107 protein-coding genes and 1 tRNA gene (2 of these 108 only partly in view) are annotated in these 115,343 nt (G+C 33.0%); 61 read left to right on the top strand and 47 right to left on the bottom strand.

All coding sequences use genetic code 11. The features are described 5' to 3' along the window. From L3X39_RS05590 to L3X39_RS05605, 4 genes are all read right to left on the bottom strand, one after another. Positions 1-428, bottom strand: the 5' end (the start) of a protein-coding gene (locus L3X39_RS05590; RefSeq protein ID WP_237230788.1) for a dicarboxylate/amino acid:cation symporter. 898 nt of this gene lie to the left of the window's left edge; the window shows 428 of its 1,326 coding nt (coding positions 1-428); the start codon lies at positions 426-428; its stop codon lies off the left edge, out of view. 90 nt (positions 429-518) lie between these two features. Further along, complete coding sequence (locus tag L3X39_RS05595) at positions 519-1,058, bottom strand: acyl-CoA thioesterase (protein WP_237230789.1); 540 nt, start codon at positions 1,056-1,058, stop codon at positions 519-521. 130 nt (positions 1,059-1,188) lie between these two features. After that, positions 1,189-2,250: a chorismate synthase gene (gene aroC, locus L3X39_RS05600; protein WP_237230790.1), complete on the bottom strand. Its 1,062-nt coding sequence runs from the start codon at positions 2,248-2,250 to the stop codon at positions 1,189-1,191. 83 nt (positions 2,251-2,333) lie between these two features. Next, positions 2,334-5,249 (bottom strand): FAD-binding and (Fe-S)-binding domain-containing protein, encoded by a 2,916-nt coding sequence (locus tag L3X39_RS05605; RefSeq protein ID WP_237230791.1) that lies wholly within the window; start codon positions 5,247-5,249, stop codon positions 2,334-2,336. 137 nt (positions 5,250-5,386) lie between these two features. Between L3X39_RS05605 and L3X39_RS05610 the strand changes: the two genes are divergently transcribed. Continuing rightward, entirely contained in the window at positions 5,387-5,866 is a 480-nt protein-coding gene (locus L3X39_RS05610) for a hypothetical protein (RefSeq protein ID WP_237230792.1), read from the top strand. A gap of 128 nt (positions 5,867-5,994) precedes the next feature. After that, on the top strand, positions 5,995-6,351 hold the full coding sequence (locus tag L3X39_RS05615) for a bleomycin resistance protein (RefSeq protein ID WP_237230793.1): 357 nt from the start codon (positions 5,995-5,997) through the stop codon (positions 6,349-6,351). A gap of 6 nt (positions 6,352-6,357) precedes the next feature. Here the strand turns inward: L3X39_RS05615 and bshA are convergent, their stop codons facing one another. The 9 genes from bshA to L3X39_RS05660 form a co-directional block, all read right to left on the bottom strand. After that, complete coding sequence (gene bshA / locus L3X39_RS05620; RefSeq protein ID WP_237230794.1) at positions 6,358-7,497, bottom strand: N-acetyl-alpha-D-glucosaminyl L-malate synthase BshA; 1,140 nt, start codon at positions 7,495-7,497, stop codon at positions 6,358-6,360. 21 nt (positions 7,498-7,518) lie between these two features. Next, positions 7,519-10,431: a serine hydrolase domain-containing protein gene (locus L3X39_RS05625; RefSeq protein ID WP_237230795.1), complete on the bottom strand. Its 2,913-nt coding sequence runs from the start codon at positions 10,429-10,431 to the stop codon at positions 7,519-7,521. 136 nt (positions 10,432-10,567) lie between these two features. Then, positions 10,568-11,791 carry a phosphoserine phosphatase SerB gene (gene serB, locus L3X39_RS05630; RefSeq protein WP_237230796.1) on the bottom strand — a complete coding sequence of 408 codons (1,224 nt, stop codon included), beginning with the start codon at positions 11,789-11,791 and terminating at the stop codon, positions 10,568-10,570. An 81-nt stretch (positions 11,792-11,872) separates the two neighbouring features. Further along, positions 11,873-12,358, bottom strand: coding sequence for an ABC transporter ATPase (locus L3X39_RS05635; RefSeq protein ID WP_237230797.1), 486 nt, complete (start codon positions 12,356-12,358; stop codon positions 11,873-11,875). Positions 12,359-12,364: 6 nt separating this feature from the next. Further along, a complete protein-coding gene (locus tag L3X39_RS05640; protein WP_237230798.1) occupies positions 12,365-13,156 on the bottom strand; it encodes a (Fe-S)-binding protein in 792 nt (263 codons plus the stop codon). Between the two features lie 5 nt (positions 13,157-13,161). Continuing rightward, entirely contained in the window at positions 13,162-13,815 is a 654-nt protein-coding gene (locus L3X39_RS05645) for a hypothetical protein (protein WP_237230799.1), read from the bottom strand. 7 nt (positions 13,816-13,822) lie between these two features. Then, positions 13,823-15,136 (bottom strand): 4Fe-4S dicluster domain-containing protein, encoded by a 1,314-nt coding sequence (locus tag L3X39_RS05650; RefSeq protein WP_237230800.1) that lies wholly within the window; start codon positions 15,134-15,136, stop codon positions 13,823-13,825. Between the two features lie 6 nt (positions 15,137-15,142). Beyond that, positions 15,143-16,075 carry an MlaD family protein gene (locus L3X39_RS05655; RefSeq protein WP_237230801.1) on the bottom strand — a complete coding sequence of 311 codons (933 nt, stop codon included), beginning with the start codon at positions 16,073-16,075 and terminating at the stop codon, positions 15,143-15,145. Positions 16,076-16,125: 50 nt separating this feature from the next. Next, on the bottom strand, positions 16,126-17,268 hold the full coding sequence (locus L3X39_RS05660) for an N-acetylmuramoyl-L-alanine amidase family protein (RefSeq protein ID WP_237230802.1): 1,143 nt from the start codon (positions 17,266-17,268) through the stop codon (positions 16,126-16,128). Positions 17,269-17,431: 163 nt separating this feature from the next. On the opposite strand from L3X39_RS05660, the gene L3X39_RS05665 reads away from it, so the two are divergent. Together L3X39_RS05665 and L3X39_RS05670 are read left to right on the top strand one after the other, a co-directional pair. Beyond that, positions 17,432-20,188, top strand: coding sequence for a putative LPS assembly protein LptD (locus tag L3X39_RS05665; protein ID WP_237230803.1), 2,757 nt, complete (start codon positions 17,432-17,434; stop codon positions 20,186-20,188). Between the two features lie 12 nt (positions 20,189-20,200). Next, the gene (locus L3X39_RS05670) at positions 20,201-20,581 is read left to right on the top strand and encodes a RidA family protein (RefSeq protein WP_237230804.1); all 381 of its coding nucleotides are present in this window, start codon (positions 20,201-20,203) and stop codon (positions 20,579-20,581) included. An 8-nt stretch (positions 20,582-20,589) separates the two neighbouring features. Here the strand turns inward: L3X39_RS05670 and L3X39_RS05675 are convergent, their stop codons facing one another. After that, entirely contained in the window at positions 20,590-22,008 is a 1,419-nt protein-coding gene (locus L3X39_RS05675; protein ID WP_237230805.1) for an ATP-binding protein, read from the bottom strand. Between the two features lie 143 nt (positions 22,009-22,151). Between L3X39_RS05675 and L3X39_RS05680 the strand changes: the two genes are divergently transcribed. Further along, entirely contained in the window at positions 22,152-23,192 is a 1,041-nt protein-coding gene (locus L3X39_RS05680; RefSeq protein WP_237230806.1) for a GMP reductase, read from the top strand. A 71-nt stretch (positions 23,193-23,263) separates the two neighbouring features. Here the strand turns inward: L3X39_RS05680 and L3X39_RS05685 are convergent, their stop codons facing one another. From L3X39_RS05685 to L3X39_RS05700, 4 genes are all read right to left on the bottom strand, one after another. Then, positions 23,264-24,124: a BadF/BadG/BcrA/BcrD ATPase family protein gene (locus L3X39_RS05685; RefSeq protein ID WP_237230807.1), complete on the bottom strand. Its 861-nt coding sequence runs from the start codon at positions 24,122-24,124 to the stop codon at positions 23,264-23,266. Between the two features lie 88 nt (positions 24,125-24,212). Next, positions 24,213-25,214 carry a type I glyceraldehyde-3-phosphate dehydrogenase gene (gene gap, locus L3X39_RS05690; protein WP_237230808.1) on the bottom strand — a complete coding sequence of 334 codons (1,002 nt, stop codon included), beginning with the start codon at positions 25,212-25,214 and terminating at the stop codon, positions 24,213-24,215. A gap of 17 nt (positions 25,215-25,231) precedes the next feature. Next, positions 25,232-26,218 (bottom strand): 6-phosphofructokinase, encoded by a 987-nt coding sequence (pfkA, locus tag L3X39_RS05695; protein ID WP_237230809.1) that lies wholly within the window; start codon positions 26,216-26,218, stop codon positions 25,232-25,234. A gap of 141 nt (positions 26,219-26,359) precedes the next feature. Then, positions 26,360-30,748: a translocation/assembly module TamB domain-containing protein gene (locus L3X39_RS05700; protein ID WP_237230810.1), complete on the bottom strand. Its 4,389-nt coding sequence runs from the start codon at positions 30,746-30,748 to the stop codon at positions 26,360-26,362. 165 nt (positions 30,749-30,913) lie between these two features. Here L3X39_RS05700 and tsaD point away from each other — a divergent pair, with 165 nt between their 5' ends. From tsaD to L3X39_RS05735, 7 genes are all read left to right on the top strand, one after another. Then, positions 30,914-31,936 carry a tRNA (adenosine(37)-N6)-threonylcarbamoyltransferase complex transferase subunit TsaD gene (tsaD, locus tag L3X39_RS05705; RefSeq protein WP_237230811.1) on the top strand — a complete coding sequence of 341 codons (1,023 nt, stop codon included), beginning with the start codon at positions 30,914-30,916 and terminating at the stop codon, positions 31,934-31,936. A 4-nt stretch (positions 31,937-31,940) separates the two neighbouring features. Then, positions 31,941-32,396, top strand: coding sequence for a hypothetical protein (locus tag L3X39_RS05710; RefSeq protein ID WP_237230812.1), 456 nt, complete (start codon positions 31,941-31,943; stop codon positions 32,394-32,396). A 50-nt stretch (positions 32,397-32,446) separates the two neighbouring features. Further along, positions 32,447-33,151, top strand: coding sequence for a 16S rRNA (uracil(1498)-N(3))-methyltransferase (locus L3X39_RS05715; RefSeq protein WP_237230813.1), 705 nt, complete (start codon positions 32,447-32,449; stop codon positions 33,149-33,151). 1 nt (position 33,152) lies between these two features. Then, complete coding sequence (locus L3X39_RS05720; RefSeq protein ID WP_237230814.1) at positions 33,153-33,794, top strand: DUF4159 domain-containing protein; 642 nt, start codon at positions 33,153-33,155, stop codon at positions 33,792-33,794. 74 nt (positions 33,795-33,868) lie between these two features. After that, positions 33,869-34,366: a TrmH family RNA methyltransferase gene (locus L3X39_RS05725; RefSeq protein ID WP_237230815.1), complete on the top strand. Its 498-nt coding sequence runs from the start codon at positions 33,869-33,871 to the stop codon at positions 34,364-34,366. A 21-nt stretch (positions 34,367-34,387) separates the two neighbouring features. Beyond that, the gene (locus tag L3X39_RS05730; RefSeq protein WP_237230816.1) at positions 34,388-35,476 is read left to right on the top strand and encodes an AI-2E family transporter; all 1,089 of its coding nucleotides are present in this window, start codon (positions 34,388-34,390) and stop codon (positions 35,474-35,476) included. 6 nt (positions 35,477-35,482) lie between these two features. Next, positions 35,483-36,664, top strand: coding sequence for a THUMP-like domain-containing protein (locus L3X39_RS05735; protein WP_237230817.1), 1,182 nt, complete (start codon positions 35,483-35,485; stop codon positions 36,662-36,664). Between the two features lie 37 nt (positions 36,665-36,701). Here L3X39_RS05735 and L3X39_RS05740 read toward each other — a convergent pair. Beyond that, positions 36,702-36,775 (bottom strand) — tRNA-Arg (locus L3X39_RS05740). An 85-nt stretch (positions 36,776-36,860) separates the two neighbouring features. Continuing rightward, entirely contained in the window at positions 36,861-38,510 is a 1,650-nt protein-coding gene (locus tag L3X39_RS05745) for a solute:sodium symporter family transporter (protein WP_237230818.1), read from the bottom strand. A 148-nt stretch (positions 38,511-38,658) separates the two neighbouring features. On the opposite strand from L3X39_RS05745, the gene galK reads away from it, so the two are divergent. The 11 genes from galK (at position 38,659) to L3X39_RS05800 (ending at position 48,533) form a co-directional block, all read left to right on the top strand. Beyond that, positions 38,659-39,807 (top strand): galactokinase, encoded by a 1,149-nt coding sequence (gene galK / locus L3X39_RS05750; protein ID WP_237230819.1) that lies wholly within the window; start codon positions 38,659-38,661, stop codon positions 39,805-39,807. Between the two features lie 99 nt (positions 39,808-39,906). Continuing rightward, positions 39,907-41,472, top strand: a complete 1,566-nt coding sequence (locus L3X39_RS05755; RefSeq protein WP_237230820.1) for a hypothetical protein — start codon at positions 39,907-39,909, stop codon at positions 41,470-41,472. A gap of 119 nt (positions 41,473-41,591) precedes the next feature. After that, complete coding sequence (locus L3X39_RS05760; protein ID WP_237230821.1) at positions 41,592-41,909, top strand: DUF3566 domain-containing protein; 318 nt, start codon at positions 41,592-41,594, stop codon at positions 41,907-41,909. A gap of 63 nt (positions 41,910-41,972) precedes the next feature. Continuing rightward, complete coding sequence (locus tag L3X39_RS05765; protein ID WP_237230822.1) at positions 41,973-42,416, top strand: nuclear transport factor 2 family protein; 444 nt, start codon at positions 41,973-41,975, stop codon at positions 42,414-42,416. A 190-nt stretch (positions 42,417-42,606) separates the two neighbouring features. Next, positions 42,607-44,073: a restriction endonuclease gene (locus L3X39_RS05770; protein ID WP_237230823.1), complete on the top strand. Its 1,467-nt coding sequence runs from the start codon at positions 42,607-42,609 to the stop codon at positions 44,071-44,073. 128 nt (positions 44,074-44,201) lie between these two features. Then, positions 44,202-44,561 (top strand): hypothetical protein, encoded by a 360-nt coding sequence (locus tag L3X39_RS05775; protein ID WP_237230824.1) that lies wholly within the window; start codon positions 44,202-44,204, stop codon positions 44,559-44,561. 175 nt (positions 44,562-44,736) lie between these two features. Further along, positions 44,737-45,210: a methyltransferase family protein gene (locus tag L3X39_RS05780; protein ID WP_237230825.1), complete on the top strand. Its 474-nt coding sequence runs from the start codon at positions 44,737-44,739 to the stop codon at positions 45,208-45,210. Positions 45,211-45,391: 181 nt separating this feature from the next. Continuing rightward, positions 45,392-46,114, top strand: a complete 723-nt coding sequence (locus L3X39_RS05785; protein ID WP_237230826.1) for a DUF6090 family protein — start codon at positions 45,392-45,394, stop codon at positions 46,112-46,114. Positions 46,115-46,177: 63 nt separating this feature from the next. Then, entirely contained in the window at positions 46,178-46,954 is a 777-nt protein-coding gene (locus L3X39_RS05790) for a DUF6090 family protein (protein WP_237230827.1), read from the top strand. A 195-nt stretch (positions 46,955-47,149) separates the two neighbouring features. Beyond that, positions 47,150-47,914, top strand: coding sequence for a DUF6090 family protein (locus L3X39_RS05795; RefSeq protein ID WP_237230828.1), 765 nt, complete (start codon positions 47,150-47,152; stop codon positions 47,912-47,914). 184 nt (positions 47,915-48,098) lie between these two features. Next, the gene (locus L3X39_RS05800) at positions 48,099-48,533 is read left to right on the top strand and encodes a DUF1801 domain-containing protein (protein ID WP_237230829.1); all 435 of its coding nucleotides are present in this window, start codon (positions 48,099-48,101) and stop codon (positions 48,531-48,533) included. 320 nt (positions 48,534-48,853) lie between these two features. On the opposite strand, the gene glyA is transcribed toward L3X39_RS05800, so the two are convergent. Beyond that, complete coding sequence (gene glyA / locus L3X39_RS05805) at positions 48,854-50,125, bottom strand: serine hydroxymethyltransferase (protein ID WP_237230830.1); 1,272 nt, start codon at positions 50,123-50,125, stop codon at positions 48,854-48,856. 201 nt (positions 50,126-50,326) lie between these two features. On the opposite strand from glyA, the gene fahA reads away from it, so the two are divergent. The 4 genes from fahA to L3X39_RS05825 all read left to right on the top strand — a co-directional run bounded on the left by fahA (position 50,327) and on the right by L3X39_RS05825 (position 53,950). Further along, entirely contained in the window at positions 50,327-51,610 is a 1,284-nt protein-coding gene (fahA, locus tag L3X39_RS05810) for a fumarylacetoacetase (RefSeq protein ID WP_237230831.1), read from the top strand. A 126-nt stretch (positions 51,611-51,736) separates the two neighbouring features. After that, complete coding sequence (locus L3X39_RS05815) at positions 51,737-52,915, top strand: hypothetical protein (protein ID WP_237230832.1); 1,179 nt, start codon at positions 51,737-51,739, stop codon at positions 52,913-52,915. Positions 52,916-52,995: 80 nt separating this feature from the next. Then, positions 52,996-53,136 carry a DUF5679 domain-containing protein gene (locus L3X39_RS05820; protein ID WP_237230833.1) on the top strand — a complete coding sequence of 47 codons (141 nt, stop codon included), beginning with the start codon at positions 52,996-52,998 and terminating at the stop codon, positions 53,134-53,136. Positions 53,137-53,392: 256 nt separating this feature from the next. Further along, positions 53,393-53,950, top strand: a complete 558-nt coding sequence (locus L3X39_RS05825) for a hypothetical protein (RefSeq protein ID WP_237230834.1) — start codon at positions 53,393-53,395, stop codon at positions 53,948-53,950. 147 nt (positions 53,951-54,097) lie between these two features. Here the strand turns inward: L3X39_RS05825 and L3X39_RS05830 are convergent, their stop codons facing one another. The 3 genes from L3X39_RS05830 to ytxJ form a co-directional block, all read right to left on the bottom strand. Next, the gene (locus tag L3X39_RS05830) at positions 54,098-54,493 is read right to left on the bottom strand and encodes a gamma-glutamylcyclotransferase family protein (RefSeq protein WP_237230835.1); all 396 of its coding nucleotides are present in this window, start codon (positions 54,491-54,493) and stop codon (positions 54,098-54,100) included. Positions 54,494-54,514: 21 nt separating this feature from the next. After that, complete coding sequence (locus tag L3X39_RS05835) at positions 54,515-56,290, bottom strand: DUF885 domain-containing protein (RefSeq protein ID WP_237230836.1); 1,776 nt, start codon at positions 56,288-56,290, stop codon at positions 54,515-54,517. Between the two features lie 98 nt (positions 56,291-56,388). Then, positions 56,389-56,778 (bottom strand): bacillithiol system redox-active protein YtxJ, encoded by a 390-nt coding sequence (ytxJ, locus tag L3X39_RS05840; RefSeq protein WP_237230837.1) that lies wholly within the window; start codon positions 56,776-56,778, stop codon positions 56,389-56,391. Between the two features lie 160 nt (positions 56,779-56,938). Between ytxJ and clpB the strand changes: the two genes are divergently transcribed. From clpB to L3X39_RS05880, 8 genes are all read left to right on the top strand, one after another. Next, positions 56,939-59,545 carry an ATP-dependent chaperone ClpB gene (clpB, locus tag L3X39_RS05845; RefSeq protein WP_237230838.1) on the top strand — a complete coding sequence of 869 codons (2,607 nt, stop codon included), beginning with the start codon at positions 56,939-56,941 and terminating at the stop codon, positions 59,543-59,545. A gap of 160 nt (positions 59,546-59,705) precedes the next feature. Continuing rightward, a complete protein-coding gene (locus L3X39_RS05850) occupies positions 59,706-60,302 on the top strand; it encodes a TetR/AcrR family transcriptional regulator (RefSeq protein WP_237230839.1) in 597 nt (198 codons plus the stop codon). Positions 60,303-60,353: 51 nt separating this feature from the next. Beyond that, positions 60,354-60,851, top strand: a complete 498-nt coding sequence (locus L3X39_RS05855) for an acyl-CoA thioesterase (protein ID WP_237230840.1) — start codon at positions 60,354-60,356, stop codon at positions 60,849-60,851. Positions 60,852-61,051: 200 nt separating this feature from the next. Further along, positions 61,052-61,789, top strand: coding sequence for a deoxyribose-phosphate aldolase (gene deoC / locus L3X39_RS05860; RefSeq protein WP_237230841.1), 738 nt, complete (start codon positions 61,052-61,054; stop codon positions 61,787-61,789). 159 nt (positions 61,790-61,948) lie between these two features. After that, on the top strand, positions 61,949-62,611 hold the full coding sequence (gene deoC / locus L3X39_RS05865; protein ID WP_237230842.1) for a deoxyribose-phosphate aldolase: 663 nt from the start codon (positions 61,949-61,951) through the stop codon (positions 62,609-62,611). 3 nt (positions 62,612-62,614) lie between these two features. Further along, positions 62,615-63,313: a purine-nucleoside phosphorylase gene (gene deoD / locus L3X39_RS05870; protein WP_237230843.1), complete on the top strand. Its 699-nt coding sequence runs from the start codon at positions 62,615-62,617 to the stop codon at positions 63,311-63,313. A 5-nt stretch (positions 63,314-63,318) separates the two neighbouring features. After that, positions 63,319-63,861, top strand: coding sequence for a GNAT family N-acetyltransferase (locus tag L3X39_RS05875; RefSeq protein WP_237230844.1), 543 nt, complete (start codon positions 63,319-63,321; stop codon positions 63,859-63,861). 27 nt (positions 63,862-63,888) lie between these two features. Beyond that, positions 63,889-64,413: a phosphoglycerate mutase family protein gene (locus tag L3X39_RS05880; protein ID WP_237230845.1), complete on the top strand. Its 525-nt coding sequence runs from the start codon at positions 63,889-63,891 to the stop codon at positions 64,411-64,413. On the opposite strand, the gene L3X39_RS05885 is transcribed toward L3X39_RS05880, so the two are convergent. From L3X39_RS05885 to L3X39_RS05925, 9 genes are all read right to left on the bottom strand, one after another. Continuing rightward, entirely contained in the window at positions 64,403-65,155 is a 753-nt protein-coding gene (locus L3X39_RS05885; RefSeq protein ID WP_237230846.1) for a DUF6503 family protein, read from the bottom strand. The two genes, L3X39_RS05880 and L3X39_RS05885, sit on opposite strands and share 11 nt — an antisense overlap. A gap of 64 nt (positions 65,156-65,219) precedes the next feature. Then, positions 65,220-66,074: a 5-oxoprolinase subunit C family protein gene (locus L3X39_RS05890; protein ID WP_237230847.1), complete on the bottom strand. Its 855-nt coding sequence runs from the start codon at positions 66,072-66,074 to the stop codon at positions 65,220-65,222. Further along, positions 66,067-66,798, bottom strand: coding sequence for a 5-oxoprolinase subunit PxpB (gene pxpB / locus L3X39_RS05895; RefSeq protein ID WP_237230848.1), 732 nt, complete (start codon positions 66,796-66,798; stop codon positions 66,067-66,069). The genes L3X39_RS05890 and pxpB overlap by 8 nt, the downstream gene beginning before the upstream one ends. Positions 66,799-66,804: 6 nt before the next feature. Then, positions 66,805-67,545 carry a 5-oxoprolinase subunit PxpA gene (gene pxpA, locus L3X39_RS05900; protein ID WP_237230849.1) on the bottom strand — a complete coding sequence of 247 codons (741 nt, stop codon included), beginning with the start codon at positions 67,543-67,545 and terminating at the stop codon, positions 66,805-66,807. Continuing rightward, on the bottom strand, positions 67,545-68,774 hold the full coding sequence (locus L3X39_RS05905; protein ID WP_237230850.1) for an Nramp family divalent metal transporter: 1,230 nt from the start codon (positions 68,772-68,774) through the stop codon (positions 67,545-67,547). Before L3X39_RS05905 ends, pxpA begins: the two co-directional genes overlap by 1 nt. Positions 68,775-68,789: 15 nt before the next feature. Beyond that, complete coding sequence (locus L3X39_RS05910; RefSeq protein ID WP_237230851.1) at positions 68,790-72,011, bottom strand: S41 family peptidase; 3,222 nt, start codon at positions 72,009-72,011, stop codon at positions 68,790-68,792. A 97-nt stretch (positions 72,012-72,108) separates the two neighbouring features. Continuing rightward, positions 72,109-73,242: a DUF2891 domain-containing protein gene (locus L3X39_RS05915; RefSeq protein ID WP_237230852.1), complete on the bottom strand. Its 1,134-nt coding sequence runs from the start codon at positions 73,240-73,242 to the stop codon at positions 72,109-72,111. 64 nt (positions 73,243-73,306) lie between these two features. Beyond that, the gene (locus L3X39_RS05920) at positions 73,307-74,017 is read right to left on the bottom strand and encodes a DUF4488 domain-containing protein (RefSeq protein ID WP_237230853.1); all 711 of its coding nucleotides are present in this window, start codon (positions 74,015-74,017) and stop codon (positions 73,307-73,309) included. A 30-nt stretch (positions 74,018-74,047) separates the two neighbouring features. After that, on the bottom strand, positions 74,048-75,583 hold the full coding sequence (locus L3X39_RS05925) for a YifB family Mg chelatase-like AAA ATPase (RefSeq protein WP_237230854.1): 1,536 nt from the start codon (positions 75,581-75,583) through the stop codon (positions 74,048-74,050). Positions 75,584-75,680: 97 nt separating this feature from the next. Here L3X39_RS05925 and L3X39_RS05930 point away from each other — a divergent pair, with 97 nt between their 5' ends. The 9 genes from L3X39_RS05930 (at position 75,681) to moaA (ending at position 82,271) form a co-directional block, all read left to right on the top strand. Next, a complete protein-coding gene (locus L3X39_RS05930; protein ID WP_237230855.1) occupies positions 75,681-76,859 on the top strand; it encodes a molybdopterin molybdotransferase MoeA in 1,179 nt (392 codons plus the stop codon). Positions 76,860-76,861: 2 nt separating this feature from the next. Beyond that, on the top strand, positions 76,862-77,200 hold the full coding sequence (locus tag L3X39_RS05935) for a winged helix-turn-helix domain-containing protein (RefSeq protein ID WP_237230856.1): 339 nt from the start codon (positions 76,862-76,864) through the stop codon (positions 77,198-77,200). Continuing rightward, complete coding sequence (locus tag L3X39_RS05940; RefSeq protein WP_237230857.1) at positions 77,201-77,941, top strand: sulfite exporter TauE/SafE family protein; 741 nt, start codon at positions 77,201-77,203, stop codon at positions 77,939-77,941. A gap of 1 nt (position 77,942) precedes the next feature. Continuing rightward, positions 77,943-78,527: a molybdenum cofactor guanylyltransferase gene (mobA, locus tag L3X39_RS05945; RefSeq protein WP_237230858.1), complete on the top strand. Its 585-nt coding sequence runs from the start codon at positions 77,943-77,945 to the stop codon at positions 78,525-78,527. Beyond that, complete coding sequence (locus L3X39_RS05950) at positions 78,511-78,744, top strand: MoaD/ThiS family protein (protein ID WP_237230859.1); 234 nt, start codon at positions 78,511-78,513, stop codon at positions 78,742-78,744. Before mobA ends, L3X39_RS05950 begins: the two co-directional genes overlap by 17 nt. Position 78,745: 1 nt before the next feature. Continuing rightward, complete coding sequence (moeB, locus tag L3X39_RS05955; RefSeq protein WP_237230860.1) at positions 78,746-79,825, top strand: HesA/MoeB/ThiF family protein; 1,080 nt, start codon at positions 78,746-78,748, stop codon at positions 79,823-79,825. Between the two features lie 7 nt (positions 79,826-79,832). Next, a complete protein-coding gene (locus L3X39_RS05960) occupies positions 79,833-80,279 on the top strand; it encodes a molybdenum cofactor biosynthesis protein MoaE (RefSeq protein ID WP_237230861.1) in 447 nt (148 codons plus the stop codon). 73 nt (positions 80,280-80,352) lie between these two features. Beyond that, positions 80,353-81,264, top strand: coding sequence for a bifunctional molybdenum cofactor biosynthesis protein MoaC/MoaB (gene moaCB / locus L3X39_RS05965; protein ID WP_237230862.1), 912 nt, complete (start codon positions 80,353-80,355; stop codon positions 81,262-81,264). Continuing rightward, positions 81,264-82,271 (top strand): GTP 3',8-cyclase MoaA, encoded by a 1,008-nt coding sequence (gene moaA / locus L3X39_RS05970; RefSeq protein ID WP_237230863.1) that lies wholly within the window; start codon positions 81,264-81,266, stop codon positions 82,269-82,271. The genes moaCB and moaA overlap by 1 nt, the downstream gene beginning before the upstream one ends. A gap of 9 nt (positions 82,272-82,280) precedes the next feature. Here the strand turns inward: moaA and L3X39_RS05975 are convergent, their stop codons facing one another. From L3X39_RS05975 to L3X39_RS05985, 3 genes are read right to left on the bottom strand one after another with little or no spacing between them, the layout of a single operon-like run. Next, positions 82,281-84,578 (bottom strand): FdhF/YdeP family oxidoreductase, encoded by a 2,298-nt coding sequence (locus tag L3X39_RS05975; RefSeq protein WP_237230864.1) that lies wholly within the window; start codon positions 84,576-84,578, stop codon positions 82,281-82,283. A 28-nt stretch (positions 84,579-84,606) separates the two neighbouring features. Then, positions 84,607-86,814 (bottom strand): molybdopterin cofactor-binding domain-containing protein, encoded by a 2,208-nt coding sequence (locus tag L3X39_RS05980; RefSeq protein WP_237231311.1) that lies wholly within the window; start codon positions 86,812-86,814, stop codon positions 84,607-84,609. A gap of 10 nt (positions 86,815-86,824) precedes the next feature. Continuing rightward, positions 86,825-87,280, bottom strand: coding sequence for a (2Fe-2S)-binding protein (locus L3X39_RS05985; protein WP_237230865.1), 456 nt, complete (start codon positions 87,278-87,280; stop codon positions 86,825-86,827). Positions 87,281-87,396: 116 nt separating this feature from the next. Here L3X39_RS05985 and L3X39_RS05990 point away from each other — a divergent pair, with 116 nt between their 5' ends. After that, positions 87,397-88,866: an SLC13 family permease gene (locus L3X39_RS05990; protein WP_237230866.1), complete on the top strand. Its 1,470-nt coding sequence runs from the start codon at positions 87,397-87,399 to the stop codon at positions 88,864-88,866. Here the strand turns inward: L3X39_RS05990 and L3X39_RS05995 are convergent. From L3X39_RS05995 to pabB, 5 genes are read right to left on the bottom strand one after another with little or no spacing between them, the layout of a single operon-like run. After that, positions 88,856-89,818 (bottom strand): YheT family hydrolase, encoded by a 963-nt coding sequence (locus L3X39_RS05995; RefSeq protein WP_237230867.1) that lies wholly within the window; start codon positions 89,816-89,818, stop codon positions 88,856-88,858. The genes L3X39_RS05990 and L3X39_RS05995 overlap by 11 nt on opposite strands. Positions 89,819-89,821: 3 nt before the next feature. Then, a complete protein-coding gene (gene ade, locus L3X39_RS06000; RefSeq protein WP_237230868.1) occupies positions 89,822-91,444 on the bottom strand; it encodes an adenine deaminase in 1,623 nt (540 codons plus the stop codon). Then, on the bottom strand, positions 91,445-92,758 hold the full coding sequence (tilS, locus tag L3X39_RS06005) for a tRNA lysidine(34) synthetase TilS (protein ID WP_237230869.1): 1,314 nt from the start codon (positions 92,756-92,758) through the stop codon (positions 91,445-91,447). Next, complete coding sequence (locus tag L3X39_RS06010) at positions 92,759-93,397, bottom strand: hypothetical protein (RefSeq protein ID WP_237230870.1); 639 nt, start codon at positions 93,395-93,397, stop codon at positions 92,759-92,761. A gap of 24 nt (positions 93,398-93,421) precedes the next feature. Continuing rightward, entirely contained in the window at positions 93,422-94,714 is a 1,293-nt protein-coding gene (gene pabB, locus L3X39_RS06015; protein WP_237230871.1) for an aminodeoxychorismate synthase component I, read from the bottom strand. Positions 94,715-94,796: 82 nt separating this feature from the next. Here pabB and L3X39_RS06020 point away from each other — a divergent pair, with 82 nt between their 5' ends. Genes L3X39_RS06020 through L3X39_RS06030 form a run of 3 tightly spaced genes read left to right on the top strand, consistent with a single transcriptional unit; the run spans position 94,797 to position 97,867 of the window. Beyond that, the gene (locus tag L3X39_RS06020; RefSeq protein ID WP_237230872.1) at positions 94,797-95,687 is read left to right on the top strand and encodes an aldose 1-epimerase family protein; all 891 of its coding nucleotides are present in this window, start codon (positions 94,797-94,799) and stop codon (positions 95,685-95,687) included. Positions 95,688-95,727: 40 nt separating this feature from the next. Continuing rightward, positions 95,728-97,080: a DEAD/DEAH box helicase gene (locus tag L3X39_RS06025; RefSeq protein ID WP_237230873.1), complete on the top strand. Its 1,353-nt coding sequence runs from the start codon at positions 95,728-95,730 to the stop codon at positions 97,078-97,080. A 7-nt stretch (positions 97,081-97,087) separates the two neighbouring features. Further along, positions 97,088-97,867, top strand: coding sequence for a S1/P1 nuclease (locus L3X39_RS06030; RefSeq protein WP_237230874.1), 780 nt, complete (start codon positions 97,088-97,090; stop codon positions 97,865-97,867). Positions 97,868-98,004: 137 nt separating this feature from the next. On the opposite strand, the gene L3X39_RS06035 is transcribed toward L3X39_RS06030, so the two are convergent. From L3X39_RS06035 to L3X39_RS06045, 3 genes are read right to left on the bottom strand one after another with little or no spacing between them, the layout of a single operon-like run. Then, positions 98,005-100,041 (bottom strand): AAA family ATPase, encoded by a 2,037-nt coding sequence (locus tag L3X39_RS06035; RefSeq protein WP_237230875.1) that lies wholly within the window; start codon positions 100,039-100,041, stop codon positions 98,005-98,007. Continuing rightward, positions 100,034-100,507 (bottom strand): hypothetical protein, encoded by a 474-nt coding sequence (locus L3X39_RS06040; protein ID WP_237230876.1) that lies wholly within the window; start codon positions 100,505-100,507, stop codon positions 100,034-100,036. Before L3X39_RS06040 ends, L3X39_RS06035 begins: the two co-directional genes overlap by 8 nt. Then, a complete protein-coding gene (locus L3X39_RS06045; protein ID WP_237230877.1) occupies positions 100,508-101,437 on the bottom strand; it encodes a hypothetical protein in 930 nt (309 codons plus the stop codon). Positions 101,438-101,639: 202 nt separating this feature from the next. Between L3X39_RS06045 and L3X39_RS06050 the strand changes: the two genes are divergently transcribed. Next, positions 101,640-101,840, top strand: coding sequence for a hypothetical protein (locus L3X39_RS06050; protein ID WP_237230878.1), 201 nt, complete (start codon positions 101,640-101,642; stop codon positions 101,838-101,840). A 60-nt stretch (positions 101,841-101,900) separates the two neighbouring features. On the opposite strand, the gene lpdA is transcribed toward L3X39_RS06050, so the two are convergent. Beyond that, positions 101,901-103,301: a dihydrolipoyl dehydrogenase gene (lpdA, locus tag L3X39_RS06055; protein ID WP_237230879.1), complete on the bottom strand. Its 1,401-nt coding sequence runs from the start codon at positions 103,299-103,301 to the stop codon at positions 101,901-101,903. Positions 103,302-103,418: 117 nt separating this feature from the next. On the opposite strand from lpdA, the gene L3X39_RS06060 reads away from it, so the two are divergent. Beyond that, entirely contained in the window at positions 103,419-103,628 is a 210-nt protein-coding gene (locus tag L3X39_RS06060; protein WP_237230880.1) for a dodecin, read from the top strand. Positions 103,629-103,675: 47 nt separating this feature from the next. Here L3X39_RS06060 and L3X39_RS06065 read toward each other — a convergent pair whose 3' ends face one another. After that, positions 103,676-104,533, bottom strand: coding sequence for a hypothetical protein (locus L3X39_RS06065; protein WP_237230881.1), 858 nt, complete (start codon positions 104,531-104,533; stop codon positions 103,676-103,678). 145 nt (positions 104,534-104,678) lie between these two features. Between L3X39_RS06065 and smpB the strand changes: the two genes are divergently transcribed. Genes smpB through L3X39_RS06080 form a run of 3 tightly spaced genes read left to right on the top strand, consistent with a single transcriptional unit; the run spans position 104,679 to position 106,268 of the window. Continuing rightward, complete coding sequence (gene smpB, locus L3X39_RS06070; RefSeq protein WP_237230882.1) at positions 104,679-105,137, top strand: SsrA-binding protein SmpB; 459 nt, start codon at positions 104,679-104,681, stop codon at positions 105,135-105,137. 27 nt (positions 105,138-105,164) lie between these two features. Continuing rightward, on the top strand, positions 105,165-105,713 hold the full coding sequence (locus L3X39_RS06075) for a hypothetical protein (protein WP_237230883.1): 549 nt from the start codon (positions 105,165-105,167) through the stop codon (positions 105,711-105,713). Positions 105,714-105,722: 9 nt separating this feature from the next. Further along, the gene (locus L3X39_RS06080; RefSeq protein WP_237230884.1) at positions 105,723-106,268 is read left to right on the top strand and encodes a pyridoxamine 5'-phosphate oxidase family protein; all 546 of its coding nucleotides are present in this window, start codon (positions 105,723-105,725) and stop codon (positions 106,266-106,268) included. 1 nt (position 106,269) lies between these two features. Here the strand turns inward: L3X39_RS06080 and L3X39_RS06085 are convergent, their stop codons facing one another. Further along, positions 106,270-106,911 (bottom strand): protein-L-isoaspartate(D-aspartate) O-methyltransferase, encoded by a 642-nt coding sequence (locus tag L3X39_RS06085; RefSeq protein WP_237230885.1) that lies wholly within the window; start codon positions 106,909-106,911, stop codon positions 106,270-106,272. Positions 106,912-107,070: 159 nt separating this feature from the next. Between L3X39_RS06085 and L3X39_RS06090 the strand changes: the two genes are divergently transcribed. The 8 genes in view from L3X39_RS06090 to miaA are tightly spaced (at most 25 nt apart) and all read left to right on the top strand, a layout consistent with a single transcriptional unit that may run on beyond the window. Beyond that, on the top strand, positions 107,071-108,030 hold the full coding sequence (locus tag L3X39_RS06090) for a Gfo/Idh/MocA family protein (protein WP_237230886.1): 960 nt from the start codon (positions 107,071-107,073) through the stop codon (positions 108,028-108,030). A gap of 9 nt (positions 108,031-108,039) precedes the next feature. Beyond that, positions 108,040-108,930, top strand: a complete 891-nt coding sequence (locus L3X39_RS06095) for a 3-hydroxybutyryl-CoA dehydrogenase (RefSeq protein WP_237230887.1) — start codon at positions 108,040-108,042, stop codon at positions 108,928-108,930. Between the two features lie 8 nt (positions 108,931-108,938). Then, positions 108,939-110,177 carry a DUF1015 domain-containing protein gene (locus tag L3X39_RS06100; RefSeq protein WP_237230888.1) on the top strand — a complete coding sequence of 413 codons (1,239 nt, stop codon included), beginning with the start codon at positions 108,939-108,941 and terminating at the stop codon, positions 110,175-110,177. A gap of 25 nt (positions 110,178-110,202) precedes the next feature. After that, a complete protein-coding gene (locus L3X39_RS06105) occupies positions 110,203-110,871 on the top strand; it encodes a YggS family pyridoxal phosphate-dependent enzyme (RefSeq protein WP_237230889.1) in 669 nt (222 codons plus the stop codon). 15 nt (positions 110,872-110,886) lie between these two features. Then, on the top strand, positions 110,887-112,251 hold the full coding sequence (locus L3X39_RS06110; RefSeq protein ID WP_237230890.1) for an exonuclease domain-containing protein: 1,365 nt from the start codon (positions 110,887-110,889) through the stop codon (positions 112,249-112,251). A gap of 3 nt (positions 112,252-112,254) precedes the next feature. Beyond that, positions 112,255-114,210 (top strand): DUF3857 domain-containing protein, encoded by a 1,956-nt coding sequence (locus L3X39_RS06115; RefSeq protein ID WP_237230891.1) that lies wholly within the window; start codon positions 112,255-112,257, stop codon positions 114,208-114,210. Positions 114,211-114,235: 25 nt separating this feature from the next. Beyond that, positions 114,236-115,165, top strand: coding sequence for an ion transporter (locus tag L3X39_RS06120; RefSeq protein ID WP_237230892.1), 930 nt, complete (start codon positions 114,236-114,238; stop codon positions 115,163-115,165). Then, positions 115,158-115,343, top strand: the beginning of a protein-coding gene (miaA, locus tag L3X39_RS06125) for a tRNA (adenosine(37)-N6)-dimethylallyltransferase MiaA (RefSeq protein ID WP_237230893.1). 723 nt of this gene lie beyond the right edge of the window; 186 of the gene's 909 nt are visible here — the first part of the coding sequence; the start codon lies at positions 115,158-115,160; the stop codon falls past the right edge of the window. Before L3X39_RS06120 ends, miaA begins: the two co-directional genes overlap by 8 nt.

Raw genomic sequence — 115,343 nt, forward strand, 5'->3', positions numbered from 1 at the left:
AATGGTCCTGCATCTTTTTGTGCAGAAGCTTTCATTAATTTATCGGTTACACCCGCATCGTTTTCGTATTTTAATTTAATTTTTTCAAGGGTATCTTGGGGCATCCCTTTACCTGGTTTAATTGTGTTTACGATACTTAAACCAATAATAATGGCCACCAATGTTGTACCAATATAAATACCAATGGTACGCAATCCCATCGATTTTATTTTAGAAATATCTTTTAAATCTGAAATACCTTTAATTAAAGATGCTAGAATTAAAGGGACTGCTATAAGCTTAAGAAGATTAATAAAAATGGTTCCAAAAGGCGCAACCCAATCGGTGACAAAGCCTTTGCCTCCATCTACATTATTCATTATAAAACCAAAAATGATTCCGAGAATCATTCCAATAATAATCTTCCAGTGTAGTGCTAGTTTTTTCATAAGCTAATTTCTAATTTTAGAAATACAATATAAGTATTTTTGAATGTTTGACGAATTTTGAGTTAATAGATTTTGATTAACAAGATAATGCTATAAAACTTCTGTATGCTTAATAATGTCGTAATCGTTTTTAAAAAGATCTAAAATTTCGGGTGATGCTTCCATATCTTCTTGAGTAATACCACTATTAAATATTATGTCTCTCATATTTTGAATTTTGTGTTTTTTCCAAAACCCCACTTTTGTAATTCCTATTGCATAAATTTCATCTTGACATTTAAAAACCTGACGATGATATACCCAATTATCGTCCCAACCTTCAAGAATAAGGGTGATATCAAACTTTTCCCAACGCTTTAAAGGTTTTTTATAAATGATTTTTTGTGAACCTAAAACAGGAAACATTCCTTTTTTGATGGTGTTTTTATATAAATCTGACCTAAACAGAATTTCTAATCGGATTAAGTCCATATAATAAAAATACTTAGAGTTTGCCATAAACCTAAAGGCTTCGCAATCCAATAAACTTACCCGTCTTGTTCGTGTTAAATCTGCCCATAAATCTACTTCTTTCCAAAAGAAGCGAGAACCAATAAAAATAAAAGCAATATGTAACCAATAATAAATCATAATATTAAAATTATGTTTGCAGGTAAATATCTATTTGGGTTGAGTACATTAGCCCCGATTGAAGCATTTGTTGGAGCTCTTTTTATGGATTAGACATAAAAAAGCGACTGCTGAAAGCGGGAAACAGCTACTAACTATAAATCTTATTGAGCAAATAAAAATCGGCGATAACTAAGGCTGCCATAGCCTCAACAATTGGAACTGCACGAGGAACCACACAAGGATCATGACGTCCTTTACCATGCATTTTCACAACTTTACCCTCTTTATCGATGGTTTCGTATTCCTGAATTAAGGTAGCAACCGGTTTGAAGGCCACGTTAAAGTAAATATCCATACCATTACTGATACCACCTTGAATACCTCCAGAATAGTTGGTTTTGGTTGTGCCATCAGTATTAAAAGCATCATTATGATCACTACCATACATGGTGCTTCCGTGAAAACCGCTACCATACTCAAAGCCTTTTACAGCGTTTATGGACAGCATAGCTTTACCTAATTCGGCATGTAATTTATCGAACACAGGCTCTCCTAAACCAACAGGTACGTTTTTAATAACACAACTAACAATGCCACCAACCGTATCGCCTTTACCACGTACTTCTTTAATGTAATTTTCCATTTTTGAAGCCATAGCTTCGTCTGGGCATCGTACTATATTTGTTTCGGCTTTTGCTAAATCTAGTTCTGAATAAGGTTTTTCCAATTTTAAGGTTCCTACAGCAGAAACATAGGCTGTAACCTGTACATCTTTAAGCATCTGTTTTGCAATAGCACCAGCTACTACACGACAAGCTGTTTCGCGAGCAGAACTGCGCCCACCACCACGATAGTCTCTTACTCCATACTTTTTATCGTAGGTATAGTCGGCATGACTTGGACGGTAACTATCTTTTATATGAGAATAATCGTGTGATTTTTGATTGGTATTTTCAATTACAAAACCAATAGGGGTTCCTGTAGTTACGTCCTCAAAAATGCCTGAGTGGAATTTTACAGTATCTGGTTCCTTTCGTTGGGTAACAATAACGGATTGCCCTGGTTTTCTTCGATTTAGTTCGTTTTGAATCGCTTCAATATCTAATTCAATCCCTGGAGGACAACCATCAATAACACCGCCTAAAGCGGTTCCATGAGATTCACCGTAAGTTGTTAGATTAAAAAGTTTACCGAAGGAATTACCAGCCATAATAAAAATTTGTTGCTAAAGTAAATCTATTCTTAGAAATACGGAAATGAAAATGCATTAAGGTGACTAAAATACGCAATTAACTAAACCAAAGCCTCTTTTAAAATGGTAACTGGATGTTTAGCTTCTCGTTGCGTGCCATCTTTTATTTGATGTCTGCAACTTGTACCATTAGCAGAAATAATCACATCTTGGTTGGCTTTTCTAACAGCAGGAAATAAGGTTTGTTCTCCTATTTGCATGCTCACATCATAATGCTCCTTTTCGTAGCCAAAACTGCCCGCCATACCACAACAACCGCTTGGAATGATAGTCACTTTATAATTTTTAGGTAAGTTCAATACGGCAAAACTTGATAATTGATTACTATTAGCTTTTTGGTGGCAATGTCCATGGAATTTTATGGTTTTACTCTCTAAAGTAAACTGATCTGGTTTTATATTACCTAATACTATTTCTTGTTGAATAAATTCTTCAATTAAAAACGTATGTTTTGCAATTGTTTCTGCGGAAGCCTTATCATCTGCGAGTTTTAAATATTCGTCTTTAAAAGTTAAAATGGCTGATGGTTCAATACCAACTAAGGGTATTTCTGCTGAAATTTTATCTTTAAAAATGGATACATTTTTGTTTGCTAGATGTTTAGCCTCTTCTAAAAAACCTTTTGATAAATAGCTTCTACCACTCTCTAAATCCGAAACGGGGATTACATCATACCCTAAATCTTCTAAAAGTAATTTAGTGTCTATAGCTATTGGAGATTCTAGGTAATTAATAAATTCATCAACAAAAAGATAAAGCGTTCTATTTCGCTTTTCTATTGATAGGACTCCTTTATTCCGATGGTTAACTGTACTTACTTTAGAGAATACTTTAGTAATTTTTGGCAATGTTCTTTTTGGGTGTATTCCTAAACTTTTTTTAATTAAACTTGAAGTAAGACCATTTTGAAAAAGGAAATTATAAAATTTTGGAGCTCTTGAAGCTATTTTGTTGTATCGGGTCGACTTCGCAAAAAACTCATCTTTAAACTTAAACCCATTGGCTTTTTGATATTGATACTGAAATTCTGCTTTTAAACTAGCCACATCCACACTACTTGGGCATTCACTTGCACAGGCTTTACAGCTTAAGCATAAATCGAAAACGTCCTTCAGTTCTTTATGATCAAACTTATTGGCTTTTTCAGAATTGGTTAAAAACTCACGTAAGACATTGGCTCTTGCGCGCGTTGTATCTTTTTCATTTCTAGTGGCACGATAACTTGGACACATAGTACCACCAAACTCTGGAAGTTTTCTGCAATCTCCCGACCCATTACACTTTTCAGCTTCACGTAAAATACCTTGAGATTTCGAGAAGTCTAGTAACGTTTCTATTTCTGGTTCTTTTCTATCAGAAACATAACGCAGGTTTTTATCCATTGGTAAAGAATTAATAATTTTACCTGGATTGAATATATTATCACTATCAAAAGCTTCTTTTATTCTTTTTAAAATTTGATAGTTTTCATCACCTATCATCATCGCAATAAATTCTGAGCGCACAATTCCATCCCCATGTTCTCCGCTCATGGAGCCTCTATATGTTTTAACTAATTGAGCTACATCGGTTGTTATTTTTCTAAACAACACAACATCTTCTTGCTTTTTTAAGTTTAAAATTGGGCGTAAATGCAATTCTCCTGCTCCAGCGTGTGCATAATAAATCGCCTCTTGATTATAGCGTTTCATTAATGCTGAAAATTCAGAAATATATTTTGCTAAGTCTGGTAGCGCTACCGCTGTGTCTTCAATACAAGCAGCCGATTTTTTATCTCCAATAATATTTCCTAACAATCCTAAACCCGCACTTCGCAAATTGTTAGCTTTGTCAATCTCTTCTCCCTTTAATGTTGGGTAAGCATAACTTAAATTCGATTTTTTAATATCCAACAACAGGTTTTCTGCTAAGTTTTTTACTCCATCTATAGTGTCAGCCTTAACTTCACACATTAAAATAGCTTTTGGGTCGCCTTCGATAAAAAACCTATTTTCCTGTTGTGTTTTGTTATGTTTTGTACAATCTAAAATGGTTTTATCCATCATTTCACAGGTATACAAATTATGCTTCATTACCAATTCCACAGCATTTAAGCAATTTTCAATACTACTAAAATGAGCTGCAACCATCATGCTTTCTTTTGGTGGCAGCACATCAAGCTTTAAAGTAATTTGTGTGGTAAAAGCCAAAGTACCTTCACTACCGGCAAGTAGTTTACACATGTTGAATTTTGTGGTAGATTCTGAAAAAACCTCAGATTTTATTAATTCATCAATGGCATAACCTGTATTCCTTCGATGAATTTCTGGTTTTGGAAAGTTTTCTACGATTTGATTTTGAGTACTTTCGGACTTCAATTCCGAGTATATCGTTCTATAAATATCACCTTCTAAAGTGGTTAATTTCATTTTGTTATGAAACTCATCTTTTGTTATTTCACCAAATACAACCTCACTTCCATCACTTAAAACAGCCTGTATTTCTAGAACTTTGTCACGCGTTACACCATATTGAATTGATGTGGTTCCTGATGAGTTATTACCAACCATACCACCCATCATGCATCGATTTGAGGTAGAGGTATTTGGTCCGAAAAATAAACCTAATGGTTTTAAATAGTTATTGAGTGCATCACGCACAACCCCAGGTTGTAACGTAACTGTTTGAGCATTTTTATCAACACTTAAAATTTTGGTGAAGTATTTTGAAACATCAACCACAATGCCTTCTCCTACACATTGTCCAGCCAATGAAGTACCAGCAGCTCTAGGAATAAGTGACTTTTTATGTTCTTTTGCAAATTTGATAAGTCGCTTAATATCATCATTACTTTTCGGGTATGCTACCGCTAATGGCAGTATTCTATAAACGGAGGCATCAGTGGCATAAATAGACTTTAATAAATCGTCATAAAATAATTCACCCGATAAGTCTGATTTTAAGCTTTTTAAAGACATTACGCTAAATAATCTATTGGTTGCCTAAATATAAATACATTTTTGGCGTTATTTTTGTAAAAATAACCTGAATGTTAAACAATGGTCTATTTTGACAAAATGACCGTATATATTAATGAACTAAAAATTTAAAATTTATGAAAAAATTATTTTTATTATCGTTTGCCCTATTAGGTTTTGCTTTCGCTTCAAGCGGACAAACCATTTCAGAGAATGCTTTAGGTTTACGTTTAGGTGATAGCGACGGCTTAGGAGCCGAAATATCGTATCAACGCGCATTAGGTGACAACAACCGTTTAGAGCTAGACTTTGGTTGGAGAGATGGTAACAACTATAATGCCTTTAAACTTACAGGTTTGTACCAATGGGTTTGGGTTTTAGATGGAAGTTTTAACTGGTATGCTGGTGTTGGTGGTGGAATTGCCTCTTTTGATGGTAAAAATGTGCTAGATGGTGAAAGTGAAACAGCGCTTTTTGCCGCTGGTGATATTGGAATTGAATATAATTTTGATATTCCTTTACAATTGTCATTAGACTTTAGACCAGAACTTGGTTTTGGGGATTTTAGAGACGATTTAGATTTTGATATAGCATTAGGTATTCGTTACCAGTTTTAAATAAACCCTATATAAGAATAAAAAAGCACTCGTTTGAGTGCTTTTTTTGTTGCGTATATTTTATTTAACTTTTTAATTGGTGCTAAAAAAAATGGTAACTTAGATTGTGAAACTTTAAAACACAAACTATGCTAAAAGATATAAATCCGAAATTACCCATGAGAAATAAGGAAATAACCAAAGATTATTACTTAAATAAATTGGGTTTTAAAGAAACTGGAAGTGAAGATTACGATGGTTATTTAATGATTTATAAAGATGATATTGAAATTCACTTTTTTGAATTTAAAGGATTGAAACCAAAAAAGAATTATGGACAAGTTTATATAAGAACAAATGATATTGAAAATTTGTACAGTTGGTTTTTAGAAAAGAAAATAAGTATACATCCTAATGATCCTTTGCAAGTAAAACCTTGGGGACAAAAAGAATTCTCAGTACTCGACCCAGACAATAATTTATTAACTTTTGGGCAAGGCGTTTAAAATTAATTACATCACCAAACACTTGCTTAAAGTATCTTGGTATATTGCTTCATATTGTGGAACAATTTTATGTAAATCGAATTTTAAAGCTTCTCTTCGAGCATTTTCTTTAAACGTTTTTAGTCGGTTTTCATCACCTAGAATATATAAGGCATTTTTGGTCATTTCATCAACATCACCCACGTTACTTAAAAACCCTGAAACCCCTTGAACGTTAACTTCTGGAATACCTCCAGTGTTACTAGAAATTACCGGCACGCCAGATGCCATGGCTTCTAGTGCCGCTAAACCAAAACTTTCGGTTTGTGATGGTAATAAAAACAAATCACTAAAACATAATATCTTATCTATTTCATTACTCTTCCCAAAGAATACCACTTTATCAAGAATACCGAGTTTGATACATCTATTTTCAACCTTTTCCTTTTCAGGTCCTTCACCAATAAACATTAATCTTGCTGGCATTTCTTTCTGGATATTATAAAAGATACTTATAACATCGTCTACGCGCTTTACCGGTCGCAAATTACTTATATGTGTTATTATTTTTTCGCTCTCTTTTGCCATCATTCCACGTTGGCAATCAGAAAACCCGTGAACTTTATATTTTTCTAAATCTATAAAATTAGGAACAACATGAATATCGTTTTTAATATCAAACAAACGCATGGTGTCATCCTTCAAACTTTGCGAAACCGCAGTCACAGCATCCGATTTATTAATGCTAAATGTAACCGCTGGCTTATAAAATGGATGGCTCCCAACAAGAGTAATATCGGTTCCATGTAAAGTGGTCACAATAGGTACATAGATACCTGCTTCTTGCAACATTTTTTTAGCCATATAAGCGGCATAAGCATGAGGAATGGCGTAATGAACATGAAGGATTTCTATTTTATGAAGCTTCACCATATCTACCAATTTGCTTGATAAAGCTAACTCATATGGTTGATAATGAAACAAAGGATATTCTGGTACATTTACCTCATGATAATGCACATTATTGCTTATTAACTCTAAACGCACCGGTTGGTTATAGGTAATAAAATGAATCTCATGACCTCGTTTAGAAAGCTCTAAACCTAATTCTGTAGCCACTACACCACTACCTCCAAACGTTGGATAACAAACAATTCCTATTTTCATTTTTTATTTTTAAATATAATTTTACTCTTCTATCGCTTCATAAATTAAGCGTTGTATTTCGGTTCTAATACTCTCACGCAATAATAGATTTTTACCTGCTGTTGGATAGGTTCTATTGGCTAAAAACACATATACAATTTCTTTTTCTGGGTCTGCCCAAGCGTACGTTCCTGTGAATCCCGAATGCCCAAAACTAGTCATAGATATGCATCCACATGTAGGACCTTCATCTCCCAATTGGGGTTTATCAAAACCAACACCTCGCCTATTGTTGTTTTCACAAAAATAACACGTATTAAACTTATCTATGGTTTCAGGTTTTAAATATCGTTTTCCTCCATAAAACCCTTTCTGCAAATACATCTGCATAATTTTGGCAACATCATTAGCATTGCTAAAAACTCCTGCATGACCACCTATACCATTCTGCATTGCAGCTCCCATATCATGCACATAACCATGAATTTTTTGATAGCGATAATAATCATCCTCTTCAGTAGGGACAATTTTTTTACTGCTTATTTTATGATATGGATTGTACATAGTATAATTAGCTCCTAAAGATTGATAAAAACGGTCTTGAACCAATTCTTCAAGGGTTTTGTCGTAATGCTTTTCAATAAATTTCTTTAAAATGTAATAGGGAAAATCACTGTATCGATACCTGAGCGTTTCAAGTAGCTCCGACTCTTTTATTATTTCAGGAATTGAGTCTTGATAATCTGTTCTTAAATATAAGTTTTTAGCGACTTCTATATTAAACTTTTCACTGCGTTTTGAACGATAATATTTAGGACTAGGGCGTTTTGTGACCGAATCTAAAGTTCGATAATAAAATGGCTCCCACGGTCTTAATTTAGCATAATGTGTTAACATTCTCAACAACGTTATATTCGCTTTGTTAGAACCTTTATATTCTGGAAGAATATCAGCAAGCTTATCGTTTAACGAAACGATACCTTGCTCTTCTAATTCCATCAGTAACGGCAATGTAGCTAATATTTTAGTTAATGAAGCTACATCATAAATATCATCAAATTCTACTTCTTCTTTGCCATCATACGTGTGCTTTCCAAAATTTTTGTTATAAATAACCTTTCCTTCCCTAGCTACCAATAATTGAATTCCCGGAGTCATCTTATTGTTTACGGCATATTGAGCAACCGAGTCAATTTTATTCAATTTTTCTGAACTCATACCAACCCTTTCTGGAATAGTATAGCCTAATCTTTTTATTCCAAATGAAGGAATGCCTTCTCCGACCACAAAATGATTTCCTGCAGAAACTGGTAATACCCCTTTTGAAGCAATCGCACCAAAAATAAGTTGGGCAGATTTTTCTTGAGCAATCTTACTGTTTTGGTAGCTTACTATAATACTTTCAATGTTATCAATATTTTTTAAATCCATCAGTGCATACGGTTTTACAAAAACATCTAAAATAACTGTGTGAGTACTAGCTATTTCACTTAACCAATTAAGTTCTTCTTTAGTAAATTCATATTCTTTCCATGGGTTTTGGTTCGAGCGATGAAGCCCAACAATAACAGTATTATAGGGTTGAAGTCTATCCGTTAAATCATCTAAATTTTCTGATGATATTTGATGCACTTTAGCGTATTTTTTTAGTTCGTTAAAAAATATATCTCCCGAATCATCACCTAAGTTCACATAAGCTATATTTTTCGTTTCTAATTGGCGAATTGGTAGCGTAGCTTTAATATTTTGTAGAACCGTTAAAGCATTTTCAATAAGCTCTTCATATAAAACATCGTCTTTAACTCTATTCAAATCTTTAGATAAATTATACAAACCAATAGGTTCATAATTATTTAAACCCACTTTATATTTTGCTTGTAGCACTTTCTTAACGGAATGCTCTAAACGCGCCTCAGTAACATCTCCTTTATTATAGGCTTCAATAATTTTAGAAACACCAATACTTACATCTTCCGACATCAACATCACATCATTCCCAGCCATAAAAGCAGCTAAATCAATATCTCCTGTTTCATCAAAATCAGCAGCACCTTTCATAGTTAAAGCATCAGTAAAAATCAACCCCTCAAAACCTAACCTTTCCTTTAAAATATCTGTTACAATATGCTTTGATAACGATGAAGGATAGCCTGTTGAATCTAAACTTGGTACATTTAAGTGTGCAACCATGACACTTGAAAGTCCTTTTTGTATTAATTTTTTGTAGGGGTATAACTCGATAGAATCAATACGTTTTTCACTAAAATTTATTGACGGTAATGTATGGTGAGAATCGGTTTCCGTATCACCGTGCCCTGGGAAATGTTTTGCATTAGCTAAAACGCCAGCACTTTGCATCCCTTTCATAAAAGCCAGCGCCTTTTCGGTTACGTTATCTCGGTCTTCTCCAAATGAACGATTTCCTATAATGGGATTATTAGGATTTGTATTAATATCTACAACAGGTGCAAAATTAAAATGAACCCCTAAACGTTTACAATGCTCTCCTATCTGTCTACCTGTTTGTTCAATGAGTTTATTGTCTTTTATAGCTCCAAGGGTCATATTCCATGGAAATGCATAGGTGGAATCCAGGCGCATGCTTAATCCCCATTCGGCATCCATTCCAATAAGCAATGGTATTTTTGATATCGCTTGCAATTCGTTATTTAATCGTGCTTGCCTTAATGGTCCACCATTTGAGTAGATTAATCCACCTATATGATGTTCGTTAATAAGTTTGATAATCTTATTTTTTGTAGCGACATCCTGATTAGACATGACTTGAACCATATACAACTGACCAACTTTTTCAGCTAAAGTCATGGATGTATAAACACTATCTACCCATTTTTTTTGTCCTTCTGAATCTGAAGAAACTAATGGATTATTGGATTGACTAAATATTGAAAATGAAATTAATAAAGAAAAAACTGTGAATAAGATTTGACGCATAAAACGATTAATTAGGCTTATTAATACTTTTAATTAGGTAATATTAATAATCATGCCAAAATAATACTTTTAAGAATAAGATGAAAAGACTTTAAGATAGTTTTATAAAGAAATAGTTAACTAAAATAACCTACTGTTATTCTATTAAATCTATGTGTCTGTCATGGTAGCCCAACAAATAGAGTACGCCATCTAACCCAATACTAGAGATAGAACTTTGGGCATTGTCCTTAACAGTTGGTTTTGCGTGAAAAGCGATCCCTAATCCCGCAAGATTTAGCATTTGTAAATCGTTAGCGCCATCACCAACAGCAATAGTCTGATTTATATCTATCCCTTCTTTTTGAGCTATTTCTTTAAGATATTCGGCTTTTCTATTACCATTCACAATGTCTCCTAAATAATTACCTGTTAAAAGACCATCTTTAATTTCCAACTGATTAGCATATACATAATCAATACCCAATTCTTTTTGTAAATAGTGACCAAAATAGGTGAACCCTCCTGATAATATAGCCGTTTTAAAGCCATAGCTTTTCAAAGTATCTATAAGTCTTCTAGCTCCTTTGGTTATGGGTAAATTAATAGCCACGTCATGTAGAACGTCTTCACTTAAACCTTTAAGAAGCTTCATGCGTCTTGTAAAACTCTCATTAAAATCAATCTCGCCATTCATAGCAGCTTCAGTAATAGCCTTAACTTCTTCTCCAACACCAGCTAATTCAGCCAATTCATCAATGACTTCGGTTTGAATCAGGGTTGAGTCCATATCAAAACACACTAAACGTCTGTTTCGTCTATAAATATTATCTTCTTGAAAAGCGATATCCACGTTTAAATCATGAGAAATCTGCATGAATTTTTCAGTAAGTTCTGCTTTATTATTAATTTTTCCTCTAATTGACAGCTCTATGGAAGCACGCGGATATTCTTCTTCCCTAACTAGCGACAAACGGCCTGTAAGTCTTTTTATAGCGTCTATATTCAAGTTTTTATCAGACAAAACTTTAGTAACTGCAGATATTTGATGCGCCGATAGTTTATCTCCTAAAATGGTAACGATATATCTGTCTTTTCCTTGAAGCCCTACCCAATGTTCATAGTCATCAAGACTAATAGGTGTAAATTTTGCTGTGATGCCTAATTCATAAGCTTTGAATAGTAAATCTTTTTGAACCGCAGATGATTTTTCACCAGACTGAATTTCAAAAAGCATCCCTAGTGACAAGGTATCATGAATATTTGCTTGACCAATATCAAGCACTTTTGCATCATAATCCGCCAAAACAGTTGTTAAACCTGAAGTTAAACCTGGTTTATCTGGTCCAGATATATTAAGTAAAAAGATATCGTTAGCCATAATTTCGTGCCTCAATTTTCAAAGCGGTAAAAATCAAAATTCTAATTGAATTATGAAAGTTTTTTAGGAATAATGTCATTTTTAGTTTAAAAACCTACTATGCCAACTTTCACTTACTGGGACTTCCCAGTTCTCTTTAAATTCGGCAATATTATTAACTAAATTATTGAATACAATAGTGTTTTTTGAAACGGCTTTTTGTTTTGCCATTTTTTTAAAATCAGTAAGTGTTTTATATGCAACAAATTCACCTTGCTTGTAAGACACATTCATTTTATCCATTAAATCAACATTATAATCTTTTTCTAATTGCTGTATAAAATGGACTGATGCATCAATGGAACAACCTGTAGCGGCATTCAGCTTTTGGTTTAAAGCAATTATTATAAATCGTTTATATTTTATGATATAACCTGATTGTAAATCACTGCCATGAGCCGTCCAATTTTCTATAAAAGTGTCAAGTTTTGATTGAATTTCCTCAAGTTCTTGTTCAGTAAATGAACGATTTGCTTGGTAAATCCAAACACGAGATTCTTCAGGTAAAGTATTAAAATCTACTAGCATTATTTTTTATAAATCTTCAGCATTTGCGATTAATTCTGCAACATCCATAACCGCAACGTCACTTTCTTTTTCTTTTGCTTTAACACCATCGGTCATCATGGTATTACAAAACGGACAACCCGCTGCAATAATTTCAGGTTTTACATCTAGGGCTTGCTCTGTACGCTCTACGTTTACGTCTTTATCCCCTTTTTCTGGTTCTTTAAACATTTGCGCACCTCCTGCTCCACAGCATAATCCGTTACGTCTGCAGTTTTTCATCTCGACTAACTCTGCTTCTAATTTTTGAATTAACTCTCGAGGTGCTTCATAAACATTATTTGCTCTTCCTAAATAACATGGGTCGTGAAAGGTTATACGTTTGCCTTTAAATTTCCCGCCTTCAATAGTTAAGCGTCCTTCATCCAGCAATGTTTTTAGGAATTGTGTATGATGCATCACCTGATAATTACCTCCTAATTCTGGGTATTCATTTTTTATAGTATTGAAGCAATGCGGACAAGCCGTAACTATCTTTTTTACTTCATACGCATTTAATACCTCAATATTGGTAACCGCTTGCATTTGAAACAAAAATTCATTTCCAGCACGTTTTGCTGGGTCTCCTGTACAACTTTCCTCAGTACCTAGAACAGCAAACTCAACGTTTGCCTTGTTTAATAACTTAACAAAAGCCTTCGTTATTTTTTTTGCTCTATCATCAAAACTTCCAGCACAACCTACCCAAAATAACACTTCTGGTTGTTTGCCTTGAGCCATATATTCCGCCATAGTTGGCACTTTTATTGTTTCGCTCATCGTTTTTATTCTCTTTTCTTTTTACTTTCCAGCATTAAATTTTGCTTATACTCTTTTGCAGTTTCTATTAAACTAGAAGGCACTATTTGATAAAATAATGGTGAGTCGGGATCATAATTTATCATAACCCAAGTATTATCTGTAGAATCGTCCTTCATAATAACCGTCATTCTATCTTTCATTGAAACACTCATCGTGTTATTAGAAATAAACTCTACATCCATTCCTTGAGCCTTCATCATTGGAATCATCATTTCCTTAGCTTCTTCATCAAACTCTTCATTATTGAATGTCATTTTCATGTCCATTTCATAAGAAACAAAGGAGTATTCTAAATTTTCTTCTTCACTTTTAAAAATTTTTGAGACTTTGTATTCTGGTATACTAGTTGGTAACTCAATTGAATACGCTTCATTTCCTTCTAGAGCACTTTTAAAAAGTGTTTTTAACGTTTCTTTAGGAACCATCTCAAAAACATTAGGATGCATCATGTCGATAATGGCATCATAATCTCTATTGTTCATGTCAACAAACATCTTTTTAGCAATACTCTCAACTTCTTTAAAATCATCGTTATTATCAGTCTGTGAATACCCTTTAAAAAGACAAACAAATAATATAATAGCTATTACTCTAATTTTAAACACTTTCTTTATCATATAAATATTATTCGTTTTTCCAGTTTAATCGGTCCATTTGATTATAAGGCCAAGGTGCTCCGTTATTTTCAATATTCGTCATCATATTGTTTAATTCCATTGGTGCTGCTGATTGCTCCATTACTAAATAACGACGCATGTCTAGTATGATTGACAAAGGGTCTATACTTACGGGACAAGCTTCAACACAAGCACTACAACTGGTGCAAGCCCATAATTCTTCGCGAGTTATATAGTCATCCAATAATTGCTTACCATCTGGTTTAAATTCACCCTTATTAGCATCGATGTTTTTGCCAACTTCTTCTAATCTATCACGAGTATCCATCATGATTTTTCGAGGCGACAGTTTTTTTCCTGTTTGATTTGCAGGACATTCGCTCGTACAACGTCCGCACTCAGTACAAGTGTAAGCATTTAGGAGGTTTACCCAACTTAAATCTTGTACATCACTCGCGCCAAATTTTGCAGGCACAGTATTTTCCACTCCTTCTGGTGGTGCAGCAAATGGATCAACATTTGGATCCATCATCATTTTAACCTCTTTAGTAACGGCCTCAACATTATTGAACTGCCCTTTTGGTGTTAATTTTCCATAATAGGTATTTGGAAACGCTAAAAGAATATGTAAATGCTTTGAAAAATATAAGTAGTTTAGGAACACTAAAATACCAAGTATGTGTAGCCACCAAGCAGCTCTTTCAATGAAATGAAGCGTGTTTTCTGATAATCCTGAAAACCACGTGGCAATATGTTGACTTATGATGTTTCCTGAATTCATTTCTTGAAAATGAACATCTGTTGCGTTCATTACTAAAAATAAGGTCATTAAAACCATTTCAAAATACAGAATAAGATTACCATCATTTTTTGGCCAACTTGTCATTTCTGCTTTCCAGAATCGTTGGAGTTTTATGATATTACGACGAGCCCAGAATATGATTACTGAAATAAAAACTAATGCTGCTAAAATTTCAAAACTACCTATTAGGAAACCATATACAGATTCGGGTAAGAAAGTTGAAAAAATACGATGTGTTCCAAAAAGCCCATCGATAATTATTTCTAATACCTCAATATTAATAATGATAAATCCAACATAAACGATAACATGTAGGATACCAGCTATAGGGCGTCTCACCATTTTGCTTTGCCCTAAAGCAATCATTACCATATTTTTCCAACGCTGCAATTTATTATCACTAACGTCTACATCATGTCCTAACTTTATATTTCGGATTAGCTTTTTTACATTTTTCGTAAAAAAACCAATGCCTAGAACTAGTATAATTCCAAAAAGTATATTGGGTAAATATTCCATTAATGTTTAGTTGGTTTTATCCCCTTCGTAAGGAATTTCTTTTTTAGATAAAATTCGTCTATATCGAGCTGGGTGTAATTTAATATCTCTTAACAACTCTTCCATTTCTTTTGTAGCTGCTTCAATATTATTGTATACACCTTCATCTTTAAGTAGTTTTCCTAATGTTCCTTCTCCTTTATCAATAGTGGCTAGCAAGTTGTTTAAGTTGGCTAATGTTTTATTTAAAGATTCTACAGTTGATCCAATGTTAGCATCTTTCAATTCAGTTGTTAATGATGCTAAATTTTCACTTGATACTTTAAACTTTTCGAGAATTTCGGCAATCTTATCATCATTCTCATTAATTAAACCATTAACGGAATTTGAAGTATTTTTAAACGATTTCAGAGTTGCATTTAACTCAGCAATGGTACTCTTTAAACCATCAGCAGATTCATCAGAAACTAATTTATTTAAACTCGACATTAAAGTGTCTGTTGATTTTAATGTAGCATTTAAATCGGTACTTAATCCAGAGAAATTTTTTGAAAGACTTGTTACCAGACCAACTTCAACCTCCGATTTTAATACGTCTCCAGGTTTTGCTTGTTCTCCTTCTTTACTAATGATTATGGCAAGACCATTACCACCCATTAGACCCGTTTCGTACATTCTTACAATACTATTTTTAGAAAACTTCAATTGCTCGTTTACAAAAAAAGCGACTCTCGTTTTCCCTGTTTTATAGTCGTAACTAATGTCTGTAATTTTACCTACGGGATTACCTTTAACGGTAACCAAAGAGGATTTACTTAGCGCATTATAATTAAATTCTGTGTAATAAACATTGGTAGATTCTAAAAGGTTTTTTCCCTTTAAATAATTAAAACCAAAAATAAAAAGGATAATTCCTAATATTACAAGTGTACCTGTTTTAACTTCTTTTGATATCTTCAAAATAAATATGTTTGGAAAACAAATTTAATATAAATTTAAAAAGAATTAGGTTAATTAGCGGTTGATTTTATTGCATCAACCAAGTCAATTTTTTTATCTGCTTTAAACGCTACAACAAAACAAGAGGTATAACCTTTTCTTTTTGCTTCTTCCTCTAGCATTTTTGTATCTTGGTAATTAGCAGTTTTGCCATAAAAATATTTATAGAGATTGCCTTCTTTTAATCGTGAAATACTATCTAATCCCTTAAAGTTATAGGGTTTGGTATCAATGGCTTTTGAACTAGCTGCTATTTGAATTTTAAAAACAATATCGTTTGGGGTTTCATTTATGTGCTCCTCAACTTCTTCAACAATATCGGCGTAATCTTCGCCCGTATTTCTAACAAGGCTATTTTTATATTCTAAAATGGCATTTACAATGGATGTAGAAATTTCTTGTTGCCCTTTACTAGAATTTAAATATGCCCCTTCACTTTTATTGGTGACAAATCCTGTTTCAATTAAAACACTAGGCATTGCTGTTTGATGAATTACCCATAAACTCGCCTGCTTTACACCTCTACTTTTTCTTTTAATTTTATTTGCAAAATTCTTTTCAATTAAGCTCGCCAATAAAATACTTTGGTCCGTATACTCCTCTTGTGCTAAGGATACGGCTAAAAATGATTCTGGTGAATTAGGATTAAATCCACCATATTTTTCATGGTAGTCATCCTCTAAAAATATTACCTCATTCTCCGCTTTTGCTACTTCGAAGTTACGATTTGTATTTCCAACATCAAGTACATAAGTTTCTGTACCATACGCTTGTGTATGATGTGCATTGCAATGAATAGATACAAACAAATCGGCATTGGCTTTATTTGCAATTTTTGGGCGGTCAGCTAATTCAATAAACACATCAGTCTTGCGCGTGTATACTACTTTTATATTAGGATTTTTCTCGAGTTCTTTACCTACTAGTAGTACAATTTTTAACGCAATATCTTTTTCTTTAAACCCGTATTTTGATGGCTTCCCTGGGTCTTTACCTCCGTGTCCAGCATCTAACACGACTACAAACTTTTTGGAATTATGAGTCTCTTCTTTAGAAATGAAAGAAGAAAGTGTTAATAATATTATAAAGCATACGAAAAGGAATAAGCCCTTCGTTTTAAAGTGGTGAATTCTATTTTTTTTTATCAGGTGCATTTAGTAAAAACTAATTTATGTTTAAATGAAAGCTATAAAAGGATATGTTTTTATAGGATTAACGATTAAAAAACTTACTTTATTACCTATCCATTTAGAGTGGGTTTTAAATTTTAAATTTTTAATTAAATAATAAATCAATCCCAGAAAAATATATGTAATTTTGGCTTTTCAAAAACCGAGCCATACTTTTACAAAAATACATTTAAAAGCGTTGCGTACAAACAACTTTAAAATACTTTTTGCATTAAGTTTTACAGTGTTTATTAACACGTTAAGCTTCGCTCAAGACATTCCAGTAAAAGGGAAACCCATAGAAAAATCAGAAAAAGATATAGTAATAGTATCAACAGATTCGATATCTAAACCTGAAGTTTCAGAAAAAGAACAAGACTCTATTATAAAAGACTCCATAAAACCTAAAAAAGAACTTTTAGAACACATAGTTAAATACCACGCTACTGATTATACCAAATTTAGCCAAAAAGATCAGAGACTTTATTTATATAATGATGCGAGGATTGACTATGGTGATATGAACATTACAGCTGGTAGCATCGTAGTAGACTATTATAAAAATACTGTTTATGCAAAAGGTATAACAGATTCTATTGAAGGCTACATACAAAAACCTGTTTTAACTCAAGGGAGTAATGTAGTAGAACCAGACTCGCTTATTTTTAATACCGAAACTAAAAAAGCCCTCATCTTTAATTCTAAAACGGAGCAAGGTGAAGGTACCGTAATTGCTAGTATTACAAAGAAAGAAAATGACTCGGTTTACTTCTTAAAAGATGCAAAATATACCACCGCAGAAAACCTTGATGACCCTGAATATTATATAAAACTTAGGAAAGCTAAAATTGTACCTGGAAAAAAAATTGTAACAGGTTTAGCAAATCTTTTTATTTATGATGTGCCTACTCCATTAGGGTTACCCTTTGGTTTTTTTCCACAAAGTGAAAAACAAACTTCTGGAGTATTAATACCTAGCTTTGGTGAGCAAAACGACCGAGGGTACTTTTTACAAAATTTTGGTTATTATTTTGCCATTAATGATTATTTAAATTTAGCTGTTTTGGGTGATTACTATACTAATGGGAGTTATGGTATGCGTATGGAAAGCACCTACGTAAAACGCTATAAGTTTAGAGGTAATGTAGGTTTTAGATATGAAAACCTAATCACTAGTGAACGTGGTTTCCCTGATTATGCGAGAAGCACCATATACAATTTACGATGGTCGCATAGCCAAGATTCTAAAGCAAATCCAAACGCCCGTTTTTCAGCATCGGTAAACTTAGGTAGTAGTACTTATTACCGTAACTCGATTAATCAAATAAATACCGGGGCTTTTTTAAATAACACCTTGTCATCTTCAGTATCCTATTCGCAAACGTTTCAAGGCGAACCACAAGTTAACTATAGTGTCACAGCTACCCACTCTCAAAATACTAATACTGAAACCATCAATATGACGCTTCCCACATTTCAAGGAAGTGTTGGTAGAATGTATCCTTTTGCTTCAAAAACTGGCTCTAAAAAAGGATTAATCCAAAATATTAACTTACAATATAACATCCGTGGTGAAAATAGAATTCAAACAACGGACTCTTTATTCTTTAAAAAGGAAATGTTTGACGATGCAAAAGCTGGTTTTCAACATACTATACCCTTAAGCACCAACTTTAAAGTATTTAAGCATTTTAGTGTTAGTGCAAATACTAGCTATAATGAGGTTTGGACTTTTAAAACTATTAACCGATACTATGATAATGTAAATAGAGAAACTGTTACTGAGGATGTAAATGGATTCGATTCGTTTAGAACTTATAATTTTAGTACTAGTATTGGAACTACCATTTATGGGATGTTTAATTTTGAAAAGGAAGGAAAGGACCCGAAAATACAAAAGATTAGACATGTAATGAGGCCTTCGATTAGTTACAATATCAATCCAGCGTTTGATCAATACTACGATTCCTATGAAGTAATAAGCGCTGACGGGTTAACTACAAGTGAAGTAGAATATTCGCGTTTTGAGCAAGGTGTTTTTGGCACTCCAAGTAAGAACTTTTCAAGCTCTATGGGAATATCTGTTGCTAACAACTTTGAGGCCAAAGTTAAAGACAAAGATAGTACCGCCACAGAACCGAAGAAAATCATTCTTTTAAACAATCTAAATTTTTCAACCTCTTATAATTTTGCTGGTGATTCTTTACAATGGAGTCCTGTAAGAATGAGCGGTGGGACACAACTTTTCAAAAATAAATTGAGCATTAACTTTGGCGCTACTTTAGACCCTTATGCACTTGATAGTAATAATAACAGAATTGATAAATTTAATATTGATAATGGCGGTAGCCTTTTTAGACTAACGAGTGCCAACTTAACAGCAAGTTGGTCACTATCAAGTAAACAAGCAGATAAAAAAGATGATAAACGAGATCCCGGTATTGATGAAAATGTAAGAAGCGGTGGTCGTGATGATGATTTATTTGGCGTATCACAAGACTTTGCAAATCAACAACTCAATAGAGATAAAGACAAAGACGGCGATGAAGAACCGAGTGAATTGTACAATTTTAAAATACCTTGGACTTTAAGAGTTGCTTATGCCGTTAATTATTCCAATTCAAGAAGGCAAAATGAAATTTCATCACATTCACTTATGTTTTCTGGTGATATTCAATTATCAGATAAATGGTCAGTTGGTGCTTCCTCTGGTTACGATTTAAAAAATGCAGGCTTCACTTATACGCAACTACGTTTTGAACGCGATTTATTAAGTTGGAGAATGAATTTTAGCTGGATTCCATTCAGCACTAGAGCGTCTTGGAACTTTTTCATAGGTATTAAATCAAATATTTTAAAAGACCTTAAATACGAAAAACGAAGCCAGCCAGATATTCAATTATAAAAGTTATCCATTATGAAAACTATTATTACTACTAAAAATGCCCCTGCTCCTATTGGTCCTTATAATCAAGCGGTTTTATATGGAGACACTTTATACACCTCTGGACAAATAGCCATACATCCACAAACTAACATCCTCGTTTTAGATGATATCAAAACGGAGACCAAGCAAGTAATGGAAAATTTAAAGGCTGTTTTGGAGGCTGCAAATATGACTTTTGAAAACGTTATTAAATCAACCATTTTTATTAGCAATATGGACGATTTTGGTTTAATTAATGAGGTATATGGTAGTTATTTTGGTGATACCAGTGGGCCCGCTCGTGAAACGGTTCAAGTAGCTAGATTACCCAAAAATGTGAATGTAGAAATTAGTATGATAGCAGCTAAATAAGCTACGTATTAAACAGAGGTTCTACTTTTTGAGTGTTTTATAAGTAGTTCCTTTAGTTTTACAACCTCAATAGGTTTTGCTAAAAAATCATCTATTCCTGCTAATTTTGCTTTCGTTATATCTTCTTCAAAAGCACTTGCCGAAACAGCAATTATAGGTGTATTTTTAATATTATATTTTTCCGTATCCTTAATAAATTTTGTGGCTTCATAACCATCCATATCTGGCATATAGATATCCATAAAAATCATATCAAAATCTAAAATTTTATAAAGATCAACGGCTTCTAATCCGTTTTTTGCAAAGGTACATTGGGCACCTTGTCGTTCTAATAAAAACTTAATTACCTTTTGATTCATTCTATTATCTTCGGCAACTAAAACATTAAATTTATCAAGTAAAATAGGATTGAAAGCTTCCTCTTGTGTTTTAATATTCAAGGTTTTTTTCAATTGTAAACTAAAGTAAAATGTAGAGCCTTCATTTTCTTTACTTTCTAGTTTTAATTCGCCACCCATACTTTTAACTAGCTGATAACAAATAGACAGCCCTATACCACCACCTCTATAGTCTCTCATCATAGAGGAATTATACGTTTTTTTAGAATCTTTAAATATAGTTTTTACTTCCTCCTGCTTCATACCAATACCTGTATCCTTTATATAAAAAGTAACAATTTGGTCGTCATCAATACTAACTGTTTGGTCAACTATGATGGATATTTTTCCCGCATTAGTGAATTTAATAGCATTATTAATCAAATTAATTAATACTTGCTGAATTCTGGCTGAATCCCCTAAGACTAAAAACTTATCTTTTTCTTCGTATAAAAATTTGTACTCAAACTCCAACCCTTTTTCCCATGCTTGATACTCAAAAACCTTAAAAAGTCTTGATAAATCAGACTTTAAATCCATAGTTAATAAATTGAGTTCTAATTCGCCAGCATCAACTTTAGCATTTTCAGTTACCATATTTACCAACTGCAAAAGATGCATAGAAGAATATTCGGCAATTTCAACTTGGGCTTTTTGGTCATTATCCAATTCCGTTTGTTTCAGCATATTGAGCATCCCTAAAACCGTATTTAAAGGTGTTCGAACCTCATAGCTCATATTGGAAAGGTAGATGGATTTGTGGTCAGCAATTTTATCAGATGCTTCTAGGCTGCTTTTTAGTTCTTCAATCCTAAGTCTTAAATTTTCTTTTATAACCTCATTTTTTAATTGATTCTTTAAAAAAAACTGTAAAACAAAAACTTGAACAACTGCTAGAATAAATAAAAAAAGAGCGGCACTTTTAAAATAGATATGTTTTTCAAGAACAGCGTATCCAATTATTAGAATAGCACTTATGGAAATAAGAATAAAGAAAGATAATTTCCTTTTTACTTTTATGGATTTAATAGATTTTGGGAAAAAACTCATTTAAAAGTACGTTTCAACAAACATATCTATAAATATATTAATTAACAAAAGTATTGAACTTATTTAAGTTTTATATTTCTCGCCGATTTATTAAAATTTGAACTCGAAAAATTGTAAATTTATAACTCTAATAACTATTGAAAATGCGTATAGAAAATGACATAAAATTGGGATTTAAAGATGTTATGATTCGCCCAAAACGTTCTACTTTAAAAAGTAGGTCTGAAGTAAATTTAGAACGCGAATTTAAATTTTTACACAGTTCGTTTGTTTGGTCTGGAATACCTATCATGGGAGCAAATATGGACACTGTTGGTACTTTTGAAATGGCAAAAGCCTTATCTGATAAAAAATTGTTTACCGCAATACATAAACACTATTCTATAACCGATTGGAATGTGTTTTCATCCAGTTTGTCAAAAAACATTGAAGATTATATTGCTGTAAGTACTGGAATAAGTAAGCAAGATTCTGAGAAGTTAGCCAGTATATTTAAATTTAATCCCTATTTAAAGTTTATTTGCATTGATGTTGCGAATGGTTATTCCGAGCATTTTGCAGATTTTGTTAAAGAAACAAGAACCTTATATCCTGATAAAGTTATTATTGCAGGAAATGTGGTAACTGGAGAGATGGTTGAAGAGCTTTTATTATCTGGAGCCGATATTGTTAAAGTGGGTATTGGACCTGGTTCTGTATGCACTACAAGAATTAAAACAGGAGTTGGCTACCCACAGCTGTCTGCTATTATTGAGTGCGCAGATGCTGCACATGGCTTGGGTGGACAGATAATTAGTGATGGTGGTTGTACAACTCCTGGCGATATTGCCAAAGCCTTTGGTGCAGGAGCAGATTTTGTGATGTTAGGAGGAATGCTTGCTGGCCATACTGAAAGTGGTGGTGAAATTATAGAAAAACAAGGTAAACCCTACAGAAAATTTTATGGAATGAGTTCAAGTACCGCTATGAAAAAACATGTTGGTGGCGTAGCAGAATATCGTGCGAGCGAAGGAAAAACCGTTGAAATACCTTATAAGGGAAATGTTGACAATACCTTACAGGATATTTTGGGCGGGTTAAGAAGTACTTGTACTTATGTTGGAGCTCAACGCCTGAAAGAGCTAACTAAACGAACTACATTTATTAGAGTTAACGAACAAGAAAATAGAGTTTATAAATCGTAAAAAAGTAGTTTATAAAAAAAAAAGAGAGGCAAAAACCTCTCTTTTTTTTTAATCTTTATTGAAATAAATCATTATAAATTTTTTGTGTGATATGCTACTAAACCATCGATTGGCCTACGTTCTATATTACCAACTACAAAACCCATTTCTAGAGCCACTTCTTTTATTAGGTCTTGAGAAAAGAAAGCAATAGACCCTGCAAAATGCACTGGTACTGTTTTAATCTCTTCCTTGTATTGCATAATCATGTTTTTAGCAAACAATCGAATACCCTTTTTTATTAATTGTAAAATATAGTCAGAATCTTTGTTTAAAAACATAAACTCAGCAAAGTTTGCCAAATAAGCATTTGGATTAGGCTGTTTATAAATATTATATTTAATATAATCTGCCTCTAAATTAAATTTAGCGCCAAAAGCAATTTTAATATTTTCTGGCATATGATTAAAATAGTAATCTCTTATTAACTCTTTTCCATAATAATTACCAGATGCATCGTCCATTAAAATATATCCTAAAGACTGCACACGTTGATGCAATTGTTTACCATCAAAATAACTACAATTAGAACCTGTACCTAAAATACAAACAACCGCAGCTTCAGTGTCATGATTAATAGTGCCATAAACCGCCGCTAAAGTATCTTCCTCAACCTTTATAACCGCATTTACAAACACTTCTTTTAAAGCGTTGAACACCATTTCTTTTCCTCTGTCGGTTCCACAACCAGCACCATAAAAGAAAACATGCGTAACATCTTTTCTGTGGGTTTTTAAATCAGCGTTTTTCTTAATTGTTTTTTTAAGTTTTTGCTCAGATAAGATTTCTGGATTAAGCCCTTTGGTACGAATCTTTTCCAGTAATTTATTTCCCTTATTGTCTACTGCAATCCAATCAGATTTAGTAGAGCCACTGTCAACAATTAAAATCATAAGTCTTAAGATAAAAAAACTCCTCAGATTGCTTGTAGGTTTTTGTACAATATCTCTGAGGAGCTGTTATAACTATTATACGCTTAAATTAAATTTTGCTTATGTGTTGAGCAAGATCAACTAATTTAGTTGAATAACCAAACTCATTATCATACCAAGATACTAATTTAAGAAAATTATCATTTAAAGCAATACTTGCTTCGGCATCAAAAACGCTAGTCATAGGCTCCGAAACAAAATCTTGAGATACTACGGCCTCTTCAGTATAACCTAAAATGCCTTTTAATTCGTTTTCAGATGCTTTCTTTAAAGCCGCTTTAACTTCATCCCAAGATGCTGATTTTTCAATTCTAACTGTTAAATCAACTACAGATACATCAGGAGTTGGAACTCTAAATGCCATACCAGTTAATTTCCCATTTAATTCTGGAATAACCTTACCTACCGCTTTTGCTGCTCCTGTAGATGATGGAATGATATTAGCTAATGCACTTCTTCCACCTCTCCAGTCTTTTTTAGAAGGACCATCAACTGTTAACTGAGTAGCAGTAGTAGCATGAACTGTAGTCATTAAACCTTCAACAATACCAAAATTATCATTGATAACTTTAGCAAGTGGTGCTAAACAGTTAGTTGTACATGAAGCGTTTGAAACAATAGTGTCTTTTGCAGTTACTTTATCATGATTTACACCCATAACAAACATTGGTGCATCTGCCGATGGTGCTGAAATCGCAACCTTTTTGGCTCCCGCTGTAATATGTGCTTGTGCTTTTTCTAAAGTAGTGAAGATTCCTGTACAATCTAATACAACCTCTGCACCAACAGCATCCCATTTTAAATCTTCTGGATTACGTTCTGCAGTAATTCTAATTTCTTTTCCGTTTACTACTAAGTTTCCATTTTTTACATCCACAGTACCACTAAAACGACCGTGAATAGAATCGTATTTTAATAAATACGCTAAATGTTCTACATCTAATAAGTCGTTAATACCTACTACTTCAATATCTGGTCTTGAAACCGCAACTCTAAAAGCGATTCTACCTATTCTTCCAAATCCGTTAATTCCTAATTTTAATTTTGACATAATTTTACCTATAAATGTTAAGTGCTCATAATATCAGAGACACGCAATAATTCTAAATTTATTTTTGTTTTTCCTTTAATAGCTTTTTCTAAAGGTGTTAGTTCCATTTTACCGTTAAGTAATCCCACCATATAATTTGTTTGTCCGTCTAATAAAGACTCAACGGCTTTTACACCCATTCTACTTGCTAAAACACGATCGAAACAAGACGGTGCGCCTCCACGTTGCATATGCCCTAAAACAGACACTCTTACGTCGTAACCCTCCATGTTTTCATCTACGTAATCTTTAAGTTGAAAAATGTTTTTTCCAATTTTATCACCTTCAGCAACAATGACAATACTTGAGGTTTTCCCCGATTTTCTACTTCTATTTAATGAATCTACTAATCGCTCTAAACCTAAATTTTCTTCAGGGATGAGAATCTCCTCAGCACCACCTGCAATACCTGCATTTAATGCTATATGCCCTACATCTCGTCCCATAACCTCAACAAAAAATAATCGGTTATGCGAACTAGCTGTATCTCTAATTTTATCGATGGCGTCAACTACAGTATTTAATGCAGTATCAAAACCTAAAGTGTGAGATGTCCCAACTATATCATTGTCAATAGTTCCTGGTATCCCCATAACTGGGAATCCAAATTCTTGATTAAAAATAAGCGACCCAGTAAAAGAGCCATCTCCTCCAATAACCACCAAGCCATCAATATCGGCTTTAACTAAATTATCGTAAGCTTTTTGTCTGCCCTCTATAGTTCTAAATTCCTTTGAACGAGCCGACTTTAATATAGTACCTCCTTTATTGATAATCCCTTTTACGCTTCTCGCGCTCATTTCCTTAAAATCTCCTTCAATTAATCCTTCGTAACCTCGGTACACACCAACGCATTGAATTTCATGATAAGCACAAGTTCTAACGACTGAACGAATGGCTGCATTCATTCCAGGAGAATCGCCTCCTGAGGTTAAAACCGCTAATTTTTTTATTGTTTTTGGCATTAATTTTTAAAATTTGCAAGTGTAAAATTACTAAACAAATAGCATATATCGATAGCATTTATAGTATTTTATATCACTTTTAAAACTATAACGTTTTAGTTGATAATTAGGTTTTTTGTAAATAATTAGGGCGTTTTTTACTTATTCTTTTGAAGGTGTTTTTACCGAAATAAAATCAGGTAATGGGCTTGTTTTTTCTACCTCTAGTGTTTCTTCTATAACAGACTCTTCTTTTACTGATTTTTTAAAGAGTTTTTGAAGTAATTCTTTAAAAGTATCAAAATCTACATTATAAGAAAGTCCAACTCCTTGTGTGTAGCCAATTTGCTCTCCGAAATTTTGAATACTGTTCTCTCTATTAAACACTTTAGCAGTTAGGGTTCCTTCTTCATTTAAAAGAAAATCTATTTCAACATCGCCCGCAATAACAGTTTCTGTAGCACCACCAACAGGTACACCCACTTTACCGTTTATAAGAACTCGATCGCTTATTTGGGTTTGTAGTGTAACTCCAAATCTATCATCAGTTTGATAGTCAGGTCTATTTTGTCCTGCTTCATAATTCAACCCAATATTAAGCTTACTATCTCCATTGGTAAAAATACCATTAATAATTCCATTAAGTCGTTCAGCAATGGTACCAGAAAAATTAACCTCGTTTATTCCACGTGAAAAAGACCCTGTAGATATTAAATAAAGCGCTTGGTTTTGTTTATCCTCTTCTGATTCTAATCTATACTGAAGCTCGGATTTAATAGTTGAACTCACATTTGGGAATTCAAAATTAAATTCTGGATTAGGTTGCTCTAAATTACCTGTTAAAGCAATATTTAACTCAACCGGGATACTTCTGTTTGTTGGATTGTCTAGTAATGGTGACGGGTTTGCTTGTGTTCTATAAATTGCACGCATATTTATTAAAGCATCTAGCGGATCTCCTTCCCAAGCTATGGTTCCACCTGGTTGTACGGTAAATTCTTTTTGTATAATACCTCCATAAGCGAAATTGTAAACACCTTCAAAAACGGAGAAATCACCCCACATATCAAACTTTCCATTCGTGTTGATTTCAACAAGCAAGCCTCCTCTACCGCGTCCTTTTAAAGAATGTCCTGTATTTTTATCAATTATAATTTCAACTTCCGCATCTTCAGTAATATCTAAATCAAAATCTAACTCGAGACCTTTTATTTCGTCAAAAACAATTTCTTTTCCTGCTTTTCGAGCTTCTTTTTCTTCTCTCGTCAGAAAATGAATGTATGAGTTATCACCAAACGATTCGGCATCATTTAAAGGAATCTTAAATACCGTACCACGTTTTGTTTCTCCTATTACACTTATTACCAACTCTTCAGTGGGCCCCATTAAACTAGCTCTACCACCTATAAAACCAGTGCCATAGTATAAAGATTCTTCAGTTTCTTGAGTATCTAAAATTAATAACCTTGAGGCTGTTACGTTTAATCCTAGGTTCCAGTTTGAAAAATTAATATGGCTTAAAGTTCCGTTTAATTGGCCCCTAGAGTTATACTTAATATCGGTTAAATTAATATTGTTAAAAATAAAGGTTTGATTCTTTAAGCCCACTGAAGAATTATCCCCAAAATCATAATCTACATTAAGATAGGGAATACCCAATCCAGCATTATTTAATACCAAATCACCATTTATATCAGGTTGTCTTAAATCTCCAACAACTTTAACATCACCTGTAGCTGTACCTCGAATATTACTTAAAACCCCATCTAGTAGAGGGTTTAAAGGGAATAAATTAAACTTGTTTAAATTTAAAACCACATCAATTCTTGATTGCCTGCCAGAAACTGTAATATCTCCTTTAGCACTAAAAGATTTCGATTCGTCATCTTTTATAGTAGCATTTACATTATAGTTGGTAAGCGACTCATTACCAGTTATAGTAGCATCAAATGAACCTAATAAAAAGTTATTTACCTTAAAATCGTCAATAACAATGGTTGAATTTGGTAGATAACTTCCATTTTTTTGAAGAATGTCTAACTTACCATTTACGTTACCTGCTAATGATAAACTATCAATATCAGGTGTTATTTTAGCTAAATCTACATTAGTAAAATTAAGCTTAATGTCTTTTTGGGTTGAATCTTTTATAAAGCCTGAGAGTCTTATTTCTTCATTGTTATGATTGATTTTAAACTTATCAATATTAAATTTTGTTAACTTTTTATCAAATGAAATTTTATGAAATTTATCTTGGGCTTCATTGATTAACCACTTATTGTTTTTGATGGTAATATCGGATTGTTTGAAACCAATAACAGACTCGTTCTTATCATTTATAGTATGGTAAAAACTTAAATTATAAGCGTCGTTATTATTTTTTCCACCATGAAACTCGGATCGCATAAATAACGTATCGTTCACCGTTACATTAATTAAATTGAATTTTGAAACATTATAATATTTAGTGTTTAAACTGTCAATTTCTACGTAGGTATTAAATACGGGGTTACTATTATCTACTTGAACTTCAATATTATTTGCAAAATAATCGAAGAGCTTAATTTTTGGCGATTTAAAGGTAAGTTTAAACTTCTCTTCTTCACTTTCAACTCTTCCACGTATAAAAGTGTTTGATCCTAGTTCCACCTCTGGATATAAAACTTCAATAATCTTGTTATAAATTTTAAAATTGAAATCGATATTTTGGTTTGCTTTTACTTTATGTGGAATATAGTTGGTATAAATATGCCCTATAGAATTCTCAAATAGTTTTTTCAAATCCTTGAACACGAAACGTCCTTTTAGTTCACCTTCAATAATATCTGGCGAACTGAATTCTATAAAACGTGTATCGCCCTCAAATCTTGATGAGATGTTAAAGGTATCAAAGTAATACGTGTCATTCTCGTTTCTATAAACGGTATTCTGAAAAGCTATTCTTCCATAAGCGTCATCATAACTACTGCTATTCATATTCATTTTAACACTACTTGAGAACATAGAAATGCTATCCTTTTTTACGAAGTTTAATGTGTTTAAGTTAGCGTAATCTACAACCGCTTCAAAATCATACTTTTTTATGTTTTCCGAGAAATCAACAAGTCCATTAAAGCTTAATTGCAGGTTTGGGTCTTTCACAAACAAATTACCATCAAAAATTCTGTTTTTAATAGTCCCTGCTACTTTGATTCCTTTGTAATTGTACTTATTATATTCAATTTCAAAAATATCTCCTTTAACTTCCGTATTAAGCGTTTCTGAAACAAATCCTTTTCCGTTAACATCAAAATTTAATGAACCACTTCCTATGGTAGGATCTTCCAAGAAAGTACCAAAATCAAACTGTTCAAAAATTATTTTTCCCTTATAATTAGCGTTGTCAATATCATTAATTTTACTTATTTCTAAGTTTGAATCTACAAATCCTAAATCTGTGTCAATTTCAATATCAGCAATAATATTAGATGATGTAACTTTAGAATTTCCAACAATGGTGAACTTGCCTAACCTATCAAACGAGGTTGGTATGGCTTCTCCCAAAACATTCGGTAATAAGTCTTTTAAATCTTTATATGTTGATGTTAAATCACTAAAACTGCCATTCATATAAAAATTATCGGGTTCTTTATTAAAGAGGTTTTTAAAATTTATATCACCATATACTTTAGTTTTCGTGCTGGTGGTTAACCTTAAGTTATTAGTTTTTAAATCATTTAATGTACCCAATAAGTCAACACTAAACTTAGCTGACTGATTTACTCCAAACTCATTATAAAAAGTGTTAAGCTCATTTAAAAAAACATTAGAATCCTTAAAACTTGCATTTACTAAAACTTTATCTGTAAAATATTGCAAGTCTTCTCTTTGGTAAGAAAATTTTAAATCGCCTTTTAAAACCGAGTTAGGTGTTTTTATTTGTAGGTTAGCAAAAGTCATATCAGTTAACGTATATGCAAAATCAGTCATCATATTTTTAACCTCTACGCCTCTACTGTCTTTAAATGCTAACGTGTTTATTCTGGCCCTTACATCACTTCCATTTATTAAAAAATTAGTTGCGTTAATGTTTAAACCTTCAAAGTGGAGGACTTTAGTGGTAGCTCTATTTTCATCGGATAGTTTGAAAATACTATTGTAAATAGAAACATCACTAGATGACAAAAGAAATTCGCTCTTTTCCTTTCTTGGGTTATCGTCTTCAAACTTGTTTACAAAAACATCCAAGTTCGTTTCATCTTCTCCACTATAAGTTTTTATATTAAAAAATAGGTTAATAATATCAATATCGCCAAAAACCAAATTCCCATTATACAATTTTGTGAAACTTAAAATGGAAGTATTCAGCTCTTTTATACTTATCAGCGTGTCTTTTTTATAATCTTGAATGTAAATTTCTTTAAGCTCTACATCGCCATTAAATTGAAGACTCACTCTATTAATATTGATGTTGGTTTTAAATTCTTGATTTAGTTTTTTTGTAGCGTATTTACCAAGTTTTGTTTGAACAGCAGGTATCGATAATATTAACACCAGAATGATGAATATCATAAGTAGTATACCTACTATCTTGTACAATATTTTTAGAAATTTTTTGATACGCTTAAAGTTATAACTTTATTAAGAATAAACTACTTTTGTATTTACGACTAAAAATAACGATTGAGATGTTTATTCGTTTTCAAAATTAACAATTATTGTGCCTAATATTTATTAATGTCTTCACAAAATATTTATATCCTCGGAATTGAGTCTTCTTGCGATGATACAGCAGCCTCCGTAATACACAACGGGCGTATTTTAAGTAATGTTGTCGCTAACCAGAAAATACATGAAGAGTTTGGTGGTGTAGTGCCAGAATTAGCCTCTAGAGCGCATCAACAAAACATAGTGCCTGTAGTGCATCAAGCGCTTAAAAAAGCTAATATTACCAAAGACCAACTTAAAGCTATTGCTTTTACCAGAGGTCCTGGTTTAATGGGTAGTTTGTTAGTAGGAACGTCATTTGCAAAATCGTTGGCTTATGGTTTAAACATTCCATTAATTGATGTTAACCATATGCAAGGTCATATTTTAGCACACTTTATCGATGAAGAGGGATTTAACAAACCACCGTTTCCGTTTATTGCGATGACTATTTCTGGAGGACATACTCAAATTGTTAGAGTTGATGATTATTTTGATATGACCGTAATTGGTGAAACTATTGATGATGCTGTTGGTGAAGCTTTTGATAAAAGCGGGAAAATTTTAGGTTTAGGTTATCCTGCGGGACCCGAAATTGACAAACGTGCTAAATTAGGAAACCCAAAAGCTTTTAAATTTACAAAGCCAAAAGTGGATGGTTTAAATTTTAGTTTTTCAGGTTTAAAAACTGCTATTTTATATTTTATTCAGAAAGAAACAAAAGCAAACCCAAATTTTGTTGAAGAAAACCTAAACGATATTTGCGCTTCCATTCAATATAGCATTATTGGCATTTTGATTGACAAGTTAAAATTAGCATCAAAACAAACAGGTATTAAACATATTGCCATTGGTGGTGGTGTTTCTGCAAATTCAGGTATTCGTCAGTCTTTAAAAGATGGCGAGCAAAAATTTGGATGGACGACATATATCCCAAAATTTGAATTTACCACCGATAATGCCGCTATGATTGCCATAGTAGGTTATTTAAAATATTTAGAAAGTGATTTTGCTGAACAAAATGTAGCAGCTTCGGCGAGGTTAAAAATTTAATTATATGGCGAAAATCGAAAAAGGCGATGTTTTCAAAATTAAAACTAAAATTGGTTTTGGCTTTCTTCAATTTATTGATAAAACTATAGATAGAACACACTACATTAGAGTTTTAGATTTTATTTCTCAAAACGGTTTAATTTCTCAAGAAGATGTAGACAAAAAAGAAAGATGGTGTACAGAATTTATTCTGAATATTGCATTTCGAAGAAGGCTTGTGGAAAAAGTCGGGAATTTCAAAATTCCTAATAATTTCAGAATTGCAAGATTTGCAAGGTCCAAACATATTATTGGAGAAAACATTAATGGTTGGAATATAGTTGATAGAAATACATTAAAACTCATTTTTAAAGAAGTACTATCAGATAAGGAATTACTACTTTCTCCTCACGGTATAATGAATGATACATATATAATTGAAAGATTGCAAGAAGGTTGGACTCTTGAAGATTGGAAATAATATTTATTAGTGTATTCGTGGCAAAATTATAATTCTCTTATCTTCGCTTTATGCAACTCTTCTACAATCAAAATATCACCGAAACAACTCAAGAGTTTACTTTTGATAAAGAAGAAAGTAGGCATATTGTAAAAGTGCTAAGAAAAACGGTTGGCGACGAATTACATATTACAAACGGTAAAGGTTGGTTGTTTACTGCTCAAGTTTCAGTACCCAATATTAATAAATGTAGTGCTAAAATTGTTTCAAAAACACTGCAATCAAAAAATGGCTACCATTTACATTTGGCTGTAGCTCCAACCAAAATGAACGACCGTTACGAATGGTTTTTAGAAAAAGCTACCGAAATAGGTGTAGATAGCATTACCCCTATTATTTGCGACCATAGTGAACGAAAAGTTATTAAAACAGACCGTTTTGAACGTATTTTACAATCGGCTATGAAACAATCTTTAAGTTGTTATTTACCAACTTTAAATGACGCCATTCCTTTTAAAGACTTTATAAAGCAGAATATTACAGGAGATTTATTTATAGCGCATTGTGAAGAAACCGATAGAAAATCACTGAAAAATAAACTAAAGCCAAAAACCAATATTACCATTTTAATAGGACCTGAAGGCGATTTTTCTGTTAAAGAAATTGAAATGGCGCTTCAAAATAATTTTATTCCTGTAACTTTGGGAGAAACCCGATTACGAACCGAAACCGCTGCCATTGTAGCTTGCCATTCTGTTGCATTTATAAACGAGTAATATGAAGTTAACCATATCTTTTGTCTTTTCTCTTTTTTCTCTTTTCTTATTTTCTCAAGATTTAGCCATTTTAAAATATAAAGGCGGTGGCGATTGGTATGGAAATCCTACCGCATTACCAAATCTTATTACTTTTTGTAATCAAAATATAAATACCCAAATTAGTACCAAACCAGAGACAGTTGAAGTTGGTAGCACCGATATTTTTCAATATCCTTTTTTACATATGACTGGTCATGGTAATGTGTTTTTTAGTGAAGCAGATGCTGAAAATTTACGTAATTATTTAATGTCTGGTGGGTTTTTGCATATTGACGATAATTACGGTATGCAACCCTACATAACTAAAGAGTTAAAAAAGGTATTTCCAGATAAGGATTTGATAGAACTCCCAACAAATCATGCTATATTTAATAGTGCATTTAAATTTACCAACGGAATACCAAAAATACATGAACATGATGGCAAACGTCCGCAGGCATTCGGAATTTTTGTTGAAGACCGACTGGTTCTATTGTTTACATATGAAAGCGATTTGGGTGATGGTTGGGAAGACCCAGAAGTACACAACGACCCTGCAGATGTTAGAGAAAAAGCCCTTAAAATGGGGGCTAATATTATTAAATATGCTTTTGAGAATTAAAATGTCTCGCAAAGACGCAAAGACCTTAAGGCTTTTAATGACTGCAAACTGCTACTGAATACTGCCAACTAAAAATGCAACTTACACACTACAACACCAACTTTTCAAAACGCACTTTTCCAATTACGCTGGTATGCGATAATGTAACTAATGCTCCAAATATTGGAGGTCTATTTAGAATATCAGATGCTTTTGGAATTGAGAAACTTATCCTTTGTGGTGATGTTTCTCTAGGAAGAAAAATGACAAAAACTTCTAGAGCCACTGAAAAAGTAGTTGCTTATGAAATAAAGCAATCCGCCTCAAAAGTGGTTAAAACATTAAAAGCTAAAGGCTATCAAATTATTTCATTGGAAATTACTGAAAACAGTAAACCCATTCACTCCTTTCAGTTTTCAAAAGAAAAACCCATCGCATTAATAATTGGTGATGAAAATTTTGGGGTTTCAGCAGATATTTTAGAGCAATCAGATGCCATTATTCACATCGATATGTTTGGTCATAATAGCAGCATGAATGTGGTACAGGCAACCAATATCGCATTATACGAAATCACTAAGCAACTTTTGTAAACCATTTTATATATTTACTAAATGAATTCTAAAACAATCTCCAGCGGTATTCTAAGAGCAGTCGCTATTATTTTAGGTGTCGCTCTAGTGCTATTCTTTCTTTATAAAGTACAATCCGTTATTGGGTATATTGCCATTGCTGCCGTTATCTCATTAATTGGAAGACCCATTGTTTTGTTTTTAGAGGGTAAACTGAAGTTTAAAAACACCATTGCTGTAATTGTTACCATGGTGCTTTTATTAGGAATATTTGCAGGTTTAGTAGGTTTATTTATCCCGTTGGTAATAAAACAAGGGCAAAATTTATCACTATTAAACATTAATGAATTACAAAGAAATATTGAGAATTTATACATTGAAATTATCACTTATTTTGACTTGCATCAAATTGATGTTGAGCAATCTTTGAAAGAGTCAAATTTATTATCTAAAATAGATTTTGCTTTAATTCCTAATTTTTTGAACTCCATCATAAGTGGTTTAGGTAGTTTTAGTATTGGATTGTTTTCTGTACTTTTTATTTCGTTTTTCTTTTTAAAAGATAGTCGGTTGTTTGAAAATGGTATCATGACTTTTATACCTGATAACAAAGAATCTCGATGGAAAAAATCTTCAACTAAAATAAAAGACCTACTTTCTAGATACTTTGTAGGCCTCATTTTTCAAATTCTAATTCTTTTTATTATTTACACCATTGGCCTTTTAATTATTGGTGTTGAAAACGCTATTGTTATTGCATTTTTATGTGCCCTTTTAAACCTTATTCCTTATGTGGGGCCTTTAGTTGGAGCATTTTTAATGCTTACTTTAACTATGACTAGTAATCTTGGAGAAAGTTTTAGCAATATAATTTTACCAAAAACCTTTTGGGTGTTTATAGTGTTTATCATCGGACAATTGGTTGATAATTTCTTCAGTCAACCCATTATATTTTCTAAAAGTGTAAAGTCACATCCGTTAGAAATATTCCTTGTTATATTAATTACAGGAATCCTTTTTGGAGTCATCGGATTAATCATTGCTGTACCAGCCTATACGGCTATAAAAGTTATTTTAAAGGAGTTTTTATCTGAGAATAAGATCGTAAAAAAGCTTACCAAAGACATTTAATTCAACTTGAATCCATTAATTCTAAATACTGAAATTCAAGAGTTTATAAATGATAATTTAAACACTGATATTTCTTCATTACTTTTAAAAGGCACTTCATTTTTAGAAGTTTCAACGAAAGACATAATTGAACAAATAGAAGCAAAAAAGCGTTGTGAAAAAAAATTACCAACATGGTTTAATACCAAAAACATATATTATCCCAATAAGTTAAATATTGAGCAAACCTCTTCTGAAATTACCGCTAAATATAAATCTCAATTAATTGAAGGAAACTCAATAATAGATTTAACTGGTGGTTTTGGAGTTGATGCATATTTCTTTTCAAAACAGTTTAAAACGGTTAAACATTGTGAAATTAATGAAGGTCTATCTCATATTGTTGCTCATAATTACAAACAACTTCAAACTAAAAATATAACGACCATTGCAACTGATGGCATTGAATATATATTGCTTTCAAAAAACAAATATGATTGGATTTATATTGATCCTTCCAGAAGACATGACACAAAAGGCAAAGTTTTCTTCTTAAAAGATTGCTTACCTAATGTTCCAGAACATATCGACTTATTATTTAATCATTCCAACAACATCCTGATTAAAACCTCGCCACTACTGGATTTATCAATTGGTATTGACGAATTGAAGCATGTAAAGGCCATTCATGTTGTTGCTGTAAACAATGAGGTTAAAGAGTTACTTTGGGTTTTAGAAAAAGAATTTGATAGCTCCATTCAAATTGAAACGGTGAATATTAAAAATGATGATATTCAACAATTCCATTTTACTTTAAACAATAAAAAAAACTCAGAATCGAAATACAGTAAACCACTTACCTATTTATATGAGCCTAATTCCGCCATATTAAAGGCTGGAGCTTTTGATGAAGTTTCAAATCAATTAAATGTATTTAAGCTGCATAAACACTCCCATTTATATACAAGCGAAAACTTAGTTGAATTCCCAGGTAGAATATTTAGAATAGAACGTGTAATCCCTTACAATAAAAAAACCTTAAAAAAGGCGGGAATTACAAAAGCAAATATTACTACCCGAAACTTCCCAGAAACGGTACAACAAATTCGCAAAAAAAATAACATTAAGGATGGAGGTCACGCATATTTGTTTTTTACAACAAACCACCACGATGAGAAGATTGTTATCGTAACTTCGAAAGTATTATAAAGCAAAAAAGTCTTAACAATTTAGTTAAGACTTTTTGTGATCGCGACAGGATTCGAACCTGTGACCGTCTGCTTAGAAGGCAGATGCTCTATCCAACTGAGCTACGCGACCTAAACCATATTGGAAAACTTTTTATTTTCCGGTGCGCAAATATAAAATTAACTATATATCTAACCAAAAGAAATCTTTAATAAATTTAAGCAAAGTAAATATAAATGGATACTACCACTAATACTACCAAAGCTCCAACGGTTTTAGTGTGTTTCCAAGGTTCAATATCAACTTGTTTTGTATATTCTAATTCGTAGGCCGTTTCTCTTGGTTTTATCTTCCCTATGGCGAGCATTATTAAAATATTAAGTATAAACAAAATCGCCATAACATGTAAAAAATGAGGGTAAGCATCCGCTTCAACTAGCTTTAATGCAGCTGCATCAGTAATACCTGAAGCCTTAGCTTCGTTTAAAGCATTTTCAATAAAATGAGGCTTTAGTATAAACTGACTTAAAATATACAGCAATGATCCAGAAATAACTCCAATTTTAGCCGCTATTGCAGGCACTCGTTTCGTTGTATAACCAACTACAATAATTGTAAAAATTGGAATACTATAAATACCATTAATCTCTTGTAAATAATTAAATAAACTACCCGCATTCGCGATAAGAGGCGCTATAAACATGGCAGAAACAGCTAATATGATACCAAATATTTTACCATATTTTACCACTGTTTTTTCATCAGCATCTTTATTTATATGTTGTTTATAAATATCGATACCAAATAATGTGACTGAACTATTTAAAACACTATTAAACGAACTTAAAATGGCACCAAATAAAACGGCAGCAAAAAATCCTACTAGATATTTTGGTAGAACAGCACGAACTAATTCCGGGTATGCTAAATCACTGGTAGCTAATCCGCCTTCAAAATAATGATATGCTATAATACCTGGTAATACCAAAATAAGCGGACCTAAAATCTTTAAAAAGGACGCTAACAATAATCCTTTTTGTCCTTCAGCTAAGTTTTTAGCACCCAAAGCTCTTTGAATAATTTGTTGGTTGGTTCCCCAGTAGAACAATTGCACCAACATCATTCCTGTAAAAATAGTACTAAATGGAACTTCCTGACCCGGTTGACCCATAGACTTAAATCTATCAGGGTTAGCACTCATTAAGGTATCTAAGCCAGCGGTTAAACTACCATCACCAATAGCCATCAGACCAAAAACTGGTATAAGAAGTCCGCCTATTATAAGTCCAATAGCATTAATACTATCCGATACAGCTACCGCTTTTAATCCACCAAAAACGGCGTAAATGGAGCCTATAATTCCAATTCCCCAAATACACATCCACAAGGCTTTTGTATTTGATACATTAAGCATCTCGGGAACGTTAAACATACCGCTAATAGCCACTGAACCTGAGTATAAAATCACTGGAAGTAAAACAACCACATAACCCGTTAAAAACAATCCTGAAGTAATGGTCTTGGTCGAAACATCAAATCGTTTCGATAAAAATTGAGGCACCGTAGTTAAGCCTCCTTTTAAATATCGTGGTAATAAGAAAACAGCTGTAACTACCATGGCTATTGCTGCTAGGGTTTCCCATGCCATAACCGATAATCCATCAGTATATGCACTACCATTTAAGCCTACAATTTGCTCTGTTGATAAATTGGTTAGTAACAGAGATCCTGCTATAACACCCGCTGTTAAACTTCTGCCTCCAAGAAAATAGCCATCAGATGATTTTTCATCTGTTGAACGTGTTGCGTAATAAGAAATTATGGCTACCATTAATGTGAAGCCAACAAAAGAAATTATTCCAATCATGCTATATTTAGTTTAATTAGTGATATAAAGGAACCAAATATAAAGATTTAATTTTTATAAATTTGATTAAAAAAGTATCGTAGAAAAGTTTTAAATTAAAAATAGAAATCAATAAAAAAGTCATTAATAATCCTATAAAATCTACTAAATGCAATCATTATTAATTAATGACGTTTCCACAAAATTCTTCCAATTATTTAAAAATAAACCAATACTTATTTTTTCTCCCGGAAGGATAAATATTATCGGCGAACATACCGATTATAATGATGGTTTTGTATTTCCAGCGGCAGTAAATAAAGGTATTGTGGCTGCAATCCAAAATAGCGACACTAATTATAGTACCGCCTATGCATTAGATTTGGATAATAAAATTGAATTCGATTTAAACAATTTAAAACCTTCTAAATCAGGAAGTTGGGAAAATTATGTGTTTGGTGTTATTGCTGAGATTAAAAAAAAGAATAAAGAAATTGGCAATTTCAACTTAGTTTTTAAAGGTAATATCCCTGTTGGCTCTGGCTTGTCATCGTCTGCCGCATTAGAAAATAGTATTGTTTTTGGATTAAACACACTTTTCAATTTAGGTTTTACAAAACAAGAAATGATACTAATTTCTCAAAAGGCTGAACATAATTTTGTAGGTGTTAAATGCGGTATTATGGACCAATATGCTAGTATGTTTGGTATAAAAAACCATGCGTTGCTGTTAGATTGTAGAACTATGGAATCGAAGCCTTACCAAATCGATTTTAAAAATCATCAACTTATGCTAATAAATACCAACGTAAAACATAGCTTATCGGATAGTGCTTATAACGACAGACGAACCGTTTGCGAAAATGTTTGCAAAATACTCGGTGTTCATGCCTTAAGGGATGCTACAGTTCAAGACTTGGAAACTATAAAAGACAAGTTAACACCAAATGATTATCAAAAAGCCCTTTATGTAATTGAAGAAAACTGCCGTGTTTTATTAGCATCTAAAGCGATTGAAAATAGTGATTTGGATGCTTTGGGTCTATTATTATTTCAATCTCATAGCGGGTTGCAACATCAATATAAAGTAAGTTGTGAAGAGTTAGATTTTTTAGTAGACCAAGCAAAACTAAGTCAACACGTTTTAGGTGCTAGAATGATGGGTGGCGGATTTGGTGGCTGTACCATAAATTTAGTAGATAGAAATTTTGCCAAAGAATTTTCGGAAATAACTTCAAAAGCATATCAAAAAACTTTTGGAAAATCTTGTTCTATATACAATATTGAACTGTCTGAGGGTACTCATTTAATAGAATAATAGTAAATATCAACTACTTCTAATTCAAATTTCGTCCATGTTATAATAAATCATAGCTTCAAAAGTTATATTTTTAGCCATCAAATCAGGCCCTTTTTAATGAAACGTTACTTTTATATAGTTTTAACCCTAGGTTTTTTAATATTTTGGAGTTCTTGTAGAAAAGATTTTGTTTTTTCACCTAGTACAGGAAGTCTTCAATTTTCAAAAGATACGGTGTATTTAGATACTGTTTTTACTAACATTGGCTCTAGCACTTATAATTTAAAAGTTTACAATAGAAGTGATAGTGATATTCTTATTCCTTCGGTGCGTTTAGCTTTAGGCGAAACGTCTAATTATCGTTTAAGTGTTGATGGTATAGCTGGTAAAGTTTTTGACAATGTAGAAATATTGGCAAAAGATAGTTTGTATATTTTTATTGAATCTACAATCGACATCAATAATTATCCAAACCCAAATGGTACGTATTTATATACCGATCAAATAGAATTTGATTCTGGCTCCAATCAGCAAAAAGTAGAGTTAGTTACCTTAGTACAAGACGCTATTTTTATTTATCCCAACCGAGATAATACTACAAAAGTGATTGAAACGCTCACACTTAATATTGGCGGTGAGATTGTTGAAACCGAATTACAAGGACGGGAATTATTGCCTTCCGAACTTACTTTCACCAATGAAAAACCTTATGTTATATATGGATTTGCCGCTGTACCAGTAAATGAAACTCTTACTGTTGAAGCTGGTGCACGCGTACATTTTCATGACAATTCTGGCATTATAGTTTCAAACGGTGCATCTATCAATGTTAATGGTGCATTTAGTACAGACCAAGAACTGCTCGAAAATGAGGTGATTTTTGAAGGTGACCGATTAGAGCCTAATTTTTCGGAAGTACCAGGGCAATGGGGCACAATTTGGTTGTTGGATGGAAGCGTAAATAACACGATTAATTATGCAACTATTAAAAATGCTACGGTTGGTATTTTAAGCGATGGAAACCCCGACGACGTGAACAATAAACTTAATATAACAAACTCGCAAATTTACAATTCCAGCGCTTTTGGTATTTTAGGCAGAAACACCTCTATTGCCGGTGAAAATGTGGTTATAAACAATGCAGGACAATCATCGTTTGCAGGCACCATAGGTGGTAAATACAATTTTACACACTCAACTATTGTAAATTACTGGAACAACAGTTTTAGGCAATTCCCTTCAGTTTATCTTAATAATTTTATTATTGATGAAGATAACGTAGCCATATTAGCTGATTTAAATGAAGCCAATTTTAATAACTGCATTATTTATGGAAATGATAATCCTGAAATTTTGCTGGATGAAATAGAAGATGCTTCCGTTGTTTTTAATTTTAAGTTTACTAATTGCTTAATTAGGTTTGAAAATACCAACAACAATTTTACAGGTCCTAATTACGATTTAAATGACACCAGTAAATATGAAGGCAATCTTTTTAATCAAGACCCTAACTTTTTAGATACCGAGTTAAATAAACTAATTATTGGTACAGAATCTGCTGCTATTAACCAAGGTAACGCAACCTTTGCATCTCAAGTATCTGTAGATATTTTAAATGTAAACCGAACCGCTGCACCAGATTTAGGAGCTTATCAGCATATCACCTTTCCTGAGGAAGATTAAAGCGTTTCAACTATTTTACTTCCATAAAAAAATATTACTTAACTTAGTAACACTTCTAAGTAGTTCTTTATAACCGCACGGTGTTGGTGTTCGTTAGTTAATTTTATAACAAGTTGGTTATGGAAAAAATAAAAAGAATTGGCGTATTCTCATTTGCAAAATTTCAAACGCTTTTGGGTGGTCTGATTGGTTTAGTATTGGGGATTCTATATTCGTTTGGTGGTCTTATAATTGATATGCTTGTTAGCTGGGATATACTTTCAGCTACTACCATGGAAACACCCGGATTAAGTTATGGTACCATACTCGCTTTTGGTGCTCTAATTGGTATGCCCGCTATATTTGCGGTTGCAGGTTTTTTTCTAGGAATCCTAGAGGCCATACTTTATAATTTGTTTGCAAGATGGTTTGGCGGCGTTAAAATAGACTTTTCTTAACACTAGCCTTTTTAAAAAAAGACTATATTTAAGTTCGTAAATCAATCAAAAAAAAACAAATCCATGAAAAAATCAATCGTATTATTCGTTTTATTAGCCACCTTTTCTTTTGTAAATGCCCAGTCAAATGCTGAAAAAGAAAGTGTTGAAAAAGCTTGCCTAAATTATATTGAAGGATTTTATGAAGGGGACGAATCTAAACTTAAAGCAAGTTTACAACCATCATTAAACAAGTTTGGTTTTTGGAAAAATAAAGAAGGTGATTATGAACAACAAAACCCTATGTCTTTTGAGAATGCTTTGGCATATGCACGAATTGTATTAGAAAAGAAGCAGTTTCCTAAGCCAGATGCACCAAAAAAAGTAGAAGTTTTAGATGTTGGAAATTCTATTGCTTCGGCAAAAATTACCGCTTGGTGGGGTATTGACTATATTTTACTCTCAAAACGAGGCGATAAATGGATGATTGAACAAGTACTTTGGGAAGGTCCTCTCGAAAAAAGCTAATAAAATTTTGAACTTTAAAAATAAGTGTTTTTGCCTTTAGGTTCCGTAGTTATTCTTGTAAGAAAAATTAATTATCTTTACGAGATAACCCTGATAAAAACTTGCTAAATCCCGACGTTTTTATGGGATAAACCAAATAAAAGTTACTATATAACCAGTTGGGCGTAATATGAAAAACCAGAAATAACGAATGACATTTATCCGAAATTTAACTTCTCGTTTTTCAAACAAAATCATTTCAGTTGAAATAGACCAAGACCTTTTAGAAGAATTAGATACAGCAGACAAAGTCACTACCAACAGAAATATCACTTTTAATTTATATAAATTAATCTATCATATTGGAACAATTCAATCTAGGAGGTTTGCACCTTCAAACCGATTAAAGTTTAGTGATAAATCAGACTTAATTGAAACTCTTTACTCAAACACCAACGAATTTAGAGTTCGAATAAATGATGTTAGAACAGTTAATGGTTCTGAAACCCTAACGTCAATCTCGGAAGATTTTGGAATTGGAATTTCGGTTGTGATTGCCGAAAAACTATTTAATATAAAACGTTCTACAATTCAAAAGATTTACGGAACTGGAAGAAGACCAGATTGGAAGTGTCAAACAACAGACAATAGGATTTTAGTTTTTGAATGCAAAGGTTCAACTAGTATGCAAACTTCGATTCAGCAAGAAGTAAATGCTTTAGACCAAAAAACAAAAGAACCAGGCGATGTCCAAATTGCATCTCTCACTGTTCTTAATGAAAATTCAATTAGTACAAATAGGTTTCTTGACCCACCAATTGAACAAAGTAATATTTCACCAACAATGGAAAATCATATTTTAAGAGCTGGTCATTATGCCTCTGTTTTTAGTTTTCTAGGGAACAGTAAATTAAGTAGATATTATTCTCAAATGAGAAAAAGATTGGAAGGAAAGATTACACCTTATGAACAAGAACTAAAAAATGAAACTTTCAGGGATTTAAGAACTAATGACCCAACAGTTTATTTTGACAATAAAGAGTTCGCTGGTTCATTTTACGAAATCGACAATCAAAAATTTCTATTTGTTGGAGTTGATAAGGAGTTATTATCATATTCAGGGTTCATTGAATTTAAAGACTATGAAAACGATTCTGACACTTTAATAAGAGGAAATCATTACAACCTTTTTAAAGATGGAGTTTTAATAATTGAAATTGAACAAATTCAAGATTTTGATGATATTGTTAGAATAGATAGAATACAGAATTACCAAAATAAAATAACCGTTAGCGATATTGATGGGATGAATGAAATTTCATTTTCGAAATATTTCATTCACTTACTCGAAAGAAATGGATTTACGAATATTCGGGAAGAAATAAAAGTTGGAGATTTTCAAATTGATTTAACAGCAGATTTTAATAACGAAACATATTATTTTGAATTCAAAATATATAAGAATAAAAGAATGAACCGAAATGCTATTGAACAAGTTAACTTCTATAGCAGACAAATTTTGAATGGTAAATTTGTTTTAGTGACTAATGGAAAAATGAATAGTGAATATCTGGATAACTCAAGAATTACGATTATCGATAGAAATGGACTAAAGAAAATTGCCAATAACTATAGAAATTTAATTGAACTAATAAATACTACGCCCAACAACGTATAAAATTAATTGCTAATGCAAGCTTACTTACGAAAATCCTCGCGGATTTTCTATTCGGTTTGTATTTGCTAAATTAGGTGCTTAAACAACGCAACTAATCTTATACAAGACCGTTGTAGCCAATTAAAAAAATGAGTACTGAAAATGAAATTTTTATTCCAAATCAAAAAACTCGGAAAAAGTTAGCCGAAAAACTGAAATTGGAATTTGACGAAAATATGCAAGATTGGGAATGGGAAATATCTGACTCAAATCGAATTGCTGAATTCATAACGGAATATGATAATTGGAATTCTTCACAAGCGGAAAAAGAAACGCTAATGGAAATTATTCTTGATAGTCTGAACGATATGAAAAAAACAAATAATGAATTTGAAAAACATTTGAATTCTGTTCTTTTAAGATTAAAAAAGAATTCTGAAATTCATAGAGGAACAATTAAATATTGGAAAAACGGAAATTTTGATATTTCAGAGCATCTGAAAAAATAACTGGCTACAACAACGTATAAAAATAATTGCTATTTTGTGCTTAATTAAAAGTCGTTGCGTATTTACCAACTTCTGATTTTCCTTCGGAAAATCCTCGTCGACAAACACGCAACTATTCTTATACAAAACCGTTTTACGGCATATAAATGGAGCCAAGGTAAACTTAAAACCATACATGTTTTCATTGTTCATAAGAAATTTATTTTTTACAATTTTGCAACCTGGATTAGTAGCAGGGTTAATACCATTATGGATTACAGGTTTTAGGATTAATAACTTATTTGACAAAGTTTGGCAATTGCATCATTTTATAGGAACTATTATTTTTCTGATTGGCTTTGTAATAATGATTTGGTGCATCATAAATATTGCTGTTAAAGGAAGAGGTACACTTTCTCCCATAGATCCAACAAAGAGATTAGTTGTTGCTGGAATTTACAAATTTTCACGCAACCCAATGTACGTTGGTGTGACTTTAATATTGATTGGACAATCAGCCCATTTTCAATCAGTTGAGTTATGGATTTACTCTCTCTTTGTCTTTATTACCTTCAATATTTTCATAATATTCGTTGAAGAACCTCGATTGAGAAAGGATTTTGGAGAAGAGTACAGAAGGTATTGTAAAAAAGTAAGGAGATGGATTTAATATTCTAGAATCCAAACGAGTTTCAAAAGACAATTACGACCGTACAGTAACGTGTATTTCATTGATCCGAAATTCCTCTCAGAATTTCCATGCTGTTGAACAATGGGTTTCTTTCTTTTTGTTAACTTAGTACTCAACGCAACGAAACCATAGCCCAACCGTTATGACCAATAACTAACCAATGATAAAATTCTTTAGAAAATTTAGACAGAAACTACTAACTGAAAATAAATTCAGTAAGTACTTTCTTTATGCTATCGGCGAAATTTTTCTTGTAATGATTGGGATTCTTTTGGCTCTTCAAATAAATAATTGGAATTCTGCTAATGTTGCCACGAAAAAAGAAAGAGGTATTTTAACAGAATTATCCAGTGGTTTAAAATTAGACAAATCAATTTTAAAAAATGCCTTAAGAAAAGATTCTCTTGATCTGATAGGGTTATATAGCCTCGATTCTCTTCTAAACTATCCAGAACATGATAACAATTCAGATATAAATAAGTTATTTGGAAAAGTTTATGGGTTTCGTTTTGTACGTGTAAATACGGCCTTTTATGAAGACTTAAAATCGTCAGGGCTTCAAGTATTAAAAGATGATGAAATAAGGTCTGCGGTCGTAAATCTTTTTGAGGACAACTATGTGTTTTTAAAAGATCTTATTGACCAAGAACGAAGTGTAAATCAAGTAAATAGACCATATTTTTTAGAAAATTTTACAAATCTTACGTTTCAAGAATATGCAAAACCTAGAAGCATTAAATTAATTTGGAAAGATTCATATTTTAAAAATTTGGTCCATTACCGAATAATTACCTTAGAAACGAATCAAATAAAATGGTACAAGAAAACTATTGAAGACATTGATAATCTTCAATCACTTATTAGCATCTATTTAAACGAATGAGAGTGAAAAAAAACGAAAGCACAACAACGCATTGGTGGTCAAAAAAAACAAAATGAAAAATAGATGTTAAAATTCTTCCGAAAAATTAGACAACGATTGTTGACCGAAAATAAATTCAGTAAATATCTGATTTATGCTATTGGAGAAATTGTATTAGTAGTTATCGGAATTTTAATTGCTCTTCAAATTAATAATTGGAATGAAAATCGAATTAATGAAAATAACGAAACAATTATTCTTGAAACATTACAAGAAGAGTTTCTAGAAAACAAAAAAAGATATTCTGAAACTATAAAGCAACAATCATATGTGATTAAATATTGCAAATCACTTATTGAATGTTTAGAATTGAAAGACTCAGAATATAAAAGAGATTCTATTGGCGATTTTATTCACTTTGGAGCTCTGAATTATTTTCGAGCAGAACCATTAGTTGGAAGCTATCAATCTATGCTAGGCAGTGGAGATTTAAAACTTTTAAAGAATGAAGGTTTAAAAGCTAAATTAGCTTCATTTTCGGCAGAAATTAATACTGGATTCGAAGATGAGACTGCATCAATGAATTTATTAAATCAACTGCATCTGGAATTCAAATCTATCGGAGAAGAACTTTATCCAAACCAATTAAGGCAAAGACTTGAATTAGCAGAACGAATTGGTAAAAACAATGAAGAGCGCAATAAAATAATATCGGAATTGTATCAAAATCCAAATATTTTAAATCCGTTATATACCAAAGCCGCTTTTGAAAAAAATAGATTGGACTTGCAGAAAAAAATGTTGAACTATTCAAATGAAATTCTGGATTTAATTGAAACCGAACTGAATCATAAAAAATAACGAAAGCACAACAACGTGTATAATTAATTGCTTATTTTAGGCTTAAACAAAGGTCGTTGTGCTTCATTAATAGAAACCACTAACCAATGATAAAATTCTTTAGATTATCGAAACAAAATTTTGCGAAGCAAAATCAAAGGTCTGGTAGACCTTTGGTTGAGATAGCCGCTTGCGGAGAAAATAAAAGTACGCATCATGATTAAGTTCTTCAGACACATTCGACAGCGACTACTTTCAGAAGGAAAAACTGGAAAGTATTTAAAATATGCAATAGGTGAAATTATTTTGGTGGTTATTGGGATTTTGATTGCTCTTCAGATAAACAATTGGAATCAGGTCACGAAAGATGACAAAATTTTGAGGGAATACTTGGGAAAGATAAAATCACATACTCAAGAAGATATGAGAATGTTGGATTCATTAACTAAGTATCGAAAAAATATTGGAAATCTTTGTAAGAAAGCAAGAACGGCAATTCTAGATAAAAAGGAAGAAGAAAACCTGCTTCTGCTCATGGGTTGTGGGTCTGCCTTTATGGAGTTTCATTTCAAACCTAACACAGGCGGCTATGAAGCTCTAAAAAATTCTAATTATTTCGGTAAAATAAACAACACAGATTTAGATTCCCTTTTGATTCGTTACCACAGGCTTGTAGATGACATTTCACAAAATGAAGAAAGTTATAATGGGTATCTAAAAGGGCAAGAAAATTATCTTTCCACTCAGTTTGATAAATCGTTGGTCCTCGCAACAGCTTTCTTACCTCCAGATTCATTAAGCTTAAGAGCTACTTCTCAATCTGAATATTTCGAGGATTTTAAAGAGTACACTTCATCTGCATCATATAGAAATGTAATTAATTTAGCAGCTTTTCAGTTTGATTGGATGATTGATTTATATAGTCAACTTGATGAAGTAGGTGAAAATGTAATCAAGGAAATAGATTCATATGATAATTGATATTATGACCACAGTACAACAACGCATAACGGTCATTGTATCGGTTATAGAAAAAAATTGAATATACATCAATATATTAACCCTCTTTCCCTATCTGAATAATTCGTAAATTGAAACACGACACAACGATATGTTATACAAAACCGTTAGCAGGTATTGAAGAGCATCTCAAAATAATTACGAAATGGCTAAAAATAAGACCACCGAAACGAAAGTAGACGTCTTTGATTTTATTGAATCATATGTTGACAATGAACAAAAGAAAGCAGATAGTTATAAATTAATCGAATTAATGAGGGAATGGTCAGGTTTTGAACCTAAAATGTGGGGACCGACAATCATTGGATTTGGAAGTTATCACTATAAATATGCTAGCGGTCATGAAGGCGATGCTCCTTTGTTAGGTTTCTCGCCACGCAAAGCACAATTTTCACTATATGTCTATTCAAAAACTGAAAAAAGTGATACTCTTTTGCTAGATTTAGGTAAATTCAAAATGGGAAAAGCTTGTATTTACTTTAAGAAACTAACTGATATAAGTATTCCAATTGTTGAAAAACTTAGCATGGAAACAATTGCATATCTAAATGAACACCACGAATGTTCTTGCAGAAACTAACAACGACCAGCCAACTACGCGTATGATTAATTAACTTAGTCTTTCAGCGAAAAATCGCAACCGATTTCCCAAAACATAATGATACACCAACACGTTAGGGATTGAAACGGCATCCTTTTACTTTTCTAAATAATTAGACAATAACTTTGAAAAGGATGTAAAACATAACAACAGAGTTTCTCCCTTCGCATAAATAACAAAAGTAAAAGATATAGTGGAAAGCCCGACCGTATGCCCTGAGCAGAGACGAAGGGCACGGGAACGCCCAAAACAAAAAAATCCTGCATAAAGCAGGATTTTTTTTATCTCTTAACTATGCGTTAAACAAACAAAGGTTTGTCTTTCATCATAGCATTCACCTTCACTTTTACAGCTTCTAAAATCGTTTCATTTTCAAAGTTTGCTATAACTTCATCAATCAATTCTACAATAGCAACCATATCCGTTTCTTTTAATCCACGCGTGGTAACTGCCGCCGTACCTAATCGAATACCAGAAGTTACAAATGGTGATTTATCATCAAAAGGCACCATATTTTTATTGGCTGTGATATCTGCTTTTACTAAGGCTTGTTCCGCATCTTTACCCGATACATTTTTGTTGCGTAAATCAATCAACATCATATGATTGTCGGTTCCACCAGAAATAATGTGATAACCTTTTCCAACCAAAGCTTCAGCCATAGCAGCAGCATTCTTTTTTACTTGTAATTGATAATGTAAAAAGTTATCTGTCAACGCTTCACCAAATGCAATCGCTTTGGCAGCAATAATATGTTCTAATGGACCTCCTTGATTTCCTGGAAATACAGCAGAATCTAATAAAGAAGACATTTTGCGTAAACTTCCATTTTTTAAGGTTAATCCGTATGGGTTATCAAAATCTTGCCCCATCATAATCATACCGCCTCTTGGTCCTCTTAAGGTTTTATGCGTTGTTGTTGTTACAATATGACAATGTGGAAGCGGATCGTTTAAAATACCCTTAGCTATCAATCCTGCTGGATGAGATATATCGGCTAGTAAAATAGCATTTACACTATCAGCAATCGCTCTAAAACGCTTAAAATCTAAATCTCTTGAGTATGCTGAAGCACCTGCAATAATTAATTTTGGTTGCTCTTTAGTAGCTATGTCTTGTATTTTATCGTAGTTTAAAACTCCTGTCTCCTGCTCTACACCATAAAATACGGGATTGTACAATTTACCTGAAAAATTTACAGGCGACCCATGTGTTAAGTGCCCACCGTGAGATAGATCAAATCCTAAAATTTTATCACCTGGTTTTAAGCATGCCGCAAATACCGCCGTATTAGCTTGACTTCCCGAGTGCGGTTGCACGTTTACATATTCTGCTCCAAACAAAGCTTTTGCTCTATCAATAGCAATTTGCTCTACTTCATCAACCACTTCGCAACCGCCATAATAGCGTTTTCCTGGGTAGCCCTCAGCATATTTGTTAGTAAGTACAGAACCTGCAGCTTCCATGACCTGATTGCTCACAAAATTCTCTGATGCTATAAGTTCTAATCCATGAAGTTGGCGTTCCTTTTCAGCTTCAATAAGTTCAAAAATTTGTTCGTCGCGTTGCATAAAAATTATTTCTTGTTAAATATTGCGCAAAAATAGGAAATACATTAGTTAAATTCACTAAAAAATCTATATTTACTACTAAGTTTTTAACCAATTTATTAACGTTTAAAGAAAACTCAAATTTTAGGCATTTTTATCTTTTAAAATGAAAAAAATGTGTAGGTTTGAATACAATTTAATATACTAAATAAGATATAAGTTATGCCATTATCAGCTAACAACCCAGATAGAAAGTCGTGGTTACACGTCGATAAAAATTCAGATTTTCCAATTCAAAACATTCCTTTTGGGGTGTTTTTAACACGTGATGATATTATTACCATTGGAACAAGAATTGGAGATACTGCTATAGATTTAGGTGCTTTACACCAATTGGGTTATTTTGATGGTATTCCTTTAACAGATGATATTTTTCTACAGGATTCGTTAAACGATTTTATTGCTGATGGCCGTAAAACATGGCGTGCAGTGAGAAATAGAATTGCACAAATTTTTGATAGTAATAACGACACACTAAAACAAAATAAACACCACAAGGAAATTGTATTATTTCGTTTAGATGAAATTGAAATGCAATTACCAGTTCAAATTGGTGATTATACTGATTTTTACTCAAGTATCGAGCATGCTACTAACGTAGGTACGATGTTTAGAGACCCTGATAATGCACTGTTACCTAACTGGTTGCACATTCCTGTTGGGTATCATGGTAGAAGTTCGTCAATCATTCCTTCTGGTATTCCTGTTCATCGTCCACAAGGTCAAACCCTTCCAAATGGTGCTACGGAACCTGTATTCGGTCCTAGTAAATTGGTGGATTTTGAACTTGAAATGGCTTTTATAACGACGGATGCTAACGATTTAGGAGAACCCATTCCAATTGACGAAGCCGAAGAGTATATATTCGGATTGGTACTTTTAAACGATTGGAGTGCACGCGATATTCAAAAATGGGAGTATGTACCTTTAGGTCCGTTTTTAGCTAAAAACTTTGCTTCTTCTATTTCACCTTGGATTGTTACTTTGGATGCTCTAGAACCATACAGAGTGGAAAGCCCGAAGCCTATAAAGCCTCAACTTCCTTACTTAAAATATAAAGGAAAAAAGAGTTACGACATTAACTTAGAGGTAGCTATCAGACCAAAAGGCGCTAAAGAAACCGTAGTTAGCAACTCCAATTTCAAGTATATGTATTGGAATATGGTTCAGCAATTAGCACATCACACAGTAAATGGCTGTCCTGTAAATTCAGGAGACATGATGGGTAGTGGTACCATTTCAGGTCCTACTCCAGATTCTTATGGCTCCATGTTGGAATTAACTTGGCGAGGTGAAAAACCTATAAAAATGAAAGATGGCACCGAGCGTAAGTTTATCAATGATAATGATACGGTGATTATGCGAGGTTATTGTGAAAAAGATGGAACGCGTATAGGTTTTGGTGAAGTTTCTACAAAATTACTTCCCATATACACTAAAAAGTAAATTATATCTTACATAAAGTATAAATTTTGTACATTTTATCGGATTTATTAGCATTTTATCTGTTGTTTTAGTATTTTGGCACTCTAATTGGAAGAGTATTCCAATAAACCAAAAACCCTAAACGACATGAAAAAAATTTTACTCTCTACAATTGTTATAATTTTCATATTGTCTTGTAGTACAAGAAGACAAATGGAAAAAACTATTAGCTATGGTAATTACGATCGTGCTATAAATGACGCTATTGGTAAACTTCAAATCAATAAGGACCGAAAAGGAAAAACTGATATTATTATTTTACTTGAAGAAGCCTTTAATAAAGCTACGGAAAGAGATTTAGAAAACATCAACTTTCTTAAAAAAGATAACAACCCAGAAAGTTATCTAGCTATTTTCAATACCTACATAAATTTAGATAATCGTCAAGAGCGTATTAAACCTCTTTTACCGCTTTATATAAATGGTAGGGACATACAATTAAACTTTAACGATTATAGCAGCGAATTAATTGACTATAAAAATAGTGCTTCGTTACAATTATATAATAATGCTAATGCATTACTCAATTCTATAAATAAGTTTGACATTAGAGCAGCCTACAATATGTTAAGGGACATAGAATCTATAAATCCAAATTACAAAGATGTCCGTAATCTAATGAATATAGCCCATCAAAAGGGAACTGACTTTGTTTTGGTAGATATGGTTAACGATACCAGAAAAATGATTCCTACCAGATTAGAAAACGATTTACTTAATTTTAGTAGCTATGGACTTAACAACTTTTGGGCAGTGTACCATAATACGCCAGAAGACCAAGTAAATTATGACTATAATATGCGTGTTAATTTAAGAGATATTAATGTATCTCCAGAGCAAATTAAAGAGCGTCAAGTTATAAAGGAAAAGCAAGTTGCTGATGGTAAAAGGAATTTACTAGATGAGAATGGACAGGTTGTAAAAGACAGTCTTGGAAACGCTATACAAGTGGATAACTTAAAAACCGTACGTTGCGAATATTATGAGTTCACTCAATTTAAAGCTACTCAAGTGGCTGGTAACGTAGAATACGTGAATTTAAAAACCAATCAATTGGTGGATGCATTCCCTATTACAAGTGAATTTATATTTGAGCATATTTATGCAACATCACGAGGTGATAGAAGAGCTTTAGATACTAATTTAATTCCATTTTTAGAGCGTCGCGCGATTCCATTTCCAACCGAAGAGCAAATGATTTATGATACTGGTGAAGACTTAAAAATGCAATTAAAGAACATAATAAATAGTTATACACTAAACTAAAGTAAAAAAATCATAATTTTCTTTGGGTGTTAGCCCTATAAAACTTACTTTTATTGATGATGAATCTTAAAAATTAAAAAATGGAAGCATATTGCGTAAAGTGTAAGTCTAAAAGAGAAATGAAAGACGCTGCAGAAACCACCATGAAAAATGGAAGAAAAGCCATGAAAGGCAAATGTCCAACGTGTGGTACTGGCATGTTTAGAATAATGGGTAAATAAGCCCAGTTTCTTTTAAAAATTAAAAAACTCCCAAAATAATTTTGGGAGTTTTTTTATATACATCTTTTAAACGATGCGCAATTACTAAGCACTCCGCACATTCACTTCAAAATTTATCAATGTATTTTATATTAACATCTATATATGCTAATTGATGTAATAAGGTTAATATACCATATATATTGGAAAATATGGTTGATTTTTAATCTTAAAATGTGTCGCACTTTTGCACCGTATAATTTTAATACACAGTATTATGAAACAAAGAACATTTTATCCAAATATTTGGTCTTACTCGCCATATGCAATGAATCTGTTGGCACAATTAGACTATGAAGGAAGAAACATAAAAGAATTGATTTTAAAAAATTCAGAAATAAAGGAATGTGGTGTATCTCAAATGGATTTAAACATAAAAAAAATAACAGCCATTGACACCTCTGGGAACGAACATAAAATTGTCGATTTACAAAGTAAAACCAGCACTCCAATTAAAGGTATGCGTTCAGGATATTTTTTAAGAACTAAAGGCATTGTTAACTTACAACCTAATACCTATACAACGATACGGTTTTATTTAGGTAAAAACAATCAATTTACGTATAGCGATGGTGAAGTTGAAACAAGCAGTAGCGGTGATTTTTTAGATTTTGACATTGAAAACGGACTTATTATTAAAAATAATAAAGGCACCGAAATGAAAATTTGGTTTGAACTCGCACCATTTGAATTTAGTAGATATTTTAAACCTGTATTAGAATGGTTTAAAAAACCAAAACTCTCAAAACCCAAACTATCAAATTGTATACAATAAAAGAAAACTCCCAAATTACTTTGGGAGTTTTTTTATGTGCTTTTTGTGATTGCGCTTATGGATATGATATGAAGTCGTTTTAATTAATTATATCAGTCGATAAGTAAAGTCATAAAGTTCTTATCAAATATCAATACGTAGGTATACTTAATTATCATCACCCTTGTTTAAATAATCGCCCGACGTAATTATTTGTAAATGTGTTGTTGGTTGATTATAAAGATATACCCATGATAACACCGTTTTATTAGGCAAAAAGGTATTTATTATAGCTCGTTTAAATAAACCTTCGGCAACACCTTCGTAAACATCTAAAACCTCAAAAACACGATGACTATTGGTTATTTTAAACAAACTCCCATACACTTTACCTGTTGTGCTATCACTTAAAATTGCTCCTGGATACTGATTAACTTCATAAAGCTTTCCATTAAAATACCCGTTACTAACAAACTGCGAATGGTTTGCTAAAAACCTAGACATCTCATTATTGATGTCTTGCAACAATGTACCATAAACAAATAAATAATGAGGACCAATCATTTTTTTACACAACCATCCATTCTATTTATTAGCGGCAATCCAATTATCGATTTTATTCTCTAATAACTGTAATGGGATACAACCGGTTTCTAACACCTGATTATGAAACTCCTTAATATCAAAATCTTCTCCTAAAGCTTCGGTTGCTCGAGCTCTAAGCTCTATTATTTTTAACTGACCTATTTTATAGGATAAGGCTTGACCTGGGTTTGCCATATAACGTTCAATTTCGCTAGTTATATCGGCTTCTGATTCCGCTTCATTTTCTAATGAATATTTAATGGCTTCCTCACGTGTCCATCCTTTTGCATGAATACCAGTATCAACTACCAACCTAATAGCGCGATGAATTTCAGAACTTAACATCCCAAAATACTGATACGGGTCTTTATAAAGTCCTAACTCCTCACCCATCGATTCTGTGTATAAAGCCCATCCTTCTCCATAGGCGCTATACCATAAGGTTTTTCTAAAATCTGGGAGTTCTTCGTTCTCTTGTGCCAACGATATTTGAAAGTGATGCCCAGGAATGGCTTCGTGTAAAAACAAATCTTCTTTATCAAAAATATTGTAGCTTTCTACATCTGGAATTGGTGTAAAGAAAATACCTGGTCGTGTACCATCTAACGAGCCTCGATTATAATTTGCTGCAGCTGATTTTTCTCTAAAAGGTTCGGTACGTCTTACTTCAAACGGCGTTTTTGGTTGTTTACCAAACAACTTGTTAATTTGAGGTTTCATAACCTCATGAATACTATCATAGTAAGCAATAACCTGTGAACGTTCTGTAAAAGGCATGAGTTTTCTATTGGTACGTACATGATCAAAAAACGCATTTAAATCTCCTTTAAAGCCTACTTTTTCTTTAACAGCTTCCATTTCACTACGAATACGAGCGACTTCACTTAAACCCAAAGTATGAATTTCATCAGCAGTCATAGTTGTCGTGGTATACTTTTTAATTTGATGATTGTAATAAACATCACCTAGAGGTGTACCAGTAATACCGCTAGACGTTCTCCCTTTAGGTAAATATTCATTTTTTAAAAACTCCGTCATAGCTTGGTGAGCAGGCATTATTTTGTTTTCAACCAAACTCGCATATGCTGCTTTTATGTTATCCTTTTCTTCATCCGAAAAGCTTTCTGGCATATTCTTAATAGGTGAATAATACAAGTGATTTTCTACATTGCCTTTGGATAAGCCTTCAAACTGCGGGATGACCTTAACAATAAGTGATTTTGGTAATACATAACCGCTTTCCATACCTTCACGCATGTTTTCTTTAGCAGACTCTAACCACACTAAGTAGTTATCTACTCGAGTTAGCCATGTATGATAGTCCTCAACCGTTTTAAAAGGTTGCGCATTAGTGCCACCGGCATATTGATTGAAATCTAGATTTTTAGACCACATTTGATCTATAGGCATCAAATCCTTTTTAAAGGTCATGGCTTCCAAGTTAATATCGCAATCCCACTCCAAAACAGCTTTACTCATTTTTTCTGTTTCGGTAAGTTTTGAGTCGTCAATATTTGCTAAAGCCTCTTTATACTTAGTATAATATGCTCGTTTTTTTTGAGCATATTCTTCCGACAAAAAATTAGGAAACTGGTCATTATACCTGCTATCTCCAGCATTTGTAGCTTTTATGGGGTCTAAAACTAGACCTTCTTCATTAAAATCATTGAGTAGCTTTTCAAAATCAAATCCGGTTTCATCTGAAGCTTGTTTTGCGTCTTGCTTACAAGACATTGCAAACAAAAAAACCATTCCAATTAAAACTATTTTTTTCATAATATTATGCTTTTTGATTAATTCGCATAAATATATGAATAATAGTGCTAAAGAGGTTTTTTAAAGAAGGTATAAATGGTTTAGATACCTCATTAATCTTATATAAATCTGCTAAGATCTATATTATTAATATCACCGTGAGAAGCATGGGCTACTGTAGCACCATTCTTAATGACCAATAGTTGTGGGGATTCGTGTATTACTTGAAACTTATCAGCTATTTCGTTAGAAACGTCTCGGTAATTAATTAAATCTAGATAATATAAATCTACGTCTTTTTCGGTAAAATTATAAGCATCCGTAAATTGATTTATAACCATTTTACTAATGCCACAACGCGTGGAGTGCTTAAAAATAACCTGTGTTTTAGTCGACGATTTTTGCTCGATAAATTCAAGTTGTTGTAGTTCATTTAAAGGAATCCAAGGCAGTACTTTTTCTTCTCTTTGTTCGGTGGAACTTCCGAATAGTTTATTTAATAATCCCATAGTAAATCGTGTTATTTTTACCTAAGTCGTAACTTATTTTAAATCTTACAAACTGACTAAAAGTCACCAAAACAAAGGTTTGTCAAGACATTTTGTCTTGCAATTGCTATTGGTAAGATAATTGACTTAATCAAGCTGTAAAGAAAAAGAATAAAACATTATGAACTTAAATAATTATACAATAAAATCGCAAGAGGCCATACAACAAGCACAACAAATTGCGCAAGGTTATGGTCATCAGCAAATAGAAAACGAGCATCTGTTTAAAGGTGTTTTTGAGGTAGATGAGAATGTATTACCATTCATTTTAAAAAAATTGAATGTTAACATTAACATTTTACAACAGGCTTTAGATAAGCAGTTAGAAAGTTTTTCTAAAGTTTCTGGTGGCGACCTTATGCTATCTCGTGAAGCAGGGAAAAGTTTAAACGAAGCTTCAATTATTGCTAAAAAAATGAAAGATGATTTTGTGTCTATTGAACATTTAACCATTGCTATTTTTAAATCGAACAGCAAAATAGCACAAATGCTAAAAGATCAAGGAGTAACCGAAAAAGGTCTTAACGCTGCTATTGATGAACTTCGTAAAGGTGAAAACGTGACCTCCCAAAGTCAGGAAGAAACCTATAATGCTTTAGGTAAATATGCAAAAAACCTAAATCAATTAGCAAAAGATGGCAAGTTAGACCCTGTTATTGGACGTGATGAAGAAATTCGAAGAATCCTTCAAATTTTATCGCGTAGAACCAAAAACAACCCTATTCTTGTTGGAGAACCAGGTACTGGTAAAACTGCCATTGCCGAAGGATTAGCTCATAGAATTATAGATGGTGATATCCCTGAAAACTTAAAGGACAAGCAAATTTTTGCTCTAGATATGGGTGCGCTCATTGCCGGTGCAAAATATAAAGGCGAGTTTGAAGAGCGCTTAAAAGCAGTTATCAAAGAAGTAACAACCAGTGACGGTGATATTGTTTTGTTTATTGATGAAATTCACACGTTAGTAGGTGCTGGTGGCGGACAAGGTGCTATGGATGCTGCTAATATTTTAAAACCTGCCTTAGCTCGTGGTGAACTTCGCGCCATTGGTGCTACCACTTTAGATGAGTATCAAAAATATTTTGAAAAAGATAAAGCTTTAGAGCGTCGTTTCCAAAAAGTTACTGTAGATGAGCCTGATACAGAAAGTGCTATTTCCATCCTTCGTGGTATTAAGGAAAAATATGAAACTCACCATAAGGTTCGCATAAAAGACGAAGCTATTATTGGTGCGGTAGAGCTATCTCAACGTTATATTACGAATCGATTTTTGCCAGATAAGGCTATCGACTTGATGGATGAAGCAGCATCTAAATTACGAATGGAAATCAATTCAAAACCTGAAGAATTGGATGTTTTAGATAGAAAAATCATGCAATTGGAAATTGAAATTGAAGCCATAAAACGTGAGAAAGATGAAACTAAGTTAAAGTCGCTTCGTTCTGATTTAGCAAACCTTAAAGAATCTAGAAATGAGATAAATGCAAAATGGAAAAGTGAAAAAGACGTTGTTGATAATATTCAAAACACGAAACAAGCTATTGAAAACTTTAAATTAGAAGCTGAACGCGCAGAACGTGATGGCGATTATGGTAAAGTTGCCGAGTTACGCTACGGAAAAATAAAAGAGTCCCAAGAACAGTTAGAGGCATTTCAAAAGCAATTACAAGAACATTCTGAAAATTCGCTTATAAAAGAAGAAGTAACGTATGATGATATTGCCGAAGTTGTAGCAAAATGGACAGGAATTCCAGTTACAAAAATGTTACAAAGTGAGCGTGAAAAGTTATTAAAACTTGAAGATCAATTACATAAGCGTGTTGTGGGACAAGAGGAAGCCATTGAGGCTGTAAGTGATGCTGTAAGGCGTAGTCGTGCCGGTTTACAAAACCCTAAAAAACCTATCGGTACCTTCTTATTTCTAGGAACAACAGGTGTTGGTAAAACCGAATTAGCTAAAGCTTTAGCAGAATATTTGTTTGATGATGAAAACGCCATGACCAGAATTGATATGAGTGAATATCAAGAACGTCATGCAGTGAGCAGATTAGTTGGTGCGCCTCCTGGATACGTGGGTTATGATGAAGGCGGACAATTAACTGAAGCAGTGCGAAGAAAACCCTATTCTGTGGTTTTGTTAGATGAAATTGAAAAAGCGCATCCAGACACGTTTAATATATTACTGCAAGTATTAGATGAAGGTCACTTAACAGATAATAAAGGTCGTGTTGCAGATTTTAAAAACACCATAATTATAATGACTTCTAATATGGGAAGCCAGATAATACAAGAGCGTTTTGAGGCAACAAAAAATATTGATTCGGCTATTGAAGCAGCCAAAATAGATGTGCTCGCCTTACTTAAACAATCAATAAGACCCGAGTTTTTAAACCGAATTGATGATACCATAATGTTTACACCATTAAGTAAAGAAAACATTATCGCTATTGTTGGTTTACAAATAAAAGGTATCACTAAAATGATAGCACAACAAGGCATCACATTTGATGCAACACCAGAAGCTGTGGCTTATTTAGCAGACAAAGGTTATAATCCTGAATACGGAGCAAGACCAGTAAAGCGTGTGATTCAGAAAGAAGTTTTAAACGCATTGAGTAAAGAAATTTTAGCAGGTAAAGTAACTACAGATAGTATTATTTTATTAGATGCTTTTGATGATAAATTGGTTTTTAGAAATCAAGGTGACTTAGTTACAGAAGAGTTTTAAATTTAATTTCTATTTCCTGTAACAATAATCAAATAATAGAGTCTATTAGTTGGTTGGTTAGTTGAAAAGCAACATGAGTTTTATTAATTTAAAATGATTGTTGCTTTTCCTTTTTAAAAAAATATACCGTTTGGTATATTTTTTATATATTTGAATAATCATGACGACAAAAGCAAAACTTACAGCACAATATATCATTGAGGTTTCAGCGCCTATTTTTAATAAAAATGGTTATGCAGCTACCAGTTTGAATGATATCACACAAGCAACGGGACTTACAAAAGGAGCTATTTACGGTAACTTTAAAAATAAAGAAGACCTTGCCTATGCGTCGTTTAAATATATGGTTAATTCATTGTTAAAGCCCTTATCTAAGCATTTAGAATTGAGCAACTCCCCTATTCAAAAGTTATTTTTAATTACAGATTTTTACAGAAATTATTATCATTTCAGTAAACATTTAGGTGGATGCCCTGTTTTAAATATTGGTGTAGACGCAAATAACAGCAATAGCGAATTGTTGAATAAAGTACGTGATACTATTCAGCGTATACAAGACAAACTTTGCTCAATAATTGAAGATGCCATTGAAGAAGGTGAAATATCTACCGAAATTAACGCCATGCAATATGCGAAACGAATTGATACAATGATTCAAGGAGCTGTTTTTATGACCTATACCATGAATGACGATTTTTATATGAAAGACACCATGAATCTTATAGATCAAATTATAGAAAAAGAACTTAAAATTTAAAAATTTTTAATTAACAATATACCAATCGGTATATTATAAAAACGAATATTTATGAATCCACTTCCTAAAGTTCTACAGAGTAAAGCCAAAATTAGATTTCAAGATTGTGATCCTTTTAATCACCTCAACAATAGTAGTTATATCAATTATTTTATGAATCATCGCGAAGATACCCTTATAGAACATTATGATGTTGATATTTACAAAATGGCTAAAAAAGAAGGTAAAAGTTGGGTGTCTAGTGCTAATCAAATAGCATATTTAAAACCTGCATTTCTGATGGAAACTGTTGTTATAGAATCACAACTAATAAATTTTGACACCAGTCAACTGCAAGTAGAAATGCGCATGTATAATGAAGATAAAAGTCATTTAAAATCCATTATCTGGTGCAGTTTTGTTCACTTTAATTTACTTGAACAAAAACGTCAAAACCACGATGAAGCTTTTATGCAATTATTTAAAAGCGTTGAAAAACCAATTGAGGCAAGCAGTTTCGAAGAACGCCTTATTCAGCTAAAACCTAATCGAAATGTAAAACATTACTAATTTTAGATAAAAATTTTATACTATATTAGTTATTTAAATCAACAAATTGTTGTTAATAAAAACTTACAATTAACTCAAACACTCTCAATTTAAATCTTTATTTTAGCTTCATATGAGTCCCAAAACTTGAATAAAAAAATCAACAAATCTACCCAATTTGTTGATTTTAGTTTAATAAGAAATAAATCCTACTATTAAAAATGAATATTACAAGATATATTGATTACGCGTTATTAGATTCAACAACCACAGAGAGCGATATTATTCAACTTTGCCAAGAGGCTATCCAATACAACTTTTACGGCATTTGTATAAATAGTTGTTATGTATCATTAGCGAATCAATTTCTAAAAGAAACTGATATCAATATATCTGCTGTAGTTGGATTCCCTTTAGGTGCAGCTTCAACTAAGTCTAAAATATTTGAAGCTCAACAAGCTATTAAAGATGGAGCAAGCGAAATTGATATGGTCATCAATCTTGGGTTACTTAAAAGTAGAAATTATGTTTCTGTCTTAAAAGATATTAGCGATATTAAATTTGCCATAGAAAATACACCGCTTAAAGTAACGATTGAAATTGATGAGTTAAATAAAAATGAAATCGTTAAAGTTTGCGAAATATGCTTAGATGCTGGTGCAGATTACATTAAAACATCAACTGGGTTTACTAAAAACGGAGCGACTTTCACAGCTGTGAAAATGATCAAGAAAATTGTTAGAGATAAAGTCAAAATAAAAGCATCTGGTGGTATTGATGACTATGAATCTATACTTAAATATATTGAAGCTGGTGCAGATAGAGTTGAAACAGCTACAAATATTATGGCAACAAATAAAGCGCAACAAATTAGAAATTCTAAAATATTCAAACAATATTTGGAGAATTTAGAGAAGTCAAAAACTACCTCAGATAGCTCTATAATTACAAAAGTTTAATACTTTATATTGATTTAACTTTTAACCTATCTTTCAATATAAAAAGGTAGTCGTAATTATTATTGCCGTTTACTTTTCTTTTATTAAATATGTTCAATCATATTTATAATTTGATTAAATTCACTTATAAATAATTTCAGGCATAAAATCTTTTAAAAAGTGAAATTAAATAAGTTTATTGATCATACACTTCTTAAACCAACAGCCACAAAGCATGATATTGCAAACCTTTGTAATGAAGCTATTACCTATGATTTCTTTTCGGTTTGCCTCAATAGCTGCTATGTTAAATTAGCAAAACAACATCTAAAAAATAGTTCTGTTAAAGTTTGTAGCGTAATTGGTTTCCCGTTAGGAGCTATGAATACAAATGCAAAGGTTGAAGAAGCAAAATTAGCCTTAAAAGATGGTGGAGATGAAATTGATATGGTGATTAACTTAGGCTTGCTAAAAAGTAAAGATTATGACGATGTTTTAGAAGATATTAAGGCTGTTAAAAACATTATGCCAAATAACATACTAAAAGTAATTTTAGAAACCTGTTATCTTGTAGACAACGAAATTATTAAAGCTAGTGAAATTGCGATACAAGCTGGCGCAGATTTTTTAAAAACTTCTACTGGTTTTGGCTCTGGTGGCGCTACCATTCATGATGTAAAACTCATGCAAAACGTGGCAAAAAATAAAGTTGGGATAAAAGCTTCTGGTGGCATAAAAGATGCTGAAACAGCTTTAGAATACATTAATATTGGAGTTAACAGACTGGGTACTTCTTCTGGAGTATCGATTGTTACCGGTAAAACTTCAAACTCAAATTATTAAAATATGAGCGTTCATATTGAAGCTAAAAAAGGTGAGATTGCCGAAACTATATTACTTCCCGGTGATCCATTACGTGCTAAATGGATTGCTGAAACATTTTTAGAAAACCCTGTTTGTTTTAATAAGGTCAGGAATATGTTCGGTTATACAGGCAGTTATAATGGAAAGCATGTTTCGGTAATGGGTACTGGTATGGGTGTTCCCTCCATTTCTATTTATGCCCATGAATTAATAACCGAATACGGGGTTAAAAATTTAATTCGTGTTGGTAGTGCTGGGTCTTATCAAAAACATGTAAAAATTAGAGATATTGTACTCGCTATGGCGGCTTCTTCAAATTCAGGTGTGAATGAGTTACGTTTTGGAGGTGCTGACTATGCACCAACCGCAAATTTTGATCTATTTAAAAAAGCTGTGGAAGCAGCAGCAATTAAAAATATCCCATTAAAAGCTGGAAATGTGTTTACTTCGGATGAGTTTTATGCTGATGATTTCGAATCGTATAAAAAGTGGTCGAAATTTGGAGTGCTTTGTGTGGAAATGGAAACCGCTGGGTTATATACTGTGGCAGCAAAACACAATGTAAATGCACTTTCCATATTAACAATTTCAGATTCATTAGTAACTGGAGAACGCACTACGAGTAAAGAGCGAGAAACTACTTTTAAGGATATGATTAAAATCGCTTTAGAACTAGCATAGTCTAAATGATAAATATCTCAGACAACACTCAATTAAAAGCCATCAACTTAAATAACCATGATCAGCTGGTAGATTTAATGAATGCTCTTTATCCACCCGCATATAAGCATTTATGGGAGCAAGAAGATTGTAGTTGGTATTTGAATCAATGTTATAATAAAGAACAACTCAACAAAGAACTTAATGAAACTGAAACTTGCTATTATTTTGTTTTATACAACAACAAAGTATCAGGAATTCTTCGAGTTAATTTCAATAAAGCATTAAATCAAGAGCCTGAAAAATTAGCTACGTATGTTCACCGAATTTATATTAGTGAAGAAATACAGGGTAAAGGTGTAGCTAAACAACTATTTGAATGGGTAGAAACTCAAGCCATTAAAAATAATAGTGAGTTAATATGGCTTGAAGCCATGGATTCGCAAGAACAAGCACTTAAATTTTACAAAAAACAAGGCTTTAAAGTGGTAGGTGGTTATAGATTAAAATTTAAACGGATACATAAACACTTAAAAGGCATACTCATTCTAGTTAAAGATTTACAATAATATTATATCTTCAAAAAAATTATTAAAATGAAACTTATAAATTTATTCGCTCTCGTTTGTATTCTGTCAATAACGTCTTGTAAACAAGAACAAAACAGAATACCATCAGAAGAAAAAATCACATCAACATATTATTTTATTCGACATGCCGAAAAAGATAGAAGTGATAGTTTAAACAATGACCCACACCTTACTGAAAAGGGGCTTGAAAGAGCGAAAAAATGGAGTGAGGTTTTAAAAAATGTTTCTTTTGATGCTGTCTATTCAACAGATTATAACAGGACTCGTGAAACGGCACTTCCTACAGCAACAAATAATAATTTAGACCTTATTTTATATAACCCAAGAACTATTGAGATTGATTCTTTTATAAACACTACAAAAGGAAAAAACGTATTAGTAGTTGGTCACAGCAATACAACACCGGGTTTTGTAAATACAATTCTTAAAACTAATACTTATGAAGATATTGATGATGCCAATAATGCCAATCTTTATATTGTTACAATCATTAATAATCAAATAACCAGCAGTCTTCTGTTTATTGATTAGAATTAAGGCTAACGATTATGTTTTCCAATTCTATTTTTGAAAGCAATTCTAATTCGTTGTTTTCGAATAATGAATCTAGGCTTTCAAGTAACACCATGTTGTTTTTTGGTTTATAATTATTATAGTCTACAAATCTAATACCTTCAATATATCGCTCATTATAAGCTTCACGAAAGCGTAAACCCGTACCATCATTTTCAGCATAAGAATACGCTAAATAATCTACTTTAAAGCTTTCGGTATTTACCCAATAAATAAATACATCTTCAAAGTCTTCGCCTCCTCCTTCTTCATCAAAAGTCACTTTTATTTTATGATAAGTCTTACCTTTTAATTCAACGTCTTTTAAATAGGTTTTATTAACAGCCTTTCCATTTAAACCATAGGGTAACACAGCAAAATAGTGTACAGAATTTACGGATGCGCTATATCTGGTAGCCATAGAATCGGGAACTTCAATAGTTTCTCCGTTTACAAATCGACTAAACTCATTATTATTTAATGTATCGAAAATAGTATCAGGCTCTTTTATAGTGAGTCTAGAAAGTGAAAATTTTCCATTATATCGATTGGCAGCATATTGTCGTCCTCTAAATTCAAATCCAATAATTGATTTTTTTAAAAATTGTCCTCCTGAAACTTCTATAGATTTATCTATAATCGCATTAGCATCTTCCGATTTTTGCTCACAACTAAGCAATAGAATTAATAAAACAGATATTAGGCTGAGCTTTTTTATCATAATAAAACTTTTCTAGTCTGTCGCAAAACTAAACAATACTTTACCTTCATAACGGTACCTTAACTTAATTTTGGGGAATAAGTTTAAAGCGAATGGTATTCCCTGTAAACTTTTGAGCTATAATATTAATAGCCGATTCTGTAAGTTGCAATACTCTTGGGTAACCACCAGTTGTTTGACAGTCGCGCATTAAAACAATCAATTTACCAGAAGGTGTTAATTGAACCGTACCTGGTAAAACTGCCGATGTTATAATGGGTTTTAAATTATTCTGAAAGGTTTCTTCCATCTGATAAGCCATTCGGTTATTATCTTTTGAAATAGAAAAATCTGTTGCAAACAATGCTTTTTGCTGATTTTCTGATAAAAAATAAAATTCAGGACCTCTATGCACTTCTATAATATTAGAATTTATATAGTCTGTATTAAACCTAATACTTGCGTGATGCGATATGTTTGTAATAGAATCTTTAAAAATCATCAAGTCATCATCCTTTTTGATTACTGACTGCTCCGTAATGTTCTTGTACATACTTTTGCTATTCATTACAATTTCGGTATTAAAACCGCCTAAAACCGCTAAATAACACCTAAAACCAGTATTTAATTTACCAAACGACAATACATCATTAAATTTTACAGCCACCATTTTATTACATTGAATAGCTTGGTTATTTAATTTTGGAGACATATCGGCTCCTGAAATTGCGATAAAGGTGTTTGTACTAAATTGAAATGTTGCACCAGTCATAGTCATTTCAATAACTGCATCACTTTCATCATTTCCTAAAAGTGCATTGGCTACTGTTGCTGCTTTTCTATCCATTACACCCGAATACGGCACACCGAATTGCTGAAAACCAATACGCCCTAAATCTTGAATTGTAGAATAAAACCCAGGTTTTAAAACTTTAATCATCAAACACCTCGCTTTCTATTTGATATACACCAGCCTCTACTAAAGTTTTTATATGATGATATTCATCAAGTGTAACAGGATAAAATTGAATCGAATCTCCAGCCATAGCGAAACAAGGACTTGATTTTGAAACATCAAAAAAATTAATAGGGGCATTCCCAATAATATTCCATCCACCAGGGCTTTCGTTTGGGTATATTCCTGTTTGATTGCCACCAATAGCCACAGCACCTTTTTCAATGCGTAATCTTGGAGATGGTTTTCTTGGGGTATGTAATATCTCATCTAAACCTCCTAAGTATAAAAATCCAGGAAGAAAACCTATAAAATAAACGGTGTAAATGGCTTGCGAATGACGCTTAATTATATTTGCCTTAGAAATATTTTTTTCTTTTGAAATGAACTCTAAGTCCAAACCAAATGTTTCATCATAGCACACAGGAATCTTCCATTTTCGAAAAATTGTTCTAGTAATTACGCTATTTTGTAAATAAATGTCTTTTAGTTTTGAAACCTCAACAGAAAAGTTATTAATGCTATTTTTATAAATTACCAGTAACGAGTTATATGCAACTCTTAAATCAAGAAAAAAATCAGTATTATAAATCTGAATTTTTTCTTTGTAAAGAAGGATATCTTTTAAAACTGACTTATCAATTTTTTGAGGCCATTCTATTAAAATAGCGCGCTCACCAAAAGGTTTGTATGTTAATTTAAAAGCCATTGTAGGTTACATCACTTTAAAACCCCTTTTCTCTAATTTGTTTTTTAAACTTTTAGCTAATTTCACTGCTTTTGGTGTATCACCATGAATACAAAAGGTTTCTGCTTTTAATGCAACCTCTATGCTATTTATGGTTTTAACTTTATGCTCTGAAACCATTTTAAAAACATGCTCAAATATGACACTTTCATCATCAATTAATGCCCATTTTTCTTGTCTTGAAACCAGCGTTAAATCATCATTATAATTTCTATCCGCAAAAGCTTCATAAGTAATATTAATGTTGTTCTTTAATGCCAAATCAGCAATAACCGATTTATAAGGAACATACAGTTTTATAGGTAAAACAAAACTTTTCATTACCTCAACAATAACATTTGCAGTTCGCTCATCTATTGCTGCCAAATTATAAAGCGCACCATGGGGTTTTATATGATGAATTACCAAATGCTCCGTATCTAAAATCTTGATTAAATCATCAATCTGTTTTTTTATAGAAGAAAATAATGCTGCACAAGGCATCTCTATAACCTTTCTACCAAAATGTTCTTTATCAGGAAATGATGGATGCGCTCCTATTTTCACTTTATGCTGTTTAGCAAGCTTTACAACTTCAAGCATTGTTTCGTAATCTCCAGCGTGACCACCACAAGCAATATTACATGAAGAAATATAAGGCATTAACAAGGATTCGTTACCTATTCCCTCACCAACATCAGCATTTATATCTATAATTTGATTGTGCACTAAAACAGATTTAAACTAAATACTTTATTTAGCGTTGCTACTGATAGTAAGATACTAATTCCTAGAATTAAAAACCCAAAAATATTTTGTTTTATTGAATTTTTATAACTACCCAAAACGGAGTCTTTATTCATAATCCAAATTAAAAATCCAGCAATTACTGGTAACAAAATACCGTTTGCTACTTGAGCAAATTTTATAATGTCGATGGACTTAATTCCTAAAGATGAAAATAAAACCCCTAAAACTAAAATGATCATCCAAACAGCCCGAAACCTTTTAGATGCCATGTTTGATGACCATCCCAAGCAACCTGTAGTTACAAAAGCAGCTGCTAATGGTGCTGTAATAGCACTTGTAATTCCTGACGCAAAAAGTCCTATCGCTAGAAAATACTTAGCAAAACTACCAAACAAAGGTTCCAATCCTAAAGCTAAATCTGATGCACTTTTAATATCGGTACTTTGTATAGAAGCTGCCGAAATTATAATACACATAGAGACTAAACCACCCAAAATAACAGCTATAAATGTGTCTTTACGTGCAAATTGTAAATCGGATTTATGATGCCATTTTTCCTTAACCAACGAAGCATGAAGAAATAAGTTGTAGGGCACTACGGTTGTTCCTATAAGCGCAATTACAGTAAGTAAACTATTCTTTGAGAATCTCGGGATAAGAGCGCCTTTTATAATTTCAATTATATTAGGTTTTGTTATAATAGCTGTTACTAAAAACGCCATACTCATTAGAGTAACCAAACCAATAAGTGCTTTCTCTAAAGTTTTATAATTCCCTAAATACAATAAAACAAAAGCGATTAAGCCGATAACAATGCTTAGTACATTAATTGAAAATTCACCTATTTGCAAACTTGGATTTCCAACGATGGCCTCTAACCCTAAAACGCCACCGGTAATATTGCCAGCTTCATAAGCTGCATTTCCAATAACAATTGCCGATAGAATTAAAAGAATGGCTAAAAATTTGAAAACAGGGTGTTTTATTTCTGTTCTTATGATTTCAGACAATCCTTTTTGGGTTATAATCCCTAATCTTGCCGACATTTCTTGTAAAACAATGGTAGCAATGATTGATAAAACCATAGCCCATAATAGTGCATAACCAAACCCTACACCTGCAAGTGTACAAACCGTTACAGTGCCAGGGCCAATAAAAGCAGCAGCAATTAAGGGTCCAGGTCCTATATTTTTAAAAAGGTTTTTCAAAAAAATCTATATAATTTATTTTAACTGACTTAATAATTCGTCAACCGCTCGTTTTAATTGAGTATCCTTGTTTTTAGCTTTATCGTCTGGATTATTATAAACAATAATATCTGGAACAGCAGGTCCTAATTCCATATTCGACATGGTTTCTTTTACATACCAACCTCTAAAAGGCATTCTTACTGAAGAGCCATCAATTAAACGTGCCGCACCTGTTGAAATTACCGCTCCAAAGGTTGGTACACCAACTAAAGTACCTAAATCTAAAGCTTTATAAGCATGTGAAAATATTTCGGCATTCGAATAGCTATTCTGATTGCATAAAGCAATAGAAGGTTTCGTCCATGACGCTAATGGTAATCTTTCGCTAAACGGATAATGATCCATAAAGTTTTTATGTTCTTTCTCTAAATTTTTTGCAGCACCTCGTGGCACCGTATATGCATGTTGTTTTACATTTAGCACAGCCATTAAATAATCAGTTGTCCAACCACCACCATTATATCTCACATCTATAACAATACCTTCTTTTCCTAAACCAGCGGCAGTAAGTTCTCGCTCGAATCGTTCAAAACTCGTCCAGTTCATTCCCTGAATATGAATATATCCCAATCTACCGTTAGAATAAACATCTGTTAAACGTTTACGTTCATCAACCCAAGCATTATAGTTTTCGGTTCTGTTACTACTTGTTGGTCGGATAATAACTTCTTGTGATGCACCATTTCTATTAACTTCTAAATAAATCTTCTCATTCGCAGTCCCTTGTAACAAACTATACACATTTAAATCTTTTGAAAGTTTTGTTCCGTTAACACCTGTAATTATATCTCCTAAAAACAATTTGCTAACACTTCTATCACCAGGCATATCATCAACAACGGTTACCACTTTAAGGTTACCATTGGATGTTGGTTCTAATTCTACACCTAATAACCCTGTAGATTCTCTTTGTAAATCTTCTCGGTTTTCTCCAGACCTAAAGCCCATATGACTCGCATTGATTTGCCCTAACATCCAATTAAACATGGTTTGAAAATCGGCACGCGTTGAAGCTCCAAGTGCCAATGGCTCATATATTTTCTTAAGTTCTTTCCAGTCTTGACCATGGAAGTTTGGATCGTAAAAACCATCATTTATGGCATTCCAAGCTTCATCAAATATTTGTTTTGACTCTTTATTATAATCAATATCCAATTTTGCTGAAAAAGGTAGACTTTCAGTCTTATCATTAGACATATTTAAACTATTCACACTACCACGTTTAGTAAAATATATAGTCGATAATTTTTTATCAGCAGTAAGGTTTGATGGTCTACTATTTTTGGTAGTAATCGCTTTTTTGTCTTTACCATCCCAATTTATTTTATATAAATCTGATTCTACGTCGGCATCACCTCTACTACCATCTCCTGTGGTATAATATATGGTTTTACCATCTTTAGAAAACAGTTGTCCAAATTCGCCGCCAACAAACGATGTTACTTGTACTTGACGCTCATGAATATCCTGAAAATCAATTACAACATCTTTAACTGCATCCTTTTTCTTTTTGTCTTTCGAATCTTTATCACTTTCCTTTTTATCATTTGACGTATCACCCTCTTCTTCCCAATCTTGCTCAGTTTTTTCCCAATCAGCCTTTGTTAACCACGTAAACCAAACATCATAGTCGCTATTATTTCTATTAGAAGAAAACATCAATTTTTTTCCATCAGGACTCCAAACAGGACCTCTGTCCTGCTTTGGGTGCATAGAAATATTGACTGGTTTCATAGAGTTATCAGCTTTGTGAATATAAATTTCACCATTAAAATCTAAATCGCTTAAATTATAAGCCAACCATTTAGAATCTGGAGACCATGATATACCGCTAGGGTTATCCCATCCATCAAGTAATACTTTTTCATTAGACAATTTTCCTTTGCTATCAATATTGGCAACAACCAGTTTTCCGTTGCCTCTTACAAAAGCCACTTGTTTAGCATCTGGCGATAGTACCAAACTACTTTCTTTTTCGTTAGTATTAGTCAGCCTTTCAACCTTATGTTTTAAGGTTTTAAAAATATCGGTTTGGTTAGCGTCATTTGATTTTACTAAGTATATATCATTTTGTCCATCTCTATCCGATATAAAAACTAGTGTACTATCGTTTAGCCAATTAACTTCTCTATCTCTAAAAGCTGAGTTAGATACATTAACGGTTCGTTTTTTATCTTTATCCGTTTCACTTAGAAAAATTTCACCTCTAATAACCAACGCACTATAGTTTCCATTTGGAGAAATGGCAATTTCATCAACATCATTTGTATAGGTTTTGTGCGCTATCGGGTCGAATCTGTAATCGGAAGCTATATTGATTTTCACCTCTCTTTGCACATTCGTTGTAGCATCAATAATAAAAACCTGATTCCCTTTCGTCATAATCAAATCTTTTCCATTCTTACTTAAATCAAATGAAAAAATGCCCATATCTTTAAAACTACTCACTTGAGATATCGCACCTTGCTTCGCTCCAGAGCTATCAATACTTAGTTTGTGAATATTATATTTTCCACCTCTTGATGATTGAAAATAAATGGTATTGTCATTACCCCATTGTGGATAAAAATCATTTCCATCATATGTAGTAAGCTGTGTGTAAGTATCATTCTGAATATTATATAACCACAAATCTCTATTAGCAGAACCTTGATATGCTTCTCTTTCTAGCCTACAACTTCCTTTTACAAAAACAACAAACTTACCATTTGGTGAAAGTTTGAAATCAAAACCCGTGGCAGTCATATACCGCTGTGGTGTTCCTCCTGACTCATTAACTATATGAGCTTCATACTCTCTTTCAACTTGTACAAAATTTCTACGTGTAGAAAAAATGACGTCACCTTTACTAGTAAAATCAGTAATAACATCATCTGTTGAATGATAAGTTAAACGCTTTGGAATACCACCATTTGCTGGTATTATATAAACATCATCATTTCCATATCTATCACTTTGAAAAGCGATGGATTTACCATCATGACTCCAAATAGGATTGGTATCGTATGCTTCATGAACGGTGATGCGTTTTGCATCCTGACCATTAATATTTGCTGTCCAGATATCGCCTTGAAAATTAAAAGCTATGAATTGTCCATTAGGACTAAGAGCAGGGAAATTTATTAAAGGATTTTGAGCCATAGCTCCGAATGCGAATAGCGAAAACGCTATTAATAGCTTTGAAGATAATTTCATAATAAGATGAGTTAGTCATTTAAAAAACTAAAAATAAGTCTATTTGATAAATTGTATTCAACAAACAATCATTCTTTAACATTAAATTATGTTAAAATTAATGACCTGTTACAGTGTTTAAAGCATAAATAGCAAAACTCCCCAGCCAATGCCCACCTTCGTAACTATCGCCAACAATATTTGCTAAGGAATAGTTGATATGCTGACTTGCAATGTGTCTTAAATGATAGTATTCTGGCAAATCCTCTGCAATGGTATTTAAACTCCATGCGCGCGAAAAATTAACCCCATCTAGATGTACCAAATGCCCATCGGTTCTATCTGAGACAACGCCCACTTCCAAGGTATAATTTTTATCTTTTAACTGGGGTAAAAACTTGCTCATCCATACTTTAAATTCATCTTTTGGTAACAAGCGTTTCATTAATGCTCCTTCCTCTAAACACGGCGATAAAAAATCGGTTCCGCTGGGTTCCCATGTAATAGGGCAATTTTGGTCGTTTAAAAAGAAAAATTTAGCACGTTCAGTAATCGCATCTTTTAGTGCTTGGTGGTTTACGGTTTTGGCATAGTCATACGCAAAAGAGAGTCCGAATGCGGTATTGGTATGCGTTCCCACACGAAGTGGATAGTTGAGTTTAGGCAAAAACTCAATATATTTTTCAATAAGTAAATCCGTTAGAGGTTGCAGATTAGCTTCTAAAGTTCTGGCCGTGGCATCATCCCATGTGTGTAGTTCTTCGGCGAGTTTAAGTAACCATGCCCAACCATACGTACGCTCATAGCTTTTATTGTGTTTTCCATGAAAGTACTGTACTTCAGCTTTAATATTTTCTTTGGATATATTATTTAGTAACTTTTGCTTAATAGCCTCAGCATTATCTAAGTTAGGAAACTGCTTTAGTAAACTCACCAAACTCCAATGTCCATGAACTGCGGAATGCCAATCGAAACACCCGTAAAAAGCTGGATGTAAGGTTCGCGGTGGTAATAAATCTTCGTCACTGCCAATAGTTTGGGATAATTTGTTTGGGTATTCGGTATTCATACAATGCAGCGGTAATTCTGCAAGCGTATTAGCAGCTTTCAAATCTAATTTTGGAATACCTCTCATAGGTGTTGATGTTTGCCCTGTGGTTAAAATAGGTTGTGTTACTTCCTTTTGGGATTCTTTGGAAGTGTTGCAGGCAAAAAGAAATATTGAAGTTAAAAACATTATGGTTTTTTTCATATTATAAACTTAAAATTAGCTTTGGTATTTACTTTAATTATTACTTAAATCATTTTCTACATAATTAGTTTCTTATACTCCAAATTTCATGAATGGGGTCTCCTTTGCTGGATAATCCTTTGTGGTGCCAATTACCATCAACCAAACTATAGTCAAACGACAAGCTTATACCCGCTTTTGAATCGTCTCTTGAAAAGAATTCTATGTGCTCTTTATACGTTCCATCTATCGTCGTATATGTTCCGCCTCCTGTTCCCATAAATTGCTTTGTTTCTGTATTGTATGCAATCCATTGAAAACGCGTTCCTGATAATATTTTCATGGTTTTCCTTGGTCCGCTTGCATCGCGCGTTTGCTCTTTACCATCTCTAATTCTACCAGACATTAACCAAGCACCTTGTAATTTTCCCGGAGTTCCGTGATCAATTCTTTTCATATCCATATCCTCTCCTACAATGGATATAACGGAATCATTTATAGTTACTTGGAAGCTTATTTCAGTACCTACACGTTCCGGATTGTTTGTATCAAATTCAATGGTTTCGGTCATAGTATCACCTTCTAATTTCCATGTGCCACCATCGGTAGAAATAAACTTACCTGTATCTGCATTAAATGTTGCAATCGCTAGATATCCATCCGCAAATATCACAACACTTTTTAAGTTTTCGCCTTCGTCAGAAGTATGATATCGCTCCCATGCACCTATGTAACTTTGTGCACTAACACTTATTGAAAACAAGGTGCAAACCAGTAAAAAAAATAGGTCTTTCATCTTTTTATAATTTATGATTGCTAAAATTCTTTATCCTAACCAGCCTTCTCGATCCAAGCTTCTATATTGAATGGCTTCACTAATATGAGACCCATCAACGGTTTCAGTGCCTTCTAAATCTGCAATGGTACGTGCTACTTTTAAAATTCTATCGTAGGCACGGGCTGATAAATTTAAACGCTCCATAGCCGTTTTTAGTAATTGCTTAGACCCTTCATCTAATATACAATATTTACGAATTTGTTTGGTATTCATCTGTGCATTATAATGCACCGCATCACTTTCCTTAAAACGTTTTGTTTGAATTTCTCTGGCCTTGGTAACGCGTTTTCTAATCTCGACTGAGGTTTCGCCTTTTCTGTCGTCCGATAATTTTTCAAAAGGTACTGGTGTTACTTCAATATGAATATCTATTCTATCCAACAACGGACCAGAGATTTTACTCAAATAGCGTTGCATCTCAGCAGGACTCGAGGTTACAGGTGCATCGGGATCATTAAAATAACCTCCAGGACTTGGGTTCATACTCGCCACCAACATAAACGACGACGGGTATGTTACCGTAAATTTAGCCCGTGAAATAGTAACTTCTCTATCCTCTAAAGGCTGACGCAATACTTCTAAAACACCACGTTTAAATTCGGGTAACTCATCTAAAAATAAAACCCCATTGTGCGATAATGAAATCTCACCGGGTTGTGGAAATGCACCACCACCAACCAGAGCTACATCTGAAATAGTATGATGTGGACTCCTAAATGGACGTTGCGCCATTAATCCAGTATCTTTTACACGACCCACAACCGAATGTATTTTTGTAGTTTCCAGAGCTTCATGAAGGGTCATAGGTGGCAAAATACTAGGTAAACGTTTTGCCAGCATGGTTTTTCCTGCTCCAGGTGGACCAATTAAAATAATGTTATGTCCGCCTGCTGCAGCAATTTCCATACAACGCTTGATACCTTCTTGTCCTTTAACATCGCTAAAATCAAACTCAGGAAAATCTAGGCTTTTTTCGAACTCTTCGCGAGTATTTATAATGGTTTGCTCTAATGTTTCTCCTTTATCAAAATAGTTTATAACCTGTTTTATATTATCAACACCATACACTTCCAAATTATCTACAATAGCAGCTTCTTTGGCGTTTTGGGATGGTAAAATAAAGCCTTTAAAACCTTCTTCTCTAGCTTTTACAGCAATAGGTAACGCCCCTTTTATGGGTTGTAAACTACCATCCAGTGACAGTTCTCCCATAATAATATACCGCTCTAATTCGGGAGCTTCAATTTGCTTTGAGGACGCCAGAATACCTATGGCTAAAGTAAGATCGTATGCACTTCCTTCCTTTCTTAAATCGGCAGGTGCCATATTAATGGTGATTTTTTTTCCTGGAATTTTATAACCGTTATTCTGAAGTGCCGCCGCGATGCGATAGTTACTCTCCTTTATGGCGTTATCGGGCAATCCTACAAGGTGATAACCAATACCCGAATCTACATTTACTTCAACAGTAATTGTTGTAGCTTCCACGCCAAAAACGGCGCTTCCAAAAACTTTTTTAAGCATATTAATTGTTTACTGCTTAAATGTAAGAAATGTATTTTAATTTAATGAATTCAATTAACTATTTCGTTATATTTGTAAAGACATAACGAAAAGTATTATGATTTCTATTAAGGAAGCCATTCAATTAGTTAAAATACACACGCAACCCCTCTTAAAAGAAGTTACAAAGCCTGTTGAAAAAGCTGGTAGTTATTTTTTGAATGATGATGTCAGCTCTCCAATAAACATGCCTCCTTTTAGGCAATCAGCAATGGATGGTTATGCGCTAAATTTACATGATGAATTAGCATATAATTTAATAGGCGAAGTAAAAGCTGGAGATAACCATGAACTCGTTTTAAAAAAAGGAGAAGCCGTTAGAATCTTTACAGGAGCACCAGTCCCCGATTCTGCCAATGCCGTTATGATGCAAGAGAAGGTAAAAGTAAATGGAAACATCATCGTTATTGAACATCAATTAAATCAAGAACATAATATTCGCCCTTTGGGTGAACAAGTAAAGCAAGGCAACTTAGCACTTAAAAAAGGTACTAAATTAACACCAGCTGCCATTGGATATTTGTCCTCTCTTGGTATTACCGAAGTTTCTGTTTACAAAAAACCAAATATTGCCTTAGTTACTACCGGAAATGAATTGATTGAAGGCGGACAAGAATTAACCTATGGAAAAATATACGAGAGTAATTCCAAAATGCTTTTAAGCGCACTTTACAGTTTAAAATTTTATGATGTGACCATTCACAAAGTTGAAGACGATTATCGTCAAACCCTTTCCAAATTAAATGAAGTTATTGATACGAATGATTTAGTCATTATTACAGGTGGTATTTCGGTTGGCGATTACGATTTTGTTGGAAAAGCGTTAAAGGAGTTAGAAGTTGAAGAACTGTTTTATAAAGTAAAACAGAAACCTGGGAAACCTTTGTTTTTCGGCAATAAACAGCATACTTCTATTTTCGCTCTTCCCGGAAATCCAGCGGCTGCATTAACTTGTTTTTATGTTTATGTTTTTATTGCCTTACAAAGCATGATGAATCAAGAAGTTTTAGAATTACCTCGTGTTATGGCTAAATCTGTTTCAAATTTTAATAAAAATGGTGATAGACCTCAATTTTTAAAAGCCATTTATAATGACGATAACGTTGAAATTCTTGAAGGACAAAACTCGTCGATGCAACAAACTTTTGCTATTTCGAATGCTTTAGTTTTTGCTCCTGAAGATGTAAATGAAATAATAATAAACGATATAGTTGAAACCATTCTGTTACCTGTTTAGCAATGAGTTATAAAATAAAAAGTAGAATCTGGATTGAGTCTGATAAGCATGTACTTTTAGGCGAAGGCAGAGTACAATTATTAAAAGCGATAGATAAAACAGGATCATTATCAAAAGCGGCAAAAGCATTAAACATATCGTATAAAAAAGCTTGGAATTTGCTAGACTCCGTTAATAAATCAGCTAAAAAACCAGTAACCATTAATAGTATTGGTGGCAAAGGTGGTGGTGGCGCAGAACTAACAGATTATGGTAAATCGTTAATTCTAGCTTTTGATGAGATTAATAAAAATTGCTGGGAGTTTTTAGACAAGCAATTGGAAAAAATTGAGCGTATTTAAATGTTACAAACCGAAAACATATTTATTTTTTTACTCATCTTACCGATAGTATCTTTTCTATACTCAAGTGTGGGTCACGGAGGCGCCAGTGGATATTTGGCGCTTATGGCATTGTTTTCGTTCGCTCCAGAAACCATGAAACCCACTGCCCTATTACTCAATTTGTTTGTTGCTGGTATTTCATTTTATTACTATTATAAAGGTGGTTTTTTTAATAAAAAGCTGTTTTTATCCTTTGCAGTAACGTCCATTCCATTGGCGTTTTTAGGAGGAACCATTGAGGTTGACGCTACTATTTATAAAAAAATACTTGCTGTATTATTGGTATTTGCCATACTTAAAATGTTGAACGTTTTTGGAAAAGAGAACGAAACTATCAAAGATTTGAAAATCGGTCAAGCTTTAATAATAGGTGGTATTATTGGATTCTTTTCAGGTTTAATAGGCATTGGTGGCGGCATTATACTAACGCCAATTATATTGTTGTTGCATTGGGGGAACATGAAAGAAGCAGCCGCGGTTTCTGCCTTATTTATTTGGGTAAACTCAGCATCTGGACTTATAGGTCAAATAAGTAGTGGTGTTACTATCGAGATTGAATCGTTTCTTCTCGTTGCCATTGCTTTAGTTGGTGGCGTATTAGGCGGCTACTATGGCAGTAAAAAAATAAACAATCAAAGTTTAAGATACATTCTAGCTTTCGTTTTAGTAATTGCTTGTTTTAAATTAATATTCACATAAAATGCTTGACAAAAACAACATAACAGGTATTATTTTAGCAGGTGGAAAAAGTTCGCGCATGGGAACAGACAAAGGCTTTTTAATTTTGAAAAACAAACCATTTGTTCAATATAGTATCGATGCTTTGTCGCCTTTAGTATCTAAAATTATCATTGTTTCAAACAACCCAGATTATGATGTTTTTATGATTGATAGAATCGAAGATGTTATTAAAAATGCGGGACCAGTTGCAGGAATATATTCAGCGTTAGAAGCCTCTTCAACCGAATATAATTTAATTTTAAGTTGCGATATACCTTTGATTACTTCAGAAATACTCCAGGAATTAATTGATTTTGCAGATGACACTCACGATATTATTCAAATGGAAAGCGATGGAAAATCAATGCCCTTAATTGCCCTTTATAAAAAACAGGTTGCAAAAACTTTTTATAGCTTATTACAACAAGATGAACGACGTTTACGTATTGCTGTAAATAACTGTAAAGTGAAAAATATTGTTTTAGACAAGCATCAAATAAAACATACGATGAATGTAAATACACAAACCGAATATAAAACTGTTGAAAATGAATATAACGATTAAATACTTCGGACAATTAACAGACATAACGCATTTAGAAGAAGAAACTCTAGAATTTGGAGGCACCTACGTTTACGAACTTTTAGAAACGCTTTATAGAAAGTATAACACACTAAAAACCAAAAATTTTCAAGTGGCGCAAAATCAAGAATTGGTTAACGAAAACACTAAAATAACAGGGCACGAAATAGCCTTATTACCACCATTTGCAGGCGGATAACATGAGTAGATATAACCGACATATTGTTCTTTCAGAAATTGGTCAAATTGGTCAAGATAAACTATCAAGCGCTAAAGTTTTAGTGGTTGGTGCAGGTGGTTTAGGTTGTCCTGTATTGCAATATTTAGCGGCTGCCGGTGTTGGAACCATTGGTGTTATTGATTTTGATGTGGTCGAACTTTCTAATTTGCAACGTCAAGTGCTCTATGGTAAATCTTCATTAGGAAAAAACAAAGCCATAGCTGCCAAGGAACGATTGGAAGATTTAAATGATAGTATACAAATTAACACTTATGCGGAACGATTAACGTATCTGAACGCCCTTAATCTATTTGAAAAATTCGATATTATTGTTGATGGTTCCGATAATTTTGAAACACGCTATTTAGTGAATGACGCTTGTCTAATAACTCAAAAGTCTTTAGTATTTGGAGCCATTTATAAGTTTGAAGGACAGGTTTCTGTATTCAATTATAATAATGGACCAAGTTACCGTTGCCTATTTCCAAATCCACCGAAACAAGGAAGTATTCCAAATTGTTCAGACATTGGCGTTTTGGGTGTTCTCCCTGGAATTATTGGGAGCATGCAAGCTAATGAAGTTCTAAAAATAATTTTAGGTATTGGTGATGTGCTTTCAGGAAAAGTATGGTGCTACAACGCATTAACACTTCAAAATTCCATTTTAAAATTTAATAAATCGGAAGAAACCGTTCATTCTGTTTTAAATAATAAAGATAACTTCGACAAAACCAATATCGATTTTAATTGTGTAAACGAAATAAAGACAGCATCCATTGAAGACCTATTGACTTCAGAAAACGTTCAATTTATTGATGTTAGAGATGCGATTGAACAACCAAAAATTAAAGGCTTGGAAGTTATCAATTTGCCTTTAAGTCAATTAGAGTATAATCTACATCAATTAGATTCAGAAAAAATGAAAGCTCTTTTTTGTCAATCAGGAATACGAAGTAAACAAGCTGCACAATTGTTACAAGAACACAAAGTTCAAAACTGTTTTAGTATTGTGGAAGGCGCTTCAGAAATAAATAATAAAATAAAAGAACATTTAAAATGATGTCAAAATGAAAGATAAAAAACCAATGAAAAGTGTTTTCAAGGAAGGCGCTATTACATCAGAATTTATAGGGAACTCGATTTACAAACATCAAACCAAAACCAGTATTGGTGCTCATAATATTTTTTTAGGTCAAGTAAGAGCAGATGAAATTAATGGAAAAACTGTTTCTGCTATTGAATATACTGCGTATGAGGATATGGCAAATCAAAAATTTCATGAGATTAGAGAATCCGCTTTTGAGAAATTCGATTTAACATGCATGCACATTTATCACAGTTTAGGTACTGTAAAAGCTGGCGAAATTTGTTTATTCGTTTTTGTGTCTTCACCAAGACGAAAAGTCGTTTTTGAAGCATTAGAATATATTGTTGAAGCGATTAAAGCAGATGTTCCTGTGTTTGGAAAGGAAATTTTTGAAGATGAAAGCCATCAATGGAAAGTGAATAGTTAAAATGTATCTTGTTTAGCTGATTGACTTTAAGTCGAAAACATCTGAACAACAAACACCTAAACAAATAACAATAATGGTCGATATAACTCACAAAGTAACAACACTTCGAACCGCAGTTGCACAAGCAGTTGTAAAAGTTAGCAAACCTGAAACGATAACGGCGATTCAAAACGACAACGTACCTAAAGGCAATGTATTTGCTATGAGTAAATCAGCAGGTTTATTGGGTGTGAAACGAACTCCTGATATTTTACCAGATTGTCACCCCTTACCTATTGAATTTACTGGTGTGGAATATGAAATTAATGGACTAGAAATTACGGTTGTATTTACTGTAAAAACCATTTATAAAACTGGAGTTGAAGTTGAAGCAATGCATGGTGCTAGCGTGGTTGCGCTTAATATGTATGATATGCTTAAACCTATTGATAAAGGCATTGAGATTCATGCCATAAAATTGCTATCAAAAAAAGGCGGAAAATCTGATTTTAGAGATAAATTCAGAAAAGATTTAACGGCAGCAGTTGTGGTTTGTAGCGATTCTATTTCAGCAGGACATAAAGAAGATAAAGCCGGAAAAGCCATTATAGAAAAATTAAAATCTTGTGAGGTTGTAGTTTCTGAATATGTGATTATTCCTGATGAAAAAGAGGTTATTCAAGAAAAAGCTAATTCTTATCAAAACCAAGGTATTGATTTAATAATTTATACCGGTGGTACAGGACTTTCGGGTCGCGATGTAACACCAGAAGCCTTAATACCAATTCTAGATAGACGAATCCCAGGAATTGAAGAAGCGATTAGAAGTTACGGACAAGATCGAATGCCTTATGCGATGTTGTCAAGAAGTGTAGCTGGAACTATTAATAACACATTGGTTTTAGCTTTGCCAGGATCAACCAATGGTGCTAAAGAATCTATGGATGCTATATTTCCTTCCGTATTACACATTTTTGGAATTTTAAAAGGTGCGAGACACGACTAATGACAAATAAAAAGAACATATTACAAGATTCACATGGTAGAGACCATGCCTACTTACGTATTTCGTTAATTGAACGTTGTAATTTACGCTGCACTTACTGTATGCCCGAGCAAGGTGTACAACTTTCTCCTAAAAGTCATTTAATGACTTATGAGGAAATCTATGAAATAGCCAAAACCTTTGTAAAACATGGTGTTACCAAAATACGACTTACCGGTGGCGAACCTTTGATTCGGAAAGATATTCCTGTTATTTTAGAAAAACTAGCAACTCTACCTGTTGAGTTATCTATCACATCTAATGCTGTAATTATCGATAAGTTTATTGATGTATTAAAAGCAAACGGTGTTAAAAAAATTAATGTAAGTCTCGATTCTTTAGATGCTGCCAAATTCAAACATATTACAAGACGACACGAATTTGAGAAAGTTTACAACAACATTTTATTATTGGTAAAAGAAGGCTTTACTGTAAAAGTAAATGCCGTTTTGATGAAGGGTTTTAATGATAATGAAATCATCGATTTTATACATTTTACTAAAGATTTACCAATATCTGTTCGTTTTATTGAGTTCATGCCATTTGATGGCAATAAATGGGATATGAGTAAGATGGTATCCTATGTTGAAGTTATGAATTATGTAAATGCTTCGTTCTCAAAAGACCGAGTTGTTAGGTTAGAAGACGCGCCAAACGACACTTCAAAAAATTACAAAATAGAGGGCTACAAAGGTAGTTTTGCTATTATTAGTTCGGTTACCAACCCGTTTTGCGATTCTTGTAATAGATTACGATTAACTGCTAACGGTCATCTAAAAAACTGTTTGTTTTCATCAACAGAATCAGATTTATTAACTACTCTTCGCACAGGAAAACCTATTGAATCTATAATTCAAAAAGCAGTACAGGCAAAGTTTAAAGTTCGTGGAGGTATGGATACTTTAGAAAAGCTACAAGAACCCAAATTACATAACAATAATAGAAGTATGATTACTATTGGTGGGTAGTAGTTGGAGTTATTTTACCGATTCCACCGTTATAATAACACTTTTAGATGCAGGCGTTTTAGCTGTATGAGCAAAACTATCTAAAGGCACAAGCACATTGGTTTCAGGAAAATACGTAGCACAACAATTTTTGGGAATATCATAACCAACTACTTTAAAATTTTTAGCTTCTCTCACCACACCGTTATATTCAGATTTTAAGTTAACTACTTGATGCTCTGATAAATGCTGAAGATTCATGTCCTCCTTATTCATAAAAATAACACGTCTTTCGTTAAAAACGCCTCGATATCTATCGTCTAATCCGTAAATAGTCGTATTAAACTGATCATGGCTACGAATCGTCATCATTATCAATTCATCTTTCTTAAGTTTCCAAGCAGGTAATTTATTTATTGAAAAATTAGCCTTTCCTGTTTTAGTTTTAAATTGTCTAATCCGTGCACCATTTGGTAAATAAAAACCTGATGGTTGTTTTAATCGGTTGTTATAATCTTGAAAACCATCAACTACTTCTTGAATATCGTCTCTAACCAAATTATAATCATCTTTATATTGCAACCAATTAATCTTTGAACGCTCCTTTAAAGTGGCATTTGCTATACCACAGACTACCGCAACTTCACTCAATAAATTGTCGGAGCAAGGCTCTAAAATTCCTTTGGTTGATGATACTATTCCCATAGAATTTTCAACACTTTGCACTTGAACACCTGTTTTTTGATAATCTTTTTCGGTTCGACCCAAGCATGGTAAAATCAAGGCTTCTCTGCCTGTTACTAAATGTGAACGGTTAAGTTTGGTACTTACATGCACCGTTAAATTACAATTTGCCAATGCTTGTGCAGAATACTTGGTATCTGGAACCGCTGAAATAAAATTCCCTCCAAGACCAAAAAACACTTTTGCCTTCTTTTCATACATAGCCTTGATAGCATCAATTACCGAATAACCATGCTTTGTTGAAGGCTTAAAGCCATATTTAGCTTCTATTTTATCTAAAAATGCCTGTGGTGCTGATTCCCAAATACCGACTGTTCTGTCCCCTTGAACATTAGAATGACCTCGCACAGGACAAGTTCCAGCACCCTCTTTACCTATACTCCCTTTCAATAACAGAAGATTGACTATTTCTCTAATATTATCAACTGCATTTTGGTGCTGCGTTAAGCCCATAGCCCAACAAATAATGAGCTTTTCATTGTTTAAAATCAATTTGAAAACTTCATTAAAAATTTCAATTGAAACTCCTGATGCTTCCAAACAAGCTTCAAAGCTATAGGTTTTCAAATTCGTTGTAAACTCTTGATAACCATGTGTAAATTCCTCAATAAAAGCTTTGTCAAATACATTACCAGATTCCTCCTCTTTTTCCAACAGCTTAAGTAGAAGTGCTTTAAAAAAAGCTACGTCTCCATTTATGGTTATTGGCACAAATACATCGGCTATTTGAGTACCACCAGAAAGTAGTTTAAAAGGATTTTGGGGATTAGTAAATTTTATAAGTCCAGCTTCAGGAAGCGGGTTTATAGCAATAATTTTACCGCCATTATTTTTGCATTTTTCTAATGCCGTAAGCATTCTAGGATGATTGGTGCCTGGGTTTTGCCCAATAACTATAACCACCTCAGCTTTGTATAAATCATCTAGCGTTACAGAGCCTTTCCCAATTCCTAAGGTTTCAGATAAGGCACTACCACTTGCTTCATGGCACATGTTAGAACAATCTGGCAAATTGGATGTTCCAAACTCTCTTACAAAAAGTTGATAGAGAAACGCAGCTTCATTGGTAGTTCTTCCAGAAGTATAAAAAACAGCTTCATCAGGGTTATTGAGAGCATTTAAATGTTCTCCAACTTTTTCAAAAGCAGCTTCCCAAGTAATAGGTTGATAATGTGATGCTCCTTCAGCTAAAAACATAGGTTCCGCCAATCGACCAGATTTACCAATTTCAAAATCAGATATCGCCGAAAGTTCATCCACCGAATGTTTTTCAAAAAAATCTCTGTTGATTGTTTTGTTTTGAGCTTCTTCTGCAATAGCTTTTACACCATTCTCACAGTATTCACCCAAAGAAGAGCGCTCATCATCTGGATCTGGCCATGCACAACCTGGGCAATCAAACCCTCCTTTTTGATTTATTTTAAGAGAAAGTTTTAGCGCATCACTTATATTCATGTATTTTGAAACATGCTCAAGAGATGACTTTATAGCTCCCAAACCCACACTGTTTTTAAAAGGTGATTTTGTTTTTAAGCTTAAAAACATTTCGGGTGTTTTAGCTTTTTCGTCTGGGGATAAACTCATTAAAAATGACTAATTATAAAATAAAATCCTACCCTAAAAGTTGTTTTTCCCCAACATTCATATTAAGGCTAAAAGGTTGTTCAGTGATTCGTTTTCCTGTTGCTTGGTAAAGTGCGTTGGCCAATGCTCCAACCGCAGGCGGAAGCCCTGGTTCACCCAATCCTGTAGGTGCAATTTCATTTTCAATAAAGAAAACCTCTATATTTTCAGGAGCTTGTGAATGACGAATCATTTGATATGTATCAAAATTCATTTGATTAGGTACTCCATTATCAAACGTTAATTGACTATACATGGCATGACCAATACCATCGATAACCCCTCCTTCAATTTGATGTTTTGCTCCATCAGGGTTGACTACAATTCCGCAATCAACCGCGCACCATACATTTTTAATTTTTGGTTGTCCGTTTTCTAAAACCAAGTCAACAACTTCTGCAACATAACTAGAATGACAAAAATACGCTGCCACGCCTCGATAAACACCTGGTTTTGTTTCACCCCAATTACATTTTTCTTTAACAAGTTTTAAAACGCCTGCATATCGTTCAGCATCATATTCATATTCATCACCAACAGGGTTACTAATAGCACGATTAAATAACTCCAAACGGAAATCTATGGGATCCTTTCCTGCTAATTCCGCAACTTCATCCAAAAATGCTTGTTCTGCTCCAGCGGTAAAATGAGAACGCGGTGCTCTCCAAGCGCCTGTAGTAATATTCGTTTCGCCTGAAATTTGTTCAGCAGCATAATTATCTACTGATCCCGCCGGAAAACGATTTGGAAATACTGGTCCTTCTGGAAGACCAGCGCCTCTAACAGTAAAGGCGATAAGATTATTATTTTCATCTAACCCAGCCTTATAAGTTGATCTATATGCAGGGCGATAAGTTCCTTGGGTCATATCATCCTCTCTTGAATAAATAAGTTTAACTGGAGCCCCAATTCTCTTTGAGATAGCTGCCGCTTCAACACCAAAGTGCACATACAATCTTCTTCCAAAACCTCCGCCCATACGCGTCATATTAACGGTTACATTCTCTAAATCAAGATTTAATAATTTAGAAACAGATTTTTCAAGAGCTTCAGGTGTTTGTACAGGCCCAATGAGTTCTGCTGAGGAATCAGTAACATTAGCAAAGAAATTCATAGGTTCCATAGTATTGTGAGCCATAAAAGGAGAACTGTAAGTACGTTCAATAACTTTGGCAGCTTTTTTAAATGCCGCTTCAGGGTTACCATCTCTTCTGCTTTGGCCAACTTTCCCAGATAATAGTGCCTGTTCCAAATTCGCTAAATGAGATTCTGAACTCTCCAATGGTCTTATAGTTTCCCAATTCGCTTTAATAGCTTTTTTAGCCTTCATTAATTGCCATGTCGAATCACCAACAATAGCTATAAGCTGGAGGAAACCTTTTTCATCACACCAATCTGGTTCTTCAATTGTGGTATCAATAATAAAAGCATCATCTATTCCTGGCATAGCCTTAATTTCTGCTTCATTAAAATCTTTTATTTTCATTCCGAAAGCTGGAGGATGCTGAATCATGGCAAGTTTCATGCCTTCCCTATGAAAGTCTAAACCAAATAAAGGTTCTCCAGTGACAATTTTTTTACCATCCACATTTTTGATACTAGTACCAATCAATTTAAAATCTGAAATTTCTTTAAGTTCAACTTCTTCAGGAATTTCTATACCAACCGCTTTTGAAGCAATTTCTCCATAAGACACTGTTCTTTCGCCATTTTTTTCTTTTATAATACCCTTTTCAACTGATAAATCTGAAACATTTAATTGCCACTCTTTTGCTGCAGCCTCTAATAACATTCTTCTGCCGGTTGCACCTGCCATTCTTAGCGCATTCCAACTTAGTTTAATAGAAAGACTTCCGCCTGCAAATTGATTTTGATAAAAGCCTGTATTTAATGGCGCTTGTTCAACAACTACATTTTCCCAGTCTACATCCAATTCATCAGCAACAATCATGGGCATGGAGGTTCTTACGTTTTGACCAATTTCAGGGTTGGGTGAATAAATCGTCACCAATCCTGTATCGCCAATTTTAATATAACCATTGATATCAAACCATTCATTAGGAACAGCAATTTTATCCATTTTTTTATCCGAAGTACATCCCGTTAGCCAGCTAAACCCTATAAGCATACCACCACCTGCAGCAGCAGATACTTTTAAGAAAGAACGACGATTATATTGTGTTTTTATTTTTGTCATGATGCCTAATTTAAAGTTTGGAAGCCGTTTTAATGGCTTTTTTAATTCTTGTGTAAGTACCACATCTGCAAATGTTTCCATCCATAGCGGTTTCAATATCCTCATCCGTTGGATTTGGATTTTCCTTTAAAAAGGCAGCAGCGTTCATAATTTGACCGCTTTGACAATACCCACATTGTGGCACATCGTGTTCTAACCACGCCTTTTGAACTGGGTGATCACCTTCTTCAGAAAGACCTTCAATTGTTGTGATATTCTTACCCTCGGCTTGAGACACTTGAAGTAAGCAACTACGCATAGCACTACCATCCACATGAATGGTACAAGCACCGCATTGACCAATACCACAGCCATATTTGGTGCCAACTAAATTAATTTCATCCCTTAGAACCCATAATAACGGGGTGTCTGCATCGGTATCTACCGTATGCTTTTTGTTGTTAATCTTTAAATTGAATGTTGGCATGGTTATAAGAATATTTTAGAATTGCTACTAAAAATACAAAAAAATAGAAGTTATTTTTAAAGATTGTTGTTATTTTAACATTAAAAAAGTATTATTTCAATTTCAAAATTAATTAGATGATAAATACGAAGCGAATTGGTTTATTTCTTGGTCCGTTATTTTATATATTAATTCGTCTTTTTTTCTCTCCCGAAGGTTTATCAGATGAAGCAAATGGTATTTTAGCTTCAACCGCTTGGATTGCCATTTGGTGGATTACCGAAGCCATCCCCATTGCTGCTACTGCTTTATTACCTATTGTATTATTTCCGCTTTCTGGTAGTTTAGATATTGCATCTACCACCGCTTCATTTGGCCATAAATATGTGTTCCTTTATTTAGGTGGTTTCATTATTGCTATTGCTATTGAAAAATGGAACTTGCACAAACGGATAGCTCTTAATATTATCAATCTTATTGGTTCAAACATTAAAAAAATCATCTTGGGTTTTATGGTGGCTACCGCATTTTTGTCAATGTGGATATCGAATACAGCCACCTCTGTAATGATGTTACCTATAGGAATTGCCATAATCAAACAATTAAAAGATAATCCTGAAACAGAAAAAGATGAAAACCTGATTTTTGGTAAATCTTTAATGTTAGCCATTGCTTACAGCGCATCTATTGGTGGTATTGCGACTTTAATTGGAACACCACCTAACTTAGTTTTGGCAGGGGTTGTTTTAGAAACCTATGGTTACGAAATTACTTTTTTACAGTGGTTTATATTTGGATTTCCTATTTCATTAGTATTAATTTTTATCTGTTGGAAATATTTAACATCCTACGCTTTTACGTTTAAGCAATTAGAATTCCCTGGTGGGAAAGCCGAAATTAAACGATTGCTAAACTCCTTAGGAAGTATGAGTTATGAAGAAAAAATTGTTGCTATTGTTTTTGCTACAACAGCTTTCTGTTGGATTACACGTTCCTTTTTGCTTCAAAAAATATTCCCTCAACTTGATGATACTATTATCGCTATTTTATTTGCTGTTATTCTATTTATAATTCCTTCAAAAACAAAAAGTAAAAAATTAATAAGTTGGAAGGATACTAAAAATCTGCCTTGGGGAATTATCCTTTTATTTGGTGGTGGAATGGCACTCGCCAAAGGTTTTGAGACTAGTGGACTTGCGTTATGGATAGGAAATCAAATGACTTCCTTTGCAGGATTAAATCTCATTTTTTTAATATTACTTTTAATAGCAGCCGTAAACTTTTTAACAGAAATCACGTCAAATCTCGCTACAACCGCTATGCTATTACCTGTGCTTGCACCTATGGCTTTAAGTATTGAAGTGCACCCTTTTATCCTGATGGTAAGCGCCACTGTAGCGGCGTCTTGTGCATTTATGCTACCTGTAGCTACACCACCGAACGCTGTGGTTTTTGGTTCGGGTTATTTAAAAATTCCAGATATGGTTCGTAAAGGTCTTTTTATGAATCTAGTTTCCATAATCATATTAACCCTTTTTGTTTACTTTCTGCTTCCAGAGTTATGGGATATTACCGTAAATAGTTTTCCTGAAGTGCTTAAGAAGTAATTTTATTGATAAACTCTAGTGCACGTTTTTCGTTATAATAAACATTTCTCTTATCAATAAACCCTACATGTCCGCCATAATTTGGCATTTCTAAATGAAGATTTGAATTCTTTTTAGCTTCTTTTATGGGGTAACATTCGGGCGACAAAAAAGAATCATTTAGAGCATTAATAATTAAAGTTGGGACTTTAATATTTACAAGAAACTGTAATGCGCTACATTTTTCATAATACTCCAAAGCATCTTTAAAACCATGCGCTTTTGAGGTATAAACGTTATCAAGGTCTAACAATGTTTTTATTGAATTCACATCGTCTAAACTTATTTTATCGGAAAAAGCTTTTTGTTTCTCTTTTAGGTGAAATAACAAATCCTTTAAAAATCTATCACGGAACAATTTGTTTTTCAACTTATGCAACTCCTTGCAGGATCCATTTAAATCGCATGGAACCGAAACACCTATAGCAGCTTTAACTTGTTTAGGCACATTAGTACGCTCGCCTAAATATTTTAATATAAGATTTCCTCCTAAACTAATACCTTTTAAATAGATTTCTTCATAGTTTTTTTCTTTAATTATATGGTCGATAATCTCTTCTAAATCATCAGTAGCACCTGAATGGTAACTTCTGTATTTTAAATTTCTTTCACCGCTACATCCTCTAAAATTAACACAAACAGCATCGATGCTATTTTGGTTAAAAAGTTTTGCAGCTCCCGTCATATAAGGGCGTTGTGCATGACCTTCTAGTCCGTGCAACAAAATAATTACCTTATTGGTTTTCTGGTTTGAAAAACTCCAATCTAAATCTAAAAAATCACCATCACTAAGTGTAATGCGTTCCCGTTCTTGCTTTAGTGAAATGCGTCTGATTAATCCAGAATAAACGGTTGAAACAAATCCGTTTTTAAAATAAAATGGAGGTTTATAGGTAGACTCAATTACTGGCATATTTTAATCGACTTCTAGAGGTGTGAATTTAAAATCAGTTCCGTTAAATAATCCTTTATCGCTCAATTTTAACGAAGGTATAACCAACAATGCCATAAAAGACAAGGTCATATAAGGTGCGTGTAATTTAGAACCTAACTGTTTTGCCATTGTATCCAATTCAGCGTATTGTTTCCCTATGGTTACTCCATCTTTATCGCTCATAATTCCAGCAACTGGCAATGGTACAATTTTTTCTGTAGCTTCTGAGACAGCACAAATGCCTCCTTTATTTTCTATTAATAGGTTAACGGCTTTACATATGGCTTCGTCACTTACTCCAACAGCAATAATATTATGAGAATCATGACCTACAGAAGAAGCAATAGCACCTTCTTGTAATCCAAAATTCTTTATAAATGCAATGGCAGGTTTTGCATTATTGTAACGATTAACAACTGTCATTTTTAGAATATCTGCATCCACGTTTGAAACAATATTGTTATCATTTAACAATGCATTTTCAACTAATTCGTTAGTAACTAATTGCCCTTCTAAAGCTTCAATAACACGAATTTTTTTTGTTGATGATTCGATCCTGAAATCTGAAACTTCTTTTTTAGAACAATTAAAGTTATTTAGGTTTTTAAAAGACACCGATTCTATTAACGATTGTCCATTATCAAACACTAAGCTCCCATCAATAAAGGTTTGAAGCGTCTTAAAGTCTTTCAAATCTTCCACAACTATAAAATCGGCACCATCACCGACTCTCAATAAACCAACGTCTAAATTGTAATGCTTTACAGGATTTATACATGCAACTTGCAACACTTTAAAAACATCGATATTTTTTGCAACAGCCCGCGCACATAATTTATTAATATGGTTGATTAATAAATCATCAGGATGCTTATCATCACTACAAAACATCATATTCTCAAAATGCTCTGGAAGTAAATCTATTAAAGCTTCAAAGTTTTTGGCGGCACTACCTTCTCGAATTAAAATTTTCATGCCTTTTTGAAGTTTCTCTAAAGCTTCCTCATAAGTAAAACATTCATGGTCGGTTGAAATTCCAGTGTTGATGTATTTTGTAATATCGGCTCCTCTCAACCCTGGTGCATGACCATCCACAGGTTTGTTATAATGTTTTGCCCATGCGATTTTTTTTAAGACTTCTTCATCATTAAAAATAACTCCAGGATAGTTCATCATTTCTGCTAAATACTTTATATCTGGGCTTTCAAGAAGTGATTTTATACCGTTAGAATCTATAACGGCGCCAGCCGACTCAAAATTAGTTGCTGGTACACATGAAGGCGCTCCAAAGTTGAATTTAAAAGGCACCTTCTTACCATTTTCAATCATAAAGTTTACACCCTCAACCCCTAACACATTGGCTATTTCATGTGGATCAGAAACCGTAGCCACCGTACCATGTGTAACCGCAAGTTTTGCAAATTCGCTGGGAACTAACATAGAACTTTCTATGTGAATATGGGCATCAACAAAACCAGGAAGAATGTATTGGTTTGTGTTATGTTCTTTTTCTTGAATAGAGGATATTTTACCGTTCTCAAAAGTTACTTCACCTTTATAAATGCGTTTGTTTGGTATATCAACTATTTGTCCTTGTACAAGCATTTATTGCAATTCTATTTTTAAAATTTGTTTTGTTTTATCAGTAACCTTAAACCTATCATCAGCACGTTTATTAATTACCCAAACAATAGTATTTTCAGAACACAACAACCACGTGTTTTCTTTATCTAGCAACGACATTTTTTCGTCTTTAAAATACTTGCTAAGTTTCTTTTTTCCAGTCATCCCCAAAGGATAAAACACATCGCCTTCTTGCCATTTACGGATTTTCAAAGGGTAATTTAACTTGCTTTTATCTACATAAATTACATTCGTCCGTTTTCCAAAAATAGCATCAGCTTCATCAAAAAACAATGTACCTAAAGGTGTTTTAATTGCTTTATCCGTTTTGGAAACCTCATAAATGGAGTTGTCTTCTGTACTAATTCTGCTTAGTAATAAATGCTCTCTGTTTTTTATCAATCGATGCGTTTGAGAAAGTACTAATTTACCCGTTTCAGCATCTAACAAATCGACAACATCATTCCATTCTGAAAATCCAAACTCTTTAAAAGTCTCAAATAAATAGGCTTTGGAATTACTTGTTTTTTTAAATTCTGAAATTTTAAATTTCACCTCATAATCCGATATGCTTTCGATGGTTTTATTTAAAAAATCGTCTATGGAATCTGCAACTATACTCGAAGTATCTTGTAAGTTGCTTAATGTAGATTGAAAACTTTGAAGCAAACTTGGGTTTATTTCTTTTAAAATAGGAATAACTTCATGGCGCAGTTTGTTTCGTAAATATTTAACCGATTTATTACTACTATCATCGCGCCACTTAATACGGTTTTCTTTTGCATAGGTTGCAATATTCTCACTTGAAAACGCCAAAAGAGGTCTCACAAATTTGCCTTTTATTTCCGGAATGCCCGTCAATCCATCAAGTCCCGTACCTCTTGTAAAATTGATTAAAAAGGTTTCTAAATTATCATCGGCATGATGCGCCGTTAAAACATAATCAAACTGCAATTGTTCTGATAATTCTTCAAACCACGTATAGCGCAACTCCCTTGCCGCCATTTGAATAGACCGTTTATGGTCTTTTGCGTACGATTCGGTATCAAAATTTTCAATAAAAACTTCTAAATCTAAATCTTCAGCTAATTGTAAAACAAATTCTTCATCCGCATCACTTTCTTTACCTCGTAAATTAAAATTACAATGCGCCAAAGCCATGTTTAATTTAAGCTTGTGACATACATGTGTTAAAACCACACTATCAATACCTCCAGAAATAGCAATAAGAAACTTGCCTTCTTTTAAAAAAGGAAATTTTGATTCAATATGTTGTTGAAAGTTTTCGATTTTCAATTAAATTTCTAGCGCGTCAAACATGGTGTAAACTTCGTTCTTACCCTCTTCTTCTACATAAGACATAATTATAGCAAGTGCAAACCCGTTTTTAATAGTTACATAGTAATCTTGAATGATATCCTGCTCTTCAAACGTATTTTTCAATTTAATGTATCCAAAATTCTGCGAACCAATTTTCACGTTTTCCTTTTCTTCCATCAACTGAATCTGCATCTGAGTTTGATTTAATATTTTTTTAGCTTCCCTTAAATAATCCGAAGTAGATTTTATATTAGCTGCGTTATTTAGGTTTTCAGCGTTTATCAATAAAGATGGATTATAAAACATACTCGTTCCCGGTTCTTCCCTGAAAGCCGTAAATAATTTAGCTAAATTGATATCAGAAGCCGAAAGTATTTCTTTTAGCGAACTATTATCTCCCGCTGCAATTTTATTACCTTCCTTGTAAACATTATTGGCTTCATCATTATTTAAAACATACCACGTATCGTTTACTGGAAGTTTAAACCCGAAAAAAGTATTGCTATACACACCATTTTCAATAGTTCCATAATCAAACACTTGCGGCTTGTTTACATCTTTTTTACACCCAAGTATTAACACACTAATCAATACTAAATACACTGCTTTTCTCATCTTATAAATTTAAACTATTATTTTCTAATTCTCTAACACCTCACGCATGGCTTTAGCCTTAACTAAACACTCTTCATATTCTTTTAGTGGGTCGCTTTTTGAAGTAATAGCACTACCAACAGAATAGGACACGTACTTTTTGGTATCGTTGTATAAAATACTGCGGATAACAACATTAAAATCGAAATCTCCTGAAGGTGAAAAATAACCGACCGTACCTGAGTAAAGTCCGCGTTTAGTTTCTTCCAAGGCTTCAATAATTTTCATTGCCGAAATTTTCGGAGCGCCCGTCATACTACCCATTGGAAAGGTGCTTTTTATAACATCTACGGGATGGGTTTTACTATCAATTTTCGAAGTTACGGTTGATATCATTTGGTGTACCTGATCAAAGGTATAGATTTTACATAACTCTTCAACCTTTACACTGCCTTTTATGGCGGTTTTTGATAAATCATTACGTACCAAATCAACAATCATGATGTTTTCACTACGTTCCTTTTCATCATTTGCTAAATCTACCTTCAGTTGGGCGTCTTCCTGTGCGTTTTCCGAACGCTTTGCAGTACCTTTTATCGGCTGCGAAACAATGGTATCACCATCTTTTTTTAAATACCGCTCTGGAGAAGCTGATAACAAATATTTGTCATAACATTTCAAAAAAGTAGCAAATGGCGGATTGGAAATGGCATTCAGTTTTTTATAGGTTTCTACGGGATTGATGGCGGTATCCTCAGCATAAAATTCCTGACAAAAATTAGCTTCATAAATATCACCTCGGTGAATATGCTCCAGCATATTATTTACTTTCTCGAAATACTCGTCTTTATGTATGCGAAGCTTGATTTTTACAGGATTATCAATATGCTCGTGTGTTGATTCTTTGTATTGCTGAATTCCTTTTAAATCGTTTTCTATTTCATCTTCAACAACAGATAAATACCTAATGTCTATGACATTTCCTTTAATGAGAAATAATTTTTTAGGCTGAAAAAAGAATAAATCCGGAAACCCCAGTCCATCAAAATTATTCGAACCTAAGGCTTCCACATCATTTTTTAAATCATAAGCTAAATACCCAAAAATCCAATCGTTTGTAATGCTTTGGTATTCTTTTAATTTTTCAAAACCTTGTTGGTAATCGGTTTGAATACTTGTGAAGGCATCCACAGCCAAAACTGCATTGTAATTAGCATGTTTTTGAGCGTAGTTATTAGAATCTAACCACACAACATCATCAAATTGCTGTGCCCAAATCAATAACTGATTTTTAAATAATTCGATGTTTTCTATGTTATGAAGTCGCTCGGTTCTCAATAAAAAATAATTACAAGGCAAAGTTAGTTAGAATACTTAAAATTTTAAGTATTTTGTAAATTAGTTTAAACATAAACCTAGCATGTACACATTACAAAACCATAAACTTAAAATCGCCGTTAAAAAAACGGGCGCCGAACTCTGTGAAATTTCTTCAACTAAAAATAACACCGCTTTTATGTGGGATGCCGACCCAGAGGTTTGGGGTAGTTATGCCCCTAATTTATTTCCGGTTATTGGAGCGTTAAAAGACGATAGTTTTATATATGAAGGTAAAACCTATGCACATCCAAAGCACGGTTTTTTAAGACGAAATAAAGATGTGGAATTATTCGAGCAGACTGAAAACAGCCTAACGTTCAGGTTAACATCAAACGATGAGCTACTAAAAACCTATCCATTCCAATTTGAATTTTATATAACGTATACGCTTAAAGATAACTGTATCGACATTTTACACACTGTAAAAAATAGGGATTCAAAACCCATGTATTTCTCGGTTGGCGGGCATCCAGCATTTAAATGTCCTGTTTTTGATAATGAATCTTACGAGGATTATTATTTAGAATTTGAGCATAACGAAAACTCCAAAAGGCATCTTATAAATATGGCTAACGGGCTTATTTCAAACAAATCGGAGGCTGTTTTTAACAACTCCAACACCATTGCATTAACTCACGAATTGTTTGAAGCAGACGCTCTTGTTTTTAAAGATTTAAAGTCGAGAAACGTTCGTTTAAAAAGTAAGCATCATGGGACCATTTTAACCGTAGATTATCCCGATTTTAGTTACTTGGGCATTTGGGCAAAACCCAGTGGCAATTATGTTTGTATTGAGCCATGGTTAGGAATTGCCGATAGTGAACAAACCAATCAAAACCTTAAAGAAAAAGAAGGTATTATGGAGCTTCAAGCTGGTAAAACTTTTAAAGCTACATACCGTATTGAAATAGATAACGCGCATTTAGTCTAAACAGATTATTAAGCTTAACTTTGCGCCAAAATAGCAGATTGTGACTTTTACCGATTTAAATTTAAACACACCACTTTACAACGCACTAAGCGATTTAGGGTTTACAACACCTACACCAATTCAGGCAGAAGCCTTTAATGTGGTGGCTTCGGGTAGAGATATGGTTGGTATTGCACAAACAGGTACTGGTAAAACCTTTGCCTATATGCTTCCTATTTTAAAAAATTTAAAATTTTCAACCCAAGAAAACCCACGTGTTTTAATTTTAGTGCCAACGCGCGAATTGGTGGTTCAGGTGGTTGATGAAATTGAAAAACTCTCAAAATACATTAACAATCGGGTTTTAGGGGTTTATGGTGGTACCAACATCAACACTCAAAAACAAGCCATTGCTCAAGGCATAGATATTTTAGTGGCTACTCCGGGTAGATTGTATGATTTGGCAGTAAGTCGTGTGCTTCAGCTAAAATCCATTCAAAAATTAGTGATTGATGAAGTAGATGTCATGCTCGATTTAGGATTCAGGCATCAGCTTATTAATATTTTCGACATCTTACCCGAAAAGCGCCAAAACATTATGTTTTCGGCAACCATGACGCAAGATGTAGATATCTTAATTAATGAGTTTTTTAAAGCGCCCGAACGTGTTTCTATTGCGGTTTCGGGTACACCGCTTGAAAACATCGAACAAACCCGTTATAATGTTCCGAATTTTTACACCAAAGTAAACTTGTTGACGCATTTGTTGCAAGACACCGAAACCTACAACAAGGTTTTAATATTTGTGGCTTATAAACGAATGGCAGACCGTTTGTTTGATAAATTAGATGAGACGTTTAAAGAAGAATTGTGTGTGATTCATTCCAATAAAACACAAAACTATCGTTTGCGAAGCATCGAACAATTTCGTGAGGGCGAAAACCGTATTTTAGTGGCTACCGATGTGATGGCGCGTGGTTTGGATATTGATAATGTAAGCCATGTTATAAATTTTGATACACCCGATTATCCTGAAAATTATATGCACCGTATTGGTAGAACAGGTCGTGCGGAGCGTAAAGGCGAATCGATTGTGTTTTCAACAGAACAGGAACAGGAATCGATTGAAAAAATTGAGACCTTAATGCAAATGACGATTCCCGTTTTAGAACTCCCTGAAACCGTTGAGATTTCTAAAGAATTGATTGAGGAAGAACGCCCACAAATTAAAGAACGTAATAACCCAAACAAGCGACGCGAAGAAGATGCACCCGGACCCGCTTTTCATGAAAAGTCTGAAAAAAACCAGAAAGAAAATTTAGGCGGTTCGTATAAATTTAAAATTGCCCAGAAATACAAAAAGCCTAAAACCCGAGGCGACAAAAATTATAATAAACGTAACAAAAGAAAATAATACCCAAATGAAACCAACACTAATTTTAGTTTTTACTTTATTTTTTACTTTTTTCCAACCCATACAAGCATCACCAAAATGGGGTGCTACAGGACACAGAGTAGTTGGAGAAATTGCCAACCAATACCTTAACTATAAAACTAAAAAAGAAGTACAACGCCTGCTTAAACGTGAGTCGTTAGCTTTTGTTTCAACCTTTGCTGATGAAATAAAATCGGATGACCGCTATAAAAAATACTACACGTGGCATTATATAAATATGCCTTTAGAGGCGGATTACGATGCCTCTAAACAACACCCTGATGGCGATTTGGTGTCAGGAATAGCGTATTGCCAATCTGTTATAAAAAACAAACAATCTAGTGATGATGATAAAGCGTTTTATTTAAAACTTTTAATTCATTTAATTGGGGATTTACACCAACCTATGCATATTGGTTTGGAAGAAGACCGCGGCGGAAACGATTTTAAAGTACAATGGTTTTACAACGAAACCAATTTACACAGTGTTTGGGATAGTAAAATGATTGACGACTACGGTATGAGCTATACCGAGTTGGCAAACAATGCCGATTATGTTACCAAATCTCAAATAAAAGCGATACAGAAAGGGAGTATAATAGATTGGGTAAACGAAACCCACCAACTTACCAGAAAGGTGTATAACAATGTACAACCCAACGAAAATTTAAGATACCGCTACTCGTACCAAAATTTTAATACCGTTAGAAGCCAATTACAAATTGCAGGTATACGTTTAGCTAAGGTTTTAAACGATTTGTTTTAGGAATATACATCCTCATCTTGTCAATATAAATTTTGAGGTTACGCTTATTAATTTGGTATAAGAAGTAGGAGCGGTTTATCTACTTTTATTTTAGCAACTAAACCACTACTATTTTATGCTTGTTTTAGCCTTTGCTTTTACTCAACTGGCTTTATTAATTTTTCGTCAATGTAATTCAAGTGAAACTCAATATCAGATGTTGCTTTTTTAAATGTTTCGTCCGAGTTTTCAAATGAAGCAAATAGTAAAGTCTGAGCATTTTTATATGATGCCAATTCCTTTAAAAATTTTGTAAAATCATTAATTGACATATCTTGTTGTTTAGGTTCGTCAAACATTAATAAATTTGGGTGATTTCCATTTTTATCAACTGAAGTTTTATATAAACTACAAGTATAAGCCCAAATACTTCTGACAAAATCGCTAGCTGAAGAATCAAATCTAATATTATAATAAAATTCATCATTTGGTTTTTTTGCTAAAGGCAAGTAATTCTCGTCAGAAATTGCAATATCATTAATTGTTTTACTACTATAATTAAATACACTTAAAAGTGATTTGAAATTATCAGATAATGATTTTAATTTAGAAATATCATTTGGAGAAAAGGTGTCTTTTTTAAGTTTTTCTTGCTCTTCTAATATTCGTTTCCATTTATTAGAAAGAGACGATAATTCTTCTTTTAGTTCTGCAAAGTCCTCCAGATATTTTGAATAAAACTCAATTCTTTTCTTTAAATTTAATCGATATTCAATATCCACTATTGAAGGAAGTCTATCGTCAGAAGTTAGTTCTTTTTTTAGTTCTCTTATTTGACTTCTCAGATTGTTCTGTGCGATTCTTAATTTATTTAAATTATTATCCTTGTTAATAATTTTAGATTCTAAACTTTCAATATTTACTTCTAGCATTTTAATTTGAGCGGATAAAAAGTTTATGTTATCTTCTAAACGCATTGGAACTTGTTTGACAGATAATGGAAGTAAAGAATCGTTTATTTCTTGGCTACAAGTTGGACAATTATTTTGAGAAACTTTTAATTCGATTTCGGCTCCCATTTTTTGAACTTTAAAAGCTCCCTTATTTTTTCTTAAATCTTCAGTTAAGTTTTCTAATTGATAATTGAAATTACTTAATTTTTGCTTGTCAAATGTTAATTCACTTGATAGCATTTCTATGTCAAAACTTAGTTGATTTAATTGTTCTTCATTTTTTACAATTAAATTTTCATCACCATTTATTTTATCTTTAATTGTAACTGTTTCGCTTTGATTTAAAGTATCAAACTCTTCAATGATAATATCTAAATAGTTTGAAATGGTATAGTCATTTTTATCTTTAGAAAGTAGAATATCAATTTCATTGAGGTTATTAATTATCATTGGAGAATCAGATAAACCAACTAGTTTACCACCTCCTTTCTGTGTAAACTTTTCAAAGCTTTTACTTAAATTCGACCAATCATTTTCAAGGATTCTTTTTGTAATACCTAATTCTTGCTTTTTCATTTTATTACCGTAGACATCCATATTTAGTATGAACTCTACAACCCTAGCTTCTTTATTGTTTAAACCATAAATAGGCATTGTGGCAAAAAAATCTGACCATCCAGATTTTTGTTCAATTATAAAACTTGATGCTACTTGTTGAATATATATTTTACGTAAATCTCCTTTATTTGTTAAAACCTTTGGAAGATGCCAATTTAGAAATTCTTCAAGATATAAATGAAAACCATAATTTTCATCAGACGCACCTCCATTGTCGTGAATAAACATGGGACGATTTTCTAGAGTTGGATTAACTAATAAGCTTCCGAAATAAACATCTACCAATTGCGATTTTCTATTAGGACTATGAACAAACCTTCTTAAGGTAATTATATCTTTATTTGAATTTTCTATTTCTAATAAAACGAAAGATTGAAGTACATTATGAAATGTGCTTTTTGGATATTCTACTTGGTCCTTCAGAACAGATTGCATTGTTTTTTCAAACCTGCCACCAATTAATTCTTCAAAGCCGAGTGCATATACTATAGCTTGGAATAAGCTGCTTTTTCCGCTAGTATTATTTCCTCGAACTATATTCAATCCTTTTTTAAATGTATGGAAAGTACCAAAAAGACCGTTGTTCGTATTTACATTTATTTTTATGTTGTTTATTTTAAGCATTTTGGTTTTTCCATTTTTTATATATTGATTCAATTCGATTATCAGTGATTTTTCGTTTTCCAAGAAATTTCAAGAATTCAATTTCCTCATTTAAATATTCTGGGTCTTCGATTATCTTTTGATAAAAAATCTCCCCCTTTTCCTCTAATTGATATTTTCCTTCTGAAATTAAACAAATTCCTTCATGAACTGAATAGTTTAAAGCTCTATTAAGACTTGGCTCAATTCCCCACGTTTTTGAGCTTTCAGTATAATTGCTAAGGACGAATTTTTTAAGTGAGTTTCTATTTTCATCACTTTTTAAAGCCCAATTTATTAAATGAAGTTTTAGTAGGCTAGATTTAGAACTTTGACAACATATTTTTAATATTAGTACAATTAATCCAATGGTATATGAAGGTCTATACTCTGGTGGAATAGAAATAGGTTTCTTGGAAAATGTAATTCTTTCAGCGTACAATTCCATTTATTCAAAATTTATTGGACATCTAAATATCCAGTCAGCTAATGCCCAATTTGTTAGTTTAGAAATCATTTGAGGAGCTAAATTTTTAAATGAATTTTGCAATTCACCTTTCAATAAAATTCTAAACTCTTCATATAATTCACTGGGTTCTTTAGTGTTAGTTATGCATCTTTCTTCAATTTCTGATTCTATTACACTTGTAATATTTAAAAAATTCTCATAATCTAATGGATAATCCTCTTTCCATTTGATTAATATGTTGTTGCCTTCTAAATAATTTTGAACGTTTATATCTACCAACTTATCTAGATTTGAATCAAAGTTTGTAGCACTACTACTAATTCTATGAGCGTTTTTATTTTGCGAATTTTCTATTAACGATATTTTAGAGTCTTTCCATTTTAATTTGTCAACTGATTCTATTTGAGTGTCGGGAATTACATCAATTTTGATTTTTGTATTTTCGATAGCGGTGTTTAAAAATGGGTGTAAAAAATTAATATCCTCAAATATTACTTCAAAATCATTATTATCAATTATTGATAAATTCCAACTTTTTACTTCTTCCTTTTTTTGTGTGCAATGTTGAACTATATCATTTTTTGCATAAATAGGAGTAACAAAATACCATTTTTTGATTTTGGTAGTTCCTAGTATTTTTTTCAATTGCGTTTCGTAGGTTTTGAGTTTTTTCAAATCTTTAGTTATTTTATCTCTATGATTTTCATAAAGGTCATTTGTAGAATAATGCTCATTTGGACAATAACATTGAAAAACCTTCCCAGTTCGAGTGAAGCCTTCAATTCCAAAATCGCCAGGAGTTGCCTTTATTTCTTGATAAGATTCTTCTCTAAAATTATTCTTAAAACATAATTGAGAAACACTTTCCCATTTGTTACCATCAAAAGTTCCGAACTCTGTTTTTATCATTTATTCTGGTTTATTTTAATTGGCTACAACGATATGATTTAAAATCATTTAATACTTCACCTTCACTCAGTTCTACGAAGTTAATTTTTTATTGTTGAAAAGGCAACATATTATGTAAGATTTTACGTAAAATTTATAAACAATGGGTATGCTTTATGTTAAAATACCTATCTTGTTAGCATAACTAATTAAAAATTAAGGTATGAACAAACAAGTAAAAACAGTATTATTAGTAGTAGGTTTAGGGCTTTTAGGCTATGGTATTTACACCTTAGTAGCGCCCGAAGCTTCTGTAAGTATTGGAGAATTTAGTGTAGAAGCACAAGATAATACCAACGCTTATATTACTATTGCTTTAGGTATTGCAGCCGTAGCTTTAGGCTTTTTAGGCGGTAAAAAATAAAAACAAAAAAGCGAACCTAAATCGGTTCGCTTTTTTTATGATTCCTACTTTGCTTGAGAATTATATGTGTAAAGCTCTATCATCGGTTGCTGCTAAAGCGGCTTCTTTAATCGCCTCTGTAAAGGTTGGATGCGCATGCGACATACGCGAAATATCTTCCGCCGATGCACGATATTCCATCGCAACCACCGCTTCGGCAATCATATCTGCTGCACGAGCACCAATCATATGAACACCTAAAATCTCATCGGTTTTCTTATCGGCTAGAATTTTTACAAACCCATCTAAATCCATACTCGCTCTACTTCTACCTAAAGCACGCATAGGGAACGAGCCCGTTTTGTATTCTACACCCGCTTCTTTTAATTGCTCTTCGGTTTTACCTACAGCCGCTACTTCTGGCCATGTGTAAACAACCCCTGGGATTAAATTATAATCGATATGTGGTTTTTGTCCCGCCAAGGTTTCAGCAACAAATACACCTTCTTCTTCTGCCTTATGCGCCAACATAGCGCCTTTAACTACATCGCCAATAGCATAAATGTTTTTTGCCGATGTTTGTAAATGGTCGTTGACTTCAATCTGACCTCTATCGGTTATTTTAACACCAGCAGCTTCAGCATTTAATCCATCCGTATACGGACGACGCCCTACGGATACTAAACAATAATCGCCTTTAAATTCTACTTCTTCCCCTTTTTTGTTATCTGCTTTTACAATAACCTCATCGCCTTTACGCTCTACAGATTTTACTTTATGAGACGCGTTTATACTAAATTTGGCTTTCTTTAAAACCTTGTTTAATTCTTTTGATAAACCAGCATCCATAGTTGGAATGATTCTATCTAAATACTCTATAACAGTAACTTCTGAACCTAAACGCTTATAAACTTGCCCAAGCTCTAAACCAATAACACCACCACCAATAACGATTAAATGTTTTGGTATTTCTTTAAGTTTTAAGGCTTCAGTGGATGTGATAACACGCTCTTTATCAAGTTTGATAAATGGTAAATTGGATGGTTTACTACCTGTTGCTATAATGGTATTTTTAGCTTCAATCTCGGTAGTTTTATCACCCGAAATAGTAATATGCGTCGCATCTTTAAAGCTTCCCAACCCTTGATATACATCAATCTTGTTTTTCTTCATTAAAAAATCAATACCACCTGTAGTTTGGTCTACCACGGCTTGCTTGCGCGCAATCATTTTTTCTAGATTCACTTTAACATCTCCTGGGATTTCAATACCGTGCTCTTCAAAATGCTTGACCGCATCTTCGTAATGATGCGACGAATCTAAAAGCGCTTTACTTGGTATACAACCTACGTTTAAACATGTGCCTCCAAGCGTTGAATATTTTTCTATTATGGCCGTTTTCATGCCTAACTGTGCGCAACGAATGGCTGCAACATATCCTCCAGGACCTGAGCCTATTACGGCTACATCGTATGAATTCATATTAAGTATTGAAATTATTTGTTAAAATGAATGCCAAAAATACAAATTTTGATTCACTCAATCCCAATAGTCTCTAGCATAATTTTCGTATCTTTTAGGAACAAAACATATTAAATCATGGAAAATCATATCTACAAAAAAATTGAAATTGTTGGCACATCGGAAAAATCGAGTGACGATGCTATAGAAAACGCCATAAAAAAGGCATCAAAATCTGTTGAAAACTTGAGATGGTTTGAGGTTATAGAAACCCGAGGCAACATAAAAAACGGTAAAGTTGACATGTGGCAAGCTACCATCAAGCTTGGTTTTACAATGAAACAATAAAGGTGATTCTTGTTGTTTCTGTCAGTAATAGCAATTATAAAATAGGGTTACACTTTTTTGGCAACCAAGGTTAAATCGGGTTCTTTTACAGTCACCGAGATTACTTGCTCGTTTTCAACTTGAAAACTTATGAATACCGATGGGAATTTATTATAGCGAAACTCGTGGTCTTTTACTTTGTAAAGCGCACCTCCAAAATTTCCTAACGAACCAAAGGTTAGCATGTCGCGCATATTTTGTTTTACTGAAAAGCCTTCGTTATCGCCTTCGCCATATTTATAATCGCCTAAATATTTTTCTTTGCCTTCTGTAAGTTCTTCGAAAGTAGCACCATCTGCGTTTCCTAACTGTTCTAAATAACTGATTAACTTTTCGCTATTTGTAATTTGGTCTGCGGTCATTTTATCTTTCATTCTTAAACCCACTGTGGCGTGTTGTAACAAACTAATACCGTGTGGTCCGTAATTCTCTTGAATTCCAGGATAGAATTCAATCATAGATTTTACGGTATCATAAGCACCTAAAGTGGCAAACGTAAAAATATTGGCTTTGGCACCTTTGCTTAATAAATACGCGATAATATCCCGTCGACCCACATGAGACGCCGCACCAATAGCTGATTCCCAATCACCAAAACCCCAATCCCAAGTAGCTCGAGATAATTCTGGGCGTTTGTCAACTAACTCCTTAACACGGTCTAAATCAAAATGAGATTTCCCTACAACTTCATTCACTATGGCATCATCAATAGCTGGATATCGGTTGGATAAATTATCCTTTGCGTTGTTTGTGTTATTGAAGTCATAAATACTTTTAGCATAAGTAATACTAGGAATAGAAACGGCTAAAATTCCAAAAACAGAACTTTTAACTAAGGCTCTTCGGGAGATAGAATGCTTATTCATAATGGATTAATTTCTAAAAAGGTAAAATAATTTCTGCCTTAAGTCATCAATTTTAACATAGCATTATGTTAAAGGTATGCTTCAATTAAAATGAAAATAATTTATTTAAAACGTAGCTTCATAAAATTATGTAGTTTTGTGGTGCATGCAAAAGAATATAAACATACTGAATAAAAAAGCGCGTTTTCAATACGAAATATTGGATAAATACACCGCTGGAATTGTGCTTACGGGAACCGAAATAAAATCGATACGAAGTAGTAAAGCCTCCATTGCCGAAAGTTTTTGTGAGTTTAATGAACAGGGTGAACTTTTTGTAATTAATATGACGATTGAAGAGTATTTATACGGTACTTATTATAACCATAAACCTAAGGCGGAGCGCAAGTTGCTTTTAAATAAAAAAGAGTTAAAAAAGCTTAATAAAGAGGTTCAAAATACGGGCTTAACCATTATACCGTTACGTTTGTTTATAAACGACAAAGGCTATGCGAAACTTGAAATTGCCCTGGCTAAAGGAAAAAAACTGTACGATAAACGTGAAACTATAAAGGATAGAGACAATAAGCGCAACCTTGATAGAGTTAAAAAGATATACAAATAGCATATTAAAAATTATAAAACGAGTTTTATGAAAACATGGTTTTCCATTTTGTTAATTGGTTTTATTGCCCTTAATGTTCAGGCACAAAACAATACAAAACAAGAAAAAGAGGCTGCTGAATTTAAAATTGATAGCCTTAGTGTTACAACTTTAGATGGCACCATCAGGTCGTTATACAATGTTATCTCTGGTAGTAAAGGAATGGAGCGCAATTGGAAACAATTTAAATACCTTTTTAAACCCAATGCCAAACTTATCCCGTCGGGTAAAAACCCAGAAGGTGATTTTATGGTTCGGTATTTAAAACCCGAAGATTACATAAAAAGCTCTGGTAAATGGTTGGTTGAAAATGGTTTTTTTGAAAAAGAAATCCATAGGCAAACCGATGTGTTTGGTAATATAGCCCAAGTGTTTAGCACCTATGAATCGTTTAAGAGTGAAGCCGACACCAAACCTTTTATGAGAGGTATCAATAGTATTCAATTGCTTTATGATGGAGCGCGTTGGTGGATTATTAATATTTATTGGCAACAGGAAACCGAAGAACACCCCATTCCAAAAAAATACCTTCCTTAAATTGATGACATGAGTAAAATACTATCTGAAATAACACCAGAATTACAGGATTTTATAAAGGAACAGAAAATCTTTTTTGTTGGTACTGCTGCACAAGAAGGTCGTGTAAATGTATCTCCTAAAGGTCACGACACCCTGAGAGTTTTGGGTCCTAATAAATTGGTTTGGTTAAACTTAACTGGAAGTGGTAATGAAACGGCTGCTCATCTTTTACAGCACGATAGAATGACTATTATGTTTTGTGCTTTTGATGGCAAGCCTCTTATTTTAAGATTGTACGGACACGCCAACATATATCATGAGCGTGATGATGAATTTAAAAAATACATGAGTTTGTTTGAAGAAAATACAGGCTCACGTCAAATTATTGAATTAGAGGTTGACATGGTACAAACATCGTGCGGTTACGCCGTTCCTTTAATGGATTTTAAGGAAGAACGCGGTATGCTAAATTCTTGGTCGCAAAAACAAGGAAAAGCACGCATTGAAAGTTATTGGGAAGAAAAAAACACCAAAAGTATTGATGGTTTTGAGACTAAAATTTTAGGCGATTAGATTAGTTTTTATCTTCTAATAATGGTACAAATCTAAATTCTCCATACTCCTGCTGTTCAAATTCTTTAGGGCCTTTTCGTATAAAAAGGGTCATAACTTGCACATCATCACCAACAGGAATTACTAACCTACCTCCTATTTTTAACTGACTTAACAAAGGCTTGGGTACAAAAGGCGCTCCAGCAGTTACAATAATACTGTCAAAAGGTGCTTCCTCTTTTAAGCCTTTATAACCATCACCAAAAATGAGTTTCTTAGCTCGATATCCTAATTTTGGTAAAAATTTACTGGTTTTTTTAAACAATTCTAATTGGCGCTCTATACTAAAAACTTTAGCTCCTAGTTCGCATAAAACAGCTGTTTGGTAACCACTGCCCGTGCCTATTTCTAAGATTTTATCTCCAGGTTTTACTTCCAATAATTCTGTTTGAAAAGCTACTGTGTATGGTTGTGAAATAGTTTGATCCGCAGCAATAGGAAATGCTTTATCTTGATAAGCATGGTCTAAAAAACCAGAATCCATAAACAAGTGCCTAGGTATTTTACCAATGGCCTTTAATACCTTTTCATCCTTTATTCCTTTGGCTTCTATAATGTTAACAAGTTGTTGTCTTAATCCTTTATGTTTAAAAGTATCCTTCAATTTTTGGTGGTGTTTAGTTCGCTAAAATTAGTTAAACATTTTAAAGCTTGAAACTATTTACGCAGAATTAATTATTAGCAACAAAACGTCAAAATATTCATCGTAAATAGCTAATTTCATCTATTAATTATCTTATTTTTGTTGAAAACGTAAAAAATTATGCTCAAAGCTGGTGTACTTGGTGCTGGCCACCTTGGAAAAATTCATTTAAGACTCCTTAAGCAATCTGATAAATATAATTTAGTTGGTTTTTATGATGCCGATGAAGCCAATGGCAAAAAGGTAGAAGAAGAATTTGGGTACAAGTTTTTCAATTCTATTGATGCCCTTATTGATGCTGTTGATATGGTAGATATTGTGACTCCCACGCTTTCTCATTATGAGTGCGCTAAACAAGCTATAGCTAAAGGCAAGCATATTTTTATTGAAAAGCCTATTACCAATACGGTTGAAGAAGCGGAACACATTCGGGAGCTTTTAGCAGAAAACAATTTACGTGGACAAGTAGGGCATGTTGAACGTTTTAATCCTGCTTATTTAGCGGTAAAAGACGATATTAAATCGCCTATGTTTATTGAAGCGCATAGGTTAGCAGAATTTAATCCACGTGGTACTGATGTTCCAGTGGTTTTGGATTTAATGATTCATGATATCGATATCGTATTAAGTGTTGTAAAATCGAAAATTAAAAATATTTCGGCTAGTGGTGTCTCGGTTATTAGTGATACACCAGATATTGCCAATGCACGACTTGAATTTGAAAATGGTTGTGTAGCAAATTTAACAGCTAGCAGGATTTCGCTCAAAAAAATGCGTAAAACACGTTTCTTTCAAAAAGATGCTTATATCTCGGTTGATTTTCTAACTAAAAAATGTGAAGTCGTAAAAATGAAAGACGCTCCTGAAAATCCAGGAGATTTTGATATGATTTTGCAGAATGCCGAAGGTATTAAAAAGCAAATCTATTTTGATAACCCAAAAATAGAAGATAACAACTCCATTTTAGATGAATTAGAAACATTTGCCGATGCTATTAATACCAACACCACACCTGTGGTTACCTTACATGATGGTACCGAAGCATTACGTGTTGCTACTCAAATAATAAATTGTTTTTAAAATAAACTAATGAAAAATATTTCAGTTATAGGAGCAGGTACTATGGGAAATGGTATTGCCCATACCTTTGCTCAAAGCGGATTTAAAGTAAACCTGATTGATATAAGTGAAGCTTCTTTAAAAAGGGGATTAGATACTATTTCGAAGAATTTAGACCGAATGATTTCCAAAGAGGTTATAACGGATTCGGACAAAGCAAATACCTTATCTAACATTACAACTTTTACACAAGTAAAAGACGGTGTAAAGCAGGTTGATTTAGTTGTTGAGGCAGCTACCGAAAATGTGGATTTAAAACTTAACATTTTTAAGGAACTCGATAACGTTTGTGACGCTCATACCATTTTAGCTACCAACACTTCCTCTATTTCTATTACGCAAATAGCAGCCGTAACAAATAGGTCTGAAAAAGTAATAGGAATGCATTTTATGAACCCTGTTCCAATTATGAAATTGGTTGAAATTATTCGCGGTTACAATACCAGTGATGATGTAACCAATACCATTATGGAGCTTTCCAAAACTTTAGGTAAAGTGCCAGTTGAAGTTAATGATTATCCTGGTTTTGTTGCTAATCGTATTTTAATGCCGATGCTGAACGAATCCATTGAAACTTTGTATAATGGCGTTGCAGGAGTTCAAGAAATTGATACGGTTATGAAATTAGGAATGGCGCACCCTATGGGACCATTACAATTAGCAGATTTTATTGGTTTAGATGTTTGCTTATCTATTTTAAATGTAATGTATGATGGTTTTAAAAACCCTAAATATGCACCGTGCCCATTATTAGTAAATATGGTTCGCGCTGGTAAATTAGGTGTTAAATCTGGTGAAGGCTTTTATGATTATTCTCAAAGTAGAAAAGCAGAGGATGTGGCTTCACAATTCTTGAAGTAATATATGTAATGGCAAAAATAATTCCATTTAAAGCAGTCCGTCCAACCCGCGATAAAGTTAGCTTAGTAGCATCGCGCTCGTACCAAAGTTATACCCAATCAGAATTGGAAGCGCGTTTAGACTACAATCCGTTTTCTTTTTTACATATTATAAATCCTGGTTACAAATACCATAAAGATATTGTTGGTAAAGAGCGCTATAGTTTGGTGAGAAATAGATATCAGGAATTTAAAGAAGACAACATTTTTATTCAGGATAAATTGCCTTCATATTACATATATAAAATTGTAAACCGTGAAGGGTTATCGTTCTCTGGTATTATAGCTGCAGCAAGTGCAGATGACTATAAAAACGATATTATAAAAAAGCACGAAGACACCATCGAGTATCGTGAAATTATTTTTAAAGATTACTTAAAAACAGTAGGTTTTAATGCGGAACCAGTGCTATTAACTTATCCCGACAACACAGTTATTGAAAATATAATACTAGAAGCACAAAAGGAACGTGCAGAATTTGAATTTACCACCACTTATCGTGATACACACTATATGTGGAAAGTAGATGATGATGCTTTGGTGAACATTATAAATTTGGAGTTTGAAAGTATGCAAACGGTTTATATTGCTGATGGTCATCATCGCTGTGCGTCATCCTATTTGCTTTCAGATGAATTAAAATCTGAAAATAAAAACCATACAGGTAAAGAGCCCTATAATTATTTTATGACCTACCTTATTCCGGAGTCTGATTTAAAAATTCATGAGTTTAATAGGTTGATTAAAGATTTAAATGGTTTATCAAAGGAGTCTTTTTTAATAAAACTGGATGCCATGTTTCGTATAGAAAATAGAGGAACTGAGTTTTATAAACCTACTAAAAAGCATCATTTTAGTATGTATTTGGATGGTGAATTTTATTCACTTTATCTCAGAAAAAATAATTACGCTTTTAATACGGCGTTAGATGCCTTAGATACCCAAGTGCTTTATAAAACCATTTTAGAACCTATTTTAGGAATAACCGATTTGAGAAATGATACAAGAATTCATTATTCACATGGTAAAAACGATTTGGTAAATATTAAAGAAAAAGTGGACGATGGTTTGTTTCAAGTTGGTTTTGGTTTAGTTCCGATTACCGTAAACGAACTTAAAGCAATAGCTGATGAAGGACTAACAATGCCTCCAAAAAGTACTTTTATCGAACCCAAGTTACGAAGTGGTGTTACTATTTATGAATTCTAAAATAGTATCAAAATAAATTAGAATAATGAGTATTTCAGAAAACCTCAACCGTATAAAATCTACTATTCCAAAGCATGTTACTTTGGTAGCTGTTTCAAAAACCAAACCTATAAACGATTTAATGGAAGTTTATAATTCAGGTCATCGGGTTTTTGGAGAGAACAAAGTTCAAGAAATGGTAGATAAGTATGACCTTATGCCTAAAGATGTTGAATGGCATATGATTGGTCATGTACAAAGCAACAAAGTAAAATATATGGCACCATTTGTGAGTTTAATTCATGGGGTTGACAATTTTAAACTTTTGAAAGAAATAAACAAACAAGCGAAAAAAAATAACAGAACTATTAACTGTCTGCTTCAAATTAAAATAGCTGAAGAAGATTCTAAATTTGGAATGAGTGCAGATGATGCTTCAAAAATATTTGCATCTGATAGCTTAAAGGAGTTTAAAAACATTAAGATAACCGGTGTTATGGGTATGGCAACTTTTACAGATAACAAAAACCAAATTAAAGAAGAATTCAACCGATTAAAATTTATTTTTGATAATTTAAAAGAGCTTGAAACCGAAAACTGTAAACTAGAAACCATAAGCATGGGAATGAGTGGAGATTACCAATTAGCTATTGCGTGTGGTAGCAATATGATAAGAGTTGGAAGTAGTATATTTGGTAGTAGAAATTATAATTAAATATTTAAGTATTTATTGTACGCAATATTAGACATAGAAACCACTGGTGGTAAGTATAATGAAGAAGGCATCACTGAAATTGCCATCTACAAATATGACGGACATGAAGTTGTAGACCAGTTTATTAGTTTAATAAATCCCGAGCGCGATATTCAACCCTTTGTAGTTAACCTTACCGGAATAAATAGCAGCATGTTGCGTCACGCTCCAAAATTTTATGAAGTTGCAAAACGGATTGTAGAAATTACCGACGATTGTATTTTAGTAGCACACAATGCCTCATTTGATTATAGAATTTTAAGCACTGAATTTAGAAGATTAGGTTTTGAATTTGAACGAAAATCGCTTTGTACTGTAGAACTTTCAAAATATTTAATTCCAGATCAACCATCCTATAGTTTAGGGAAACTGGTGCGCTCTTTAGGCATTCCAGTATCAGACCGACATCGTGCCTCTGGTGATGCTTTAGCAACCGTAAAGTTGTTTAAAATGCTCATTGATAAAGACTCCTCAAAAAGCATCATTCAACAATCTATAAGATTAAATCCTAAATATCAATTAGAGCCGAGACATATTGATATTATTGCAGAATTACCATCCATTACTGGTGTTTACTACATTCATAATACCGATGGAGATATTATATATATTGGTAAAAGCAACAACATAAAAAAACGTATCAATCAGCATTTTACAAATACCAATCAAAAATCAAAAAAAATACAAGCCCAAGTTTATACAGTAACTTATGAAGCTACTGGAAGCGAACTGGTTGCTCTTTTAAAAGAAAGCGAAGAAATAAAGCGTATAAAACCCATTTATAATCGAGCCTTACGACGCTCAATTTTTACCCATGCTCTATATAGCTTTGTGGACGAGAACAACTACGTTAACTTAAAAATTGATGTTGCAGATGGTAGAAAAAAACCCATAACTACGTTTAGCAATCGACAAAGTGGAAAAAGTTTTATGGTAAATGCTGTTGAAGATTATAATTTGTGTCAAAAACTTACAGGCCTTTATAAAACCAAAACAAGTTGTTTTAATTATGAAATTAAAACATGTGAAGGCGCTTGTATTCAAAAAGAAACCCCTGAATTATACAACAAACGTGTAGAAGCATTGATTAACAAAAATAGTTATGCTAATAAAAATATGGTAATTATTGATAAAGGACGTGATGTTGACGAGCGCAGTGCTATATTAATTGAAAATGGTGTTTTTAAAGGATTAGGGTATTTTAATTTAAATTATCAAATTAACAATTTAGAGATTTTAGAATCCATAATAACCCCGATGCAAAATAACAGAGACACGCAACATATTATTCAGAGTTATCTTCGAAAAAATAAGCGTGTTAAAATTGTCAGCATAGATTAGTTTATGAAGAACATTACAATTATCATTTTTTTAATAATTGGTTTGAGAGGTGTTTCTCAAGAAAATTATAATCCAGAATCGTTTAACGTGAGTCGTGGTGACATTGAATCAAAAACCTTCCAAAAAGATTCAACAGCAAATGCCCTTGTAATTTATGAAGAAGGTAATAGCTACGTTGATAAACATGATTATGATTTAAGAACGGATGAAAAGTATAAAATAAAAATATTAAGCACCGAAGGCTTTGATAATGCTTCAATCACATTATACCTATACAATAGTGGTAGAAGAAGTGAAAAAGTAAAAGATATTGTTGCCACCACTTATAATTTAATAAACGGTGAAGTTGTTAAAACTCACCTAGATGAGAAAAACATTTTTAGAGAGGATTATAACGAAAATTACACTTTAGTAAAGTTTACATTGCCAAATATTCAAGTAGGCTGTGTCATTACATATAGTTACACCTTCATCACTCCTTTTATGTTTAAGTATAAAGAATGGAATTTTCAAAGTAAAATACCAAAGCTTTATAGTGAATATCGCACTAGCATTCCAGGTAATTGGCTCTACAATATTAAACTAGTTGGTGGGCAAAAATTATCAACCAATACTAACGAAATTAAGAAAAATTGCCTTGAAATGTATAACGGTGCAAGTGCAGATTGTGGTATTGGAGTTTATGCAATGACAGATATCCCAGCATTTGTTGAAGAAGATTACATGACAGCGGAAAGCAATTATCTGGCTAGAATTGAATACGAGCTTAAAACCTTTAAAGGAATGGATGGCTCTGTTTCTCATTATACTAAATCGTGGGAAACTGTAGATCATGAGTTAAAAACCGATCCAAATATTGGAAAACAACTTGGGAAATCTGTTGATTTAGATGATTTATTGCCAGAAAGTATAATTGACGAAAAGGATGCTTTAAAAAAAGCAAAATCGATTTACCAATTTGTGCAAGAAAATTATACATGGAATAATGAGAATAAAATTTTTAAAGATGTTTCAGTCAAAGATTTAATAAAAAATAAATCAGGTAATGTAGCTTCCATAAATATATTACTTCACAACCTCTTGGAAGAAAGTGGTATTGAAGTTAAACCCATATTACTTTCTACAAGGAATAATGGGTTCCCTACTAAAATATACCCTGTTATTTCCGATTTTAATTATCTCATTGTTCAAACTACTATTAATAACAACACTTACTTGTTGGATGCTACTGATAATTATTTAAATTTTGGTGATATCCCTTTTAGATGTCTAAATGAATATGGCCGTTTATTAGATTTTAAAAACGGTAGTAAATGGGTTGATTTAATTCCAGCTTCAAAATCATCAGTCCTTTATAATGTTGAACTCAGTTTTGATGAGAACCAAAACCTAAAAGGAGTTGTGAAAAACAGGAAAACGGGTTACCACGCTTTAAATTCGAAAAAAGCATATTTTCCGAATATAAATACCTATTTAGATAATCTCGAAAATAAATCAGCCTTTATTGAAATATATAATCATCAACTTACTAGTAATATTGAAAGTGATCATTTTTCCGAATTATATGACATTGAATATAATCAAGAAGATACCGCAGAAAATTTATATTTAAACCCCTTTGTTATCAAGTTTTTTACTGAAAACCCTTTTAAACTTCAAGAAAGAACATATCCAATAGACTTTGGGTATCAAGATAATTACCTATACATTATGAGCCTTGATATTGGAAATGATTATATTGTAGAAGAAAAACCTGAAGATATTATAATAGCATTACCTAATAACACGGGAAGTGTTGCATTTTCAACTAAGGTTATAGGTAATAAGGTTAATTTAACATTTAAAATTGATTTTAAAGAATCTATATATCCCCCTGAATTTTATCCGTATCTTAAAGAGTTTATGAGTAAAATAGTTGATATTCAAAAAAACACTTTGATAGTATTAAAGCGAACATAATTAAACTTTTATTACTTTTGAGTTTATGTCTAAAAAGCCACGTAATAAAAGTTTATCAGGTAGGATTTCCAGAATTAAAAAGAAATCTAAAATATATTTTCATATAATTATTGACCTTCTATTCTTAAAAAAGAGGGAATTAAGACCTTGGCAAATTAAATTACATGAAATAATATTTGGAGCAAATACCAAATCTGGAAAATTATTTGATGTTGTTTTATTTTATGTAATTATTGCTAGTATTATTCTGGTAATGCTTGAAAGCGTGCGCGAATTAGATGCAAAGTTTCACACGCTCTTTAAGGTATTAGAATGGATTATTACCATACTATTTACTATAGAATACATCACTAGAATTATAACCATAAAAGCTCCTAGAAAGTATATTTTTAGTTTTTATGGCATTGTAGATTTACTTTCTACCATCCCGATGTATTTGTCATTTATTATCGTTGGGTCGCACTCATTAGTTGCCTTAAGAGCACTCAGGTTGTTACGGGTTTTTAGAATATTGAAACTAGCTCGTTACATGGGCGAATCAACAAATTTTGTTATCGCTTTAAAAGAAAGTCGTGCTAAAATAGCCGTATTCCTTTCGTTTGTGGTTATTCTATGCATTATTTTAGGAACTCTCATGTATTTAATTGAAGCGCCTGATGCTGGATTTACGAGTATTCCAAGAAGTGTTTATTGGGCAATTGTAACACTAACAACCGTTGGATATGGTGATATCGCTCCTCAAACGCCAATAGGGCAATTAATTGCTTCGGCCATTATGATACTTGGTTATGGAATCATTGCAATTCCAACCGGTATTGTTTCCGCAGAAATGGCTAAAACCAAGAAAAAAGACCCTCCAACTTCAGTTAAATCTTGCAAAAACTGTTTGTACGACGATCATGCGCATAATGCCGAATTTTGTAGCAAATGTGGTAGTAAATTAGATGATGAATAAATATCTTATTTCAGTTATTGGACCTACTGCTATTGGTAAAACAGCCCTTAGTATAAAACTGGCAAAATATTATAATACCGAGATTATCTCAGCAGATTCAAGACAGTTTTTCAAAGAAATGCATATTGGCACTGCGGCTCCTACAAAGGTGGAATTATCGGAAGCCAAGCATCATTTC

The sequence above is a fragment of the Flaviramulus multivorans genome, from assembly GCF_021728415.1.
GTDB classification, from domain to species: domain Bacteria; phylum Bacteroidota; class Bacteroidia; order Flavobacteriales; family Flavobacteriaceae; genus Sabulilitoribacter; species Sabulilitoribacter multivorans.

Bases quoted from the DNA above. Each gene is read 5' to 3' on its own strand.
- L3X39_RS05710 (WP_237230812.1), top strand. From the start codon at position 31,941: ATGGCGAAAATCGAAAAAGGCGATGTTTTCAAAATTAAAACTAAAATT.
- L3X39_RS05725 (WP_237230815.1), top strand. From the start codon at position 33,869: ATGCAACTTACACACTACAACACCAACTTTTCAAAACGCACTTTTCCA.
- moeB (WP_237230860.1), top strand. From the start codon at position 78,746: ATGAGTAGATATAACCGACATATTGTTCTTTCAGAAATTGGTCAAATT.
- L3X39_RS06100 (WP_237230888.1), top strand. From the start codon at position 108,939: ATGGCAAAAATAATTCCATTTAAAGCAGTCCGTCCAACCCGCGATAAA.
- L3X39_RS05680 (WP_237230806.1), top strand. From the start codon at position 22,152: ATGCGTATAGAAAATGACATAAAATTGGGATTTAAAGATGTTATGATT.
- L3X39_RS05885 (WP_237230846.1), bottom strand. From the start codon at position 65,155: ATGATAAAAAAGCTCAGCCTAATATCTGTTTTATTAATTCTATTGCTT.
- L3X39_RS05815 (WP_237230832.1), top strand. From the start codon at position 51,737: ATGAAAAAAATTTTACTCTCTACAATTGTTATAATTTTCATATTGTCT.
- L3X39_RS05760 (WP_237230821.1), top strand. From the start codon at position 41,592: ATGGAAAAAATAAAAAGAATTGGCGTATTCTCATTTGCAAAATTTCAA.
- lpdA (WP_237230879.1), bottom strand. From the start codon at position 103,301: ATGAATTCATACGATGTAGCCGTAATAGGCTCAGGTCCTGGAGGATAT.
- L3X39_RS05785 (WP_237230826.1), top strand. From the start codon at position 45,392: ATGATAAAATTCTTTAGAAAATTTAGACAGAAACTACTAACTGAAAAT.
- L3X39_RS05790 (WP_237230827.1), top strand. From the start codon at position 46,178: ATGTTAAAATTCTTCCGAAAAATTAGACAACGATTGTTGACCGAAAAT.
- L3X39_RS06095 (WP_237230887.1), top strand. From the start codon at position 108,040: ATGAAAAATATTTCAGTTATAGGAGCAGGTACTATGGGAAATGGTATT.
- L3X39_RS05595 (WP_237230789.1), bottom strand. From the start codon at position 1,058: ATGATTTATTATTGGTTACATATTGCTTTTATTTTTATTGGTTCTCGC.
- L3X39_RS06035 (WP_237230875.1), bottom strand. From the start codon at position 100,041: ATGCTTAAAATAAACAACATAAAAATAAATGTAAATACGAACAACGGT.
- L3X39_RS05910 (WP_237230851.1), bottom strand. From the start codon at position 72,011: ATGAAATTATCTTCAAAGCTATTAATAGCGTTTTCGCTATTCGCATTC.
- L3X39_RS06120 (WP_237230892.1), top strand. From the start codon at position 114,236: ATGTCTAAAAAGCCACGTAATAAAAGTTTATCAGGTAGGATTTCCAGA.
- pxpB (WP_237230848.1), bottom strand. From the start codon at position 66,798: ATGGCTTTTAAATTAACATACAAACCTTTTGGTGAGCGCGCTATTTTA.
- L3X39_RS05770 (WP_237230823.1), top strand. From the start codon at position 42,607: ATGACATTTATCCGAAATTTAACTTCTCGTTTTTCAAACAAAATCATT.
- L3X39_RS06105 (WP_237230889.1), top strand. From the start codon at position 110,203: ATGAGTATTTCAGAAAACCTCAACCGTATAAAATCTACTATTCCAAAG.
- L3X39_RS06010 (WP_237230870.1), bottom strand. From the start codon at position 93,397: ATGAGAAAAGCAGTGTATTTAGTATTGATTAGTGTGTTAATACTTGGG.
- L3X39_RS06075 (WP_237230883.1), top strand. From the start codon at position 105,165: ATGAAAACATGGTTTTCCATTTTGTTAATTGGTTTTATTGCCCTTAAT.
- L3X39_RS06090 (WP_237230886.1), top strand. From the start codon at position 107,071: ATGCTCAAAGCTGGTGTACTTGGTGCTGGCCACCTTGGAAAAATTCAT.
- L3X39_RS05640 (WP_237230798.1), bottom strand. From the start codon at position 13,156: ATGAGCGAAACAATAAAAGTGCCAACTATGGCGGAATATATGGCTCAA.
- L3X39_RS05610 (WP_237230792.1), top strand. From the start codon at position 5,387: ATGAAAAAATTATTTTTATTATCGTTTGCCCTATTAGGTTTTGCTTTC.
- L3X39_RS06065 (WP_237230881.1), bottom strand. From the start codon at position 104,533: ATGAATAAGCATTCTATCTCCCGAAGAGCCTTAGTTAAAAGTTCTGTT.
- L3X39_RS05780 (WP_237230825.1), top strand. From the start codon at position 44,737: ATGTTTTCATTGTTCATAAGAAATTTATTTTTTACAATTTTGCAACCT.
- L3X39_RS05635 (WP_237230797.1), bottom strand. From the start codon at position 12,358: ATGCTAGTAGATTTTAATACTTTACCTGAAGAATCTCGTGTTTGGATT.
- L3X39_RS05975 (WP_237230864.1), bottom strand. From the start codon at position 84,578: ATGAGTTTATCCCCAGACGAAAAAGCTAAAACACCCGAAATGTTTTTA.
- L3X39_RS05720 (WP_237230814.1), top strand. From the start codon at position 33,153: ATGAAGTTAACCATATCTTTTGTCTTTTCTCTTTTTTCTCTTTTCTTA.
- L3X39_RS05995 (WP_237230867.1), bottom strand. From the start codon at position 89,818: ATGCCAGTAATTGAGTCTACCTATAAACCTCCATTTTATTTTAAAAAC.
- pfkA (WP_237230809.1), bottom strand. From the start codon at position 26,218: ATGCCAAAAACAATAAAAAAATTAGCGGTTTTAACCTCAGGAGGCGAT.
- L3X39_RS05755 (WP_237230820.1), top strand. From the start codon at position 39,907: ATGAAACGTTACTTTTATATAGTTTTAACCCTAGGTTTTTTAATATTT.
- ytxJ (WP_237230837.1), bottom strand. From the start codon at position 56,778: ATGGGATTATTAAATAAACTATTCGGAAGTTCCACCGAACAAAGAGAA.
- L3X39_RS06115 (WP_237230891.1), top strand. From the start codon at position 112,255: ATGAAGAACATTACAATTATCATTTTTTTAATAATTGGTTTGAGAGGT.
- L3X39_RS06080 (WP_237230884.1), top strand. From the start codon at position 105,723: ATGAGTAAAATACTATCTGAAATAACACCAGAATTACAGGATTTTATA.
- tsaD (WP_237230811.1), top strand. From the start codon at position 30,914: ATGTCTTCACAAAATATTTATATCCTCGGAATTGAGTCTTCTTGCGAT.
- L3X39_RS05940 (WP_237230857.1), top strand. From the start codon at position 77,201: ATGTTACAAACCGAAAACATATTTATTTTTTTACTCATCTTACCGATA.
- L3X39_RS05730 (WP_237230816.1), top strand. From the start codon at position 34,388: ATGAATTCTAAAACAATCTCCAGCGGTATTCTAAGAGCAGTCGCTATT.
- L3X39_RS05820 (WP_237230833.1), top strand. From the start codon at position 52,996: ATGGAAGCATATTGCGTAAAGTGTAAGTCTAAAAGAGAAATGAAAGAC.
- L3X39_RS05650 (WP_237230800.1), bottom strand. From the start codon at position 15,136: ATGGAATATTTACCCAATATACTTTTTGGAATTATACTAGTTCTAGGC.
- serB (WP_237230796.1), bottom strand. From the start codon at position 11,791: ATGGCTAACGATATCTTTTTACTTAATATATCTGGACCAGATAAACCA.
- smpB (WP_237230882.1), top strand. From the start codon at position 104,679: ATGCAAAAGAATATAAACATACTGAATAAAAAAGCGCGTTTTCAATAC.
- L3X39_RS06030 (WP_237230874.1), top strand. From the start codon at position 97,088: ATGAAACCAACACTAATTTTAGTTTTTACTTTATTTTTTACTTTTTTC.
- L3X39_RS06050 (WP_237230878.1), top strand. From the start codon at position 101,640: ATGAACAAACAAGTAAAAACAGTATTATTAGTAGTAGGTTTAGGGCTT.
- L3X39_RS05795 (WP_237230828.1), top strand. From the start codon at position 47,150: ATGATTAAGTTCTTCAGACACATTCGACAGCGACTACTTTCAGAAGGA.
- L3X39_RS05775 (WP_237230824.1), top strand. From the start codon at position 44,202: ATGAGTACTGAAAATGAAATTTTTATTCCAAATCAAAAAACTCGGAAA.
- L3X39_RS05800 (WP_237230829.1), top strand. From the start codon at position 48,099: ATGGCTAAAAATAAGACCACCGAAACGAAAGTAGACGTCTTTGATTTT.
- L3X39_RS05625 (WP_237230795.1), bottom strand. From the start codon at position 10,431: ATGCGTCAAATCTTATTCACAGTTTTTTCTTTATTAATTTCATTTTCA.
- L3X39_RS06045 (WP_237230877.1), bottom strand. From the start codon at position 101,437: ATGATAAAAACAGAGTTCGGAACTTTTGATGGTAACAAATGGGAAAGT.
- L3X39_RS05715 (WP_237230813.1), top strand. From the start codon at position 32,447: ATGCAACTCTTCTACAATCAAAATATCACCGAAACAACTCAAGAGTTT.
- L3X39_RS05855 (WP_237230840.1), top strand. From the start codon at position 60,354: ATGAATCCACTTCCTAAAGTTCTACAGAGTAAAGCCAAAATTAGATTT.
- fahA (WP_237230831.1), top strand. From the start codon at position 50,327: ATGCCATTATCAGCTAACAACCCAGATAGAAAGTCGTGGTTACACGTC.
- deoD (WP_237230843.1), top strand. From the start codon at position 62,615: ATGAGCGTTCATATTGAAGCTAAAAAAGGTGAGATTGCCGAAACTATA.
- L3X39_RS05850 (WP_237230839.1), top strand. From the start codon at position 59,706: ATGACGACAAAAGCAAAACTTACAGCACAATATATCATTGAGGTTTCA.
- galK (WP_237230819.1), top strand. From the start codon at position 38,659: ATGCAATCATTATTAATTAATGACGTTTCCACAAAATTCTTCCAATTA.
- L3X39_RS05700 (WP_237230810.1), bottom strand. From the start codon at position 30,748: ATGATATTCATCATTCTGGTGTTAATATTATCGATACCTGCTGTTCAA.
- L3X39_RS05675 (WP_237230805.1), bottom strand. From the start codon at position 22,008: ATGAGTTTTTTCCCAAAATCTATTAAATCCATAAAAGTAAAAAGGAAA.
- L3X39_RS05670 (WP_237230804.1), top strand. From the start codon at position 20,201: ATGAAAACTATTATTACTACTAAAAATGCCCCTGCTCCTATTGGTCCT.
- L3X39_RS05980 (WP_237231311.1), bottom strand. From the start codon at position 86,814: ATGACAAAAATAAAAACACAATATAATCGTCGTTCTTTCTTAAAAGTA.
- L3X39_RS05685 (WP_237230807.1), bottom strand. From the start codon at position 24,124: ATGATTTTAATTGTTGACAGTGGCTCTACTAAATCTGATTGGATTGCA.
- L3X39_RS05615 (WP_237230793.1), top strand. From the start codon at position 5,995: ATGCTAAAAGATATAAATCCGAAATTACCCATGAGAAATAAGGAAATA.
- L3X39_RS05915 (WP_237230852.1), bottom strand. From the start codon at position 73,242: ATGAAAAAAACCATAATGTTTTTAACTTCAATATTTCTTTTTGCCTGC.
- L3X39_RS05765 (WP_237230822.1), top strand. From the start codon at position 41,973: ATGAAAAAATCAATCGTATTATTCGTTTTATTAGCCACCTTTTCTTTT.
- L3X39_RS05950 (WP_237230859.1), top strand. From the start codon at position 78,511: ATGAATATAACGATTAAATACTTCGGACAATTAACAGACATAACGCAT.
- bshA (WP_237230794.1), bottom strand. From the start codon at position 7,497: ATGAAAATAGGAATTGTTTGTTATCCAACGTTTGGAGGTAGTGGTGTA.
- L3X39_RS05960 (WP_237230861.1), top strand. From the start codon at position 79,833: ATGAAAGATAAAAAACCAATGAAAAGTGTTTTCAAGGAAGGCGCTATT.
- L3X39_RS06040 (WP_237230876.1), bottom strand. From the start codon at position 100,507: ATGGAATTGTACGCTGAAAGAATTACATTTTCCAAGAAACCTATTTCT.
- clpB (WP_237230838.1), top strand. From the start codon at position 56,939: ATGAACTTAAATAATTATACAATAAAATCGCAAGAGGCCATACAACAA.
- ade (WP_237230868.1), bottom strand. From the start codon at position 91,444: ATGCTTGTACAAGGACAAATAGTTGATATACCAAACAAACGCATTTAT.
- moaCB (WP_237230862.1), top strand. From the start codon at position 80,353: ATGGTCGATATAACTCACAAAGTAACAACACTTCGAACCGCAGTTGCA.
- mobA (WP_237230858.1), top strand. From the start codon at position 77,943: ATGCTTGACAAAAACAACATAACAGGTATTATTTTAGCAGGTGGAAAA.
- deoC (WP_237230841.1), top strand. From the start codon at position 61,052: ATGAATATTACAAGATATATTGATTACGCGTTATTAGATTCAACAACC.
- moaA (WP_237230863.1), top strand. From the start codon at position 81,264: ATGACAAATAAAAAGAACATATTACAAGATTCACATGGTAGAGACCAT.
- L3X39_RS05920 (WP_237230853.1), bottom strand. From the start codon at position 74,017: ATGAAAGACCTATTTTTTTTACTGGTTTGCACCTTGTTTTCAATAAGT.
- L3X39_RS05890 (WP_237230847.1), bottom strand. From the start codon at position 66,074: ATGATTAAAGTTTTAAAACCTGGGTTTTATTCTACAATTCAAGATTTA.
- L3X39_RS05825 (WP_237230834.1), top strand. From the start codon at position 53,393: ATGAAACAAAGAACATTTTATCCAAATATTTGGTCTTACTCGCCATAT.
- L3X39_RS05985 (WP_237230865.1), bottom strand. From the start codon at position 87,280: ATGCCAACATTCAATTTAAAGATTAACAACAAAAAGCATACGGTAGAT.
- L3X39_RS06060 (WP_237230880.1), top strand. From the start codon at position 103,419: ATGGAAAATCATATCTACAAAAAAATTGAAATTGTTGGCACATCGGAA.
- L3X39_RS05745 (WP_237230818.1), bottom strand. From the start codon at position 38,510: ATGATTGGAATAATTTCTTTTGTTGGCTTCACATTAATGGTAGCCATA.
- L3X39_RS05990 (WP_237230866.1), top strand. From the start codon at position 87,397: ATGATAAATACGAAGCGAATTGGTTTATTTCTTGGTCCGTTATTTTAT.
- L3X39_RS05930 (WP_237230855.1), top strand. From the start codon at position 75,681: ATGATTTCTATTAAGGAAGCCATTCAATTAGTTAAAATACACACGCAA.
- L3X39_RS05875 (WP_237230844.1), top strand. From the start codon at position 63,319: ATGATAAATATCTCAGACAACACTCAATTAAAAGCCATCAACTTAAAT.
- glyA (WP_237230830.1), bottom strand. From the start codon at position 50,125: ATGCAACGCGACGAACAAATTTTTGAACTTATTGAAGCTGAAAAGGAA.
- L3X39_RS06020 (WP_237230872.1), top strand. From the start codon at position 94,797: ATGTACACATTACAAAACCATAAACTTAAAATCGCCGTTAAAAAAACG.
- aroC (WP_237230790.1), bottom strand. From the start codon at position 2,250: ATGGCTGGTAATTCCTTCGGTAAACTTTTTAATCTAACAACTTACGGT.
- L3X39_RS05645 (WP_237230799.1), bottom strand. From the start codon at position 13,815: ATGATAAAGAAAGTGTTTAAAATTAGAGTAATAGCTATTATATTATTT.
- L3X39_RS05830 (WP_237230835.1), bottom strand. From the start codon at position 54,493: ATGATTGGTCCTCATTATTTATTTGTTTATGGTACATTGTTGCAAGAC.
- L3X39_RS05605 (WP_237230791.1), bottom strand. From the start codon at position 5,249: ATGTCTTTAAAAAGCTTAAAATCAGACTTATCGGGTGAATTATTTTAT.
- L3X39_RS05925 (WP_237230854.1), bottom strand. From the start codon at position 75,583: ATGCTTAAAAAAGTTTTTGGAAGCGCCGTTTTTGGCGTGGAAGCTACA.
- L3X39_RS05835 (WP_237230836.1), bottom strand. From the start codon at position 56,290: ATGAAAAAAATAGTTTTAATTGGAATGGTTTTTTTGTTTGCAATGTCT.
- L3X39_RS05935 (WP_237230856.1), top strand. From the start codon at position 76,862: ATGAGTTATAAAATAAAAAGTAGAATCTGGATTGAGTCTGATAAGCAT.
- L3X39_RS05660 (WP_237230802.1), bottom strand. From the start codon at position 17,268: ATGCACCTGATAAAAAAAAATAGAATTCACCACTTTAAAACGAAGGGC.
- L3X39_RS05880 (WP_237230845.1), top strand. From the start codon at position 63,889: ATGAAACTTATAAATTTATTCGCTCTCGTTTGTATTCTGTCAATAACG.
- gap (WP_237230808.1), bottom strand. From the start codon at position 25,214: ATGTCAAAATTAAAATTAGGAATTAACGGATTTGGAAGAATAGGTAGA.